The following is a 112,410-nucleotide window of genomic DNA, read 5'->3' on the forward strand; positions in this document are numbered from 1 at the left end:
TTCTGTCGTGAGCTGGTAGGCCTCGAGTGGCAGCCGCCACGTTGCTACATCATTGGGGTTGCCCACATAGGCTGCAGCCGGGGAGCTCAAGATGGCGCTTTCGGAGGCGTTCGTGGTGGATTCGGCCTGACTCAGGAGTGCCCACCCCCCTGCCCCGATTCCTGCCACCAGAATCGCTACACCTAAAGGCATTCCAACTTGAGATGCTCCGATTTTTTTCACGATCTCTCCTTTCGGCGCCCCTATCTTCTGGAAGGTTCCAATTGAGGGGCGCATGCCCATCTATTGGGCCGTGCGCTGCGATATTTTCCGACTGCGCGGTAGAGGGGTTGCCTGTTCGCGGCTGACGATGAGATCAGCAGCGGTAGCCGCTGCTTAATGGTTAATGTCGACCACCAGGCGATTCGGCCCTGCGAGCTTGTAGATTTTGTATGACGAGTGGTCGCCCAGGGCCAATCCGATACGGAATTCTCGAGCCTCCGGGTCGACGGTACCCGTCAAACCCTGCCCCTTGAGGCTTTTGAAATCGTACGTACTGTGGTGCGGGCTCGAGTAAAGGGAAGTCTGAGTGTTGAAGTCAAACGAGGTTGCTGGAGAAAGGTGGATCTTCAGGTACGACTTTCCCATGACGGGTATGACGCGCTCGTTCGTTTCATCGCCACAGCACGTGAGCGGTTCTGTCTGGATACTCTCAGTCCATGCGGGGATAGGGCCATCGCCGAGGTCGACCACGAAGCGGTCGAATCCGTGGTGTGTTGCGGCCCGCACGCCAAGGACACAAATTCCCTGGCAGTTCGCAGCGGCCGATATTGACTCGGCTGCAACTCTGGCCTGCGCGTCCGGTGCCAATACGTAGAGAGTGGCGGCCGTAACCGCAAGAACAGGTGCACAGTGTCGAACGCTCTTCATGGATTGCATGGAATCTCCCATCCGTGGATAACGCGTGAACGGGTCGACGGTGCCTGTCTGTCCCGAAAATCTCTGCCAGGCGCGTTGTGACGGCAGCTGCCAGATAGCTACATGGCGCCTCCGTAGGCTGCAGACCCGGTCAAGCGGCCGAGTAACCCCCCTTGATCAGATCGGCCCGTAGCACCCTAACTTGAAGTGGACTTACGCCGGCGGGAATGGTTACACCTACGGGACCGAGTATGGCCGATAGTGGCCGAGGCCCCGTGCCGGGGAAAGTCTCTCCCAGATCTCGCTGGCATAGCTGATCTCGGCGAATGCCAGGAATCGCGCACTGTCAAGCATTGACCGCAAGGAGAACTGTGCCAATCGGAATGTCCTGTTCTCCCCTCGAGTCATGCAGCCGCTACTTTGTGTGCTAATTGACCTATAGGTCCGATTTGAGGCGGATGCAGGCCCTGCAGAGCAGTGTCCGGACACATGACGGCCGCAGCGGGTTGTCCGGGGCGGTCGGCTGCCGGTCCGTCAGGCTGAGGCGTGCAGCGGCGTGTACCGCGGGAGCGGTACCCGGGCGACGGCTGTTCAAGCGTCCGGGCCGGGCATCGACGACGCGCTCACCGCGTACGCCCGCCCCGGCGTCCGGGCTGCGGCGAGTGCGCCGCTGCCGAGGTCCTCGACCGCCTGTAGCCGGGGCCTGCCCGGATGGCCGCGCACCCCCGGATTTTGCTGCCGGAGTGGACGGAGTCGCGGAACAGCTCGTGGATGGGGCTCATCGACCCATCTTCCGATGGGTGATCAGGGCCGGTTCTCAGAAGCGTTCTTGCAGGTCAGGGCATACTCACTGTCGACTTGACCGTGATCGGGTTTCAACACGTCAGCGAACACATAGAATTCGGGCTACCTCACGGAGGCTGCCTCCAAGTGCCCTGCCATTCGGCAGGGACCCCCGATCGGGGGTCACCTCAGGAGCACCGGGAGGCGCAACATGGCGAACACCGACGGCACGGACAACAAGGACGGGGAGGAACCCGACCGGCGCAGGCCGCCCTGGCAGCATGCTCTGGTCTTCTGGTCCCCGGTGTACGTGCCGGTGATCGCCGAAGTGATGAAGTGGTTCATCCCCTAGGGGTGACCAGCGCGCGATGAGACGGCCGGAACCGGTGCCGGGGCAGCAAAGAGCCCGGCCGGAAACAGGTCGGCCGGGCTCGTAGCAGACGCATCACTGGGAGGGTTCGGCCTGGTTGCACCCGGGTCGGGCCCTCCACTGCACTGCGGACTTGCACGCGTGCACGCCAAGTGGTGCACGCGTGCACATGGTACCCACGCTGACACATAAAAGTTGATGTCACGGACGGTCCCATGGGAGCTATCCGTTCACGGCGAGGGCTCCCATTCTTCAGGGCCTCTCCCTCTCCACTCCACGAAACCGGGGTCTGTGAGGTCGACGTCCTCAGCGTTCTCTAGGCCGGCCGCAGCGAGGACGACCCGGATGCCGGCCATGATGATCCGCACGTACGCGCAGGTCTCGCCCTCGGCCCGGCCGGGGCGGCGGGCGAACCAGATCGGCGGTACTCCGCGGAGCTGTTCGACGCACCAGCCGGCGTTGTAACACCGTGCCCCGCCCCGGTGTCGCCGCCGGTCAGCGGCTCGGCCAGGCGCACGGTCGAGCCGACCCCTTCGTCGGTCACCGCGATGTGGGGATGGAAATCTGCGTGGCCGAGGGGATCTCATCTGGCCAGCGGAGCCGGACGGCATGTTCACGTCGCCGAGGTCACCTGGCTCGTGTCTTCAATTCAAGACACGTCTCGTCATCGACCTTGTCGCTGGCAGAGGGACGAGACCCCCATGCCCCCGTGCGCAACCAACACTTTGCCCCAGTCGTGTCACGCAAGCACGCGCGGACCGACCTGACGTGGCTGCCGCTGTGGGCCCGCCTCGTCAAGGTCGAGCGCAGCCGAGGTGCTTGTATGGCGACTGGATGGATGGCGGAAGCAACGCGGCACGGCCGCGGCCGTCTCCGGTTCGAGCCCGCTGTCGACGGTGGGGGTGGCACGGCACCCACGTGTCAGGCGGCAGCACCTGTGCTGAGGCGCAGGCCGCCGGGCGACGAGCAGCGCGAGGGTCCCAGGCGGACCCGCTAACGAGGGGAGAGCAGCAATGGCAACACCCGATCCGGGGGAGTCGTTCGCCGAAGCGGCGGGCGAGGCGGCGCAGACCGCGGTCATGTCCGTGAGGTTGGTCATTGCTATCGCCGACGCGGTGCGGCGGCAGCAGCGGCGCAAGCAGGGCGCCGAGGAGGTGCTGGTGCCCGTCGAGCGGGCAAAGGAGGACGCGAAGGCGGAACTCAAGGACTTTCTTCCCGCGGACATCTCCGCGGCCTTGACGGCCAGTGCGGACTGGCCGCAGATGGCGCAGCAGCTCCTGGCCCTGAAGCGGGCAGGGGTGGACCTGGGGCAGTTGCTGCCCCAGGTCGGTGAGATCGCTGTGACCGTGCGCGATCAGGTGGCCGCGAACGCTGTCCGGGTGGCGAAAGAGGGTACGGGCGAGTGGGAGCGGATGCTTCGTGAGACCTTGCCCGCGGGGCCGGTGCGGGAGGCGATCCTTTCTTCGCCGACGTGGCCCGATATCGCTGCGACGATGTCCCAGCTGGACGAGGGGGGTGTCGACGTGCGGCGCATTCTCGCTGCCGCGCACGACGAAGGGCTCGGTGTCGACCAGGCTGTTGCGAAAGTGCTCGCGGCCGGCGAGGTACGGACTACGAGTCGGGACGCGCTGCTGTCGTACGGACCGATGACGGACGGGCTCGACATCCCGACGAACCTGAACTTGGACGACCGGGAGCATGCTCTTCGGCAGCTGTCGATCTCCCCGCAGGAGAACGCGCGGTACGTGCGGATGCTGAAGGAAGCGCTGCCGGATCACGCGCGTGAGGCAGATCTTTCGGTCATTTCCAGGCAGTGGCCGCTGGTCGCCTGCCGGATGGCAAAGATGGAGCGTGAGGGCAAGCCAGTCGCCGAGCATCTTGCGGGGCTGGTGAAGGACACGTCCTGGACGGACGGTCCGATCCCGCTCGTGCAGGCGGCCAGCCACGTCCTGCGGCATCCAGTCGGACAGGCACCGCCAGCGGCGCGGCCGAAGGTCTCCACGACCGCGGCCCGGTTGCAGTCTTCCACGGTGGGCCCGACTAAGGCGCAGACGGCCAAGGCGACGACGTCCGCCGAGCCGGGGGTGGCTGCGCACCGGCAGACCGGGCCCGTGGCCAAGCCGGGGAAGTCGCGCTAACTGGCGCTCGAATGACGTGTGCCGCAGCCCCTTCTTCCGGGACTGCGGCACATGTCGCTGTTCCCGATCGGCGGGGTCAGGAGGGGCTTGCCTGGTCTGCCACGGCCGGGGCGTAGTGGCGGACGACCAGAAGTAAGGCTGTGGCGTTGGTTTCCGGGATGCGCTGGAGGTGGACGCCGGTTCGCAGACCCACAGTAAGCAGGGCTGCCAGAAGGGTGCAGGACGGTTCAGGGACGCGTGGCGCCGTAGTAGTCGCCGGCGGGCATGGCGGCTGTGATCGGCTGGACTTCTACGACGCGGCCGGTCCGCGGGGCGTGCAGTACGTTGCCGTCTCCGGCGTAGATGGCGACGTGGTAGATCGAGCCGGATCCACCGTGGGACCAGAACAGCAGGTCCCCCGGTTGGAGAGCGTCGCGGGAGACTGGCCGGTCGGAGGTGGCGCCGTACTGGGCGGAGGCGACTCGTGGCAGGTGGGTGCTGGGCCAGTAGGCGTACTGCACGAGCGAGGAGCAGTCGAATCCGGCAGTCACGCTCGCGGAGCAGCGGCCGCCCAAGTAGCCGTTGGTGCCGTCGCAGAAGCCGGTGGAGGGGCCGCTGGGGGTGCCGCCTCCCCAGGAGTAGGGGGTGCCCATCCGAGTGCTGGCGCGGCGCAGCGCGTCCGCTCCGTTGCCGTGGCCGGTGACTTGGAGCTGCGAGGGGCCCTCGAATTTGGAGATGTCGGCCATGATGGTCCGCACGTACGCGTAGGTCTCGCCCTCGGCCCGGCCGGGGCGGCGGGCGAACCAGATCGGCGGCACGCCGCGGAATCGTTCGACAGCGCCCCAGCCGGCGTTGTACCCGGCGAGCGCGAGCGCCCGCGGGTCGCCGCCGAAGCCGCTGCTCTTGGCGGTCTTGAGCATGGAGCACATGTAGCGGCCCTGCGCCATGACGGCATCGCCGATGTCCCAGGGACTGTTATCGCCGTTGCCGTCGTCGTCCCTGCCGTAGGTGGCCCAGGTGGCGTCGATGAACTGGGCGGGCCCCTTAGCCCCCATGTCTGAGGTGGCGCGCTCTTTGTCGGTCTTGAACCCGGCCTCGTGGTAGAGCTGGGAGGCCATCAGGGCCGGGGTCAGCTCAGGCTCGCCACAGGCCGCGACCGCTTTGAAAAGCCACGGCCTGAACTCCTCCGGCACACCACGCAGCCCGCCGCCGCCGTCGGTGGCCTGGGTGGCCTCTGCCTCGGCGTCGATGAGCAGTACCCCTAAGAGGGCGACGATGGTCAGGATGACCAGGCCTATCAGGGCTGTGGCCGCGCTGAAGAGCGCCTTCATGCTTGTCCCCCCGTGGTGGATGCCCTGCTCTGTCCGTGTGATGTGCGACGATCTTGTCGTACTAGATCATGAGGGACTGTCAGGACGCTCCTGGGTTCAACGAGCGGGCTCTGGGGACGGCGGGGTCGGTGGCCTGTCACAACGGGTGGGACCTGGGAAGCCGCCAGCCGGATGCTACGAGCGGCCGGACACGGTTCGGTAGTTCTGTGCGAGGTCGGGGCCTGTCTCGGGTACCGGTACTTCGCACAGGGAAATGCTCGTTCTCGCACTTCGCGGGGCGGATCCGCAGGGATCTGCGGGCGGTGTGGTTGGCAGTTGGAGGATTTCAGGGGGAGTGGAATCGGGTCGATCCTCAGGGCCGTCCATGTTCCTCTGAACGGATGAGCAGCTTGCGGGGGCACGGGTTCGCCGTCTTGAGGGGAGAGGGATCTGACCTCAGAAGACGGCGAAAAGTTGATGCTTAGGGGCGGAAAAACGCTGCTCTGGTTTGACAGTGTTTCGCGCTAGCCTCTGTAGTCCCACGAGCTCAAGATCGTGGTGAAAGACATTTACTCAGGGGGGAGTTGCGGCTTGAACACGCCATCTCTGGCGTCAACGCCTGCTACCAGTGCGGGAATTGCACTGCGATATGCGCTGATCCCCGTTCATGGATCGGGCATTGCAGTGGCGACAGCTGCCCGGATGCTCGACGACGATGGCGACGGCGCGCAGGCCCGGGTCGTGATGCCTGCCGAGCCCATCCCATACGGGGCCCAGCCGGTCCTGCTGACGGAGAGCACCGTCTACGGCGTGACCTGCGTGGAGGAGCTGCTTCTGCGGTGGGGCCCGCTGCCGAAGCCCTGGCTCGTGCTGATCTCCGACGCCCCGACCCGGCCCGTGGCCGACGCGCGGTTCGTCGTACGCGCCCTCGAAGGCCGCCTGGCGGGGGTGGCCCGGATCCCGTACCTGCCGGTCCTGCGGGCCGTTAAGGGACCTGATGAGGCCATGGAGCACAAAGACGTTCAGGCCGCGGCGGCGAAGCTGCGGCGCACGATGGAAGGAAGATGAGCATGACCGAGCTCCACACGCTGGCGGGCCTGATCCCCGGCGCCACGCCGACCGCGATCCCCGGGATGGACGGCCCCGTCGCCAAGATCTTCGGCTACGGCCTGTGGCTGGTGATCCTCGCGGGCGTCGGCGGAACCGGCATGGGTGTCTACAAGCTGGCGGTCGCCGACAAGTCCCGCAGCGGTGGCGGATCCGAGCCCTTCAAGTGGATGGGTGGAGGCGTGGCCGCCATTCTCCTGGCCGGTTCCCTGATCACCATCCTCAACGGCATCTCGGGGAGCTGACGTGTCGCGCACCAGGGGGGCCTGGAACACCAAGGGCACGTGGATCGCAGGCGTGGCACTCGCGGTCGTGCTCGGGCTGACCGGCTATGCGCTGCTCGGCGGAGACGGCGACGGAGAGGCCAGCACGCCGGCGAAGGGCGAGGCGGGCCCGAGCGTTACCGGTACGGCGAGTCCGCAGGCGACGTACGCGGCGCCGGCGGACTGGACCGAGCCGGAGCGGTGGACGGCGCTCCCGCGGGGGGAGCGCCGTGACGACTACGGCAGCACGGTTGGCTTTCCGCAGACCACCGAGGGCGCGGTCGCGATGATGGCGGCCGCGAACAACTCCAGCGTCGAGGGCAGCAAGTCCTCCGTCAGCGAGCAGATGCGCGTCTACCGCTCCTACATCGGCAAGAGCGACCAGTCGGCTAAGAACGCCGAGGCGATCGAGCTGAATGCGAAGAACACCGACAAGACCCTGGCCACGGAGATGGGAGTGGCGCCGGGGCAGCCGCTGCCGTCGGGTGCGTACGCGCGCAGCACGGTGGTGGGCTACAAGGTGATCAAGGCATCGAGTGGTGAGGTCAGCGTGTGGCTGCTGGCCCGGGTGGTGCAGAAAAACGGGGAGACGGCGAAGGAATCCGGCTCCTACAGCCGCACCCTGGTCGCTGCGCAGTGGGAGGGCGGCGACTGGAAGCTCACCTCGGCCGCGACCGTGCGGGCACAGCAGGATGCCAAGGCGGCGGCACAACCGGCGATGGTGGCCCCGGGTGACGCGGCGTTCAACGCCGCCGGGTGGACGGCTATCCGGGAGGCATCGTGAGACGTCGGCTGGCGGCCCTGCTGCTGGTCCTGGCCGCGGTCTTCGGGATATCGCTGTCGGCACCGCAGCCCGCGACTGCTGACGGGATCATCGGCAACGGCGTCCAAGTGGTGTGTGAGCTCGCACCGGGCGGCAGTGCCATGAACGTGATCGTGAAGCTTGCGGGGAAGGGGGACCTGTGCGACAAGATCGGCGATGCCGTCAACAACAAGGTGGAGGAGGAGTGGGACAAGGTCTGGAAGAGCACCCTGGGTGACGTGATCAAGTCCGCTGAGGACGTCGCCAGGTGGATCATCAGGAAGACGCTGACGGTCGCACTCTCGGGCCCCTCACTCGACCTGGAGGCGACCGGCCTGTTCGGCAAGGACGCGACTCTCGCGGGCATGATGACCTGGCTGGGGCTGGTGATCGCAGCAGCCGGACTCATGTGGCAGATCGCCAAGATGGCTGTCACCGGGCAGGCCAAGCATGCCGGGCGGGCCGCTGTGGGCTGGGTGGAGAACATCCTGCTGTCGGCACTCGGCGTCGGCCTCTTCGCGCTCCTGCTGTCGCTGGGGGACGCCCTCACCGACGGCCTGGTGGCCGCGATCTTCAAGGATGACGCCAAGGGCTTCGACCGCATCCTCGACGTCATGGTCCCGCAGGGCGTTGCGAACCCGATCATGGTCGCCGGGATCGTCTTCTCCCTCTGCGTGCTCGGCTTCATCCAGATGATCATGGTCTTCCTGCGGCAGAGCGCCATCCCCATCATCTGCCTGCTGCTGCCCGTGGCTGGCGGCGGCCGCGCGGGCGGAGACACCACCCGCCAGTGGGCGCCGCGGCTCATCACCAGCGGGCTGGTCATCATCGCCTACAAGCCGATCCTCGCGATCATCATCTGCACCGGCTTCGCCGAGCTCGGGGAGTCCAAGACCCTGGCGGAGTGGCTGCGCGGTGCCGCAACCCTGGTCCTGGCGGTGGTCGCACCCGGTCCGCTGACGAAGCTCTTCGCGCCCTTCGGCGCGGCGGTCGGCGGCGGCATGGCGGCCGGCGGTGCCAGCGGCGCGCTCGGCGCAGCCGCGGACTTCATCGGCAGCAGCGGCAAGAGTGAGAGCGGCGGCGGCGAGGCGCCCACCAGCCCGACGGCGCACGCGGCGATGGTCAACCAGACGATGGGAAGCCAGAACGGGAACGCAGGCGAGGACGGGGCCCCGGGCGCCGACGCGCAGGCCCAGGCGGCCCGCAACGAGGCCGCCAAGATCCCGGCCCAGGCCACCGCGGAGGGCGCGGGAGTCGGCGAGGCGGCCACCACAGCCGGCGCGGCGAACGCCACGGGCACCGCGGCGGCCGCAGGACCGGCGGGTCTCGCGGTCGTGGCGGCCATCAAGGTGAGGGACGGCATCAACGACGTGGCAGGAGAAGTAGGCGGGGGTAATCAGCAGTGACGGCTCATGAAGTACCGCGGACCCTGATGGTCGAGGGGTTCCGTGCCCGCCGCAGCTTCGGCTTCGGCGGGCTGTCCAAGGGCGCCACCATCACCGCAGCGCTGGTGCTGCTGGCTGAGGGCGTGATCGGCACTCAGGCCCCGCTCACCCTGCTGGTCACGCTGCCGCTGACCGGCCTGGTCCTGGCCATGGCCGCGGCCCGCCGCCACGGCATGTCGGCCCTGGGCTACTACTGGGCGAAGGCGTCCTGGCGGCGGGCCGCCCGGATCGAGGCCACGTCCTTTCGCAGGCTGCTCCTGCCGCACCCGTACGCACTGGACCTGCCCGGGGTGGGTGCCTCATCCACCCTCATCCAGGCGCACGACCCCACCACCGGCAAGTCCGTGGGAGTCGTGCACGACCGGCAGACCGAGCGCATGACCATCAGCACGCTCCTGGCCCCCGGCGGCAGCCTCATGGCGCCGACCGGTTCGGTGCAGAGCAGCCTGCGCACCTGGTCGTCCGTGCTGGACGCGATGAGCACGGACGAGATGATCAGGGGCGCTTCGGTGACGATCCAGATCACCCCCGGGGCCGGGGACGCGCTCGGAGACGACGTGAAGTCGCGCCAGGACCCGAACGCGCCTGCCCTGGCCAAGCAGCTCGTCGCCGAGCTCGTGCGCACCACCCCGCGGGCCACCGCCTCGGTGGCGTCCTGGATGTCGGTCACGGTGGACCCCACCGCGGCCGCCAACCCGCCCGTCGATCTCGCCGAGCGGGTGGCCGAAGCGATCAGGGTCGTCGACTCGCTGGACCTGTCCGGCACCGGTACCGACATCGAGCGCCGTGCGACCGACGTCGACCTGCGCCGCCTGGTCCGCGCCGCTTACGACCCGGACGTCTTCAACGCACGTGACGCGGACTTCGATGAGCTGTCCTGGCCGGAGTGCGGGCCGCAGGCGGCCGACGACGGCTGGGAGGAGTACGCGCACGACGGCGGCGTGTCCGTCTCCTACGTGCTGCGCGAGATGCCGCGCCGCCCCATCGCCTACAGCGTGCTTCTGCCGCTGCTGGCGCCGGGGAAGTTCCAGCGCCGCATCACGCTCGCCTACCGGGTCCTGGACCCCTACGAGGGCGAGGCGGTGCTGGAGCGGGAGATCAGCAATGCCCACCAGCGGGAGCAGGCAACCGCCGAGGTCAAGGGCCGGTCGAAGTGGACGCAGAAGGCGGACACCCAGCGGGCGGAGCGAGCGGCCGCCCAAATGGCCGGCGGCTCGCAGGTCGCCGACTGGACGCTGATGGTGACCGTCACCGCCCGCAGCACTGCCGACCTCCCGGCCGCCCGGCAGGAGATAGAGCGCGCGATGAAGTCGACGCGCGGCATCCGCATGCGCCCCGCCTACGGCGCCCAGGCGGCCGTCTTTGCCGCCGGGCTTCCGCTGGGCTACAACCCGCTCGTGAAGGACTGATCCGATGGCGCGTACGCCGAAGCCGCCGCCGGTCACCACGCCGAAGCGTGTGGCCCGGGAGGCCGAACAGGGCCGTCCGAGCCGTGAGGACCGGCGGGCCGAGAAGAAACTGAAGGCCCGGTTCGCCCCCAGGTTGGGGTGGGGCGGCCGGTTCGGCGGCCGCGTCTCGGTCGAGGACCCGGGCACCGTCTACACCGGCCCCACCAACCAGGCAGCCGGCATCTACCCCTTCCTCCTCGGCAGCGGTCTGCCGCCGCGCGGTGTGCCGGTCGGCCGGGACGTGCTGACCGGCGAGCTCGTGTGCATCGACCCCTCCGGGTGGACCGGCCGCCTCACCACCAACCCGGGTGTTTGGGTCATGTCCCAGCCCGGCGCGGGGAAAAGCGCTCTGGTCAAGCGCGTGTGCATGGTCTACTCGGCGTACGGGCACATGGTGTGCGTCCCCGGCGACGTCAAGGGCGAGTACAGCACCCTGATTTCCGAACTGGGCGGCTCCGTCGTTCGGATCGGCGACGGCATCGGCCGCATCAACCCGCTCGACTCCGGCCCCCTCAAGAACCAGGCCGCCTCGCTGCCCACCGAGCGCCGCCAGGCCCTCCTCGATGTCCTCAACGGGCGCCGGCTGGAGACGCTGGTGGCCCTGCTGTCCACCAAGCACGGGCTGGGGCGACCGGCCGACGAGATCGAGCGCAGCGCCCTGGACACGGCGGTGCATATTGCGGCCGACGCGCAGGCGGGCGACCCGGTCATCTCCGATGTCGTGCAGGTGCTGCGCGAGGGCCCGGCCCGGCTGCACTCCAAGCTCGCCGCCGACGGGGACCGGTACAAGGACCTGACCCGCTCGGTCGTCGCCGGGTTGGACAACCTGATCGGTGGGCCCCTGAAGGGCCTGTTCGACGGCGCGACCACGGTGCCGCTCGACATCAACGCCCCCGCGGTCAGCGTCGACATCAGCGCGCTGCGGGCCCGCGGCAACGACGTCATCGCGGCCGGGATGATCGCCACCTGGGCCTACACCTACAGCAGCATCGACTCCGCCCGCTCCATCGGCCTGATGGACCGCAAGCTCGTGCTCCCGATGGACGAGATGTGGCGGGCCCTGCGCTCCGGCCCAGGCCTGGTCGACGCCATGGACGCGATCAGCCGCCTCAACCGGACCACCGACGACGTCACGATCTACGTGACGCACTCGCTGCTGGACGTCGAGGCCCTGCCGACCGAGCAGGACCGGGCCAAGGCCCGCGGCCTGATGGACCGGTGTGACACCTGGGTGATCGGCGCGTCCTCCGAGGAGGAGCTCCAGCGCGTCACTGGCAAGCGCTCCCTGACCGAGCAGGAGCGCATGATGATCGGCTCGTGGTCCTCGGCCACCACAACCGGCCTGGACATCGACCCCAGCTACAGCGACGAGGACGACAGCTCCCAGCCGGCCGAAGAGGAAGGCGCCCGCCACCCCGGCCGCGGCAAGTACCTGATCAAGATCGGGACCCGACCCGGGATCGCCGCGGCGCTGGAGCTGACGTCCACCGAACAGCGCCTGTACCGCACGGACACCAACCGGCGCAGGACGACGACGATAGGAGGCGGTCGCCGATGATGACGGAGAACGACCGGGCGTGGGCCTTCGGCGGCACGCTCCTGGGCGGCGCGGTGGCACTGTCCGTCTCCACCTGGACGGGCGCGGCCGCCGGCGCGGCCCTCACCGGTGAGGACGTGGCGCCCTTCCCCGTCTCCCTGGTGGCCGCCTACCAGATGGCCACCGACTGGCAGACGGCCTGGCCCAACTCCCCGACAGCCTCGGCCATCGGCGCCACCACGCTCGACCTGGCCGTGACCGCCCTGGTCGTCTGGGGGCTGCGCCTCGCCTTCCGCTGGTACCGCAACCCCTCCAGCCTGGCCACCCTGCACCAGGTACGCGAGCTCACCCCGAAGCCCGCCGCCCGCACCGCCACCCGCCTGCGGGTCTCCCTCCGGGACGCCAACCCGAAGGAGCTCCGGGCCCGCGACCGGGGCGTGCTCCTCGGCGACCACCTGCCGTCCGGAGTGGAGCTGCGAGGGTCCGATGAGGACACCTACGTCGCCATCATGGCGCCCCGCGCCGGCAAATCGACCTCCCTGGCCATCCCCGTCGCCGAAGAGGCCCCCGGCGCCCTGCTGATGACCTCAAACAAGGCCGACGTGTACGCCGCGACCTACGCCTCCCGCGCGCAGACCGGGCAGACCTGGGTTCTGGACACCCAGGGCGTCGCGCAGGCCGAGCGGGCCATGTGGTGGGACATGATCGCCCAGGCCGAGACGCTGGAGGGCGCCGAGCGCCTCGCCTCCCACTTCGTCAACCAGATCACCTCCGAGCAGGCCGACCCGTTCTGGTCCCAGGCAGCCGGCGACCTCCTCGTTGGGCTCTTCCGCGCCGCCTATCACGACGGCGGCACCGTCCGCGACGTCATGAAGTGGCTCTCCGACCCCAAGGAGAAGGCTCCCCTGCGCGTCCTCTACCAGCGCGAGCCGGTCCTCGCCGAACAGGTCGACTCCTCCGTCAACATCGCCGAGGAGACCCAGTCGGGCATCTACCAGAACGCCCGCACGGCGATGTCCGCGCTGCGCGACGAGAAGGTCCTCGCGTGGGTCACCCCCGACAAGGACCTGCCGCGCTTCGACCCCGAGCACTTCGCCACCAGCAAGGACACGCTGTACCTGCTGAGCAAGAAGGGCGGCCCGGCCTCCGCGATCGTCGCCGGACTCGCCGACGCCGTCTTCACCGCCGGCGCCGAGGCCGGAGAACGCCACGGCGGCCGCCTGCCCGAGCCGATGCGCGCCGTCCTGGACGAGGCCGCCAACATCTGCAAGATCGCCGACCTGCCCGACCTCTACAGCCACCTCGGCTCCCGCGGCATCACCCCCTTCGTGATCCTCCAGTCCTACCGGCAGGGCGTGAAAAGCTGGGGCGAAGTCGGCATGGACGCCATGTGGTCGGCCGCCACGAAGAAGATCATCGGCGTGGGCATCGACGACGCGAAGTTCGCCCAGGACGTCTCCACCCTGACCGGCGCGCACTACGTCGAGCGGGGCTCCTACTCCAAGGGCAAGGAAGGCATCAGCCGCAGCTACTCCGAGCAGCGCGAGCAGGTCCTCGATCCCGCTGAGATCCGCGCGATGCGCAAGGGCACGGCGCTGCTGATGTCCACCGGCATGCCCGTCGCCCAGATCGCGCTGCGGCCCTGGTACGAGGAGAAGGGCATGGCCCACATCGGCCCGCAGATGAAGACGGAGGAGGCGGCGATCACCAAGCGCGCCGTCGCTGCGCACGAGGAGCGGAAGGCCACCCGCCGTGCCTGACAACCAGGAGCCGTCGGAAGACCTGCCGGGCTTCGAGGTGCCCGTCGCCCTCTTCCAGGACCTCGAAGACCTCAAGGCACAAGTCGCCGCCCTCACCGCGCAGGTCCAGCGCCTGACGGAGACCGACAGCGGCCAGGACGCGGCCGAGGATGGTGATGCCGCTGTCGGCGACCAGGACGGGGACGAAGCGGCAGAGGAGGACGAGTGGCAGTACCCGCCCTTCATCCTCCTGCTCGACTCCCCGCAGTACGACGACGAGCTCCGGGCCCTGATCGAGTGGGTGGAAGGCGTACTCGTACCCGGGTACCTGGCCGAGCCGTCCGCCGACGCCCGCTGGTGCCACCTCTGGTTCGAACACCCCGTCGCCGTCGCCCGCCTGCACGCGTGCTGGCTCGCCTGGCAGGAACTCACCGACCCCGCCACCTGCGGCTACACCGGCCCCAGCGTGTGGCACCGCGACCACCTGGACCCCTGCCTGAACCAGTTGCGCGGCTCCACCGGTCCATTTGCCGGCTGCACCAAGGGCGAGCACCAGATCGGCCACCGGCTGCCCGGCATCGTGCCCAGCGCATGGAGCCAGCCCGACGGCTGATGGATGTCCTGCCCCGGCTCAGGCGAACGCCCTGCCCGTCGTCCCTGTAGGTCGGTCGGAGAGGAGCGTGAAGAGGGGGCCGCGGCAGCTGCTACGGCCCCCTTCCGGCAAGTCACAGGCCGTGGGTGGCGCTGAAAGCGATCAGGGCCCACCCTCTGGGCCGCGTTCGGGCTCGGCGGGCGCTGCGTCCTGCGCTCGCGTCCGACGAGGGCCGGGGAACGGGATTGCTGACCAGCCCTGCTCCCGGACGGCGTTGTGAGGGCTGCGGCGCGCCGTCCTCGGGGCGGCCCAGCACGTAGCGGCAGAATGACGACTGACGACCAAAAACTAGGGGGACTCCAATGGACATAGAACTATCGAAACTCGGGCAGCTGGCCCTGGAGGCCGCCCAGCGCGGCCGTGACGTCATTACGGCCGCGCAGCGTGAGGGCGGCTTTGCCGTGCGCACCAAATCCTCGCACCGCGACCTGGTGACTGACGTGGACACCGCGGCGGAGCGCGCTGTGACGGAGTTCCTGCGACAGCACCGGCCGCACGACGCCATCCTCGGCGAGGAGGGTGGGCAGCAGGAGGGCAGTGGGAACGTACGCTGGATCATCGACCCCATTGACGGCACCGCCAACTTTGCCCACGGACGCGCCGACTTCGCCGTGGCCGTCGCCGCCGAGGTGGACGGCATACCCGCGGCCAGCTCGATCATCCGGCCCGCCACGGGGATATGGATCGCCTGTGACGAGACCGGGGCGATCGTGTCCGGAAATGGCACACCGTCGGTTTCTGCCACAGACGAACTGAGCGCCGCCCTGGTCTCGGTGAGTGTGTCCATCAGCGAGGAACGCCGCCCCCTGACGCTGTCGACCCTCATCCGGCTCATCCCCGAGGTACAGGACTTCCGGCGCACGGGATCCACCTCCTGCGACCTGTTCGACGTCGCGACCGGAGCGCTGGACGCCTACGTCGGCATCGGCACCAAGCCGTGGGACGTCGCTGCGGGCTGGGCGGCCGTCCAGGCTGCTGGTGGGCGGTGCCTGGAGTTTCCTGTGGCAGACGGTCAGACCGCCTACGTTCTTGGCACGCCCGGTGTCGCCGAACGCGCAGCTGCTCTCGTCGAGGAGCACGCCGCCGTCTTCACAGCTACCCAGAACCGTACGCGGCAGCGGGAGGCGGGCCGCCCCGTGGTGGCCACAAAGGCAGCGACCTCGCGTTCCACCACGGCCGCTGGCGGCCACAAGGAGGCGCCCCCCGCCACCGCCCCCGGCGCTCGTCCGCAGCCCAGCTTCGAGGCACCCCAAAAGGGACCTCGCCGTTAGCGGGACTCAGCGGAAGACGCTGTGTCGGCCCAGCCTCAGGTCAGACAAGGCATCTTGGTGCTGAGAGTTTGTCAGCGGCGGCACCTGCGACAGAGGAAAGTACTGAAGCTCGAGTGTCTCCGCGTCCTTGACGTCCAACTGCCCGCCGACGACGGAGCAGCGGAAGAACACGGTGATCGGCTGGACCGCATCGCCGTTGGGATAGGCGTGCCGGTACTTGGTGTACACACCCAGCAGCGTGTCCACGCACACCTGTAGACCGGTCTCCTCCTCCGTCTCTCGTACCGCCGCCTCGGCGGCCGACTCGCCCAGTTCGATCGCCCCGCCTGGAAAACCCCATGCACCGTCGTCTCCGCGGCGCTGCAACAAGACCTTGCCGTCGGTGACCACGCACGCGGCGGCGAAGTTGAGCTGAATCAAAGAATTCCCGACCTGGGACCGAATCCAACCGATATAGTTCGACATAAAGAACACGCCTCCTTGTTAATGGACTTGTGCAGTATATCCATACTCCGGCAAGGGTAGAGAAGGGTACTGGAAACGATGACGCAAAAAGACATGGGACAGCTTCCGAATTGGAACGGCGCGGCTTACGAAGTGGCCCGTGATGTCCTCTTGCAGCTAATCGGTCACGCCGCCAGTCAGGTGGCGGCCGGCAAGGAGGAATGGTCCGAGAAGCGCGACCGATGGACCTCGCTACTGAACTCGCTCGACCCGCGGGACGCCGATTCCGTCCAGGAGGTCCTGGACCGTGAAGCGCCGGTCCTGAAGTCCATAACGGAGGGCCTGAACCGGTGACGGACCCCGGAGTCGACCGGACATATGTGCTGCCGCAGGAGCAGTCCGATCTGATCTTCGAGCAGATCGCCCAGACGCTGCTCGCCGGCGCCGTCCCACAGGATCAGCCCGTCGCGACAGTGCTGAGCGCGCCCCCGGGAGCCGGAAAGACCGTCCTCGCGCAGGACATCAAAGCGACCTACCCGGTGGATGCCCGGCCCGTCGTGATTGACGTGGACGCGGTTCGGGGGTTTCACCCCGAGTACCAGCGCCTGCGCGCGGCGCACGGTCCGCAGCTGGCCGACGACCTTATCCAGGTCCAGTCGAGGATCTGGTTCGAGTCGGCGATCGACTACCTCGTGGAGCGCGGCTCACATCTGATCGTCGAGCATGGCTTGCGCGACCGGGAGGTCTCAGACCGCCTCCTCGACAAGCTGTCCGCTGAGGCCGACGGCAGGGCGCCCTACCGAATCGAAGCGGCGCTGCTCGCTTCTTCGGCCGCGACGAGCGAACTCGGCATTCTAGAGCGCTACCAAGTCGGTCACGAGATGACCGGTCAGGGGCGGATCGTCGCCGCAGACCTGCACGACCAGCGGTACACCCACCTTGCCGAGGTCGCTGACTGGCTCGACGCGGACCCCCGAGTCTCCGGGCAGGCCGTCTACCAGCGCGGGAGCGCACACCCGGTGCACCGCAACGAACGCCTGGACAGCGGTGAGCTGCGCCTGCCGGTGGCCACACGTGCCGTGCTGGAGGAGGTACGCAACCAGCCGTTCACCCTGGAACAGAGCCGCGCCTACCTCACCCTGCACGCCAGCCTGCAGGCCCGGATGGCACCCGAATGGGAACCACGGCTGCAGCGGGCGCTCGAATTCGCCGCCCCCCTGCTTCATCCCGACGCGGATGCGGGGCCCATCACTGACCGCCCAGCAGTCACCTTCGGCCGCTACCAGATCGTCTCCATCGCTCACCTGGACACCGTCCGCACCATTCTGCGCGATTTCCCGTCCCTGGAGATAGGAGTTCTCGACTTGGAGGCCCGGCCGGAGCAAATGCCACCCGTTCCGGAACATCTCCGCGAGTTCTACGCCGGCTGCGAGGCGAACACGTCACCGGCGAAGAACCCCATGTCCGCCGAGGAGCGCGCCGGATTCTGGCAGGCGACGATCGACGCAGTGGGGCTCCAGGACCGGGTTACCGTGCGCGTGATCACCCGCCCGGAACTCGACCCGGGCGGATTCAACCGGATGTTCCCTCCGGAAAGATTCGACCTCGTCTTCCCTACCGCCAGCGGCGAGGGATTCGACCTGATTCGCAACGCCAGCTTCGAGGAAATTTTCAACCGGAAGGTAAGGACCGTCGAGCCTCCGCTGGAATACCACACCTCGGACATCAGAACGGCATACCGCGCGGGCAACGAAGCGTGGAAGAACGGCTTTGCACCCGGAGGGCTGGAGGCGTTCATCGCCGTGGATGGTCCAGAACGTCTTCTTACGCTGGTCCCGCCACCGCCACCGCCACCGCCACCGGCGCCGGGCACCGTTCGCCGGCGAGTCGACGCTTCTGCCGCCAGGACACGCAGCACTACCACCCGGCCCACCAGACAAGGCAAGGAGGAGCCGACCCAGGGTACGAGTAAGCAACCACCTGCGGCACCCAGCAGGGACGCCGGTCCGGAGCGCCGACCTGGCCGCGGCAAGTGAGGCTTGGGGGCTGTCCTACTGACGGGCAGCCCTCCAGCGTCGGCACCAACGCGCTGCGGCACTCACTCACCACCTCCTTCGTCGGCCGCGCCTGCAGCCATCGTGCGGTGTGTGTCGGCCCCGTCGCCTATCCCTGCCCCACGGTGCAAAGTAGCCCGCCGCGATTGTGATGGCCCCGTTGTTCGACATCCTCACCGCGGGCGGCCCGGGCAGGCCGCCCGGACGCCGTCGAGTTAGACCAGACGACGAAGGCCACAAGACCGGGAGCGATACGAGCAGATCGTTTGTTGTGAAGGCGCCGACGTCCTGTGTGGGCGCAATGCGGCTACGCGTGGCGGATCGCCTCGGATAATTGTGCGATATCCGAGGCGATAGACCGGACATGACGCCAAGTCACCCCGGCCGCCTAGGCATCATGTGCCGGCCGTCGGCCGTGACTACGACGACGGGCGGGCAGGCCGGACACGAGTACAGCCTCAGGGTGCCCGGCCACCGCCATCCCGCGTCCCACAGCGGCGCGCACTGCCCGGGGGCGGGCCGGGGCATGCTGGTGCCCTAGCCGGGGATGCTCAGCACTCTTCCTCCCGAGGATGAGCCCTGGGTGTGAACGGGGCCGGGCCCGACCTCACTGTCTGCGCAGGGAGCCCGGCAAGCCCGCGGGCTTGCCGTCGGCAGCCCAAGCGCTGAGCAGAGTGTGGGTGCGTACGGCCCGCGGCCGAGACGACGAAGCAGCAAAGTGCTCACCAGCACCTCACATCAGCCCTCGTCCTCGGTGGCCAGGAGCCGCCGCAGAGCCGCTTCCACGGCGGCGGCTCCAGAGCGCTCCAACCTTCGGACGAGGACCTGAGCGATCCTCTCCGGATCCTCCAGCGGGATGGTGGCGGTCTCCTTGCGCCATCCCGCCTGGATCGATGCCCGGTGCGGGCTGAGCTCCCCAGCCGTGACCTTCGCCAGGAGATCCGGGCGCTCCCGGCCTAGGCGGCGGATCGCTGATTCCTTGGAGTTCCCCGCCTGCCTGCCCTTGCGGGGCGACGGCAGCGCGGCTTCCTCGTCTGGAGAACTGAGGACATTGTCATCAGTTTTCCGAGGGCGGCCGTCTCGCCGGGAGGCCACCTTGTAGAACTCGGCGAGGAGGTCGTTGCGGTCGCCGATGATGAGTTCTACAAGGTCCAGGCTGGCTCCGAGGCCCTTGAGGGGAAGCGCGCACACGAACGTCTCGAAGTCGTCGTCCGCGTACGTGACGTGGTCCCCGAGCTGGGTGACGAAGTCCTTCCACCCGCCGTCCAGGAGAAGATCCTCCAGAAGCTTGGGGACAGTGCCCAGCGAGTTTCTGCCGGAGCGGAGCGAGGAGCCGAGGGAGGCAACAAGCTGGCCGCGTTCTCGCAGTTCATCGGCCACTGTGGCCCCCCGTCTTGGCCGTGAACTTCTCGACGGCGTGGGTCAGGTGCTGCTCCATCTTCCGAAGCGTGGCCAGGCCCGCGTACTCGCGCTTGACGTTGAAGCGGACCATGAGGTCAGTGTTGATCGCCTTCTTCCGCAGGCCGACGGCCGTAGCGCCGCTCTCCCCGGCCTCGCGGGCCTGCATGGCGGCGAGCTTCCCGATGATGGTGTCCACGCGCTTGCGCAGCAGACGCTTCTTCTTGAACTTGGGGGTTTCCGGGTAGACGACCGGGGTCGGCATCGTCACCGGGGCGGACTCGGCGAGGACGTCCGCGAGCTGGCGGGCGTAGGTGATCGGGATGCCCTTCTCCCGGCACTTCTGCTCCCCGTGGAGGTACACAGGCGACGCCTGGGGGATGCCCCGTAGGTCGGAGCGGAAGAACTCAGGGGCCATGACTTCCACAGCCGGCGGAGGATCGAAGGGCAGGCCGAGCTGCCCGTTGCTCCCGTCCCCTTCGAGCAGATGCGCCCGACCTGTGCCTGCTCTTGCGCCCGCTCCGCCGCCGGTGTGGGGTCCGGCTGGCTCGTCCCATACCGCCGCCTGCCCGGGGATGACGCAGCCACCCGTGTGGCCGCTGGGGTCCGGCTCGTCGTCCCAGTCGTCTTCTTCGTCGTCGACGCGGGACAGGTCCCGCAGCTCGTTCTCGACCTGGGCGGCGTGCTCCATGAAGACGGACACGGCGGGCATGATCACGTGCGCGTCGAAGGCGTCTGCGGGGCACTCGGGCCGGTTACGTACGAAGCGGCCCATGTACTGGCGGAAGAACAGGGGGGTCTTCCACCGGCTGAGGTAGCAGCCCACCATGAGTCGTGGGACGTCCACGCCTTCGGAGACCATGCGGATGGCGACGATCCACTGCTTCTCACCGTCGTGGCGGAACGCCTCCAGTTTGTTGACGGCCTCGTCGTCCTCGCTGACGACGATCGTGGGCTGCTGGCCGCTGATGTCCGCCAAGATTCGCGCGATCGCCCGAGCCGTTTCGGCCTTGTCGGTGACGACGAGTCCTCCCGCGTCGGGGACGTCTTTGCGGCGGTCCATGAGCAGTTCGTGGGCCCGCGCGAGGAGACCTGGCGTCCATGCCTGGTCAGGGTCGAAGACGTGGTTGAACATCCGGCCCAGCTCGCGGCCTCGGCCGTGGTCGCGGAGGGACTGCTTCACCTCGCTGCCGACGTCGAGGTAGCGCAGCTCGGCGTCGTAGGAGTGGAACTCCACGGCGCGGCACACACCGTCGGCGACAGCTTCGCCGTATTCGTACGAGAAGTCGACGACGACGCGCTTCTGGCTGGGGTCGTTCGGGTCCGCTTCGTACTCGCACCACGGGATGTCGCAGTCGTCCGACCGCCACGGGGTGCCCGTGAGCATCAGGATGTTCTCGGCATGGGTCAGCGCGCGCTGCGTTCCCGTCGCCCAGGCCCTGCTGTCCCCGAGGTGGTGCACCTCGTCCAGGATGGCGATGGTCGGGGAGTCCACGACGGCCTTGAAGGCGAGATCTGCACCCGTGGCGTTCATCTGGGCGTAGGTCGCAACGAACCCGTCGAACTCGCGGTCCCTATAGTCAGACGGGTCACTTACCGGCATCAGGTGCAGCCCGAACCGGGCGGCCTGGTCTGCCCACTGCTGGCGCAGCGAGTCCGAGGGGACGTAGACCGCGACTCGGTAGACGACCCCCATTTCCTTGAGCTTTGCCGCACAGTACAGAGCGAAGATCGTCTTTCCGGCGCCGGGTGTGAGCATGGCCAGCCACGCAAGCTTCCGCGTCCGGTCGGCCATGTACTGGTCGAACGCTTCTCTCTGGCAGTCGCGCAGGGTCGGCCACTCCACGTGACGGGCCCCTTTCTGGAGGTTGCAGGGGGCACACAGTGCCCGCCCGTTCTCGATCTCGGTCCTCCCCCCTGCCGCCCAGGGGACGCGATGGTCGGCGTGCCATCCACGGCGTAGCGGGGCCTGGCAGGCATCGCAGGTGCCGCCGTGGGCGAGGTAGAGGAGGGCTCTCTGCGTCCGAGTGAAGGCGCGTCGTGGATCACGGCCCGGAGGCGTATCGCACGGCATGACCTCAGCTTTGGGGAGGGGATGCTCGCGTGTCCCAGACACGCCGGAGGGTGATCTCCAACGAGCGAACGCCGAGCGCGCGAGGTGACACGCAGCACCGGTGCCGACGTGGTGATGCTGGTCGGCAACATGCCGAACGAGAAACTCGGCGAGGGCCTCAGCCTGAGGCGAAGCGATCAGTCCTGCCCCTGTGTCAGGGCGCCGGCGACGTCAGCTCCGAGGCCGTACCCCGGGCTGTCGTCGAGGAGGCTCTTGCGTAAGCGGCGGGCGACCGGCCGTGGGGCTCGATCAGTCTGTGTCGGGTGCCAGCGCGCCGGCGAGGTCTGCGCCGAGTCCGTAGCCGGGGCTGTCGTCGAGGCGTTGCCTGCGCTTGTTGTAGCGCTGGGTGGTGCGTGAGTCCTTGTGGTCGGCCCAGGCCTGGACCTTGTCTGGACGCGCGTTCGGCTTGGACAGGGCGTGGGTGATGCTGTCGCCCTTGATGCCGTGTGGGCCGCGTTCGGGCAGGCCAGCGCGGCGGGCGAGCGCGCTGCACAGGCGCCAGACGGCCGGTTCGTCGAGCTGGGCGCCGGAAGACGTGCAAAACAGCCATCCCGAGGTACGTCCGTCGAGGTAGACCTGGAGCGCGTCCCAGGCCACCGGCGGGATGGGCTTCTTCTTCCGGCCGCCGCCCTTCATCTTTTCCAGGTGAAGAACCCGGTGGCCCATGTCCTCGTCCAGGTCCTCGACGCGGGCGTTGAGGAGGGAGTCGATACGCAGGGCGAGGGTGTAGAGCATGAGCAGCAGGGCGTAGGCGCGCTTGCGGTACGCCGAGATGCGGTGGTGGTCCCGGGCAGTGGCCACGAGCTTCGCCCACTCCTCCTCGGTGTAGCCGGGCGTGGGCGAGTAGTCCGGGTCCATCACCGGCCGCTGGACCGCGTCGAAGGGGCTCTTCACTCCGTCGTCGCTGACCTTGTCCCAGTAGGAGAAGAACGAGGAGGCCGCCGACAGAGCGTTGGCCCGCGAGGCGTCTGAGTACGGCTTCCCGGTCCGCATCATCTCGTTGCGCCGACCGCCCTTGACCCGGACCCAGGTCGGCGTCTGCTCCAGCCACAGCCGGAACGCGTCGGCCAGGGCGAACTTGACGGCCATGGGGTGGGTGCCGTGCTCGCGGGCGAACTCCTCGAAGACCTTGAAGCCGCGGGCGTACGCGCGTCGGGTGTTGTCTGAGCGCTGGTTGGCGATCCAGGCCCCGGCGAGCGGGGGCAGGACGTCGCCCTTGCCGTACAGGCAGACGAGGAGGGCGTAGAGCTTGCGCGCGTGCTCCGGCCACAGGTCGCGCGGATCGCGGACGCCGGTCGACAGCTCTCCGGCCGGCGGGACGGGAACGAGCTCGGCCGCCACCTCCGGGCCCGGCATGTCGGGTGATTCACCTGATTGCGGGTCATTCTGATTCGGAGTCAGCATCCCGACAGGATAACTGTAATTATCCTGTGCGTTCCTCCGGACTAAGTGAACGGCACACGATGTACTACCGCAACACCGGCCGGAGCCGGGCCTGGCTGGCCAAACTGCACCCCCCGTTATGTTCTTCGCGGTCCTGCAAGAGGGCCGCTGGCCTCCGGGCCCGGCATGACTGTGTCCCCCTGTCGAACGGATGACCTGGGGGGTGGTGTCACCGGGCCCGAGGGGTGCCGTCGGAGACGCTGATAAGAGGTCCGACCACCGCCTGACCAGGCGCAATGCCCGGTCGCTCGCGGGCGGCAGGTCTGCATAACGTGGATGCGCGAGTACGACACCGACGGGCCAGCCGCACCGAAGGAGTGGAGAGCACAGTGTTCGACACCGGCGATGTGGGCGTCTTCCTGGGTATGGACGTCGGCAAGACCGCCCACCACGGCCACGGGCTGACGCCGGCGGGCAAGAAGGTCTTCGACAAGCCGATGCCCAACAGCGAACCGAGACTGCGGGCCGTCTTCGACAAGCTGACCGCGAAGTTCGGCACGGTGCTGGTGATCGTGGACCAGCCGGCCTCGATCGGTGCTCTGCCCCTGACCGTCGCCCGGGACGCGGGCTGCCAGGTCGCCTACCTGCCCGGACTGGCCATGCGACGGATCGCCGACCTCTACCCGGGAGAGGCGAAAACCGACGCGAAGGACGCCGCGGTCATCGCCGACGCCGCCCGCACCATGCCCCACACCCTGCGCTCGCTGGAACTGACCGACGAGATCACCGCCGAGCTCACGGTGCTGACCGGCTTCGACCAGGACCTCGCCGCAGAAGCCACCCGCACCTCCAACCGGATACGCGGCCTGCTCACCCAGTTCCACCCGTCGCTGGAGCGCGTGCTCGGCCCGCGACTGGACCACCCCGCCGTCACCTGGCTCCTCGAGCGATACGGATCCCCGGCCGCACTGCGCAAGGCCGGCCGCCGCAGACTCGTCGAGCTCATCCGGCCCAAGGCCCCGCGGATGGCACAGAGGCTGATCAACGAGGTCTTCGACGCCCTCGACGAGCAGACCGTCATCGTTCCCGGCACGGGCACCCTCGACATCGTGATCCCGTCCCTGGCCACCTCACTCGCCGCGGTCCATGACCAGCGCCGGGCACTGGAAGCCCAGATCAGCACACTGCTGGAGGCCCACCCTCTTCACCCGGTCCTGACCTCGATGCCGGGAGTCGGCGTCAGGACCGCCGCCGTCCTGCTTGTCACCGTCGGCGACGGCACCGGGTTTCCCAGCGCAGCCCACCTCGCCTCCTACGCGGGCCTCGCCCCCGCCACCAAGTCGTCGGGCACCTCGATCCACGGCGAACACGCACCCCGAGGCGGAAACCGGCAGCTCAAACGGGCCATGTTCCTCTCCGCCTTCGCCTGCATGAACGCCGACCCCGCCTCACGCACCTACTACGACCGCCAACGCGCCCGCGGCAAGACCCACACCCAGGCACTCCTGCGACTCGCCCGCCAACGCATCAGCGTCCTGTTCGCCATGCTCCGCGACGGCACCTTCTACGAGTCCAGGACCTCCACCATCACCCTCGCCGCATGACCACCCCAAACACCCGCATACCCGGCACCACGTCCTTGACGAAGGACATAGAGGCACCCCCCGCAGCCCTGGTATCCCGGTCTACCTCGCGACGTGGGCCGCGTACACGATTGCGCAGCGGCCCCCGCTGTCCGGTCTGGCCGCCTGGTGGGCTGGCTTCTTCGAAGGCGTACGAGTGCCTTGCCGCCCCGCCGGCCCATGCGATGGCGAACCGTGTTACGGATGACCAGGCTGGGCCGCCCTCCAGTCCTTTGACGCCGTGAGCGCCAGCGGGTGGTGCGCCGACTCGGCGAACGCGGCCAGCCTGCCGCCCGCCAGAAGGCGGCCGACGGCGGCAGCTCCGCTGTCCGATAGCCGGTGACACGGGAGCCGCCGGGAAGGAACTGGAGGGGCGTCCGGAGCGCATCAGTAGTGGGTCTGGCCTCGGTGACCTTCGCGCTCCCGACCGGGTTGATGGGGTATGCGAAAACTGATCTACATGACGGCGGCCGGTCTCGTATTCATCGCCGCCCCCGCCCACGCCGACGCCAAAGCGGCGGACGGAAAGGTCGGCCTCTCCGTCTATGGCAAGGGCCTGCGGGTCGACGGCGTCGGGGCGCACATCGACGGCCACGGGACCGGCGTACGCGCCCGACTGATCACCTACACCCCACAGGGCTACAGGTCCGAGCTCACCGGCTGGAAGGATGCCACCCCCGTCACCGCGGCACTGACCAAGATGTCCATGGTCAGCTGGAAGTGGAAGGGCGGGAAGAGGTTCCCCCACAACACCCAGCTGTGCGTGGAGTTCAACCACGCCCACGGTGAGCCGTGCGCGCGCATCCACAAATAGCGCAATCCCCACGGTGCCGCGGCGCCTGCCAGTTCGGCTCGGACGTTTATCTCGGGAAGCTCGCCGGCCGCCGTGAACGCCCGCTCGGCTGCCAAGTGCCCGTCGCAGGCCGGTCGCTGGCGCGGCGCCGGGCCGGCTACCCGCCGACCGGGTAGCTGTAGAGCCTTCTGTCGTCGAGTACCAGCCCGGTGTACTCAGTGACGAGGAGCGGGGCGGCCTCGGGTTTGGTGGGCATGTCGGCGCCGGTCCGCGCGTCCAGGACCACGGGGCCGCCGACTGCGCGCCCATAGATGCGGCCGTGCCAGACGGCGGTGACGGTCGGGGGAGTGCGTCCGGCTTCGCCGTCCTTGAGCGCCCACAGCTGCTTGCCGGTGGCCGCGTCGACCCCTACGACGGCGAAGCCGGGCGTGCACACCAACGTCGCAGCGCGGTCGTAAGTGCAGCTGGCCGAGCGCAGCCCCGGCGGCATGGTGGCGCGGGCCTTCCCGGTGGCGACGTCCAGCAGCTGGTCGCCGTTCTCGCCGACCTGAGGGCCCGTGATCCGGACCGTGCCGGCCGCGGCCGCTTCCATCCGCGCGGCGTAGATCTTTTCCCCGCGCCACTTCTCGGTGCCGGTGGTGAGGTCGACGCCAAGCGGGACGTAGGTGAGGGGCTCGATGTGGAACAGGCCCACGGTCATACCCGTACCGGTGTGGACGGCCTCCAGTCCGGGCTGCGTCCAGCGCAGCGCGTGGGAGGCGGTGTCGATGCCGTACGACACCGCGTTGTCGTCTCCGGTCACGGTGACGACGGCCGTGCCGCCGTCCGCGCCGACCGCTGCGACCTTCACCTTGCCAGAGGATTGGAACGTCCACTCGGGCAATTTGACCGTCGTTCGCCAAGCAGCTTTGTACGGGGGCGCCGTGCTGATCGCGACGAGCTCGACCATCGCGCCCGCGGTGTGGGTGCCGGAGGCGGGTGTCGTCAGCAGGAACGGCACCAGCACTTCGTTGCCGGCCAGGACCGGAGGCAGGATGAACCCGTCCGAGTCCTCGCGCAAAGCCTCCCCACGGGCCGACTCCTCCCCCAGGACGCTGCCGTCTGTGAGGTCGATGACCTGAACGCCCGTGGGCGAGGCTACGAACGCGCGGGTCTCGTGGAGGAGCACGGGCAGGTGCTCGCCGCCGCCACGGATCTGTCCGGCCAGGTTGGTACGGCCCTTCGTGGCCGCCTCCGGCAGGAGGACCCGATTCCGTGCGTCGAACCACTGCGGCGGGTCGTACGCGGTCAGCCGCTTCGCTGGCGCCGATGAACTCGCGGCCGCCGACGACGTACTGCTGGCGGGCTTGGCGTCGTCAGTCGCCGGACCGCACCCGGCGAGTACGCCGGCGGTCAGGGACAGGAGGACGGCTAACGGCTTCGGGCCACGCACAGATACCTCACTCAGGGTCGCGCTAGCGGGCGGTGATCACGACGGAGGATACGCCTCGCAGCCCTTTCGCCTGCCGCGGGACTTAGCGGGGTTCGTTGGTGAGGTGTGTCTTCAATTGAAGACACGCTGGGTCGAGATACTGCGTCCCGTGGTGAGGGCGTCGGCCGTCGGGCGGCGTTCGCTCGGGGGATTTGTGTGTGGCGGGGCCCGGTGGTCCCGGGGGCCTTCGCCGGCCAATGCAGTTGCCTTACGGCAGTCAGGGTGAGACACCCTGGGAACGCTGCTGCCTCGCTCCGAGCTATCCCGCGGTCGCCGACCGAGGCACGCTGATGCGCGCGTTCTCGCCTCGCATGGCCTGCGGCCAGCGACTGTCGATGCCGCCCGCTGCGGATCGGCAGTCGCCGCAGGCGTTCTCCCTTTCTGGCAGCCACCAGTGGTCGGAGGGTGCCATGTCGGCTTGCTGGATCCCGCACAGCGTCGTGTCGTAGGCCCCGAAGGCATGAGAGACATCGGAGGAAAGGCCGTTAGCGACAGCTCTCTCCCAGCGCATGCCCATGGGCTGGTACGGGGGTCGAGAGATCTCGAACCACTCGCCGCCCACATGGGTCGAGGCGTAGCACCAGGAGCAGGACCAGATCTGCTCTGCCCAAGCAGTCGGTGGCACAGGCCACTGCCACATCGCTCGTCCGCACACGTCGCACTTCACAGGCGGATCCTCACATACCCATGAACCTGGTCTCCATCTGCCGGCCGACAAGCGCGCTCTCACGGTGGTGGCACGGCGTGCGCCTCCTTGAGCACCGGTCTTCCGGCTCGGCGGTTGCTCTTCGGCTTCGTGGTCTGGTTGTGGGCCCAGCGGCCGGGCTGCACCGTGTCGCGTCTGGCTCGGGTCCTCAGGACGGGCCAGCGGTTCGGCTTCTTGATCGCGCGTGGCCAGTCCCGGCTGCGCCGAGCGGGAAGGAGGCGTGCACGTGCTTCCCGCCCGGCCTCGGCAAAGGAGCGGGTGAGTTTAGTGGCCGTCGCTCCGAGCTGGGACGGGATGCTGCGGCGGACGATGCGGACGCACTTCAGCTAGGAGACACGGTCGGTGTCCACGGCCGGTCGGGCGAGGGCGGCTGTGTGGGCGAACTGGCGGATCGCGTGGTGGACGGCGAAGTAGGCCCACAGCTCCTGCCGGACGCCCTCCGGTGTACGCGACCTGATCGGGCCGCCCGGCCCGAGGTGGTTCTTGATCTCGTCGAAGGCGAGCTCGATCTCCCAGCGTTCCCGGTAGAGCGCGACCAGCTCGGCGGCCGGGTACTGCTCGGGGTCCAGCAGCGTCGTGCCCAGATGGGCGACCTTGCCGCCCTTCGTGAAGGTGATGACCCGGTAGATCACGTGCTTGGGCAGCGTTCGGCCCTCTCGCGCGGCTCGGAGCCGGACTTCCTTTCCCGGTCGCGCCATCGACAGGTACGAGCCGTCCGGGAGTTCTTCCTGGGCGGTGCCGAGGTGGTTGGACTGGAGTCTGACCAGCAGATCCGCGCCCGCCGCGGTGAAGGCGTGAGCGAACTCGACCGACCAGAAGCCACGGTCGGCGATGATCAGGTCGCCGGTGCCGGTGGAGCCGGCCAGCGGGTAGGCGAGGCTGCGCTCGCCGTCGCGGTAGCCGCCGAGGCGAGCGTCGAGGACTCCGTGCGTTCCGATTTCGGCGAGGACCACCGCTCTGACCTGGGGGAATCCGAAGGGGACGCCGCCGGTGGTGGAGGGGCCGTCGAAGGTGTCGCCATTGCTCGTCGAATCCGGAAGATCGAACTGGGTGCCGTCCAGGGCGAGGAGCCGCAGCCCTCGCCACCATGCGCCCGGCGTGGCCGGGGTGGCGAGCGAGCCGGCCACCTGGCGGAACACAGTCTCCAGCACGTCCTCCCCGAGGCGGGCGCGAGCCCGACACAACGACGACCGGTTCACCCGCGCGAGGGCCCGGCTGCCCGGGATGCCGCTGGTCAGCACTCGCAGCACCTCCTCGTACGACTCCCGGGCGAACAGGCACAGGGCCAGGACGAAGTACACGACCAGCCTCGCTGGCAGGAGTCGGCGGCGCCGCTCGGCCCGGTCGTGCTTGGCTATCGCCGCGTCCACCAGCTCAGCGGTGAACACCTTCGTCAGAATCCCGATCCGTACCCGTCGGCCCGCGCCCCACCCCGTCACACGCGGGGCAACGATCCCCGCAACTCAAAGGCAACTGCATTGGCCAGCGAAGGCCCCCGGACCCCCGCTCCCCCCGGCACCGCCCGGCGCGGCCAGCTCGTGGGTGGTCGCTGCCGTTCGCGCCGGGCGGCACCGGGGCCTGGTAGCTGGGTGCCGGCGCGCTTGCGTGCGGGCCGGGCAGCTACAGGAGTCCGAGCTTCTCCCGATGTGCTTCACCGTGCCGTGAAGAGTCGATCACGCCCAGCGCGGTATCGGAGCAGCAGTGGACGCAGGCCTTCACGCCTTCGGACAGCCCGGCGGGCCTCCTCGGCGCTCAGCGGGCACCAGGCCAGCTGGCGCTACCAGGTCGGCATGCCGGTCTGGTTTGTCACCGTCGACCAGCAGGCCGGTGGAGTGCACGGTCTGGGTCCCCGCCGGCGGGGACGAGTACGTCCGCCTCGTGGATGGCCAGGGCCCCAGCACCGTCCGGTCGAGTGCCCGCCGTCCCACCCCTCCTCGCGCCGCCCCGGACGGGGCGGACCTGCGGTAGGTGTAGACGATCGAGCGCCCGCGGGGCGGCCGTGCGGCATGAGGACGGATGCGCCAGGCGCCCGCCGGCAGGCCGGAGCTCACCCTCGACGACGCGCTCACCGCGTACGCCCGCCCCGGCGCCCGGGCCTGCCCGGATGGCCGCGCACCCGTACGCACCTGCGCCGGCCCGGTGCGACGCTGGACAGGGAGAGGGGGCTCATCTAGGGAGGTTGCGGTGCGGCCCGTCTGGAGCGGGGCGATCAGCTTCGGCCTGGTCACCATCCCGATCAAGGTGTTCCCGGCGACCGAGTCGCACAACATCTCCTTCCGCCAGATCCACACCGCCGACGGCGGCCGCATCCGCTACCGCAAGGTCTGCGAGATCGACGGCGAGGAGCTCGCCCAGGAGGAGATCGGCCGCGGCTACGAGACCGCCACCGGCACCCTGGTCCCGGTCACCGACGCCGACCTCGACGCGATGCCCCTGCCCACCGCGAAGGCCATCGAGATCGTCACCTTCGTCCCCACCGAGAGCATCGACCCGATCCAGATCGGTGCCTCCTACTACCTCGCCGCCGAAGGCGTCGCCGCGAAACCGTACGAGCTGCTGCGCCGGGCCCTGCAGCGCTCGGCGAAGGTGGCCGTCGCCAAGTTCGCCTGGCACAACCGCGAGCGCCTGGGCCTGCTCCGCGTGCTGGACGACGTGATCGTCCTGCACGGCATGCTCTGGCCGGACGAGATCCGCTCCACCGACCAGGTCCCGGTTCCCGACGTTGCGGTGTCCGAGGAGGAGGTCGAAGCGGCCGTCGCCCTCGCAGAGACCTTGACCGGCCTCGACATGAGGCAGATGCGGGATGAGTACCGGGTCGCCCTGGAGGAGATCATCGCCGCGAAGGCCGCCGGCGAACGTCCCCCGGCGCCGGAGCTGGCCGAGCCCGCCTCCGCGCAGGTCGTCGATCTCATGGCGATGCTGGAGAAGTCCGTCCAGGACGCGAAGGCCACCCGCGGCGAGCCGGCCACCGTCCACCCGATGCCCGCCAAAGGGAAGACGACGGCCAAGAAGACGGCCTCGAAGAGGAAGCCCCCGCGAAGCGCCTGAGACGGGCCGTGAGCGGCGGACCTCGGTGTCCAACCTGAACGGCACAGCGTGGTGAAAGCACGGCGCCGATATCCACCCGGACTGCCCGGCCAACAGCGTCCGCCCGCGGCGCGGGATGCGTGCTGCGGGTTGACGGTCACGGTGCACGACACTCCCCGCCGCAGATACGTAAAGTGATTTACAGTGACACTAGGTAACTGGAAGTGTATTCATCTCGGCCCGACAGGAGCGTGACCGGCATGGCGACCACGATCACGGAGGACTGCATCAACTGCGGGGCCTGTGAACCCGAGTGCCCCACGGATGCAATCAGCGAGGCTGATGAGATCTATGTGATCAACGCTGACGCCTGCATGGAGTGTGTGGGGTTCTACGATCATGAGGCGTGTCAGGCGGTGTGTCCGGTGGAGTGCTGTGTGCCCGACCCGGACAACGTGGAGACCGAGGAGACCCTGATCGGCCGCGCGTTGGAGTTGAAGCCCGATGATGCGGAACTTAAGCGCAAGGCGGCACGCAACGACTTCCCCAGCCGCTTCCGGAAGTGACTCCGGCGCGACGCAGGGCTGCCGCGCGCGGGCCGGCGCTTGAGGGGCATCCGTACCGGATCGTGCGCTAAGCCTGCATCGTCGCCGGTGGATGGCTGACGGGTGGTCGGCGTCGAGGGGGCGGCGAATTCCTCCCACAGATTATGCCCTGTTATCCGCGGTGACGACTTCCGAGCGGTCCCGGGCCGGTGCCCCACCAGGCGCGTACCAGGGGCGGCGGCTTGGGCGGGTCCTCGTTCCGATGTTTCTCAGCCCCGAGCCGTAGGAGGCGGGTGCCTGCGGGGTGAGGCCGTACGGGGGACGGAGCGGAGCGGCGCGTTCCCAACCTAAATCGAACAGGTTTACGATTGGGTGGTGACCTCATCCGACGCGCGCTCCTTTCCCGACGACCTCCTCAAGCTCCAGGAGCAGCTGCACCGTGCCAACGCCGAGCATCGGGCCTTCCTGGCCCGGCTGCCGTGGAGTGTGGAACCGATGCCCGGGTGGGCGCGCGGGGAGCGCTTCTCCCACCGCGGGGACGTCCCCGACAGCCCCGGCTGGTCGGAGGAGGAGAAGGAGACCGTCGACCGGATGTGGGCCGAGATCCGGGAGCTGGCGATCGCGGTCGTGGACCATCCCCACTGGGCGACCGTGGCGCGGGAGGAGGTCGTGTCCGCGCGCATGGAGCTGAAGAAGCGGGCCCGCCCCGTGGAGGATCCTGCCGAGCCCGAGGCGGCGTAGGGCCGTGCCCGGCCCCGACCCCCTCCTGCCGCTGCCGCCCGCGCTGGAGCAGCTCCTGGTGATACGCCGCTGGCTGGAGCTGACCCTGGCCCGCGTCGACGAGAGGATCGCCGCCGTCCGCGCGGCCGACGCCGAGAACGCGCGGCGCCGGCCGCTGCCGGAGCCGCCGCAGTGGTGGATCGAGTACGGCATCGGCGTTCGCCGCACCCCGGAGCGGGTGCACACCGGCGACTGCCCGGTGAGCACCCGCGGCCGCCCGGCGACCGCGCAGGGCGTCCGGGAGATCCTGCTGACGGTCCCCGACGTGGTGGCGTGCCCGCTCTGCCGGCCCGACAGCGAACTGGGCCTGCTCGACACCTGACGCCGGCTTGCCCGGCGATGCCCATGTGCCTGCCGGCGGTGTCGCCGCAGCAACCCCGGGCGCCGCGGGTTGGCGCCACCGCCGACTATCGCGAGGCGCGGGGGTCTCCCGGGTCCGCCCTGCTGCCCGCTGCTGCCCGAAGTGCTCTTCAGTCCTGCCGCCAACGGTCCGTAAAATGTGCGAATTACGGACATGGATGCGAAGAATTTCGCAGAACGGCTGTTACTTGATCCGCTGGTCCGGGCGGGTGAGGCGGCGGAGAAGTGCGCCCAGTGGTGCGCCGGAGCGCACTGACCCTGATGTCCGGTTTGCGGGGGGTGGATGTAGCGGTCAGTGAATGTCAGGGGCACGATCGGGCGGAATGCGTGCATCCGGCAGGCGACCGTGACGGATATGTCCGTGTCCGGTAACCGGCGTCTGCGGGGGCTGCGGCGGGGGTCGTGTCGGGTCGAGAGTGTGGCCCTCGGCTCATCCGGGCCGACACCGCAAAGGCCTCCACCAGACTGTTTCGGCTGGTGGGGGACTGTTCTTGAGGGAGCGCCACCTATGTCTTCTGCTTCTTCCTCCGTACGCCGTATCGCCGCCACCGTCCTGGCCGCCGGCGCGATCGTCTCCGCCGCCGCGCTGCCGGCGGCCGCGCACGACGGGGACCGGCACCAGCAGCGGCACCCGCGGGTGGAGATCAGCCGGGTCCAGGCCGACAGCCCCGGACGCGACGACCGCTCGAACCGCTCCCTGAACAGCGAGTGGGTGGAGATCCGCAACACCACCCGCAACCCGATCAACCTCCGCGGCTGGACCCTGCGTGACAACGACGGCAACCGCTACCGCTTCGACAACGTCCGCATCGGCAGCCGCGACACCATCCGCATCCACACCGGCAACGGCCGCGACACCCGCACCGACCTCTTCCAGGACCGCCGCGACTACGTCTGGGACAACCGCTCCGACACCGCCACCCTGCGCGACGACCGCGGCCGCACCGTCGACACCGAGTCCTGGGGCCGCCGCCGCTGACCCACCCACGGATCCCCGCACCATGCCGGGGATCCTGCGTGAGATGACCAACCCGTAGCTGGACCGTGCGGCCACCACCGATGACCGGCACGCGGGCACGGGCCGTCGCCCCACCGGGCGACGGCCCATACTGCTGCAGAGCGACCGGGACCGGGCGTGCAGTGGCGTTTCGCCGGTGAACCGCCGCGCGCGGGAGGGTGAACCAGGTCCGCGCCGCCTGTCGCTCAGGCGGCCGGGGCCGGTAGAACCGGCTCATGATGATCATGAAGCGGTCCGCTGTCGCGGCCGCCGCCGCCCTCGCCGTGACCCTGTCCCTGCCCGTAGCCGCCCAGGCGAGCGGACACCCCGCCGCTCCGGCCGCGGCCGTGCCGCAGGTCCTGCCGATCGGGGTCGCGGTCTCCGCGCTCCCGATCGCGGTGGAGGACCGGACCGGCTACCAGCGAACCTCCTTCCGGCACTGGAACGCCGGCGACATCCCGGCCGACGGCTGCAACACCCGCGCCGAGGTCCTGCTGGCCGAGGCGGTCGTGTACCCGGAGATCGGCCCGGGCTGCACCCTGACCGGTGGAGTGTGGTGGTCGTACTACGACGAGCGGGAGGTCACGCCGGCTGGCGCGTTGGACATTGACCACATGGTGCCGCTCGCCGAGGCCTGGGACTCCAAGTAGGCGATGTTGCGCTGGCTGCATCATTCCGCACGGCCCGGCAGGTGCCCTGGCCTGGTCGGGAAGGGAGGAGCGTCACTCGTATGGGTGGCGGTGAAGCCTTCGGCCTCGGGCGATCTCGGTTCGACGCCACGATGTTGCATCTGATGCAACCGTTGGAGCGGGCGTGGATGCAGTTGATGTGCCGGGCTCGATGCGCTTGGTGATGCCGGGCAATGTTCGGGCCCTGGATCCGGCGCCGGCGATGTTCGACGCGATGCTCGCGGGCTGGACGCGGCAACAGCAGAGCCGACTTCTGGCGCGGAAGACGATCGCCGACCGGATGAGTCTGTTACGCCGGTTCGCCCTGTTCAACGGCACGTACCCGTGGGAGTGGACCCCGGAGGACGTCGAGGCCTACTTCTCCGCCCAGATGTCCGGCCCGTTGCCGCTGGCGCACTCCACGGTGCGTGGCCAGCAGAGCGACCTGCGCCTGTTCTGCACGTTCGTCACCGATGCCCGCTACGGCTGGGCGGCCGCCTGCATGGAGGAGTTTGGACGAGCACCGGTCCAGGTTTGTCACGACTGGAACACCGCCGACCACGTCGCCGACTACGAGGGTCGGCCCGGACGCCGCGCCCTGACCTACGACGAACTCCAAGCCCTCTTCGACGCGGCGGACGAGCGGGTCGATTCCATCCGCAGGCGAGGTCGCAAGGGCGTGCTGTCGGCCTGGCGGGATGCCGTGCTGCTGAAGGCGGTGTACGCGTACGGGACCCGGAGGCGCGAGACGGCGATGCTGGACCTCCACGACCTTCGGCACAACCCGCGGGCGAAGGCTTACGGCAGGTTCGGCGCCCTGGAGGTCCGGTTCGGGAAGGCCTCGCGGGGCAGCCCGCCCAAACGCCGCACGGTGCTCACCGTCCCGGAGATGGACTGGATCGTGCCACTGCTCACGGAGTGGACCGCCGAGGTCCGGACCGGGTTCGGGGTGGGCGGGCATCCGGCGCTGTGGGTGACCGAGCGCTGCGGTCGGATCAGCCTGCGACGCTTGGACGAGGTGTTCTCCCTGGTCCGGGATCTGGCGGGGCTGCCGGACGAGCTGGAACTGCACTGTCTGCGGCACACCTACATTACGCACCTGATCGAGTTCGGGTACCCGGAGCGGTTCGTCCAGGACCAGGTCGGACACCGCTACGCGGCCACGACGGCGATGTACACGTGGGTGTCGGACGAGTACCGCAACCGGCTGTTGGAGGACTCGATTCGCCGCCGCGCCGAGCGCGCGGGCACACGAGTGGGAAGGGGAGCACGGTGATGAAGCAGATGGGGTTCCGCTGGAACCTGCGTCGCCTGATGGCCACCCGCGACATGTTTCAGACCACCGACCTGGTGCCGAAGCTTGCCGAGTACGGCATCCATCTCTCCCGCGAGCAGGTGTACCGCCTGGTCACCCAGGAGCCGCAACGTCTGTCGATGGACACGCTTGCCGCGTTGTGCGGGATCCTGCAGTGCACGCCGGCCGATCTGATCGAGGTCGTCGAGGTCCGTATCCAGGTCCTGAAACCGGCAGCGTCCGGCGAGAGCGCCTCCCAAGCGATCGCGCCGCCCGCGCGCCGGACCCAGATCCGCCGCCCCGAGGGCCTGTGACCACCGCCGCCGGTCAGGTCCCCGCTACCTGGGTCGAACTGGCCAAGATGCTTACCGCGTTCCTGCCGGGGCTCGACCCTGAGGCTGCCGCGGAGGTGGTGGCCACGCTGACGCCCGCCGCGCGCGGCCGGATCCGCGTGCACCTGGGGGAGCATCCCGATGCCTTGGTCAGCGGCGCCTCCCTCGCGCCTCCCGCCGTGCAGAGACTGATCACCGACCTACGCGAGAAAGGCATCGAGGCCACGGCTCCGGCCTGCGTGCGCTGTGGACGCGTCCGCCGGCTGCGCCGCCTTGTTCCCGGCGGCAGGGTGTGCCTGGGCTGCGAAGGCATCCTCGCAGCCCACGCCAACGTCGGCACCTGCACCGCCTGCACCCGGATCCGGCCCCGCCCTGTCGGCGACACCTGCACACCCTGCCGCCAACGCGCTCAAGCCTCCACGCGCTCGTGCACCGGGTGCGGACGACCCAGCCACATGGACCCGTGCACCACCTGTCGGCCACGCCCGCCCGCCCCCTGTGCGCTGTGCTCGGCCAGTTCACCGGTCTGCGCCCGCTGGCCGCTCGGGCCGGTCTGCAAGCCCTGCTACGCGCTCGCCCGCCGCGAGCCCGGGCCGTGCCCCGGCTGCTCGGCGGTGAAGGTCCTGATCGCCCGCATCGGCGGCCAGAGGACCTGTGGCCCCTGCGCCGGCCACTCCGACCCGTACGTGTGCCCGCGCTGTGGCGCGGCCAGCAGCCCCATCACCGGGGATCTGTGCGACCGCTGCGCGGTCGACCAACACCTCAATGCCCTCCTTCATGGCCTGCTGCCGGGCCCCGCTGCCCAGCTGGCAGTCCTGCGAGAGGCACTCATGGCCGCCGAGCACCCGCGGACCGTCCTGACCTGGCTGCGAACCTCGGCCTCCGCGCGCCTTCTGCACGAGACCGCTGCCTGCGGTCGGCTCCTCACCCATGTCGACCTCGACACCGTGGCCGGATCGGGACGCGGTGCCGCCCAGAGCACGGACTACCTCCGCGGTCTCCTGGTCGCCTTCGGTGTCCTGCCCCCACGCGACGAACACCTCGCGGCCATCGAGCGCCACCTCGCCCGCACGCTCACCCGGCATCCGAAGTACGCCATGCTCCTAGGCCCGTATGTCCGCTGGTCGGTGATGCCCCGGGCCCGTCGCAGGGCCACCCGCTCCGCCAGCACCCGCGGCCGCGCACGGTGGGCGTACGCCCGCATCAACACGGCCGTTGCCCTTCTGGAGCATCTCGCCTCGCTCGACCTCACCTTGCGCGACGCTACCCAGCTGGAGATTGAACGGTGGCTCGCCGCCGGTCCCAGCACCCGATACGAGGTGCGGGACTTCCTGGTCTGGACGGCCCGGCGCGGCCACAGCGACGACCTACTGGTTCCTCACCGGGGCAAGGCCGAACCAGAGGGAATCGACGAGGACACCCACTGGGACCTCCTCCAGCAGTGCCTCCACGACGAGGACCTCCCCCTGGACGTGAGGGCGGCTGGATCCCTGCTCCTGCTGTTCGGCCAGCACCTCACCCACATCATCACCCTCACCACCGGGCACCTCGACCACCAGGACAGCCACCAGACCATCCGCCTCGACAGCACCCCCATCCGCCTCCCGCAGCCCCTCGCCACCCTTCTCACCCGACTGATCGACCAGCAGCCCAGGCAGGGATGGCGCGGCAACACGCCCGGTAACTGGCTCTTTCCCGGCAGCCTGCCGGGCACCCACCGCTCCGCCAGCTCCCTCGCCCGAGCCTTGACCAGACACGGCATCCCCATCCGTGCCTCTCGCGCGACCGCCCTGGTCCAGCTCGCCGAGGAGATGCCGTCCGCAGTCCTGGCCCCGCTCCTCGGGCTCCACGTCATCACCGCGCTGCAATGGCGCCGTCGAGCCGCAACCGACTGGACCGCTTACCTCCAAGCCCGCCAGCGCGGGCTCGCGGACAGATGACCACCGTCCGGGCCATGATCGTTGCGGGCCTCGGTCACCCCGGTCTCGCAGGCGACGTGAGAGGGGAAGCCGCTTCAGCCAGCTCCGGTGCGGGCACAGAGGCAATGCAGCATGCTGCTAGCGCAGGACTGGGCAGTTGGCAGCCTCGTACTCGTCCGCGATGGTGAAGACGCTGGCACACCTCGGGCACTCGGCTTTGCCGAAGAGATGCGCGATTCCCTCAGCGAGTGTGACTTCCCCATCGCGGACAGCGATCTCGTACATCCACCGGCCGACGCCCGTGAGTTCCTCGCCGGGCCTCGGCTGCAGATCACGCCGGTCCACGTCGCCTAGGTTCCAGTCCCGGATCGCCGAGTAGCGCCCGTATTCGCCGATGGCAACGGTCACCTCCACTCCGCAGTGAGGGCACCGCAGGTGGTAGAAGTCGTCCGCGAAGTCCCCTAGGACGTTGGCCCAGTGGTACTGCTCCTCGACCGCGAGCAGAGCGCGGAAGGTAACCAGGTAGTCGGATGGCCGCGACTGCAGGTGCCGGTCCAGGAGGGCGCCGAACTTGGCAATCACGTCGGCGCTCTCGGCCAGCAGTTCGTCACTGCCATGGTGGCCGGCCGCACGTTCCATGATCTCGCCTGCCAGGTGGCGTGCCTCCCGACTCCTCGATGCGAGGCGCACCAGTCGGGGCAGGGCAGCGATGCTGGCGGGCGACACCAGGTCATGCTCGACGATCAGCCGGTGTCCCAGCTCCGTCCACGCTTCGGAGTCGTACTCACGCTCCACCCGAGCGAGAAGCTCAGGGACGCGATCTACGTCAAAGTGACAGTCGTACATCTGTGCCCAGTTCACCACCCAGGCATTGAACCGTCCCGCGGGCTTCGAGTCGACTTCGGACCCCAACGGCTTCCCGAGAGCCATCCACAACTTGATGCCTGGCTTCGTGAGGTGCGCTGCCTGTTCTCCCAGACACCAACGTCGTCGCCCAGGGGAGTTGTACCGCCATCAGGGGAATACCGCACACTTCGAATGACGCTCCCCGCCAGCTGGGGCATCGGCGTGGACGCCCACGCGACGGGAGGCCTACGCGAACGACCAGGGCCAGTCGGCGTCGCTGGTGGCGGTGACGGCGCGGTCGAACCGGTCGAAGGCGGACCAGGACCCGGCGGAGTGGCTGCCGTCGGCGCCGGACGCGCTCTGCCGGTACGGCGCCGAGTGGACCGCGACGAAACTCCGCTGGGGTCTCGCGGTCGACGAGATGGAGCGGGACCGGCTGCTGGACATCGCGGCCGGCTGCGGCGGCACGGACGTGGAGTTCACCCCCGCCCCGTAGACCGGCGGCGCGAGCGGGGCCGCCGCCAGCGGGTAATGGCCCTGCTCGTGCTCGCCCAGGCGAGGCGGCTGGGCCGGCGCAAGGGGCGTTGTCGGTGGTGGCGGTGACCATGGGGAGATGAGCGCCGGTATCGCGCCCGACGGCCCGCACGCGGGGATCGACGGGCTGTGCGAGCAGATCCAGGGCGCCCTCGCAGCGTGGGCGCCCGGGCTGCTCGGCGTTCACCTGCGCGGGACGGTGTCGGGGCCGGCGGAGCTGGCGCGGCTGGTGGCGACGGTCGCGGACGCGGCCGAGCTCACGGTGCTGCCCGGTGACGGTGCGACCGCGCGGGCCGAACTCCACGCGGCGGCCGGCAGGGCCGCCGCGGCCGCCGACGGCCGGCAGGGGACGGACGTGCGGGCGGAGCTGGCCGCGGTCCGGGCGGGGTGCCGGCGTGCGGCTGTCGCGGTAGGCCAGTGCGTTGCCGTCACCTTCTGACCCACGGCCCGCACCGAGGCCTGCGCCGGGGCTGTCCGCCGGGTTCATCGGCGTGCGCGCCAGGTGCCGTAGAGGGCGGCGACGGCGCTGATGACGCCGGCGAAGCCGGCTTCACCCACGGCGAGGTAGATGCCGGCGCAGGCGGCGAGGAGCGCGATCAGGACCACGGCGTCGGGAACCCGGCGCGCAGCGGGGTCCGGCTCGCGGGTGGCCGGGGACTGGGCGGGATCGGGGTTGGGTGTCTGGGGGGTAGTGCCGGTGTTGGTCATGACTCCAGGAGAGCGGCCTGCGCCGCCTCGTTCCCAGTGATCCGTACGGGCCCGCCCGGACCCGGATGAGCCTCCGCTTCGGCCGCCGGGAAGCGGGCCGGTTCCGGACGGGGCGAAGCGTCCGGAAGCGTTCGCCCGAATCCGCATACGTACGGCCTCACCGCCCTCTAGCGTGGCTTTTCCGCACCAGCAGGGGGGTTTGATGGCAGAAGAAGAATCCGGGGTCGAGCCGCAGGACTGTGAGGCGATCGACGCCTACGAGGCCGCGCTGGACGCCTTCGCCGAGAAGCTGAACCTGTTCCACATCTCCGGCGGCTCTCCTTCGTACAGCACGGTCGCCGCCGCCTCGGTGCGGCCGCGCCTGACCACGACCGGCCTGAACGAGATGCTCTCCGGCAAGCGCCTACCATCCCTGGAGACGCTCCTGGAATACCTCCGGGTCGTCACCACCCCCAGCGGCCTGGACAAGCCGGCCGCCGCGAAGTTCCGCGCCGATGCCGCACTCGTGGAGGAGTGGCGCGGGCACTGGCAGGACGCCAAGCTGCTCCAGCGCCGGGCCCAGGCCGCCAACAAGCGGGTCCGGGCCACGGTCCGCCAGGTCCACGACGACGCCGTCCGCGACGCCGAAGCCCTGCGCACAGCCGCACACGCGGAAGCCGAACGAATCCGTACGAGCGCGCACACCGACGCCGAGGACATCCGCGCCCGGGCCCGCCGCGACGCCGACGAGCTCCTCGACCGCGCCCGCGAGACGACGACCGCCCCGACGCCCGGCAGCCCCGAACCCCAACCTGCCGGAAGCGCGCCCATGCGCGCCGGCTTGTCCCCGAGCCTGGGCAAACTGATCCGGTTACGCCCAGCGGCTGCGGTGCTGGCGGTCGCCGTCGTGGCGGTGGCCACGATCCTGGTGAGCGACTCCTTCACCGGCAAACCCGGCGACTGCCCGGACGGACGCACCCAGGCCGCCGCCCGGCACGCCGACGCCGTCTCGTCCAACGGCCACGCAAACGTCCGGCCCGCGGCGTTCGCCGCCCAACCAGCCGCCATCATCCCCAATCCCTCCGGCCACCCACTGCTCCGCGGCTTCCCGACGCCATCCACTTCCCCCACGCCGGACGAGCCGCCGACACCGCACACCTCCCCGACACCGGCGAAGTCGCAGGCGCCGAGCCCGTCCGCCACGTCGACGCCGCCCCCCGCGCCGAGCCCATCGGCTCCCTGCACCGAACGCAGCGGCTGACGCAGCTCACCACCGAAACGCCGGATGGTCGCGGGCCGGCCGCAGCCGGCCCGCCGTCGCCCGTGCGTCCTTGCGCGGGGGCGACGTTCCTGCGCGAACCGGCACCCCGCTGTTCGGCCGGGGTGACTCCGGGGCGTGGGCGGGCGTTGTTGCCGGCATGGACGAGATGTTGGACGTGCTCCTCGACGGGATGACCGAGCCCCGCCTGAAGCTGATCAGCGGGGACGAGGCCCGGGCCCTGATGGTGCTCCTCGGTGTGCTTGAGGACGACACCCAGTCCGAGGAGGTCCGGTACGCGGCCGGCGAGATGCGTTTCCGCCTCGGATCCCGGCTGACCCTGCCCGCGCATTAGGGAGGGACGCTTCGCGGGTCAGGGGTGGAGGTAGCTGTTGAGGTAGGTACGGGCCGCGGTCTCGCTGGTGCCGAGCCCGGTCGCGATCTCCTCGAGCGGTACCTCCTGGGCGGCGGCTTCCCAGGCCGCGTCCTGGCCGACTTCGGCGATGACGTACCGCAGGTCCGCCAGAGCCTTCAACGCCACCAGCGGTTCCTCGGCGACAAGCCCGTCAAGCCGGCGGACGAGTTCGGAGAGGAGCCCGACGAGGTCGGCGGGAAGTTGCACGGCGGAGTCCCGGATCACCGACAGGTGCGCGTCGTAGTCCGCGACGGGCCCGGAGAGGTCGATGTCCGCCTCGTACAGCGGCCGGTCCGCGGGCAGGACGGTCCAGTCGAGCGGGTACTCGGCCATCCCCCGCCATCCGCAGGAACAGCTGCCCCGCAGGGCCGCGGCCCTCGGGCGGCCGGACCGGCCGTCGTAGGCGTGCCACTCGCGCGACGACGGCATGTGCGCGCCGCTGCCCACGTCGTAGTAGACCGGGCCGGGCTCGCTGCCGTCGGCGAGCACACGCCCACCGATCCCGTGTGCGCGGCACTCAGTGTGTTGAGGACCCTGTCCACCAACGGTCACCCGCTCCCGGCAGTCCGGCTGGCCGCCTGTCGGCCGGCCCGCGGCGTCCAGCCTCCCCCGCCCGGGCCGGTCACGTACCGGGAACCACCGAAGGGATGACCGTCGCGATCCTGTCCTGGCTCTCCTCCATGGCGCCGATGCGGCGGGAATGCCGGAGGGGCCGCGAGGCGGGCCCTACAGGAGATTGAGCTTCTCCTCGATGTACTTCACCGTGCCGGCGACGCCGAGGAAGGTGACGCCGGCCGAGCCCGCCGCGACGAGCCCGGTCGCGCCGAGGTGACGGGTGAGGACGAACGCGAGGAGGGCACCGAGCGTCCCGGACAGGACGGCGATGAGGATCGCCATGACCTTGACGGTCCTCGTCGGCCCGTCCGGGCTGGAAGCGCCACCTCCCTGCGGGCCGGCCGGAGCGGCGGGAGGCGGGGTGGCGGGCGGGTTGGGGGTGGTCAGGGACACGCTGTACCTCGCAGGGGTCTTCGGTGGACGTAGTTGGGGTAGCTCCCGGGAGCCCGGCCTTCGGGAAGCGCCGGGTGCCCGGAGGGCATGCTGACGGCGCCGTGCGCGCGGGCGTGGGGCGGATGTTCGGCCATGCCGCCGCGCAGCTCCGTGCTCCGGGTCGACGATTGCCGGGTGTGTGGAGGCCCGGGCCTCAAGGGCTTCGTGGCTGTGTATGCCTGGTGTGTGCCGGGGCCGGGCGGGCACCGCTGAAGGGGTGGCCGTGCCCGGACCCGGTCGGCTAGCGGCGGGCGGGGACGCGGATCTGCGTGCCGGCGGTTCCTTCCAGGGGTGCGTGGTCGGACAGGGACAGGGGAGGGCGGCTGCCGGCCTGTTCGGCGAGCAGCAGGGACAGCAGGAGCCCGGCGGAGTGGGCCCGCAGTACCCGCGCGGCCTGCCGGAGGCGGTGTTCCTCGCCGGCGGGCAGGGACAGGGCGACGCAGGTGGCCCTGCCCGGGGTGCCGACGGAGTACGCGACGCACACGTTGCGCCGGGAGTACTCGCGGTAGTCGTACTGCGCGGCGTGGGGTCCGCCGCCGTCGAGGGCCTGGAACAGCTCGCGGGAGGTGGTGATGGTGTGGTCGGTGAGCTTGATCTGCTGGTGGCGGGTCAGGTGGTCCATGCGCTCTGCGAAGGTGAGCTGGGACAGCAGCGCCTTGCCGTTGGCGCTGGCGTGCGCGGTGTCGCGGAAGTCGACCCACTGCTGCACACCGGGTGCCTGCGGCCCCACGGAGTGGTGCGGCACGACGACTTGCCCGCCGGCGTAGGTGCTGATGTAGATCGCCGCCCGGGTCTGGTCGCGCAGCCGGTCCAGGGACTGCTGGACGAGCCGCTCCGGTGGGTCGCCGCGGCGGGCCATCGCCAGGACGGGGCCGGGGAAGTGGACGCCGGAGACGGTGGTGACCATCTGCTGGCTGCGCAGCAGGCCCAGCAGTAAGTCGAGTGCCGCGGCGGACAGCTGGGCGCGGCGCCGCAGCGTCCGGCTGGCGATGCCCTGCGACGCCTCAATGTGGAGCAGCAGGTCCAGCGCGCGGTAGGCGGCCTTCCACTGCTGGGCGGTGTCGGCGGGGACGAGACGGCTCCTGGCCATCTCGGTCAGCACCGCCGGCCGCAGCGCACCCACCACCCACGCGCCGGCCTCCCCGCCCCCCGGTACGGCTGCCGGCCGGAGCGCGAGCGGGACCGCGGCCTCCGGAGCCGCCGGATCGGCCGGTGCGGGCAGCACGGCCGGCGCCGTCACCGTCGTCGGGCCCGGGGTGCCGCCGGCGGCGACCGGCCTGAGCCCGGCCGAGCGGCCGGGCCGCTGCCGTACCCCGTTCTCCTTGCTGCGGCTCAGGGGCAGCAGGACCAGCCGCGGCCCGGCGGGCCCCGCCGGCCCGCCGTCGCCCGGGCTGTCGGTGCCCTCGTCGTCGTCGGTCTGCAGGAGGAGCGGCTTGCCCATCCCGATACGGACCTCGTCGAAGAAGTCCGGGTCCTGCACCGTCCAGGGGCCGCTGATCCTCCGGCCGACCGTCCCGGCCAGCAGCCGCTCGGCATCCGCGTGCCCGTGCCGGGCGGCCTCCGCGACCAGGAACCGCACATCCTCCACCGGCCCGCTGGCGCGGGCGGTCACAGCGGCCATGCGGAACAGCGCGCCGGGGTGCCCGGCCTCGGCCGCCGAGCCCAGCCACTTCGCGGCCACCAGCAGCTCGCCGCGGACCAGCGCCGTCGAGCCCAACCGGTACATCGAGTTGGCGTGCTCCCGCTCCTCCGGGCTCAGCCCGTACGCGTCATCCAACGGCCCGAAATTCCCCCGCGGCCGGTGCCAGAAGTCCGGCGGCCCGGCGAGTTCGTCCAGCAGGTCCGCCAGCCCGGCCGGGACCACCGGATACGGGTCCAGCAGGTCCGCGAGCCCGGCCGGGACCACCGGATCCGGGCCCGCAGCCCCACCGGAGTGGCCTTCGTACCTGCTCACATCCGTCACCTGTCCTTCTCCCCGTCATCCTTCTTCGTTTTCCGGTGCTCGTCCCGAATATGCCCAGCGAGCTTGCCCCTTAGATGCGTGACGGCCTTGTTCCGCAGGTTGTGCAGACGGCCCACGGGTATGTCCATCAGGACCGCGATCTCCACATCGCTCATCCCGCGGCTTTGCAGCTCCACCACCCGCCGGCGCTGGCTGTCCCGCATCCCCCGGATCTGCGGGAGCACCAGCTGCTCCAGGACCTCCCGGTCCTCCGCCGAGAGCGTGCGCTGCGCCGGGAGCATGTCCAGGGCGTCCCCGCCCATCTGCACGGTGTGCCGCCGCATCCGCTTCTGCTGGCGGTACTTGTCGGTCGCGAGGTTGCGCGCGGCCGTGTGCAGGTACGCCTCCACGTCCGTGTCCGCCTTCAGCTTCCCCTCGGTGGCCGCAGTGCCCACCTTCAGGAACGCCTCTTTCGCCACGTCGCAGCAGGTCGCATACGACAGCGTCCGGAACTCCTTGCACAGCCTGGCCGGCTCCGTATCCATGAACGGCGTGAACGCCTCGTACACCCGCTGCGCCACGTTCGCGGTCAGGACCACCGCTTCCTCCGAGGCCTGCTCGCCCGCCACGGTCCTCACTTCCCGCCCGGACTGGTGCCGGCCGTGCCCGGCACCACCGCGGTGGCCGCGGCCGCCGGCACGGCCATGCCGTCACCCGGAGTACGGGCGGAGACGGTCTCCCCACCCATGTCCTCGGCAGCATCCGCCCCAGGGGACTTACGGCGACCGGGTCCTCGCCGGCACGGACGCACCACCCTGCCCAGCGCGGACACCGCGCTCACGACGGCCGGGGCGTACCCGGTCGACTCCGACAGCGTCATCTCGTGGATCTCCAAGATCTGTGGGACACGAGGACGCCGAACCCACGTCCTCGCCCCCCAGACGACGCACACCCCCCACTTCTCCCCCCAGGCACCTCACGTTCACCCGGGAGAGTGACGGGTGGGCCGCACGATCCCGGCGGCGAAATGGTCGCGGACCTGGGCAGCGCCGAGGATTCGGATGAGGCTCTGGGGTTCGCGGGGCCAGCCGTTGACCATGGTGAAGAAGTGGCCGGTGTCGTTGCGGGTGGTGGCGCGTACGGCGTCGTAGTGGACGGGCTGGAGGCGGGTGGCGTCGGAGGCGTTCTGGGGGACGTCTCAGGTGTGATGCGGTGTTGTTCCTGGTGGCGGCCGGTGAGGCGCATGGCCGTGATCTGGCCGGGGCGCGGGCTCGGTGGGGGCCTTCGCCGGCGGGCGTCGGTGTAGCGGTCGGCAGTCTGGGCGAGCCAGCGGCACTGGTCGGGGGTGAGGAGGTCGCGGCCGGGCAGGCCTGCGGCGAAGTTGCCGCCGCGCTGGAACCGGACGCCACCGCCCGCCCCGCTGAGGAGTCTGGCCAGGCAGCAACGGCTCGATCGTTCGGCGCGCTGTTGGGACCGCGCTCACCGCCGACTCTGTCCACCGGCCGGACACCGTGCTATCGGGCCCTACCAACCGAGTCCGCGCCGCTTTCCGATTTCGCCGCGCACCAGCCTTGGCAGGGTGTGTCGGCTGCGGGTGGCGATGCCCGGTTCCCTCAGCCACATGGACACCATGCCCACGAACTCCGAACGCGTCTCCGGCAGCGCCGTCCGGGCCGCAGCCTCCCGGGCGCGCCGGGTGGATACTTCCTCCCGATGCTTGGCGTTGCCGATTGCCGCGAGCAGTTTGCCCTTGTCGGAGAAGGGGCCGGGAGGCGCCATCTCGACGAGCTTGGCGACCCGCGCGGTGATGTCCGGCGCGGGCTCCCCGGCCTCGAACACCGTGTCCTGGAGCGCACGGATCTCCTTGATCTCTTTGATCATGGCCTCGTACCTCGGCACCCTTTCACGCTGTTGGTCCGAGTCGCCCGAGTAGCGGGTGGCCATCAACTCCAACTCATGGAAGTAACTCTTCGGGAGGTCGGTACGGGTGGCGGACCGCAGCGCGGCGCAGGTGGCGTTGATTTCCTCGGCGAGCGCGACGAGGGCGGACTCGCAGAAGAACACGAGGCGTACCTTCTCGTACGTGGAGCGGACGGCGTCGAGGTCGCCGCCCTGCGGGTCCTTCGTGAAGGCGTCCACGGCATCGAGATAGGCCATAACGGCCTCAAGGCGCGGCGTGGTGTACGCCGTGTGCCAGGACATGCGAGAGGCGCGGGATCCGGTCCACAGCGCGAACAGCGACGTGATGAACCCGGCCGTGATCGTGGCGAGCGGTACGTACTCTGAAGGCTGCATGCACCGAGCATCCCGAGACAGTGGACCCGGCGTCCGGCACTTGAGCGGAACATGAGCCGGAGGACCGCCGCGGACCGCCGGCTCACCGCCCCCGCTCATAAATGACCTCCCGGTCCGCATCGACCACACCGCCGACTACGAGGCCTTCCAGGACGCGGCCCGCGGCCGGGTCGACCTCGCTCGGATCGAGCGGCACTGGGAGGACATCCTGCGGATCATCGGCTCCATCCACGCCGGAGCCGTCCGCGCCTACGACGTGATCCGGATGCTGCGCGCCGCCCGACCCCGCTGGGGGACGCGAGCGCGTACTAGGGGCGGATCGTCAAGACCCTGCACAGCTCTTGTACAGGTTCACGCATTTGCGGGCCGTCCGGCCCGCCGGACGAGGACGAACACGAAGAGGCCGCGCCGTCTGTTTCCTTGAGGGGCTCCTGGCCCAGCCCTCCGAGGAATGAGCGGGCAGCGGCGCCCGCGACGGTGGGTACAGTCGCGCGCAGGGGGCTGGAGCCACTGGCATTGGCTCCAGCCCCCTGCCGTCCGGCGTGCCGGTCAGTCGCCCTTGGCCGGCGGCGTCAGGAGGGCGAAGAAGGCCTCCCGGTCCTCCTTGCTCAGCTTGCCGTCCATGGAGACGGCCTGGCGCAGGGTGTAGAGGGTGTCCTCCGCCGGGATCTCCCACCGCTTGTGGGCCTCGCGAGTGATCTCACCGATGTGGTGGTGGGCGGATTCGGGATGGTGGCGGATGAACCAGTCGAGCATCCCCGCGACCGGGCGCGACACCCACAGGTGCGACCACTCCTTCCTCTTCGGTCGGCCCTTCGTCCGGGCTCCGACCTCACGGTCCAGGTCGATGGCGTCGGCGAAGTCGTGGATCACCGCGCTTTCGACGGTGTGCCCCAGGAACTGGGTGGGCAGGATGCGGTCCAGGCTGACGGCGACGGTCCAGGCCAGAGCGTCCGAGACCTCCTTCACCGAATCCTGGTTGCGGGCCCGCAGGACCCACCGCTTGCGCACGTCCGGCCGATCCCACAGGGTGCTCTGGAAGTCGGCCGCGAAGTGGTCGCGGACTTCGGCGGCCCCGCGGGAGAGCTCGTCACGGTCGCCGGCGGACATTGTGGCCTTCACACCCTCATAGGAGCGCTGGCGCTTCTCCACCCAGTCGTCGGCCACCGCCCGCGCCCACTGGTCGCGGCCGCCGACCACCGCCTGCGGCTGGGGCACCTCGCTGTTGCCGCGGGAGATGTAGGCCCGCAGCGTCGAGGCGGTGATGCCGCCCAGCTCCGCCATCTCTGGGACGCCCAGCAGCTGCGCGCCGGTCAGCTCCGGGGTTGCAACGTCGACCACGCACCGGTCCAGGGGCAGCGCGCCCTCCCGCTCCTGGTGGAGTTGCGCCCACAGGGCCAGGTGGTCGCCCCAGTTCTCCGGCGCCGGCTCCTTCGGGTCGAAGGTGAGGACCTTGCCGATGTGGGCCCGGGCGGGGTCGGCCCGGCCGTCGAGCATGTCGGCGGCGCTGACCGTGACGGCGGCGCGGGCCCTGCGCCGCTCGTAGTCCTGCTCGACCGGGTCCCAGACCTGCCCGGGCCGGTACCAGGCGTTGCCGTCCCACCAGTAGCCGCCGGCGCGGAACAGCAGCTGGTCCCCGTCCCAGGTGCTGTGCAGCGAAGACGTGTCGCCGTCGCTCATCAGGAGCACGGTCCGGCCGTGGTCGGGGTGGTAGCGCACCGACCAGCCCAGGGAGTGGTCGAGCGGGTCGGTGGTGAAGGCGTGCCAGCCGCCGCTCTGGCGATTGGGGTCGTAGCGGCCCCACATGCCCTCGTCCTGGTTGCGGCCGACGGCCTCGATGGCCTCGGGCCCCTCGTCGAGGGGGATGTGCGAGTCGTCGACGAACGGCAGCCCGGGCACCGGGTGGTCAGTGCGCACGCCGTTTGCGAGCGGGTAGAGGTGCATCAAGGTGATTCCTCATTCCATGTCGAGCGCTGCACGACTTGTGCAGCATCTATCTCTCCTCTCTTATACATCGTCAGGAGCGATTGAAGGGCAGCATTTTCGGGACAACTTTTCGCAGCAGTGGCGGCCGAATCACGGCGTAGAGCGCCCGCGTTGGGGGTGGCGTCGGATAAGCTCTCCGAGGGAGCAGAAGGCGCTCAAGAAGCTGAGCGACGACCGCAACAAGCTCCAGCACTTCGGCTTCACCCATGACGCCCGAGTGGTGGAGTCGCACGCCGGTGAGGTGCTCGACTTCCTGATCCACTTCATCGACAGACAGCTCGTCCCCTACCTCGGGGAGCAGGAGAGGACGGAGACCCAGACTGCGCTGGAGGGTCTCCGTGAAGGGCTGAACAGCATCAACTCCTACATCCGGGAACGGATGAACCGGATCGGCGGCGAGCTGAAGGCCGAAGGCGTCGAGAACCGAACCGTGGACTGCCCCGACTGCGAAGAGATGGCGCTCGTGCTGCGCCAGTCTCCCGCTGGCGCAGACGACTGGTCCGACGTCGCTACCTGCCGCTTCTGTACACGCGTTTGGGGCACCGAAGAGCTGCTGACGTACTTCAACACGCACGGCCAAGAAGAATCCTCGGAGTGGAACACCTGCCCGCAGTGCGACCGGTGGGCACTCGGTTCGGCGGTCCGTGTACGCAGCGATCCGGCGAAGCCCGTCTATTTCTGCTTCGCCTGCGCGACCGGCTTCCCCACCGTGGTCCCCTGCGACCAATGCACCCGCCCCATCGATGCCAAGGGCGACACCGGCACCGTCCTGTGTGGCCTCTGCCTGGATGTACGTGGAGGACGAGGCCCGGGACGGCCCGTCGCATGAGGGCCCCGAGGACTACGGGTACGACGAGGAATGGGATGGAGCACGGTGACCACCGAACTCGAGCTGACCGACCCGGCCGTCGCCGAGCGCCAGGCGCTCATCGAGCGGTGGGCCGAGCGGCACGGGGTGGACGCTGCCCGCCGTCTGGCCCAGGCCGAGGACCTGGCCGACGCTGTCTCCGCCGAGATCATCCCGGACAACACCGTCGACACCTACAACAAGAGCTGGCGAGTGTGGAGCCGGTTCTGCATGGCCGCCGGCCTGCCCGAGCTGGAGGGCTCCCGCGGTGCCCTGGTCACCTTCGTGGCCTGGATGCTGCGCGAGGGCCAGCAGAACGGGAAGGGCTACGCGCCGAGCTCCGCCGACACCCACCTCGCCGCCGTCGTCATCGGCCTGCGCGAGCGCGGGATCGGCGTCAGCGGCGACGATCAGGCCGCGGCCCGCAAGGCGCTGGCCGGGCTGGAAGTCAAGCTGCTGCAGGCCGGGGAGCGGCGCGGCCGCGGCCAGGCGGTCGGCGCCGACATCGACGGCCTGTACGCCATCGCCCGCTCCTGCCCCGACACCCTCACCGGCGACCGGGACAAGGCCCTCATCCTCACCGGCTTCCACTACGCCTCCCGCGCCCAGGACCCCGCCGGCCTCCAGAGCGGCGACGTCACCCTGCACCCGCGCGGCCTGGTCGTCGCCGTCCTCACCGGCAAGACCAAGCACTCCGTCCGCAACGCCAAGATCAGTTACGCCCGGGACCCGGAGATCTGCCCGGTCCACACCTACACCGCCTACCGCGAGCGCCTGGTCGCCGAGCACGGCGAACGCTGGACCGACCCGTCCACGCTCGCCTTCGTCGGCATCGACCGGCACGGCCACATCACCGGCGGACTGGTCCCCGACTCCGTCACCCGCGCCGTCAAGCGCATCTCCGCCCGTGCCGGCGTGCCGATCTCCTGGACCGGACACTCCCTGCGCATCGGCCTCGCCTCCACCGGCCGCAAGAAGGGCAAGGACGCCATCGCCATCGCCGACCAGGGCGGCTGGGCGCGGCACTCCCGCTCGATGCTCGGCTACATGCAGCGCGAGGACGGCTGGGACGACAACGCCTCCGCTGGCCTGACCTGACCTTGCCAGCTCAGCCCCGGGTGTACCTCGGAACCCGCAGGTTCACCCGGGGTTGACGTGTGCGCGGAGGGTTCGCTCGGAGGCGTCTGCGATCTGCCGCTCGACTGCGGGTTGGGGATGCTCGACCTGAGCTCTTCGAGGGGGTGATCGCCTCCACCGGCTGCCCCTCCGGCGAGCTGCAGACCCGGCTGCGCCTCGGCCAGTTCGACGAGGCCCTGAAGTCGGCTACCGAGTACCAGGACATCTTCGGCAAGGACCGCTACTTCCTGGAGCTGATGGACCACGGCATCGAGATCGAGCGCCGGGTCCGCGACGGACTGCTGGAGATCGGCAAGAAGCTCGGCATCCCGCCGCTGGTGACGAACGACTCCCACTACACCTACGCCAGCGAGGCCGCCGCCCACGACGCCCTGCTGTGCATCCAGACCGGCAAAAACCTCTCGGACCCCGACCGCTTCCGCTTCGACGGCTCCAGCTACTACCTGAAGTCGACCGACGAGATGTACGCCATCGACTCCTCGGACGCCTGGCAGGAGGGCTGCGCCAACACCAAGCTGGTCGCGGACCAGATCGACACCGAGGGCATGCTCATACGGTCCTCGGGGTGCACCCAGGGAAGCGGCGGTGCATGCCGCGCATTATCTCCTCGCGGAACCAAGTGACCTCGGTGAAGCAGGTCGAGTACGAGATGGACACGATCATCTCGATGGGCTTCCCCGGCTACTTCCTCGTGGTCGCCGACTTCATCATGTGGGCCAAGAACCAGGGCATCGCGGTGGGCCCCGGCCGAGGCTCCGCGGCCGGCTCGATCGTCGCGTACGCCATGGGCATCACCGACCTCGACCCCATCCCGCACGGTCTGATCTTCGAGCGGTTCCTGAACCCCGAGCGCGTCTCCATGCCCGATGTCGACATCGACTTCGACGAGCGCCGGCGCGTCGAGGTGATCCGGTACGTGACCGAGAAGTACGGGGCCGACAAGGTCGCCATGATCGGCACGTACGGCACCATCAAGGCCAAGAACGCGATCAAGGACTCCGCTCGCGTCCTGGGCTACCCGTACGCCATGGGCGACCGCCTCACCAAGGCCATGCCCGCCGACGTCCTCGGCAAGGGCATCCCGCCCTCCGGCATCCTCGACCCGCAGCACCCCCTCTACGGCGAGGCCGGCGAGATCCGCAGGATGTACGAGAACGAGCCCGACGTGAAGAAGGTCATCGACACCGCCCGTAGCTTGCTCCGGAACGCTGCGGGGGTCGCCGACGAGCACTTCACCGAATGCGGTGTCTAACGCGTCGAGGATCTCGGCGCGCTGCTTGTCGGTGGCGATCGTTGTGGTAGCGCCGCTGCCACGGGTGCTGCCGGACCGGTGCCCCGGGTTCTGCAACGCCCATCCGTACCGCTGCGTGCCCCAGATCTGTCAACGGTGGGACGTAGAGTCTTCTGCATCCGATATAGGCCGGACGGCTGAAGAGGAAGGCCTCGTACAGCACTTGCTTGGCGGCGAGCTGTACAGGGCCTCCCTCTTCGACGGATCGGTCGTCTACCTACGAACCGAAGGGGTGCTTTCCAATCCGCACGAGCAAGAGCGACGCTACCTCAGCGTTCACCCACGAAGCCAGAACGACCGTCTCCAGCCCTGCGCCGGTGATCGACATTCGCATCGGCGGCCTGCACCTTCGCATCCAGAAGATCCCGGTCACGCTGATCATCAGCCTGGCCGTCATGCTCGGGGGAGTCCTGGGGGTCCCCTGGGCTCGGTAGTCCGAGCTCGTTGCCGCCCTCGCCCTTGCTGTCAGCCGAGAGCGAGGGCGGCTGCACTTCGTACCTGAGGGCCGCCACGTCCCAGGACAGCGGCAAGTAGCAGCACTTGTACGCCAACGGCCCTCCCGGCAGTTCCGGGAGGGCCACCGTGCGTTCTGCCGCCCTACCCGTGGACGACCGGCACCTGCACGCCGCGGGATTCGGCGATGACTGCGGCCCCGATGCGGTGCTTCGGGCAGTAGAGGGTCCACGTGTCGCTCCTCGTGTGCTGGGGCGCGGGCTCGGCCCCGGCTTTGAGGGCATCCGTTGACCCTGGTTGATCCTGATGGGGCTAGCGGCTCTGACAGCGGGCGGAGTCCTGGGCAGCGAGGCGTTCGGCGAGTTCGGCGAGACGAGGGTCGTCGGGGCCGGCGGTGTGCTCGATGGCGGCCTGCTCGGCTTCGTACGCGTCGAGGACCTGCTCCCAGCTCTGGGCGTTCGGCCCGTAGTGCTCGGGAAACACGTGGGCCAGCCACCAGGCCGCCGCCCGCCAGTCCGGCCGCAAGTACCGGGTCTGGCGTTCCTCGAGTCCAGGCCGGTGACGGGGTCGTTGTAGGCGCGCACGTGTTTCTCCAGGACCAGGAGCCCGGCGCCCGCTTGCAGAACTCGCGCGAGCGCCCGGGCGGCCATCTGCACCCGCGCGGAGTTCACCTGCCGGTACAGCCGGCTGCGCATGCCGGCCGTCTTCGAACGGGAGTGGACGGAGCCGGCCAACAAGCTGCGCCCGCGCATCCTGCTCCCGGCCGCATTCACCGGGCCGTCCCCGATCGTCCCGGGTCTGGGACGCCGAGCCGGTCCGTCGGCACGTCCCCAGGCCCAGGCTTGCCGGCGTCATCTCGGCCGCCCTCTCCCCCCGGCCCGTTCCTGCCGCGTCGAGCGCGGCGAGCGTCTGCGACGCGCGCCGTTCGGCCAGGACCGTAAGGTACGGCTGCACCCGTGCTGTGCGGAGCTCACGGTGAGCGGTGTCGACCGCGTCCAGCACCGCTTTCGGGTCGACTTGGGTAAGCCCGTCCGGCGGACCGCCGCCTCGGCTGGAGGCCGCGACGGCCTATACCGGGGAAGGTGTCGAAGCATGTGAGGGAGTGGGTCAAGCCTCGCTTCGGCCTCGGCGAACGGACGACCCCGAGCCCCTGTCAGGCGATCTCTGCTGCGCTGACCTTGGCCACGTCCATCCCTGTGAGTTCGGACTCCATGGGCACGGCGAAGCCCTGGCTGACGAGGTAGCAGCTGCCGTTGTTGTCCTGCTTCACGACGAGGTAGTGGTGGCTCGCGCCGGACCAGGGCAGGGCACCGACGTACGGCTCGTGGCGGAAGTCGCCTTCCCAGCCCCAGCGCACGGAGCTGCTCACGTGGTCCAGGGCCTTCATCGCGCCTTCGACCCACCCCAGACGCTCTTTCGCCTGTTCGATGGCGTGCTCCAGGTCCCACGGCTTGTTGAGTGTCGTGTTCGTCGGCGAGGACAGGTACCGGCTGACGGGGATCATGCCGTCGAAGAAGTCGACGGGTGGGACGCGCTGGACGTACCAGTCTGTATTCATGGCGGCTGATCCTAGGGCCGCTCCCGCCGTGCTGTCCCAACTCTCAGGACTTCCGGCGGGACGACGGCTTCCGCAGGCGTGGTTCAGTCGCCAGATGAGTCGGTGGCGGCTCGATCGGGGCGCTGCTTCTCGAAGAAGTCCAACTTCTTGCCGAACATCGCTTCGGCTTCTCCTGTGGGGAAGACGGTCTTGCCGTAGAGGGCCTGCTGGCAGATCTGCGACTGGTCAGCCGCAGAGAGGTTGAGCGTCTGCCGTGAGTCGGAGGGTTCGGTGAACCACTGCTGGATGGCCATGTGGCGCCAGCCGTCGGAGTTCGGGTGGTCGCCGTAGACGATGCGCGTTAGCCCTTCGAGGACTGCTTCGTGTCCGAGGCCCTTTCCTTCACCGCCGGGGTCGGTGAAGGAAACCTTCCAGGACCACCGCTGGCCCTCCCGGAGTTCGACATCCTCCGGAAAGTCAGGCCCGAACCCTTTGAGGTAGTTGGCGCCCGGACCGATCACGATGCGTCCCCATTCGACGTCCCCGAGCCAGGGGGATGCCGCGAGGAAGCCCTCCGCAATCCTGCGCGTCTCGTCGTCGGTGATCAAGTGCTCTCCGCTCATGCTCCTCCTCGGTGAGAACCGGCTTCGGCCATCGTCCTGCATCGGGCTGCCGCGGCACCGAGGTATTCCGGAAGTGCCCCGACGGGAGCGGCAGTCTGCCTACAACAAGCGCCTGAATGCTGCCGGGCCACTGATCAGCCGCGCGATCGAGGCCCTGGCCCGGCAGGTGCCGACCTGGAACGACGACCTGCGGCTGATCGACTCCACCCCGCTGCCCTGCGCGGCCTCCCGCGAGACCGTCAAGCGCTCCGACCTGGCCGGACACTGCGGATACGGCTACTGCCGCAGCCACTCCCGCTTCTTCTGGGGCTTCCGGCTCTACCTGGTCACCACTGCCGAGGGCATGCCCGTCACCTGGTGCCTGGCCAACCCCAAGATCGGCGAGCGGGAGGTGATGGCCGCGTTGCTGGAACGCGACCATCACCTTGTCCGCGCAGGGCAGGTGATCCTCGCGGACAAGGGCTTCGCCGGGAAGGAGTTCGAAGCCTTCTGCACCGAGCGGCTGGGGGTTCATCTGGTGCGGCCTGACCGGAAGGACGAGCCGGTCCGACACGGGAAGATCGCCCGGGTCCGCCAGTGGATCGAGGCCGTCATCGACACCCTCAAAGGCCAGCTCAGCCTCGAACACCACGGCGGCAGAACCCCGGCTGGCGTCTTCGCCCGCACCGGACAACGACTCCTCGCCCTCGCCGCCGGCATCTGGCACAACTGGACCACCGGCGCCGCAGTCAAACGATCCCTGATCGCCTATGACCACTGAAGACATCGGACTCATTCATCTAGGGGTGAGCTCCCCGCATGGGGCGGTGCCCACCCTCACCTCAGCTTGCTCAGGTCCCGCCGGCTCATGCCGAACCACACGTTCGGCTGGTCGTACCTGAAGGGGTAACCGACGACGAGCGCGGATGCGATGAGCACGCCGTTGGTCACGTAGGTGCCGGTTGCCCGCTCCATCAAATGCTTCACGCTGTAGCTGCCAGCGCTTGGCGTCTTGATGGGCATGATGTTGTCGCGGAGCCACAGCGCCGTCTCCAGCACCAGGCCCTCTTCTCGCCGCAGGTTCTCGCGCTCGACGAGCAGTTCAGCACGCCGCTGCTGGGCAGTCAGGCGTGGGGGGTTGTAGACGCCGATGCCGAAGTTCCCGAGCTGCTCGTGCTCCTGCATCACTTCGGCCAGGGTCGGCCAGTTGTGCTGGCGCCGGTGAGCGGCCGAGTACGTCGTTTCCGTGGCGGCCTGGAAGGCTCGAATCCACAACTTCTGGCGGCGGTCCTGGGTCATCGGGTGCTCCTCGCAGGGCTGCCCACGTTCCCCGCATGGATGTTTGATGACCTTGCGGAAGTATTGGGCGCGATTCGGAGAACCTTGTCTTCGCCGTCATGGTGGACGTGGGCCACCATGACTCGGAGCGGGCAGGCGCTTGCTGCCGGGGGCAGCATACCCGTCTGCTGCCCCTGCAGGGGCGCGGGCCGTTCGGAGGTCAGGAAGGGACCTTGGAGAACCGCTGATGGGCGGCTTGCCGGGTGGTGCCGGTGGCGTTGCCGATCGCGGTCCAGCTGGCATCGTTGCGGACGGCGGATGTGACGGCGTGCTGCAGGTGGGTGGTGCCGAGTTTCTCGACCCGGGCGGCGGCCTCGACCGCGGCCAGCGGCCGGGAGTCGGCCAGCGCGGCGAGCTGGACACGCAGCCGCTCGATGGTGTCGGTGACGTCGTCGGGGATCTGCCCACCGATCAGCCGGCCAAGCTGGGCGAGCGGCGCGGCCGAGGGCAGGTGCCGCCGCTGCTGGTCGACCACCTCACCCGGATCAGCGCAGCCTGCCCGGACAACCTCATGGGTGGACTCCAGCCCGAGTCCGTCGGCGACGTCGTCACCCGCGACCGGCCAGCGTGCTGGGCTTGAGATCCGCTTCACCGCCCCCCGCCGTGGTCTGGCCACCTCTGCCCGCCTCAAGGGCCACGACCAGATCGTCATCGCCAAACAAGGCGGCTGGGCCCCGCACTCCAAGGTCCTCGCCGGATACCTGGAGATCGTCGACCTGTGGGAGGAGAACGCCCTGCATCTTCGGCAGGACCGCGGCACCGAGATCGAGCGCCGGGTCCATCTGGCGGTCCGAGTCTGGGAGGCCGGTGCTTAGACCGACTGGAACCGGCGGACGCGCTCCATAGCGCACCCCTACCGGGCGGGATCGCACAGAAGGCGATCGACATACGCCGGTTTCGATCGCTTTCGGGCGACAGGAAAGTTGAGGCCCTCCACGCCGTAAGGGAGACGTGACGCGGATGCGTTGCTCTCGAACGAACATGTGGAGCGTGAATTGACAGCCCTGGACGTGGTCGGGTTCATCTCGGCCGTGGCCGGCGTGACCCCCGTGGTGTTCGCCGTGTACCGGGCCTGGGGAAAGGCTTCTCGCGGGCGAGTGGGACGCGAGGGGGCTTTTGCCCCGGCCGAGCATGGTTCCCGCATGCCATGTGGCGGCGGCTGGTCCGTCATCGTGCGGCACGAGTCGGCGGGCGGCGACCGGGTGACGGTCTGGACCACCCTCGTGGCCACCGCCGCCTCCGATCCCCGTGAGCCGGAGCGTGGCCCGTGGTAGGCAGCCCGGATGAGGAGGAACTGCCCTGGCAGGAAGCCGCGCGTACGCTCTTCGAGCTCCGTGCAGAGGAGTGGACCCGCATCATCGCGGCAGGGCTGTGGAAACGGCATCCGATGCTGCGCTCCCAAGTGCAGGACATGGCGCACGAGGCGCTCGTGCGGACGTATGTCGTGTGGCAGCGGGATGCTGAGAAGCGGGACCGCAACCCTCTGCCGTACGCGAGGGAGACCGCGAACAACCTGGCGAACGACGCCTACGACAAGTTGGCCGAGCCCGCGGACGAGGCAGGGCTCCAGGAGTGCGAGCGCGTATTCGTCGCGCGCCCCAGCCGGGCCTCGGACCTTCACGGCGACTACGCGGGCCTCGTGCCGTACACCCCGCTGGACCCCCTCGAGGACCTCGTCATACCCGCCATCAGGCGGATGAAGAAGACACAACGCAGGGACGTCGCGGAGATGCGGAGCCAGGGCATGGAGGACCAGGCCATCGCGGAGCGCATGAACCGGGAGCCGGCACGTATCCAGACCTTGATGACCAAGGCAGCAGCCGAGCTGAGGGAGGACGAGGAGATCCAGCTCCACATCCGCGATCGGCACAGGAAGACCCGGCGCCGGGAAGAGGACACAGGTGAGTGATGTGAACGGCAACGACAGCGAACGGGGCGACACCGGAGCGGCGGCACCCTCCGCGTTCGCTGCCCTGCTGTCCGGGCTGAAGGGAGCCGACTTCTGGGACCGACCCGGAGGCGACTGGGGACCACCGCGGACCATGAGGGGCCAGGAACTGGAGCGACGCCTGCACGCGAACTCGTGCTACCGGCTCGGCTCGAAGGCCCTGCGTATAGGTGAGCTGGACCGGGCCAGGAACTGGCTCAAGCGGGCGTGCGAGGACAGCCACCCCGGCGCGGCCTTCCGCCTGGCGGTGACCTTGTGGCGGCAGTCGGGCCCGGACTCCGCTCCCCAGGCCGTCACCATCGTGGTGAGTGCTGCCCGATGGGGACACCAGGACGCCCGGACACTGCTGCGGCAAGCCGGCTGGGACCTGGCCGACATCGGCCTCGCCGACCGCGAGGACACGATCCCCGAACAGGACGGCGAGTTCATCGCCGATGTGCGGACCCTCCTGGCGACTTTCCGCAAGCGCGCCAAGTTCACCGCCAAGATTCCCAAGCCCAGGCGTACCGGAGCCGCTCCGGATCCCCTGCCCGCGAACACGGCCTCGGCCACGATTCCGCCCACGGGGGCGCCCGGAGACCGGAAGTCGGGGCTCGGCCCGGCATGGTCGCCGGCTCCGCTGCGGCACGCGTCACTGACGAACCTGGCCCAGCAGGCCCCGCCCGCCAGCCGGCCGTTGCGCCGCTGGCAGTCCGCGCAGCGGGTCCTCGACCTCCTGCAGATCATCGCCAGCGCAGGCCGAGCGGTCAGTGAGAGGCACCTCGCCTGGGCCACCAGCCTTCCACACCCGGTGATGCAACGTCTCCTGGTGTGGCTGTGCCAGCAGCACCTCACCCTGCGCACCCCCGACGGCGGGTACGTACCCGGACCCGCGCTACGACTGATCGCGGTACCCGAACCTGGCCGGCCCGGCATGGTCATCGACCAGGTTCTCGCCGGCCTGCGCGACGCCGTCGGCGCGGCCGTGTACATCAGCACCTACAGCCAGGGAGAAGTCTCCATCGTCCGATGGTCGGACGGACCCAGCACCCCGGGCGTCAAACAACGGGTCGCCTTCACCGAGGCAGCACACGCCACCGCGGTCGGCAAGAGCCTGCTTTCCCAGCTCAACTTCGACCAACGCATGGACCACCTGTCCAGGCACCGGCCCATCGCGCTCACCCAGCGCACCATCACCAATGGGGCCGCGCTCTTCCAGAACCTGGATCACCATGGCCCGCTCGCTGCCCAGTTCGACATTCTGGAGTACTCCGACGGAGAAGTATGCGTCGCGGTCCCACTCGTCATCGACGGCGAAATCGGCTGCGTAGCCCTGTCTCTGCCCGTCGCGCAGCGCCACCGGCTCATTCAGGCAGCGAAGATCCTCTCCAGCCGCTCCGCCGGCCTTCTCCTGTCCCTCCTGCTCGCCGCCAGCCCCCCAGACCTGGAAACCGGCCGGCAGGACGCGCCCGCGCACCGTCGGCCGGTCGGGGCTGCTGCGGGCCACCAGCAGGCTGTGCAATGGCCGACGCCTGACCACGCCGGAGGAGGAGAATCGGATGACCTCGAGGAGGAACACGAGGCACAGGTGATCCCCTTCCCCTCGCGCACCGTGGAACCTCCCCCCGTAGAGCCCCCGGACGTGCTGTGCTCCACGAACCTCGACCTCTCGCTCAAGGAGGTAGCCGGCAGTCGCAGCTGACACCGCTGGTGGGGCCTCGTCACGGCGTAGCCCCACCAGCTCCGTGCGCGGGTCGATTCCGGGCCCGGACCGGCCCCTTCGTCTGCTGGGGTTTCGCGGGGTGTGTGGGGCGATGAAGCGTGTCTTCAATTGAAGACACGCGGAGGTCGAGTGCGCGCCGTGGACGGGGGCGTCGGCCCCCGGGCGGCGTTCGCTCGGGATTGCGTGTGGCTGGCCGGTGGCCTCCGGACTCCCGCTCCCCTGGTACTGCCCGGCGCGGTCAGAACGTGGGGCTATCTGGCGTCTGCCGTTCGCGCCGTCTCGCCACCAGGGCCTGGTCGCTGGGGCGATGAGCGTGCGTACGACGCGTACCGCGCCACGGCTCCGGCCGAGATCCTGAGCGCGTTGGGGTGAGGGACACCCGCGCGCCCGATGACTTGCACGCGAGGTAGCGGGGTTCGGCCGGGGCGGTCAGATGCGGCGGGGCTCGATGACTACCTCGGGTGCGGAGGACCGCACGACGCTGCTGGCGGGGATGATGGTGCTGCCCATGCAGACCCCGGCCGCGATGACTGAGCGTCGGCCTACGGCGATGCCGGGGCCGAGGGTGATCATGCTGCCTGTCTGGACGTGGTCGCCGATCAGGCCCCCGAACCGGGGCGTGGTGCACCGGTAGGGCAATCCATCACCGGGACCGTGAAGGGCGATTTCCTTGACGGGGACGCGCATGTCGTAGTTCCACAGGCTGATCGCCGCGATGACGAGGTTCGCGGACAGGTGGGCGTCCGCGCCGATGATGGAGTGGCCGACGCCTACCTGGTGGCCGAGGACGGTGTTCTCCCCGACGAAGGAGTGGGTGACCTCGCATCCGAAGCCGACCGAGACGCCGGCGGCGAGGACGGAGCGCTTGCGGACGGTGGAGAACTCGTGGACGCGGACCCCGGGGCCGAGGATCGCGTCTTCTCCGATGATCGCGGTGGGATGGATCCGCGCGGTGGGGTGGATCCGCTCGGGCACCACCTGGAGGGCATCGTCGTGGAGGCTGTCCCAGTGAGTGAGGAAGGCGGACAGTTCGAACTCGCTGATCTTCGCGTAGCCGGTGGAGTCCAAGCCGGATGCTGCAGGGCTGCTCACGTAGTCGCCGATGCGGATGGAGTCGGTCACCTGGCTTCTCCTGGTCGTCGTTGGGGCGGGAGGTTCAGGCGGCGTCGGCGGCTTCACGGCGCAGGAAGTCGGGAAGGGCGGCTGGAGTGTTGTCGAGCCAGGCGACGTAGCGGGCCACGCCTTCTGCCACCGTGATCCGCGGCTCCCACTCCAGGGAGGCGGTCATGCGGGCGGTGTCGGCCGTCCCGCCGAGCGGGTCGCCTTCGGGGAGTGGCCTGTTCTGGAATTCGGCGTCGGGGTAGTGGTTGCGGATGAGGCGGGCCACGTCGGCGATGGAGGTGGCCCGGCCGGTGCCGATGTTGAGGGTCTGCCGGTCCGCGCCGCGAGCGAGCATGGCCCGGATGGTGGCCTCGGCGATGTCGTCGACATGAACGAAGTCACGGACCTGCCGGCCGCCGCCGTTGACGTGCAGGGGAAGGCCGAGCTTCGCGCGCATCGCCATCCAGGCCACCACCCAGGAGTGCGAGCCCTCCTTGACGGTCTGGGGCTCACCGTAGACGGAGAAGTAGCGGACCGTGGTGTGGGAGACGTTGGCCTTGCCCAGCACCAACGCGGTCTGCGCCTCCCCCCACGCCTTCGTATTCGCGTACACCGACAGCGGGGCCACGGGCTGGTCCTCGTGCCAGGTCTGGACGTCGTGGTGCTTGGGGTCGCCGTTGCCGTAGACGGCGGCTGAGGAGACGAACACGAACCGGCGGACGCGGGCGTTGCAGCGGTTGACCGCGTCCAGGAGGACCTGGGTGCCGGTGACGTTGGTCTCGATCGCAGCCATCGGGTTGCGGGTGCAGGCGGCCACGTCGGCGACGGCGGCGGCATGGATCACGTAGTCCGCTTCCCTGACGACGTGGTCCATCAGGGTCTCGTCGGCAATGTCGCCCACGAGGGTGTCGGGATTGGCGGTGTGGACGCCGAACAGTTCGGCGTAGACGGTGGCGGGGTAGGCGTCGAGCTTGCCCACGGCCAGGACGCGGGCCCCGGCGGCGCGCAGGCGGGCGGTAATGCGGGAGCCGACCAGACCTCCGCCGCCGGTGACCACCACGGTCGAACCGGCGAGGGCTTCGGACAGGTCGGCGTCGGTAAGTGTCACGGCGGTCTCCTCGAACTCGGTGACAGAGCGCATATAGAGGTCGCCAGGCAGGCGTGGACCCAGCTCTCCGGCGGGCGCCGTCCGGGGCAGGGGTGGGCTCCATCGAGCGGACCGACGGCGCAGCCCCGGACGGCGTGATGAACAGTGAACTCGCCGACACGGAAAGTGAGTACCGTGGGTGAAGCGGCAACCCGTGCAACTCGTTCAAGATCGTTTCCGAGGGGGTCCGACCTTGGCAGGGAACCGAACGCCGAACAGCGCGTTGGCAGAGGTGATCGCCCAGTCCGGGGCCACCTATTTCGCGCTGGCCAGGGAGATCCGCTCTGTGGCGGCCGAGGCGGGTCAGCACTTGGGTACAGGTCCGTCAGCCGTCGCCTACTGGGTCTCCGGGGGGACACCGTCCGGCCAGACGCCGTTCTACATCGCGGAGGCCCTGACGAGACGGACCAAGCGGCGGGTGACCGTCGCCGAGATCGGTCTAGGCTGCGAAGGCGGCGTGGCCATGGAGGCCGACCCGCTGGCCGTCATCGCCGATCTTGGGAGGTCCGTCATTCAACGTCGCCGCGACTTCCTCGGCGCCGCTTTCACCGCCGCGGCCGTCGGTCTGCCGCTGGCCTACGACCACGAAGCGGTTGCCGCGACGCTCCGAGCGTCCGAGACCGGCGGCAGCGTCGGTCCGACCGAGGTGATGGCGGTCCGGCAGCTGACCGAGATGTTCCGCAGCGCGGACGAACTGCTGGGCGGCGGCCACGGCCTGACCACCGTCACCGCCTATCTGACCGACACCGTCGCGCCGATGCTGACCGCCCGGTTCCCCTCCGCCACGGTCCGCTCCGAGGCGTTCGGGGCGGCGGCCCAGCTGGCCTGCCTGGTCGGCTGGAAACACCACGACCTCGGCCGGGAGGGCGCCGCCCAGCAGTACTACCTGCTGGGCTATCAGCTCGCCTGCGAGGCCGACCCGAACGGCCATGCCGCATGGATGATGCGGGCCCTCACCCATCAGGCCCTCGACCTGGGCCACCCTGGTTCCAGTCCCGAGCTGGCCGAAGCGGCCCTGGGCAGGGCGACGGGCAAAGTCGACCGGCAGACCGAGGCCCTGCTCCTGGTGACGTGCGCCAGGGCCTACGGGGCCGCCGGGCAGAGCGCCCGGGCGGCGCGGGCGCTGCTGGCCGCCGAAGACGCTGTGACAGACACGTGGGAGCCGGTCCCCGACTACGCCGCAGCCTCCGGGCCCGTGGCGGCCACGGTCGCCTCGCACATGGGCAAGACCCTGACCGCGATGAAAGACCACGCGGCGGCCGAACGGCACTACCGGCGGGCCCTGGCGGGCCGCACGCCGGGCACCTACCAGCTCAAACACGGGCTGACCCTGGCCCACCTGGGGCGGTCGGTGGCCGGGCAGCACCGCCACGAGGAAGCCGTGGGCCTGTGGGGCCGTTCCCTGGATTTCATGGGCGGTGTGGTCTCCGACCGCAACCGGCGGGCAGTCAAAGAGATTCAGGCGACGTCGGCCCGGTACCGCCGACGTGGTGTGGCCGGCGCGGTGAGCCTCAACCAGCGCGCCACCGAACTCCTCAGCAACCAGGTGTGAAAGGAACAGGCGACCGAATGCCGAAGATCGGGGTTGTGGTCCTGACCATGGGCGACCGGCCCGCGGAACTGGGGGCGCTGCTGGCCTCGGTGGCCGCTCAGGAAGGCGATCCGGCGACCGTCGTGGTCCTTGGCCAGGGTGTGAAGCTCCCGCCCCTCCCGGACGGCGTCGACGGCGTGGAACTACCGGAGAACCTAGGGATCCCCGGCGGCCGCAACGCAGGCGTGGCCTGGCTGCGCGTGCGGGGCGGCGTCGACGTCGTCGTGGTCCTGGACGACGACGGCCTGTTGCCCCGCACCGACACCTTCCAGCTGGTCCGTGAGGCGTTCGCCACCAGTCCCCGCCTGGGCATCGCCGGATTCCGCATCGCGGACGAGACCGGGGTAAGCCAACGCAGGCACGTCCCTCGCCTGGGCGGCAAGAACCCCGCGGTGTCCGGGCCGGTGACGACGTTCCTCGGCGGCGGCCACGCCATCCGCCTGACCGTGATCGACCAGGTCGGCGACTTCCCGACCCCCTTCTTCTACGCCCACGAGGAGACGGACTTCGCCTGGCGGGCGCTGGACGCCGGCTGGGAGATCGACTACCGGGCGGACATGGTTCTCCAACACCCCCGCACCGCGGCGTCCCGGCACAAGGTGTACTACCGCAACACCGGACGGAACCGTGTCTGGCTGGCCAAGCGGCACCTGCCCGCCGCCCTCGTCCCGGTCTACCTCGCAACCTGGGCCGCGTACACGATCGCGCAACGGCCCCCACTGACCGGACTGGCCGCATGGTGGGCCGGCTTCTTTGAAGGCGTACGCGTGCCCTGCCCACCCAGGCGACCCATGCAGTGGCGCACCGTGTGGCGGATGACCAGGCTTGGCCGCCCCCCGGTCATCTGACCGCCCCAGGCGCCAGCCCTGGCCGATGCCGCGCGTAAGTTGTCCGCCCTAGCCACGTGTGCCCCGCTCGCCGACTTCTGCCGCCTGCAGTACCGGCCTTGGGACTGGTGAGCTCGCATGTTCAGGTGTCGCGTATTCGCGGCCGAACCCAGCTGGGAATCGCGCTGAGTGATCTGTGCGAGCTCGGCGGCACCCGACAGCCTGCTGGTCGGCGATTGACATGATGGGCGGCGGCAAGTTCTCAGGTTCTCTAGAGGAGCGACTATGGCGTTCGAGGCCGAAGCCGAATTCGAAGTCGCCGGACGGGACACGTGGTCCTATGCGTCCGCTGTCGGCGTCGGGCCGTTTCGGTTCGGCATGACGGTCGACGAAGTGATCGAGGCGGCTGAGGTACTCGGCCGGACGCAGGTCAGCGATTGTGCACGGGACCACGCGATCTTCTCGCCGACTTGGAAGGTCGAAGTCCACCGTCGCGAGGCCGCCCCTTCTCCGCCAGCCGTCACGGCCTATGTGAGCCAGGCTGCGGGGCTGTTTTGCATCGCTGCCGACGCCGTGCAGGGTCCCCAGGTCGCGTACGACGGTCTCCCGCTGGTCGGGAGGGACATGGCGGAGCTGGAGAGCGATGCAATCGCCTATGCCGAGGCGATGGACGTGCAGTTTCGCATCATGCCCGAGGGCTACGCAGCACCGGATGATCCCGGGATCGTCATGCGCGCGCAACGGGTCGGGGAGGTCCTGCGATCGCGTCCGCTGTTCATGGTGCCGCGCGATGGTGCGAACACTGAATGGGACTCGTTGCCCTCCGAGGAGTACCACTTCAACAGCCGCCCTGCGCGAAGTTCCATCCGAATGAACAGTCCATGGTCCGACGTGGTGTGACCCAGGGGAAGAGGCGAGACGCTCGGACGGGTTCGGGCGCCGGCTAATGCACGAAGTCGAGTTCTTTGATCACATTCGTCGCTGCGGTTCGTGCAGACGGGCGCCAATGACGGCCTGTAGCGATCACTGGCTGTGGTCACCCGGGGCGTACCGACTCCAGGTTCCGCCAGCTTCGGTGACCAGGCGGGTGGCGGTCTTGTCGTGATAGCCGAGTGCTTTCGCGATGACGGGGGCCGGGGCCTGGAGGACGAGCTGGCGGATTGCGGAGGCCCTGCCGCGCTGCGGAGGGACGCCGATCTCACGCAGGTGGACTTGGAGGCTGAAGGTCCTCGCGGCGGACAAGGACCCGAGCTCGGTGAAGGCGGGCGATCTCGCCCAGGGTGAGGCCGTCACCATCGGCGCCGACGACGACGCCGCGGAGATCCTGCGCACGATGGGTGCACACCAGGTCCGCCGGCTCCCGGTCATCGACGGGCACACGCTGGTCGGCATCGTCGCCCTTGCCGATGTCGCCCGCGCCCTGCCGGACACAAAGGTCGGCGACCTGCTGGAGGCGATCTCCCAGACCTGACCGACCTGTGCCCGATGGATCGGGCGCCCAGGCGTACACGTGGCGCGGGCCCCGCCGGCCGGCGGGGCCCGCGCCACGTGTACGCCTGCGCTACATGTGCGGCATGTTGTAGTACCGGGCGAACTGCTCCAGGTAGGTCGGGTCCCCTCTGTGCTTGGCCTCGTCGAAGTCGGGGGCGTCCTTGATCTGTTCCTTGGTCCGGTCGACGTAGACCTTCTCCTCGACCATGTCGATCATGTTGATCGTCCCGGCAGGCAGCAGCACGTGTTTGCCGAAGATCCACACGCCGGTGTCGACGACGAGGTAGGAGGCGCCGACCTCTTCGGAGTGCTTGCTGATCTTGCCGATGCTGCCGTCCTTGGCCTCGACCTTGTACCCGACGATGTCGGTGCCCTGCTGGTACCCGGTGTCCGGGCGATAGCCCCAGATGTCGAATTCAGTCACAGCGATCCTTCCACATGGATGTCACGCGCTTCGGTTCGTCACTGAACGTATGACTGGGGTTGCCGATCTGCGACTCGGACACCTCCTCCGGGGTGACGGGACCGTGAAGGCCACGGTCTCCGGGAAGACCGCGGCCGCAAGAAGCGGGCACGAAGAAGCGGATCCGCTCCACCTCGAAGGAATGCGCCTGGTCGCCGACGGCGGCGGCCAGCTCGCCCCCGCCGCCGCGCGGGCTGGCCCACCTCGCTGCGACGCCACCGGCGACTTCCCCACAGCCCCTTCTGCCGCCAGCACTCTCGGCTGGCCGGGGCGCGGGAACCGGGTGCTCGGCGACATCCACTTCGCCCACGGCGACATGAACCAGGCCGCCACCGCACCGGCGCGCTCTGCTCGGAGCCGTCGAAGGAGGTCGACGAGGAACAAAGGGCCGCACCAGAAGGTGTGCGGGCCAAAGAAGAGGGGCAGTGCCCAGCGATGGCGAGTGCCCCTTCAAGTAGTCACCGAGTCTAGCCCTGCGTGCGTGTCGCGGGTGGCTCGGCGCGCCCTGAAGACAGGGCGAGGAGGACGGAACCGGCAACCCCAGTACAGTGGAAGGCAGATCCGGCGTGCCCAGAAGCTAGTGACGCCGAGCCTCATCGTCCGGAAGATGCTCCCACCGACGTGCTGAACAGCTACAGTTGGCGGCGCGTTCGGCGTGCCATGCGCGGAACGACTCCTTCCGAAGACGCTGGACACTCCTCCCGATCTTCGGCAAGATGGTGGCCATCTCCGGCGTGCCCACACCGTCGGCCTGCAGGGCGAGGAACTCAAGTCCTCGCCCTTTTTCATGCCCTGGCGCCCGGCTGAGCCCCTGCCTCCGCCGCCCGCCACGGCCCTCACTCCCCAAGGCCCCGTCCACATAGACGGGGCCTTTCGCATGCCCGCATCCGGGCCACGTTGGAAGGGAACCCCTGATGCCCGACTTCACCCCTGAAGAGCAAGCCCTCTTCAACTACCTGCGCTCTCACACCCCGGCTCCCAGCGGATCGGTGCCGACACCGGCCAACCTTCCCCGCCGCCGCCCCGCAGCCCGTACAGCCGCCGAAGTCGAACGTGCGGAAGGACTCAACCTCAACCTCAACCTCGACCGCCACCGGGCCTCCCGCGCGCTCCGGCCCCGCCGGGTCACCCCCCGGCCGCGGCCGGGGACGCAGAGCCTCCCCGTGTGGATCTTCAACCGCATCAAGGAGTCCCCCGCTGGCTACGACCGCGAGACCGCCTGGACGCTGGCCCAGGCGTGGGCTCGGACCGTGGCGGACCGCGACGAGTTCACCGTGTGGTCATGGGCGGTGGGAATGAGCCGGCCGGACGCAGCCGCAGAGCTGAAAGACCACGGCTTCACACCCGACGCGCTGCAGACGCTGATCCAGGGCAAGCCCGCCCGCAGCCTGCTCCGCACCGGGTACGACGTCCAACTGGTGATCTACGGCCTGTACCGGGCGGCCGCCCGGCGCCAGACCGGTCCCTGACCAGCGCACTCGTCGGAGCATCCCCACCGGGATCATCCACCGACACCCCGGCCATCCGGGTGGGCTTCCGATCGCGGGGATATCCGTGATGGTGCCAGGCCGTTGGGCGTGGCGTGATCAGCTGCACATGCGACTTCGGCACCATCTGCGGGCCGGCGATGATGGCCGCTGGCTTCCTTCGCCGCATCGAGGAGCGGGAGGCCGGCAAGAAGAGGCGGAGCGAAGACGGGACGACCCGGAACGTGCTGGACATCCTCGCCTGCCGGCTACAGGGCGGTGGACCGGTCCTCTTCGAGTTTGCTCACTGGGCCGACGAACTGGACGTGCCCGTCGCGCGGCTGCGGGAAGTAGTGGCGTGGCTCGTCGAGAACCAGTTCCTTGCCCTGGAAGGGGACGTGGACGGCGTTGCCCGATTGTGGGTGAACCCATCGGTGGCCTTCACTCCCTGGTCGGACCCAAGGCTCGCCGCCGCCCGTTACCGCTTCCCGTACATCACGACGGCAGAGGAGGGTATGGCCGCCGAGCGGCCGGTGATCGTCCGCCCTACGACGCCGACGGGTGGGACGAGGTCTACCGGCAGAACCTGCACATGATCGAAGATCCGTTCTGCTTCTCCTCGGCAGGCTGCGCAGTCCACGACCGGTAGTCGACAGGGCCTGGCTCGCCCGGCTCCACCTCATTGGTCGGGGTGAACGGCCTGGACACCGGTCCCTTCGTACAGATCGGGGGTGAGGGTGAGGAGGTAGCGTCCGGCAGGGTAGTCGGCGGAGGGGCGGGCGGCGTGGATGGCGTGGACGGCCGCCCAGGAGTGCCCGGCTTGCAGCAGCTCGGTTGCCGTCAGCGCGGCGTCGGTGTCGAACGGCTCGATCCGGATGAACCGCAGGCCGTGCATGTAGGCGAGCAGGCCCTGCCGCTCGGTGTCGCCGGCGGTCAGGGAGAGCACCGGCGCGTACAGGGTGCCCAGGCCGCCGGAGGCTTGGACGTAGAACGCGGCGACGGCCTCGTTGTACGGGTCCTTCGGGTCGTGGAGAGCGGTGGCGGTGGTGTGGTCCAGAACGACCGCGATCGGCCCCACTACGCGGCCGCCGGGTCCTGGCTGGCGCCCAGGCGCTGCAGGAGGCCGCGGGCCTTGGCCTCGGCTTCCTCGCTCGGCACGGTGCCCAGGACGGAGGCGAGCTCGGCCCGGGCCAGCTCGGCGCGCTGGGCGTACTCGGCCTGGGTCGGCCGGCCCTCGGCGAGCTCCTCGACCAGCTGCCGGATCGTGGTGCCCTCCTCGGCCGCCAGGGCGGCCAGCCGGTCGCGTGTCGCTGCGCTCACCTTGATGCTCGTCTCGTCCGCCATACCTCGACTCTACTGCGAGTAGAGGACCAGCGCAGCGCCCTTACTCGGTTCTACGCCCCGGGCACACCGGGTCCCCTGTCCTGCCCGGCATCTGCCATCACCGGGTGGACGATCGTTTCCCCGGTGAATCCGCCCACCCGGCTGGGTGACACAGCTGATCTTGGACTGTCCTTGCGTGTGCTCGGGTCGCTAGAACCCAGGAATGATCACCAACCTGATGCGCCGCGGGCTGCCCGCGCTCGCCCTGGCAGTCCTCCCCCTCTTCGCCCCGGGTGCTCCTGTGGCAGGCGCCACCACGACCCCTTCGACCGGCCTGCCGACAGCTCTTCCTGGCGTCGGCCGACTCCGCGCGCCGGTTCCGCTGTTCGAGGCGATCGACCGGATTGCCGTCGCCGACGAGCAGCGAGCCGGGTACAAGCGGGACCTGTACAAGCATTGGAACAAAGGCCTGAACGCCGGCGACGGCTGCGACACCCGCAAGGAGGTGATCTTGGCCGAGGCGGTCCTCGCCCCTCAGATCGCCACCGGATGCAAGCTGACCGGTGGTTCTTGGCGCAGCCCCTACGACAACGTCGTCGTCACCGACGCCGCCCGCCTGGATGTAGATCATTTTGTCCCGCTGGCGGAGGTCCACGACTCCGGTGGCTTCGCCTGGGGCGCCGTGCGGCGGGAGGCGTACGCGAACGACCAGGCGTCCCCGGACACGCTCATCGCGGTCTCCGCCGCTTCCAACAGGAGCAAGAGCGACAAGGACCCGGCGGAGTGGCTGCCGTCGGATGGCTCCTACCACTGCACTTACGTCGCCACCTGGGTCGGCACCAAGCTCCGCTGGAACCTCACCGCGGACGAGGCCGAGCGCCAGGCCCTCCTCGACGTGGCTGAGTACTGCCCCACCACCACGGTGGTCTACGAGTCCGCACCCTGACGGCCATCTTCCGCCGCGCACGCGCCGGAACCAGCACGCGGTTCCGGGGTCCGGTAGTGCCTCGGCAAGATCGGCAGAGCCTCTGCCTGGCTCACATGAGGGTCAGCTGGACTGTCGGCGGCGTGGGCCCGGGCCACCTTGCCTTGGCCGCGTTCCACTCCAGGCGGAACTGCGCGGGCAGTACGGCGCGCTCGATGATGTCGAGGGCCAGCGCATTGACGGACACGTGCGTGGGGTCCACCCGCTCAACGAAGCCGCGGGCGATGAGCCGTTCGACCGCTTCGACCGCTTCGTCGCGGGTGATGAACTCCAGCGGCATCAGGCAGAGCGCCACCGCGAAGTTGTCGAACGTCCGGGCCTCGGCCTGGAGCAGGGCCAGCCGCAGCAGGGTCGCTGCCTCATACGGGTAGGGCGCCAGTTCATCCATGACGTCCTTGTGCCAGGACGCCACGAGCGTGTCGGCCTCCCCGGGCTGCAGCTCCATGAAGATGCGGTCCTCGTCAGGCGGAAGGATCCGGTACGGCGGCAGCTCCATGGCCTGCTGGGCGTCGCGGATTCGGCCGCGATGCAGCTGGGAGCGCCCGGCCCGGTCCGGGGCGCACTTCTCGCCTGGTTTGGCACGGCATTGGGGACAGCTGCGGCTGCGGGCGCGCTCGCGGACAGCCGGCGGTACTGCTCGACTCACGCAGGACAGTGTTCACTCCGTCGGCGTGATCCGCTGGCTCCGCCACGCGTCCTGTCACGGTTCCTCCGCCAGCTCCTGGACTAGGTAGCCGGGGTGGGCTGCCTGTGCTTGGCGCGTTCGACCTGCCGCAGCAGCAGGTCGGCGAACTGGATGATCTCGGCTGCCTCGATGGGGTCGTCGAAGTCGACGGTTCGGTGGCTGGCGGGGTTCTTGTACGCGCCCATGGCGCCGGCGAACAGGGCGGATGCGGCCTCCTGCTCGCCGCCTTCGGCTTCCGTGTCGGCAAGCGGGCCGCCGGCCTTGCCGTTCTGGGCGGGCTGGAAGGCTGCACGCATCAGCTTCACCCCAACCAGGGAGTTGTCGAGTCCAGAGGCCTCCCGGACGGCGACCTCGACCGCCTTCATCGCGGCGAAGCATGCCGTCTCGTAGTCGCCGAGGTCGAAGTTGGTACGCACCGTGCCTTCCAGGGCCGGGTGGAGCGGGCCGGACAGCCGCAGGCGGGCTTCGAACCTCGTGATTCCTTCCGGATCCTTCGCCAGCTCCATGCCGTCGCGGGAGAGTTGACGGAAGGCTTCTGACTGGCTGGGAACGCGGGACAGCAGCGCGTGCGCCTCCAGCCAGCTCCAGGCGTCGGAGAGGCGGTCGACGAGGACCTGCGTGTCCGGCTCGCTCTGGAACGCCTGTCGGGCCGAGCCCATCGTCCCGACGTACTGCAGGAATCCGGTGCCGCTGGCGAGGTGCTGCAGAAGAAGGAGCGCAACGTCGCGGGTGGGCAGCTGCCGGACCTGGTCCGCCGGAACCGGCGGTATGTACGTGAACGTCATGGACGAACGCTACGGCGCGGCACTGACACCCGGGTGCGGTACCTCGACAGGGGGACACAGCTGGGCCGAACCGGTGACGAGGCGCACTGGTCCTCACCCTGCCGGGTGGAGGGTGAGGCCGGGCAACAGCCCAGGTGCGGCGGCAGGGAGCGTTCCATGGCGTACGAGGTGATCAGGGCGGAGTTCCGTACGGAGCTGCACGCACGCTGGTCGGTGTTCTTCGACCACCTGCGGGTGCCGTGGGCGTACGAACCGGTGACCTTCTACGACAGCCAGGGCTCGCCGCGAACGCCGGCGTTCTGGCTTCCGGAGCAGCGGATGTGGTTCGCGGCCGAGCTGGAGGCCCCGGTGTGGTGGGGGCGGTTCGCTATGGCCGCCGAGGGCAGCGACTACTGGGGTGACGGCTGGGGTGAGCAGGCCGGCCGCTGTCTGCCGGTAGAGGTCCCGGAGGAGTGGCAGGGGCTGACGCTGCTGTCCGAGGGTCCGTTCTTCCCCGACGACGACCCTGGCATCGACACCTGGGGGCGACCCGACCCTTGGGACGGGCCTTGGCGGCTTCACGAGGCGAAGGGGATGCTCACCTACTGCGACTCGCCCTACCAGTGGACGATGTGTCCTCAGTGCGGGTCCTTCGGCGCCGAGTTCTGCGGATACGCCGAACGGCTGCCCTGCGGTTGCCTCAATGACGGCGAGCACAGCAAGGTGGCGGGCGGCAGCGACAAGCGGCTACTCGCCGCCTACCGGGCCGCGCAGCTCGAGCGGTGGCACGACGACATCTCCCACGCGACCGTGCTGTGGCCCACCGTGCGCGAGGCCCTGGTCCAGCAGCCCGGCGCCGCGGCTGCCGCCGAGAACTGCGTCGGCGAGTGCCAGTCGGTCGCCGAGCAGATGCGCCAGGAGCTGTGCCCGCCCGACCCCGGGGAGAGCGAGGAGCTGGAGACCCTGTGTTCGGCGTGCCCGGGTTTCGTCTGCGGGCAGTGCGGCGAACAGCCGGCCCCCGCGGCCGGCGCCCCGTGCCGGACGTGTGAGCCGGTCGTACTGCTCACCGAGAACCAGGTCCGGCAGCGGATCAACTGGAAGGTGGAGAAGCTCGCCGCCGCCACAGGCATGCAGGGGCGCCGGGTCAACGGCATCGTCAACGACTCCATTGGGGAAAGGAGCAGGTCAGGGGTTTCACTGGCGAAGCTCGGCCTCGCCCTCACCAATGTTGAGCGGTGGCTGGACGACCCTTCGTCCATGCCGACCGGACTTCCCACCCCCTCCTCCGACGAGCTCGGCGAGCTGCACGGAGCCGAGCTGCGCAAGCTCCTCACCACCTACGTGGGACCGCTGGCGGGTGCTCTGCGCGACCCGATCCCCTTCGTTCAGCGGCAGCTGAACGACTGGATGGGCGTGTCCAGCCGCGCCGAGGCGGCAGACGAACAACTGCGTGACGCGATCATCCAGGCGAGGGCCTGGACCGAGGACCCCGCTTCCTACCGCGCCTACACCCACCCGGAGCCGGCCGAGCCCGGCGGCCTGGCCGCGCCGATGCGCACGAAGAACGCCCTCGCGGACTGCTCCTGCAACCTGTGTGCCGCGCCGGTGGTGGCCGGCGAACTCATCGGCCGGATGCCCAACCCCCGGAATCCCTTCAAGCCCATGGCCTGGCTGTGTGCCCACTGCCTGTACGACCGGCGGGCCAAGCCTCGCCTCACCGACGTGCTCCTGCGGGTCTTCCACCACAGCCTCAGCGGCAGCAACGCCACCTTGCTGAACACCGCCGAGGCCGCCGTGCTCCTCGCAGCTCTGCTGACGCTTCCCCCCACGGTGAACGATGAACACCTCCAAGAGGCAATCACCGAACTCCGGCGGGGCATCGACGCGCCGGAGCCCGTGATGCAGCTGAGCTACCACCCGGCCGACGCGGCTGTCGCCGCCCTTCACGCGGCGGCCCCACAGGAGAGCGGGCCCGGTGACGCTGCTGTTCTCGCAGCCGTCGCCCAGCACCTGGCCGAATGGCAGCACAACCCCCAGAACATCGACCGGACCCCCTACAGGAACCGCGCCCTATGGCGGCAGGCCGTCCTCGAAAGCACGCCCGCCCCGACGATCCTGTCCCAGCGCGGCGGCCCCTTCTGGGTATGATCCGGGCCCCTTCGGCCCCAGCCCGGCGCGGACCTTCACCACCCAGGGACACCCGCTCTGCCACGTCCGACCCACCTGGAGGACACCGATGCCGTACGACGTCACCCGTGACATCACTGCCGGCTCCCTCGTACTGCCCGGCGTCGCCGGGACCGTGGGCGCCACGTACTCCAAGCACCGTAAGGACCAGCCGGGACGCGGCGCCGCCGTCGAGCTCCCCGCCGTACTGGAGCTCCTCGCCGCGATCGATGCCGGCCAGATCACCGCAGCCCAGGCCCGGGCAGCATTCGGCCCCTTCCTCGACCGGCTCGAAGCGTACGACCGGGAAATGGACAACCACCCGGCTCGCTACGAGTACTGGGGAGAACAGCCATGGCCGCCACCGAAGACTGGCGCACGCACTGGACGACATACGAGGACGGCGGAACGGACCGCGGGATCGTCCACGACGTGCGCAACGGGATCCGGATGATCGCTGAAACCGGAGCCAACGACCCCGTGGAGACCCCGGAGCAGCCGCCGCCATGCAGCCGAGCAGAACCGGCGCGGAGTCGCTCCTCTGCCTCCAGCGTTTCCACGAGCTGGCGTGGCCAGGGGGCACTGACGGGAGCCGGTACGGGTGTGCCGGCTCGAATAGCGGCTCGGGTGGCCCGGCCATGTGCCTGGGCGCTGTCTCTGCGCGTCCTTGCAGGTCCGGTACTGCGGCCAGCTGACGGGCGAGCAGGATGATTCGGGTCGCCTGGTTGACGGCGGTGGCCCGACGTCGCAAACCCGCCCGACAACCGGGGAAGCGTGGTGCCTCGGAATCGGAGTCTTCCTGTTCGTGACCGGGATCATCCTCCTGACAGCGCGCGACGTGACGAGCGCCCCCACCGTCGACACGGACGATTCGTACCACTACACGTGCGGCTTCCCTCCCCTGATGTAAGCGGCTCCGGCCCCTCCGGGTGAATCCTGGCGGCCAGCTTGGGCCGATGCCCGAGTGGCTCGCTCCAGCGCGGCGTCGAGGCGGACGTCGTCCTTCAGCAGGATCCGTACAGACATCTGGACCCGCTGGGGAGCGCGCTGCTGTCCGATGCGGGCGCGGGCGGCGGGCGTGCGCCTCGGTAGTGTCGGCGACCGCCGCGGCCGCCTCCGTCGGGAGTGCGCCCGGGAGGGCGCGGTAGGGGCGGTCCGGCACATCTGCGTGAGCCTTGCGTTCGTCATGCGCTGCCCAACGCGGGCGATCGCCGGAACGGACGGCGCACGGTGCTCACCACCGAAGTCACTCAACATGCCTGACGGTCCGTCCGGAGGTCGATAGCCAGCCGCCCGGAACCTTGCCCCCGCGAGCCGCTCCGCCGGGCCTCGAAGCAGGATGGCTTTAACGCTCTGATTCGGCCCCATTTTTCGGTTTGAGTTGGCCCCAGGTCTGGGGGCGTACGGGAGCGTTCGGGGGTTGTTCCGGTCTCATTTGGCCCCACTGGTTGGCGGGTGGTGGGACGGTCGAGGTGGACCGTGTGGGGGCGATGCCGGATGGAGCTGTCGAGGGAAGAGCTGTTCCTGCGGATCCGCCGTGACTCGTGGCAGGAGGGGTTGTCGATGCGGGCGTTGGCCCGCAAGTACGGCGTTCACCGCCGGCTGGTACGCGATGCTCTGGCGTCGCCGGTGCCCAAGCCGCGGAAGACCCCGGTGCGGTCGTCACCTCGTCTGGAGCCGTTGAAGAAGACGATCGACGAGTGGCTGCTGGCGGATCTGGATGCGCCGCCGAAGCAGCGGCATACCGTTCAGCGGATCCTGACGCGGCTGCGTCAGGAGTGCGGGGCCGATATCGCCTACACGACTGTGTGGGACTACGTTTCCCGTCGGCGCCGGGAGATCGCCGAGGCGGCCGGCGCGGCGCCGACGGCGGGGTTCGTGATCCGCCACAACCGTCCGGGCATGGACGCCGAGGTCGACTTCGGCGAGGCATGGGTGGATCTGGCCGGTGAACGCACGAAGTGCTTCGTGTTCGCGCTGCGTCTCGCCTACTCGGGCAAGGCGGTCCACCGCATCACGACATCCTGCGGGCAGGAAGCGTTCCTGGACGGCCACGTTCACGCCTTCCGGACCCTGGGTGGTGTTCCGGGTGGTCAGATCCGCTATGACAACCTCTCTCCGGCGGTTTCCCGGGTGATCCACAAGAGCCGGTCGAGGGAGGAACATCCCAGGTGGGAGGAGTTCCGGCGGCATTTCGGCTTCACCCCTTTCTACTGCGAGCCAGGTCTTCGCGGGGCCCATGAGAAAGGCGGGGTCGAGGGCCAGGTCGGCTACTTCCGCCGCAACTACCTCACTCCCGTTCCGCGGGTCGACTCACTCGATGAACTGAATGCGTCCTTCGCGGAGTTCGAGAAGAGGGAGGAAGGGCGGCGGATCGGGATGCGGATCCGCACGATCGGACAGGACTTCACCCACGAGGCGGTCCTGCTCCTGCCTCAGCCGACGGACGGGTTCGAGACCGGTGCCGTGTTCACGCCGAGGGTCGACCGATACGGGATGATCGCCGTGAGGGTCTGCCGGTACTCCGTTCCGGCCCGGTTCATCGGTCGCACAGTCCGGGTCGTGCTCCGTTCAAGCGACCTGGTCGTCTTCCAAGGACGCACCGAGATTGCCCGCCACCCACGGCTCACCGCCAAAGGCGCCGAGCGAGTCGTCCTCGACCACTTCCTGGAAGTACTGCTGGCTAAGCCCGGCGCGATGGCCGGCTCCGAAGCCCTCGACCAAGCCCGCCGCGAAGGCAGGTTCACCGCCGCCCACGAAGCGTTCTGGGCCGCGGCGAAGAGTGCCGAAGGCGACACCGAGGGCACCAAACAACTGGTCCACGTCCTCCTCCTGCACCGGCACCTCGAACACCGCGACGTGGTCGCCGGCATCCGATCGGCCCTGGCGGTCGGCGCTCACACCGCCGATATCGTGGCCCTGGAAGCCCGAAAAGCAGCCCAGGCCGACGGCCGCTCTCCCACCGTGACCGTCACCGGGCCCACGCCAGCCCTCCCGGGAGCCCAGCCCAGCGAGGTGGTCAGCCTGAGCGCCCACCGGGCACTCCGTCTTCCCGCAGACCAGCGTCCCCCGCCCGCACTCGAACGCTGGGACCAGCTTCTGAACCAGTCCAGGAAGGACGCGCCATGACCGGTCCGAACCACTACCTGACCGAGCCCGCCGCCGACGCGGCGATCGACACCGCCTGCCGAGTCCTGCGGCTGCCCACGATGCGAGCCCAGTTCCCCGACCTCGTCGCCCGAGCCGAACGCGAACAGCTCTCCTACCGAGGGTTCCTCGCCGAGCTGCTGATGTCTGAGTGCGAGGACCGCGACCGGCGGCGCTCGGAACGCCGGATCCGCGCGGCGGGCTTTCCCCGCCAGAAGTGGCTCTCCGATTTCGACTACTCCGCGAACCCCAACGTCGTCCCGGCCGTGATCAACAACCTCGCCACCTGCGAATGGGTCAAGAAGGGCGAGCCCCTCTGCCTGATCGGGGACTCGGGCACCGGCAAGTCCCACCTGCTGATCGGACTGGCCACGGCCGCCGCCATGGAGGGCCACCGCGTTCGGTATGCCCTCGCCGCGAAGCTCGTCAACGAGCTCGTCGAAGCCGCCGACGAGAAGCAGTTGTCCAAGACCATCGCCCGCTACGGCCGCGTGGACCTTCTCTGCATCGACGAACTGGGCTATCTCGAACTCGACCGGCGAGGAGCCGAGATGCTGTTCCAGGTTTTGACCGAGAGGGAGGAAAAGAACAGTGTCGCCATCACCTCCAACGAATCGTTCGGAGGTTGGACAAAGACGTTCACCGACCCCCGGCTCTGCGCGGCCATCGTCGATCGGCTCACCTTCAACGGCGCGATCATCGAGACCGGCACCGAGTCCTACCGCCTCGCCCAGACCAAGGCCAAGCTGGAGAGGACACATGCCCGAACAGTCTGATGGGCCCCCGCACCGCTCTCGGAACACGGCTGTCTCTACCATCGCCGCATGACCGACGCATCAGCTCTGGCCCCGTTCCGCCTGGATGAAGGCAGCGAGTCCGATCCCTCTCACTGCCTCTACTTCGTCGAGATGGACCAGGTCGCCGACGTCTTCGAGGAACACCACGCCGAAAGCAACGGTCATGGCTGGGAAGGCCTGGCGGAGTCGCTGGTCCATTCCCACATGCCCGAAAGCATCGACAAGCTCCACTTCGGATCAGAGGGTGACACCTTCGTAGTCACCAGTACCGACCTCAAGGCCCTCACAGAGCTGGCCGTCATCCTGCACTCCGCCTTCCACAACCGGGAACTCCTCAGCCACTACATCCAGACGGCTGACCCACGCTTCCTCGACCGATAGCCCCCGCGAGCGGGGCCAGAACAGACCGGAACCCGGGGCCACCTCAAGGCGTTCCGACGACACCCGAGCCCGCCAAATGGGGCCACCTCAGACCGGAAAAGTGGGGCCAGAACAAGGCGTTAAAGCCAGCAGGAGGGAGAGGCCCGCCGAACTCGCGCCGAGAAGCGCGTGAAAGTCCACGTCCGTTGGCTCGCGTCTGAAGGCAGCAAGTCACCGCCTTCAGGGTTTCCGACTGCATCATTCAGCGCAGATGTTCTACGCACTAAACACCTTATGTCCAGATTGAGTTGACATTGCGATGTAAAATTCCACGAGCGTGCCTCGCACGCTCGCCACGCCCGTGGAAGCCCACAGCGCACTCTCAACTCATGGCCTCTGACCTGCGGAAACGTGGTTTGAGTTCCCCACTCCCTTTCCGCAATCTGGATTCTGTGCCCGGGGTCATCCGGGCTCCGGGTGAGTGGGAGGGGTTTCGGGACCATGCTGGAAATTGCCCAGGTAGCACTGAGCAGCGGAGTGGCCTTCTTCTGGGACAAGGTCCTCGGGGACTACGTCGCGGGTCTTCTCGTCATGGCGACCATCGGCCTGGCCAGCAAGGTGTACCGGCGCCGATGCCACCGGCGGGCTGTTGAAGAGGAGTGATCTATCCCTGTGGGTGGCCGTCACCGCTCTCTCCCCGGCGCCGCCCGTTGGCGGCTCCGGGTCAGTCGGCGCTGCGGCGGACTCAGCGGATGTCAGCGGCTTCTTCCTCTTCGGTGGGAGGGTGCGCTTCAGCATGTGGCGCCTGACTGGCCGCCGGACGGAACCGTGCGGGACCGGCGGGGGCGCATTCCCTCCGTGGGCTGGGGGAGGCGTCAGGCCAGTGCGTCGCCGAGCAGTCGGCGCGGAGCGCCGTCCAGGTGCCGATGGAGCAGTTGGGCGCGGGAGTGCACCAGGCCGGTCCGGTAGGCGGGCGGTAGCCGGTCGTAGACGGCGGCCGCCATCGTGGCGGCCTCGCCCGGGTCTCCGTCGACCCGCAGGCACGCGGCGGCGTCCATGGCGATCAGGGCGCGGGTCATCACCGACGGCGAGGTCGTCAGGGCCAAGGCGTCATCCTGCGCCCCGTAGGCGGCCCGGGTGTCGCCGAGCAGCGTGTACGCCTGGGAGAGGTGCACCGCGTGCTTCTGGGCGGGGTACCCGAACCAGGTGTCCGCCGACTCGGGGCCGTCCAGCTGCTCGGCCAGGGTGCGGACGTCGTCCACCGCCCGGCGGGCGCCGGGCAGGTCGCCGATGGCAGCCAGGGCGCGGGCGTTGACGGCGGCCGCGAGCGCGGCCGCGCCGGACGGGCGGGCGCCGGCCTCCCGGCGGGCCTGCGCGGCGATGCGGGCGGCCTGTCCCGGGGCGCCGTAGTTCAGGCCGACCATGGCGTGACGGCCGAGCACCCAGGCGGTCATCCGCCGGTCCCCGGATTCGCGGGCGGCCTTCGCCGCGGTGGCGAACCAGCGGTGCGCGTCGGCCTGGTCGCCCCGGTCGTGCTGGACGATCGCCACCAGGCCGGAGATCCCGGCGGCCGTGCGTGCCAGGTCGGTACGGTCCTTCGCGGGGTGGGGCCGGCGCAGGACAGCGGCGAGGAGCGCCAGGTCCTCGCGCATCTCCCCGAGGACGGCATCGGGCGCCCGTCCGTTGTAGCCGCCCCGGTGCCGCTCGAAGGCACCCTCGAGGTAGGCGAGGTCCCCGGCGCCGTCGGCGTCCAGGCCGGTGTCGATGCCCTCCCGGGCCTGCGCGATGCCGGGCAGCACGGCGAACCCCGCCGTGGCCGCCAGAGTGAACAGCTGTCGTCGTTTCACGTCGTCGTCCTCCATCCTCTGCTGCCTGCGGTACCTGCGGGTGTTCTCCAGGGCCTGGTCCAGCTGCTCGTCGGTCAGGCCGTAGACGGCACGGATCGCCGTACGCCAGACCGGAGTCGGTAACCGCTTCTCGGTCTCCCAGCGCTTGAGGTTCTCGACCGTGCACACCATGCCAGCGACAGTCATGCGCTGGGCCTGCTGCTCGCGGGTCCGGTCCGCCTGCTCCCTGATGGTGCGCAGCAGCTCGCCGATTCCGTCCGGGCTCACCATGCCGGTGCCTCCCCTGTCCGGGTGTCGAAAGACCATCCTGGCCCCCCAACGCGGCCCCGCACAGGGTGAATCGGCCCCTCGGAGCGGCCCTCCCCTGTGGTCTTCCCCCGGCCTTCAATGGTCGAACGGAACCGGCCGGGACAACGCCTCCAGGGGCTCCTCCGCCCGGCCGGGCCCGTACTGGGCGCCCGCCCTGCCTGGGGGCGGCGGGCGCCATACACGCTCCATCCGACACGAGAGAAGGAGTACGTCATGAACGGTCTGATTCTGGCCAGCCGCTCCATCAAGGGGGCCGCGACCCGGACCCCCGACGGCGGGGGCACCGGCAAGGGCGACGGCAACGACTGATCGCCGACCATGACCACCGCGATCAACGCGGCGGTCCGGAGCCTCGGCGGGGACTTCCTCGCCGGGGCTTTCGGCCGCTCCTACCAGCACTGGTCACAGGCCGCCGCAGGACTGTGCGGCCTGTTCACGTGGGACGACCTGAACGACCTGGTCGCCCGCCACCGCCTCGACGCCCCGCAGCTGCGCCTCTTCAACGACGGCACGCAGGTCCCACCGTACGAGTACCTGCATACCTCGGTCACCAAGCGCTCCGAGGTCCGCCACCGCGTCGAACCCTCCGGCCTCCACGGGCAGATCAGCGCTGGCGCCTCCCTGGTCCTGGACGCCGTCGACAAGCTCCACCCCGGCGTCCAGGCCCTGGCCGAAGCGCTGGAGCGGCACTTCCGCACCGACGTCCAGGCCAACCTGTACGCCTCCTGGCACCCCACCGAAGCCTTCGGCATCCACTGGGACGACCACGACACCGTCGTCTTCCAGCTCGAAGGCGCGAAACGGTGGAACCTGTACGGAGCCACCCGCACCGACCCGCTCCGCCTGGACGTCGAAGCCCCCGCCAAGCCCGAGGGGCCGCCGATCGCCGAGGTGATCCTGCAGGCCGGGGACATGCTCTACGTGCCACGCGGCTGGTGGCACGCGGTGGCCGCCACCCAGGGCCGCTCCCTCCACCTGACGTGCGGCCTGACCCCCGCGACCGGCCACCACCTCCTGGTGTGGCTCGCCGGACAGCTCCTCCACTCCCCCACCCTGCGCGCGAACGTGCCCACCGTGGCCGGCCCCGCCGAGCGCGCCGCCTACGCCGAGCAGCTGCGCAAGGAGGTCGCCGAGGCGCTCCACGACCACGTGGTCGCCGAGTTCGCCGCCTTCATGGACGCCCGCGACCCGGGCCGCCCGGCCCCCTCCCTGCCGCACATTGGCGACGTCCCCGCCAAACCCGAGCTGGCCCTGGCCCTCACCACTGCCCGGGCCGCGCTGGAGGGAGCCGACGCGTCGGTGGTGCTGCGCGCCGCCGGACACGAATGGGAGTTGCACCCCTCCGTCCGTGCCGCGCTGGAGGCCCTGGTCTCCGGCGCCCACCTGTCCCTCGGGGACCTGGCCGAGCGCTCCGGCCTCACCGTGGAACAGGTCGCGGCCCTCGCCACCGAGCTGGTATCCAAGGACGCGGCCGCCGTCTCCCACAGGTAGGACCCGCCGTGTTCGAGCCCCCCGCCCCCACCACCGCCGACCGGATGCTGGCCGCCCAGCAGCACGCCGCCGACCAGTTCGGCCTGCGCACCACCGGCCGACGGGTGTGGGGGTACCGGGGCCGAACCCTCTCAGCGGCCGCCGGCCCCCACTGGCTGCGCGTCGTCTGCGCCGAGGCGGGCACCGAGGGCGGCACGCTGTGGGACGGCCCGTCCGCCTCCCGGGCCCTGCCCGCCTCGGTGCCGCGCCCCGACCTGTTCCGCATCCGGGACTGGACCACCGACACGTACGCCTACCGGGCCGAGCTGTACGCTTTCGCCCCGGACCCGATCGTCTCCCCGCGCCCCGTCCTCGACGCAGACCCCGGCCTGCCCGAGGCGTGGTGGAAGGGGATGATCGCTGCCCTGGACGCCCTCGCCGACGTCCCGCCGCCGACGGACCGCGAAGCCGTCCGCGAGGAGTACCTGCGCCGCATCATCCCCCAGTTCACCGGCCACCAGGCCGACGCCGCCATCACCTGGAGCACCGCCCACGGCGACCTCCACTACGGCAACGTCACCCGCGGCCCGCACATCCTGGACTGGGAAGGCTGGGGCCGCGCCCCGTACGGCTACGACGCCGCCACCCTCTACCTGTACGCGCTGCTGGCCCCCGAGACGGCCGCCCGCATCCGGACCGAGCTCGCTGCCATCCTGGACCGGCCGGAGGCGCGCACCGGACTGCTGACCGTGGCCGCCCAGATCCTCCAGGCCCAGGACCGCGTCGACTTCTACGCCGAGCTCGCCGGCCCCGTACGCGAGCACCTTGCCCACCTGTAAGCCAGGAGCTCAGCCCGTTGGTCCCAACAGGGGTCACTCTTGGATGGGCCCCGGTTGACGGGATGCGGCAACGTTGACGAAGTCGCTGCGACCGGTCACGGGATTCAGGACCGCGACCTGAAGGGCGGGTCGTGGAGCAGCCTCAATCTGGGCGAGCCATGTCGGGCCAGGCACCAAGATCGTCAGGCTTCCCGGCCATCTGATGAGGGCCTCAGGGGCCGGACACACCACGCCAGCCAGACGGGGGTCGCTCCACTCTCGTGGCCGGGTGTAGACGAGGAGGCCGTTGCCGTGAGGAGGGCTCTGGTCACCGTAGACGACTGTCTTGCCCGAGGCAGAACGGACCATTTGTATGAAGACTCGCCACAGCGCGGCGTCGATGCCCGCGTGCTCGAGGAAGCCTGCCAGCCGCTGCAGCTCGGCCATCCATTCCTGCTCGGCCTGAATTGCCCGGGCTGCGGCATTGCGGCGCCACTCCTGCAGGGCGGCGGCCCGGGCTTCGGCCTCCTGCCGTTGCTGCTCCGCGACTCGTCGGTCCCGCTCGGCCTGCCGTCGGGCCTTCTCCGCGGCGGCTACCCGTGCGGCGGCTTCCGCACCGGCTTCCAGGCGGGCACGTTCGATCGCGAGGTTCAGATAGGCAGGGGCTGTCCACCACACCGTGCTGTTCGGCCCCGTGGACGTGCACCCGCCCCTCCAGGATCCACTTGATCGCGTCTCCGAGCGGACACGTGATGTGGACCCAGGCCGCCTTCGCCTTCAACGTGCGCGGTGTCCAGGTGTAGCTGGCCATTCCGTGCCGTACCTGCCAGGTCCCGCTCTCTCCGGGGAACGGCACACGCAGCGTGGGCACGACCCGCTGCCAAGGCCGGTCCTGCGGCCCTACCCAGCACACCGCCACTCCGTCTGCGGCATACCGCTCTGTCCGCATCCGGGCCTCGTCCGGGGTCATGGGCGACAGCTGTGCCTCCAGAGCCATGAACGGACGGCCCTGCTCGTCGAAGACCATCACGTCGGCCCGCCAGTTCCGGGACTCGCTGGCGACCTCAAGCTCTGCCCGCCAGCCCGCTGCCCTTGCAGCCATTGCCAGCTCACGCTTCAGCCGGTGATGCTCCGGCGACTCGTTCGCAAGCTCGCATTCCTCCGGGCGCGTCTGGTGGTAGAAGTGCCGGGAAGAATGCTGAGAGACCCGGGCGAAGACGCGGCCCTGGCATTCCGGACACGCCAGATCCATCCCCTGAACGCGGTGGATGTCCTGCCACGAGCGGCCACAGCCGAGATCCTCCACCGAGGCGTCCAGCCTGCCCCAGTCCCGATGGATAGCGGTGTACCCCATCGACGCCCCCCGTCATCCGCCACGAGGCCAGCGTCCCCCGCGCTCTAGCGGGCCCTGCAGTGCTTTCCGGAGAACGGCGTGATCCGACCTCTTGCACGACAGAACTGAGCCACGAAGTGGTGCTCCGCGGGCTCCACCGCCTGGCCCTCGCCGACCTCGCCCTCTGTGCCCGCCGCGCACCGGCCTGCGCTCCGTTCCCGCCGGACCGCGACGCTGCTGCCGGCCGCCTCACCCGTTCGCCATAAAAGGCTTCCTGAGCTGCAAGTTCACAACACCACTATCTGGGACACAGGAGAGGACACAGGGACACAAAAGCACCGACGGAGGTGGGCCGGGGTGGACATCGGGCAGCTCAGGCCCGTTGTCACCCCGATATCCACCTCGCAGCCGTGGGTCGTCAGAGGGGCTCGGCCTCGCCCCTGGAAGCTCAGTACATGGTCAGTTGCTCATGTTCGGGCAGGTCCAGGTCGGTGATCCGACCTTCGGGAATGACCGCGGACAGTTCCCGGGCCTCCTGGGCGCTTCGCGCGAAGGCGTGCAGGCGCGCGATTCCGGGTGAGGCGGCGACCAGGCGGGGGCAGGGGCGTACGACCCCGTACAAGAGCCGTCGCTTCCCCATCGTGTACACGGGCACCCCGTAGGCGTACTCCGAGGACATCATTGGATTCTCCGGGATGTCGACCCGAACGTTTGACTCACGCCACGCCTATTCGGCGACGGCGGCGAGCAGTTCAGCCTTCTGCTGCTGCGACAGCCTGCTCCACCACGCCCTCGCGGTCTCCAGCGCCAACCGCTGCGTCTCCTTCAGTTCGGCCTGCTCCAACGCGAGTCGCGCGTCTTCCTCTGCCTTCTCCCGGGCCCGGCGTGCGTCCTCCACCTCACGTAGCTCGCGGACCTTCTCCCAGTAGACGCGGGACTCCTCCGCCCGCTTCTCGCGAAGCCGCTCAGCCTCCTCCGCCCTCCGAGCCTGCTCCTGCTCCGCCCGCAGCCGGCTCTGCCGATCAGCCTCCTCCTTGAGCAGCTTCTGACGGGCCTCGCGTTCCTCCCTCGCCAGTTCCTGGCGCTGACGCATCGCGTCGTGCTTCTCCTGGGCTGCGGCCGACTGCGCCGACGTCCACCACTGACTGCGCCGGAACTGCCGCTGCTCGCCGTCGACGACCCGGTACACCCGCCGGTACCGCGGCAGGCTCTCGACCGGAACCACCTGTTCGTGGAGCGCCCACCGGACGAACTGGAGGAGTTCCTCCTCGCGGAACATCCAACGGCCGGCAGCGGAGTCGAAGCCAGCGAGGCCATCGTCCACCATCCAAAGTTGTGGGCCCTGCTCCTCCGGGGCGCGCACCCGGACCGCGGGCACCGCGCTGATCCAACGCGGCGGCCGTTTGTGCGGGGACACCCAGCACACCCTGACGCCCTCGTCGAGGTAGCGGTCGGTGCGTGCCTGGATGTCGTCCAAGGTGATCGGTGACAACTGGGCCTCCCAGGCCATCCGCTGGGTGCCATCTGCCGAAGCCGCCATGACGTCCGCGCGCCAGGAGCCGTCCTCGGCCGGCACTTCGAGCGTGGCGAACCATCCGGCTGCCCGGATCGCGCCCGCCATCTCCAGCTTGAGCATGTGGTGCTCCCACGACTCATTCGACAGCTCGCACGACGGCGGCCGTCCCGGGTCGTGGCAGAAGAACCGCACACCGGACGGAGAGACCTTCGGGTGAAGGCTCCAGTCGCATTCCGGGCAGGCGAGCGGGATTCGAGGGCGAGCTTTGTGCACCTGAGCCCAGTCCAGGTTGTGCCCGAGGTCGGCAAGGGTGGCGTCGAGACGACCCAGGTCGGGGTGCAGCGCGGTGAAAGGCATGAATCGCATCTCCTGGCGATCCGGCGTACTCGCGGCGTTTCTGACAGGACAGCAGATAGCAGGCGCCACTGACAGAGGGCCTCCAGGTGGGGTGGGTGACCACGCGGATACGGCTCCCCAGCCCGGCAGCGGCGGGCACATATGGGCTGCCCGCCGACGGGCAGGGCTTGGGCATCACGGCGCGGATGTGGTCGAAGAGCCCGGACTACGGCCTTCGTCGGCTTGCCCCTGGGTAGGCAAGGAGTCCTAGGCTCGTTTCGACTCAGGCGAGCTGGAGGGGATGTCACATGACACAGGGGCGGGAAGAGGAGTACGGACCCGGAAGCCCGGACTACGGCCGGGGAGCCCGGATTACGGCTTGTCGTACGAACCCGACCCATGGGCGGACCCAGTTCCGGACGAGAACACGGACTACCGCTTCCGGGAGACGAGCTTCGACGCGGACCATGCGGAGTCCATGTGGGAGGCGGCCTTCCGGGACGGTCACATCACCCGGGAGCAGTTCCAGAACAGGCGGCGGGGAGGAATGGCTCCTGAACAGGCAGAGGCGCCGGACGCGGGGCCGGCTATCAGGTCCGCGATTGAGAACGTGCGAGCCAAGCTCGAGAATCCCGGCCTGTCTCTTGAGCAGCGAGCCATCTATGAAGAGGTTCTGGCATCCCTCCAGCGGATGCTCGATGGGAAGAAGGTAGGGCCCGACGAGTCGGATGTTTCCTAGGGGGTCGCCTATGGAACGTGGCACCTCGGCGGCGCACTCTCGGCGCCGCTGCTGGAACGTGGTGTCGATCGGCGCCTGCGGGTCATCAACATTCCATCCGGCGGTGTCCGCGCTCCACCGGCGCGACGGGTGCCGCTGGCTGCCGAGCAGAGGCGGCGGCCGGTGCCGCCGCCCAGAGAATCTCGTGGTCCCCCGGTAGAGCGGGAGCAGCGGGTGCCCGCCCGGATGACAGCGCACCAGTACCCACCCGGGCGGGGGGCTGGAAGGGAGAGGACGCAAGCCCGCGAGGCCCGAACCTCCTGTTCAGGGTTGGCGCAGGTTCAGCGGGGTCCACTGCAAGGTGCTCCGAGATCCAGTGCGGTACTCGTGGGGGTCGACTTCCATCCGTGTGTCCACGGTCTGGGGGCTGGTGCGGTGCACGACAAGGGTGGGTTTGCAGACATCGGTCATCACCATCGCGGGGTGATCGATGTGCAGCCAGGTGGACATCCGGCGGGAGAGTTGCGGTTCGGGATCGACGACGGTGGTGAGCAGCAGGGGCAGGTCGATCCTGATCTCCCTGACCGACCACATCAGCTGGTCTGCGCGGGACTCGGGCTCGTCCGGGTCGTCAATAGGGTCGTCCCATTCGCGGTACGGCGGTGGGGTGGGGCTGAGGCGTTCATAGCGCTCAATGACTACGAAGGAAGGCTTCTCGCCGTTGATCCTTCGCTGTGCCCGTGCGTTTTCGTCTGCTGGGGTCGGGTTGGGAGTCTCGTCGACGGCCAGCCAGTCGGTCTGTTCGTTAGGGGGATAGCCGGTGTAGAGGAGCGTGGGTACGCCGGCTTTCGCTGCGTGGACGGCGATGTCCCGGCCGACCTTGGCTTCCCGGCTGCCCCGCTGCGCGACGATGCCTACCTTGTGGCGGAAGTTCAGCTCGGCGAGGTCGGTCAGCTCTGGCCACGGCGTGGGGATCGGGGTGCTGGTTTCCATGGTTCGACGCAGCGGCTTCGGTAACGGTGCATGATGCCTCTGCTCGTCGTGCTGGGCCAATGTTCTGTTCCTGTCGGTCAGGGCTTGAAGTCGTGCCGGGCTGATGGGCGACGATGGGGGCGGCTGTCAGGTGGAGGCCATGTCGACGAACCGCGAATAGTGCCCCTGGAAAGCCACCGTGATGGTTGCCGTGGGTCCGTTTCGGTGTTTTGCCACGATGAGGTCTGCCTCGCCTGCGCGAGGGGAGTCCTTCTCGTACGCGTCCTCGCGGTGGAGCAGGATCGCCAGGTCAGCGTTGTCTTCCAGCGCGCCGGAGTCGCGCAGGTCGCTGACCTGCGGTCTCTTGTCGGCCCGTTGTTCGGGGCCGCGGTTGAGTTTGGATACGGCCACGATCGGGATCTCGAGTTCTTTCGCGAGGAGCTTGAGGCAGCGGGAGATTTCGGAGATCTCCTCGTAGCGGGACGAGAAGGGGCGGGTGCCGTAGGTGAACATCTGCAGGTCGTCCACGACGATGAGTTCGATACCTCGCTGAGTGCGCAGTCTGCGGCTTTGTGCGCGGAGCTCGGTGAAGGTGGCGTGCGAGCTGTCCTGTACGTAGAGCGGGGCCGCGGAGGTGTCGGGCATGCGCCGGGCCAGGCGTGTCCAGTCGTCGTCGGTCATGGTTCCGGAGCGCATGTGGTGGAGTGCGACGCGGGACTCGGCGGAGAGGATCCGCATGGCGACTTCAGTCCGGCTGGATTCCAGGGTGAACAGGACGGCGGGCAGGTTGTTCTTGATACTGGTGCAGCGGAGGATGTCGAGGGCCAGCGTGGATTTGCCCATGGCGGGGCGTGCGGCGATCACGGTGAGGTGGCCGGGTTGGAGGCCGCCGGTCAGGGAGTCGAGTTCGGTGAATCCCGTGGGTACGCCGATCGGGTTGCCGCGCCTTTCTCCGATGGCTTCGACCTGGTCGAGGGCGTCTTCCATTATTTCGCCGAGGACGAAGGCGGGCGGGACGCTGTCGGGGCGTTCTGCGGTGGCTTCGAAGATCTTGGCTTGTGCGGCGTCAGCGATTCGGTCGATGAATTCCGGAGTGCCGTCGGCGGCGAGGTCATGGATGTGCAGGGCAGCAGCCTGCAGCCGCCGGAGTCTGGCTGTCGACTGCACCCGTTCGGCGTTCTTGGCCAGGCTTCGGCTGTTGGCCTTCTGCCGGGCGAGGCCGTTGATGTAGTCGGCGCCACCGGCTTCGTCGAGCTGGTCTGCCTTGATGAGGTCCTCACACACGGAGAACGGGTTGGGCGTCTGGTTCGCCCCGTAGATGGTCAGAATGCTGTTGTAAATGACCGCGTGGGCCGGCCGGAAGAAGTCGTGGCCGCGGAGAATCTCAACGGTGTCCGCAATGGCGTCTGTGGAGATCAGCATGTGGTGAAGGACGGCCCTCTCCGCCTGCAGGTCGTTGGGCTGGGCCTGCTCGATGCCGTCCTCGGCCATGTGGTTCCTCTCGTGTCCGGCACCGCGCACAGGTGCCCCGGGTCAGGGTAGCCAGCATGCGGACCGGCCATGATGTGGATCAAGAACGCTTGGAGGCACGGGCGCGGGCCAGGGCAAGGCGGTGGACATCCGGTGCCGTTGACGGAGTCTCGGGTGGGCTCGGCTGGGCGTAGAAAGGGGTGGACGGCTCGTCGTCGCTGGGCTGCGGGGTGTTGTCGGAGGCTACGGAGGCAGGCGCACCACTGGCCAGGCCGGCTCGTCGCCAGAGCGGAGCCTTTTCCGCCGGGAGCTGGGGGTCCTGCGGGGACAGGACCCGGAGCGCACGGATTGCCGCGTGGTCCAGGTTCAGGCGGGCGACGAGCTGGGGCGCGAGGAGCCGCATCTGGCTTGCCCATGCCTTCGAGTCGGCACGCACGATGAACCGGCCGCCGCCGTCGATGTCGACCACCGTCACATGCGTTGCGATCTCGGGTCCGACGATGTCGGGCCAGGACGTGAACAAGGGGTGCACGGCAGGGATTAACCACCCCCGCTCGGACAGCAGGTCGGAGAAGGCCTTCTGCAGGAGCACCGGCCCCGCCCCGGGCTGACTTCGCCGACCTGAAGCACGCTCGCCGCGCCGCCATCGGGCGTCCTGTCTGGCCTGCCGCAGTGCGAGGCGGGCGAGATCCTGATGTTGCTCCATGCGCCCTCCTGGCCTACAGCGATGGTGCCCTCAGGTTCACGATTGTCCTGTACTCGGTGTGTGCTGAGGCATACAAAGGGAGATGTGAACACTGCTCCTTGGGACAGCGGCGGCCGGCTCCCGAAGGCCATGCGCATTCATCCCCACGCACCATCAAAGTCCCTGCGAGGAGACAACACGGGGCGCTGCCTGTACTGCCACAACGTGGTCTGGTGGTACGACCGGGCCGACGGCGGCAGAATCCCTCTGCTGCCCAGGCAGTTCCCCACTTCCCGTGTTCCGCCTCGGGCGCGGTGGAGCGTGGATGCCGGTGTCGCCCGACTCGGGTCGGTCGAAGACACGTGCTGGATCGCGCACCCGACCGTCTGTCCTGGTATCGAGCATGAGGAGTTCACGGACACGGGTCTGGCCGATCTGCACCGGCAGTCCGCCATCAACATGCAGACCGCGATCCGGGAAGGAAGATTCTCCGCGCCCTTGACGGGGGCGGAGAACGACGACCAGGACGCCAGCCGCGAGCGAGGCGGCCGCAGCACTCGCCGGGACGTTGTCGCCTACCACTCCGTGCACCTCCTCGCCCCGTCAACGGTCGGTGAGCTGCTGTGCGTGGCGCTGTCGGAAGCAACAGGACAGCGGTGCGACAACCTGGTGCGTGATGACCGGGCGGGCTTTCAAGGCGAGTGGGCGGAGATCGAGATGCCCTACCCGCGCGACCCGACCGGCGACGCCCCGCTGTGGGAGGGCCAGACCATGTGGGTGTGGAGCCTCAACAACGTCAGCTACAAGGAGAGCGTGCGCTGGCGCGACCAGCACTGCCCCGCCCACGCCGCCGAAAGCACCACGCCCGACGCCCATCCTCGCGAATGTGAGCACTTCGACCCGTTTCGCCACAGCAGCCATATCCGGTACCAGCGGCCGACCACCGTACCCATGTTCTCCCCGGAGCCGAGCAAGGCGACGCGGCTCATCTGCGCCGGGAAGGGGTGCGATGCGGGCAAGGTCGGCGCGGTGCCGGACAGAGAGGTCGTGGAAGGGCTGGGCTGGATGTGCTACAAGTGCCGGCCCAAGCACACGGCTCGCCGTGCCACGCACCGTCGTTGGGAAGCAGATCCGGGCCGCGCCGGCCAGGGTTGACCGTGACCACTTCCCGACCGCGCCCGGACCCGCGCCGCCGTCTACCTGCCCGGCGATCGCCGAAGACGAACACCAGAGGGGCCTGTCCGTGCAGCTGGGGAGCCGCGCACCCAGTCAGCGGCGTCCCCGGTCACCTCTCGCCATAACGTATGCAGCTTCCCTGTCATTGCTGCGGCTCATACCCCCTCACCAGCCCGCCGGGGGTGCGGCGCCCCGGGCAGGGCTGCCCCGCTCGTTCGGCGCGAGCCCGGCGCAGCGCGGCGGCCTCGGTCGCCGCTGCCCGGCGGCGGCGCTCAGTGCGGGCCTGCTCGATCGGGGCCAGCGCATCGTCCAGAACGACGTCGGGCTCGGGGAACGCCCAGTGCGACAGCTCGCGCATCTCCTTCGTCTGCCGCTCCACCGCTTCCGCGATCGCCCGGTCCACCTGGGACGGTGGCACGGCCTGGCGGTACGCCTCGATCGCGCGGCGGTACCCGTCCGGCGGTGTCCGGCGCTCCACCGGACCGGCTGGTGAGGCAGGCGCGGGCGAGGCCGGAACAGCATCGGCCGGGGTGGTGAGGCCGGTCTTCACGGGCGCGGGCGCCAGGACGTCCAGGGCGCGGACGTTCGCGCTCGGCACCCGCTCGTTGGCCGCCGCGACCAGCTGCGGTGTGCTCCAGCGCAGCTTCGTGCCGACGGCCGGGGCGTCGGGGACGACGTCCAGGCGGCCGGTGTCCACGTCGAACGCCACGGCCTGGACGCGTCCGGCGAGCTCGGGCACGGCCGCGGCGAGGATGGCGTCGAAGTCAGCGAGGACGGATCCGCCGGCGGCCGGGGCGACCATGCCGCGCTCGGTCATCATCATGCCGATCGCCGCGCCGAGCCCGAGCGGCTCGCGCCCGTCGCGCCGGACGGCCGTGGTGGTGCGCCGCTTCGGCTTCTGGCGGGTGGCGCCGTTCTTCTTCGCCGCCTCCCGGGCCGCGACCAGGGCCTGGCGGGCAAGGTCGACGCCGCTCAGCTCGGTGGTCATGCGGTCACCGGCCCGGTGACGTCGCCGTCCAGCGGGCGCGCGGCGAGGCCGGGCAGCCGTTCTGTCCACGACGCGGGCTTCTCGGGCCGGGCGGCGGACTGCTCGCGCAGCTGTTCCAGCCGCGCCGCCAGCAGACACTCGGCCACGCGGTCCCGGGCCGTGTCGGCGGCCTTCGTCGCGGCGGCGACGGCGTCCGCGCCGGTCGGGTTGTTCCGGAACCACGGGCGGCCCTGCTCGAACCGGTATGCACGCCGCGCCTCGGCTTCGGCTTCCTGGCTGCCGCGCAGCATCGCCAGGGCGTTCTCGTGGTACTCGCCGACGGCCTGCTGCGCGCTGTGGAACGCGGTGAACACGTACGCGTCCGCAGCAGCCTGCGGATCGGCCCCCAGGATGGCCACGTTGGTGATCTGGAGGAACTCCTGCCACGCGGCGGCGGTGCCGTCACCGATGGCCGTGCGGGCCCCGGCGACGGCGGCCGCGATGCTGCCCGGGTCGCTCAGGTCGGCGGAGCCGGCCGCCGCGAGGAGACCGGCCTCACCGATCAGGACCTCGGTCTTACGGCGGTGGTCGCACGCCTCGCACAGCCCGGCCGCCCGGCCGCGCCCGCAGTCCTGGCACGCCAGCGCCTGGCGGACCGCATCGGCGGCGGCCGCGGCCTGCCGTTCGCGTTCCGCCTGCTCAGTGGCTGCCGCACGGGCCGCATCGCGCCGGGCCCGCTCCGCGCGGGCCTGCTCCTGACGCCATGCGAGGTCCTCCGCATCGAGGGCCGCCTGCTCGCGCAGCCGCTCCTCGAGGACGCGCCGCCGCTCGCCGTCGCCCAGGCCGGGCAGCGCCCGGTCGATCTCCGCGCCGATCCGCGCACGGCGAGCCCGGCGGAGGTGGATGACGTTGCCGCAGTTCTCGCAGTCCTCCCCGGTGTCCAGCCGGATCCCGTCGTCGCACTTGCGGTGCGAGCACGCCTGCCGCTGGGGCAGACCCCGCCGGATCAGCCACGGGAACGGCTTGTCGACCAGGGCCTCGCCACCAGTCGCCTCCAGCCGGCCGGTGAGTCGGTCGGCCAGCAGCCGCGGTGCACCCTCCGGCGCCACACCCAGGCCCTCCATCTGCGCCAGCTCCGCCTTCGCGGCCGCCTCCACCTGGTCCTGCTGCCACCCGGACAGCCGCTCCCACAGCCACGAGACCGGCCCCAGCGCCACCCGCAGACGAAGATCAGCAGGCAGGCCCACCCTCCGCTGCTGCTGTGCCTTTCCACCGCCCATGGCCTTCGGCCGGCCACCGGCAGCAGCCCCGGCAGCACACTGCCCATCACGCTCATCGACCGGGGACTCCTTCGGCTGTTCCCCGCGGAGCGGGCCGCCCTCAACCACCGGCGACGTCGAACCGGCAGCGGTGTCATCGCCGTTGGCGTCCTGGTCCTGGCCCGCACACGCGCGCTCCGGCCGACGGCCCTCAGCCCCACGGCCTCCGCCGGAAAAGCCACCAGAGAGCGAGAGAGAACCACGAGGAGTAGCCACAGAAGCGTGAGAGGCGTGAAGGTGTGCAGCATCGGCGCGGTCTGCCGAATCGGCCTCCACGCCCTCCCCGGCGCCCTGAACCCCAGAAACCACAGGGGCCGTAACCTCAACCGTCGCCTCAAGATCGCCGGATGCAGTAACGGCGAGGTCTGAAAACACCGCGTCGGCGGCCTCCCGGGCCTCCCGGACGGCGATCCCGTGCGCCTTGGCGACCGGCACCAGCCGGACCCGGCTGCGCGCGTTCAGCCCCGACGCCGTCTCCCGCCGGTCAACCGACAGCACGTCCTGCTCCTGGAGCCGGGACAGCACCTTCGCCCCGCCCGCCGGCGAGCAGCCCAGCAGCCGCGCCACCGTCGCCGCCGGACGGCCCCGCTGGGTGTCCACGCTGCCCGAGCACAGCTGCAGCCACCCCTTCGCGTTCGAGGACAGCACCATCAGCAGCAGTCCGAGCCGGTCCGTCGCCGCCCCGCGCCCCGTACGGTCCGCGAGCATCCCGGCCGGGGTCACCCGGCCGTCCTTGTGCTCCCAGCCCGGCGCGAACAGCGCCTCGACCAGCGCCAAGAGCACGACCAGCTCCACCCGCGACAGCGCCAGGACGTGCCGACGGTCGCCACCGTGCTGCGCCCGGTACATCGGGATCACCCACCACTCCAGGCCCGTCATCCGGCCGGCCGCGCTGACCGTCTCGTTCGACCCGAGCACGCCACGGTCGCGCAGCTGCGGAAGGACGTGGTGCGCGATCCGGGACGGCTTCAGCCCGACCCACCGGCCGAGCTCCTTTGCGGTGATCGTCGTGCGGTAGTTCGTCGCCACCTTCGCCTTCGCCATCAGCACCACCGCCGCCAGGCGCGCCGGGTCACCCGCCCCGTCCAGGGCGGGGTCGGACACCAGGGCACGCACCGCGGCGAGCAGCCGGGAGCGCATCGTCTCCGTCAGCTGGAGCGGGTTGCCCAGCTCCAGCGGGGCGACCGGACCGGCCTGTGCCGGGACCGACCGCAGCCGACGACGCGAGGCTCCGCCGGTACGCGGGCGCGGGAACACGGCGGACGGCGCCGCCACGGCGCTCACTGGCCCGCCCGGATGGAGGAGATAGAGATCATCTCGGCAGCCTGGCCCAGGCAGCCTGTGGACAGAGCCCGGGAAGCGGCGAGACCCCTGATCCCTCCCACCCAGCGGGCGACAACTTCCGATCGCGTCCCGCCACACGGGACGACGCCCTCGCGGATGCCTCCGTCGACGGAGTTGTCGACGACCTCCGGGAGCGAGTGCACGAGCGAGGCGGCAGACGCCGCGACCCCGCCCATCGAACCCGCCCCGAAGACGTTGCTCTTGTAGCTTCCTACCGGAAATCCCTCTTCCTGTACGAACCGGGAAAAGGGGCATGAACCGTACGTCGATCCCGTCACACGGGACGACCGTCGAACCTGAACCGGGGTGAAACGGACAGGGTCAGGCTGACAAGGGGACACCACGTCGTGCACTATGAGAAACGACCTGCTCTCCATATAGCTGGACGACCGTGCCCCTCGGGGCTGGCCCACCGGATGTGTGGATGTGACGGGTAAGCCCCCCTTCGTGAGAAGCGGGGCAGACACCGACCGGGTGGGGGGAGATGTCTCCGTCCCTCCCGGTACTGCTGAACCGCGAAGCCCCTGTGGTGGGGGCCCGCGGGTAACGCAACTGCTAGCTACAGCTGTGGTGGCCGTGGTTAGTGGCCGGTGACGATGGCCCTGGTTAGGGGCCGACGTGAAACGAGCGGCTCGGTGAGCCGCAGCTCAGGACCAGCGCGAACTGGGACCTGAGCAAGACGGGCCGCGCGAGGCCAGCGGGTGGTTAATCCGCTTCTTGGCGCGCGCGGCCGATGGCCGTTAGGTCATCCCGACCCCCTCGATACCGAAGGTGGCGTCGGCGACCCCGGATACAGCCCAGACGTGAAGTCACCCCTCATCGGGAGCCCCCGTGACTGCATCCGGGTGCTTCGCGGCGAGCTTCCGCAGAAGGTGCGCGTACTTCAGGCGATTACCGCGGTGAGGTTGGGTGAGTCCTGCCTCCCACCGCGCGACGGCGACGCGTTGGACACCGATGGCGGCCGCGACTTCGGCCTGCGTGAGGCCGGCGGCAAGCCGCAGCTGCTGCCGGACCTGCGGCGAGGGGAGGGTGCCCTCCTCCACCAGGGCGTCAATTCGCCTCAGCGGATCCGACATCCCAACCCCCACCCTAGAAAACCTTTCCTGAAAAGATACACGCCCTCGGTGATCTACGTTACTGAGAACGAGCGTGTTGTCGCGCGAGCCGCCTGTTCCTCCCTGCCCTCCCCGACGACTGTTCCGTTCCTGGCGTGAGAACGCGCAGGTAGAACCACTTGGTGCCCCAAACGTGGCACGGATTCCGGCCCGTTGCTGCAGCGCCTTAGAGGTTCAGGCGAGCGGGTGAGTTCAGGCAGAGCCATGACGGTGGTTACGGGCGCCACTCGCTCTCCAACACCGAGTACAGCACGCTGTCTCGCCAGCTTCCGTTGGTGTGCACGTGGTCGCGGAGCACGCCCTCTCGCTGAAATCCGAGGCGCTCGACAAGGGCGATCGAGGACAGATTCGACGGGCCGATGGCGGCGCTGACGCGGTGCAGCCCGAGTTCGGCGAATGCGTACGAGGTCAGGCAGCGGGCTGCATCCGTGGCGTACCCGCGGCCCCACTCCTGCGCGGCGATCGCATAGCCCAACTTGCCGGCCCGGGTGCCGGCGAAGGCGATGCGGGCGAAGCCGACAACGCGGTCTTCGCCTTTGGGCGTCACCGCCAGGTAGTACTCGGTGCGGGGCTGTTCCTGGGCGCGGGTGACCGCGCCGTCGACCATGGCGACGGCCTCGGCCCTGGAGCGGCTGTCGAAGGACAGCCAGCGGGTGACCTGGTCGTCGCCGATGATGGCCAGGACGTCGTCGACATCAGTCGGGGCGAACTCCCGGAGCGCGACCTGGTCGCCGATGAGGTGGATCGGGTACGTCAACGGGGGCTCCTAGCGGGGCAGCGACTTCAGCGGGGTGCGGGTGAACGCCTCGATCTGTTCCTGCAGGCCCGACGCGTCCTCGGCGAGCGGGGAGTCGCGCAGAGCGCGGTGTACGCGCTGGGTCGCGTTGACGATGCCGTTGATGCGCTGCTCGGGAGCGAGGTCGAGGACCGGTGCCACGGCCTCGGTCGCGCCTTCCAGCTCGCCCATCTGGATGCGCGTGATGGCAAGTGCGCTGCGTGCTCCGGCCTGGTCGCCAAAGGCCCACTCGGGGGAACTGCTGTCTTCGTAGGCCGCGACGGCGCGGGTCGCGTAGTCGTTGGCGACGCTGCTCTGAGAAGGCAGCCAGGACAGGGCTTCCGCCGCGTAGTAGATCTGCCGAGTTCGGCCGAAGAGGCAGAGGCCGCCGAGCTCGTCGACCTCGTCTTGCTGGACGAGGTCCCAGGCGCGCTCCGCGCGTTCGATCGCGGCGCGGGCTGCGTCGGCGTTGCCGAGCGCCGCGTGGGCACGGGCCTCGTTCATTGGCAGCCAGACGCTCGACGAGTTGACCGCCGCGAACTCGGCGCCGGACTGGGCGTAGCGGACCGACTCCCGGGTCCGGCCGGCCCAGTACGAGACCAGCGACTGGACTCCGCGGATCCAGGCCCGAAGCCCGTTGTGGTCCGCTTGATCCGCGCACACGAACGCGGTCCGGGCCTGGGTGAGTGCCGCGTGCGGGTCCGCCAAGTCGTGGCTCGCCTTCGCGAGCAGACCACCAGTCACCCCGGCGAGGAAGTACAGCTGGCGAGCCTGTGCGGGGCGACGCTGCTGCTCCAGCAGCGTGTAGATCGTGTCCTGCGTCGTGATGAGGTCCGGCAGCAGCTCCGACAGCGGCCTCTGCGGATAGTCCATCGCCAGATTCTGGACATCCGCGTGGACCTGCTCCATCACGTCCGCCGTGAGGTCGGTCTGACCCGCCGTGAAAGCGAAGCTTTTGGCTCGCCGTGCAGCCATCTCGATCAGCTCCCTGTCCGCAGTGGGCTCTCCTGTCGCCAGGATCAGCCCGGTGGGTTCGTCGACCGCAGGCAGAGACCCCGCCCAGGGGGCGAGGAGCTCTTCCAACGGCATGCCGAACATGCTTTGCAGAACACGGCGCATGACAGGGGTAGTACTGGCTCGTTCACCGCTGGCAAGCCGACGTAAGTGCCGGGTGCTGAGGGTGACGTTCTCTCCAAGCCCTGTAGCGAGCTGCCCGAAGTCCCGAACGATCTCGTCGTACGTGCGCGGCTGCTGCCGCAGCAGGTACTCCAATCTCGTCCGCGGATCCCCTTGACTGGCGCTGCCGGCCACCGGTCCTCCCCGAGTCACGAAATCGTGCTCTGCGCCCTCAGTGTCAGTCGCAAGCGACGCCGAGTCAGCAGAGCAAGGGCCCTGGTCCGCTAGCGGTCCGCTTCTTGTCCGGGACTGGTCCAGGACCGGTCCGCCGCCGGACCTCGTGTGGTCATGCTCCCTCATCCCACCCTGGTGATCGACAAGTTCGCATCCTCGATTACGGGAAGGCGGGAGCCAATGTGGGCCGCCCTAGGTAGAAGGACGTCCACGGCGGAACTGCGCCAGGACGTGTTCCGGGTGACCGTCGTACACGATGTGCGGCTCTCCGTCGGTCGGTGGGACGAAGCGGCCCGCGTGGCGCAGCAGGTCCTCCTCGCTGAACTCGATCGCGTTGGCGTCGACCAGCGACTGCTCGTTTCGCTGCTGGATCCGGTCCCAGCGCACCTCGTGCGGCACGGGCAGGTAGATCAGGACAGGCGCGCCGCCGGCCTCCATCACCGTCGCAGCCCAGTGGGCCCGCTCTTCGTGAGTCCAGAATCCGTGGTCGACCACGACGTCGTGTCCGGCCTCCAGGAGTTCCTGCAGCTCAAGCGCGATGTCCTTCAGCACAGGGGCCTCCCGGACCTTGAACTCGCCCCGGGGGAAGTCCCTGCCGTAGTGGCCGTACCGGCGGAACATCTCTTCGTCTGGGCAGAGGCGCCGGAACCCGGTCTGCTCCAGGGCGCGGGCGAGGGTCGTCTTGCCGGATCCCTGCAGGCCGGACAGAAGGATTGCCCGTGGTGCGGGTCCCGGCTGGCCGGACAGGGCTGCGGAGATGCGTCGGATCTCGAATCGTCCTTCCAGAGGCAGGGTGTCGGTGCGCTGTGCGTGCAGGAGCACGTCCAGCCGGTGCTCAAGGCACCCGACGAGGGTGTCATCCAGAAGCCCGCAGCTGTGTGCGGTCACCGCAGGACCTCCGACGTTGTCCTTCGCGTGCGGCCCGGAGCGCCCAGGTCCACGCCGTACTCCAGCACCTCGCCATCGGCGTCCGTGAAGCGGGCGGTGAGGACCAGGATCGCCGCGGTGGTGCCGGCCTCCAGCTCCAGGAGCTCGAGGTCGTCCGCGGTGGCGATTCGCGCTGACTCCTCGTCGATCCGCTTAGCAACCTGGCGTCCGGTGGCCCGAGCGATCAAGTCGAGCGACAGCCCGCCCTTGAGTCGCGCGCTGCGCGCGAGTTCCGGCAGCACCCTAGCGAACTCGGCGGGGATCCAGGACGTGGAGTGGGAGACGATGCCGTGATCGTCCCGGTAGACGCGGCTGCGGCGAATCACGTCGTCACCAGGCGAGATGCCCAGCGCGTGCGCAACGTCCTCAGGAGCTTCGACTATGCCGGCTGTGTGGCCGGACGACTTCTCGCCGACGCCCCAGGAGGACTGGGTCTTGCTGCTGCGGTCGTGACGTTCCGATCCAGAGGACAGCGAGGTGGGGCGGGCCATCACCTCTGTGCCCACGCCCGGGATGCCCTGCACAAGCCTCTCCTCGCGCAGCAGCCTCATCGCACGGTCTGCGGTAGCGGTGCTGACGTTCCACTCGGTGGACAGCGCCTTGATGCTGGGCAGGAGATCGCCGGGCGCGAGGTCCCCGGAGCTGATCAGGTCGCGGTAGTGGCCCGCGATGCGCGCGTACGGCGGCCGGTTGTCGGCTCGGGGTGGCCCGGACATGTGCTTCGCCTCCTTCAGGTTCATCTGGTTGCCTCACTATACCGCTTGACACCTGAGGATACCTGATGCAACCTGATGTATGTAAGGCGGTGGCCCTCCGGGAGCACCGAGTGACACCGGCAAGACCGCAGTAGTCGTCCGCCCTTCGGGGTCGGCCGGAGTAGTCCTCCCCAGCCTGCTGGGAATCGGAGGGCGTGAGAGCACCATCGAACTCCTCCGGAGCCTGACGGCCGCGACCACTGCGTGTACATCGCAGCGCTGTGCGCTGTCTGTCCTACGGGACGCCGGCCTCGTGCCTGCGGCCTGCAGGGCAGAGAGAGCATCGCAACCCGCGCCCCTGCCGCTCCGCCTGTGAGGAGTCCAGATGTCTGCTTCGACCCTTGAGCGCACCGCCCGCCCCCGCCGGAGCCGGACCCGCTCCCGCACCGTCAACGCCCGCCCGGCGCTGGCCCTCTCCACCCTCAAGCCCCATCAGTACGACCTGCGCCCCGCCTGTGCCTCGCTGGTCTGCCCCGACTGCGAGACGTGGGTGCCGATCACCGGCTTCGGCACCAAGACGACCAAGGTCGTGCCGCACGACACCGGCCGCGCGGGCAAGGACGCCGCCGTCCGCTGCCGCCTGGGCAGCAACCGCCTGGTCACGGTCAACGTCACGGTCCGCAAGTGGGCGGAGCGCCTGGAGGACGGTCACGCGGAGACGGGCCACCGCCGCAAGACCACCGTGCGGCGCAAGCCGAAGGTCGCCGTCGCCCCGGCCGTCAGCCAGATCGCCGCGCAGAAGCAGGCACCGGCGGATGACGAGCGCAGCAACGACCGGATCCTGCGGCTGCGGCGCAAGGAACAGTGGGCGGCGACCGAGTCCGCCGTCCGCGACGCCGACACCCGCCGCACGCAGCTGCCCGCCGGCGCCGCGCCGCTCGGAGCGCCGCCGGTGCCGCTCAAGACGCTGCACCCCGAGCGCCGCGCGAGCTGACCAACCCCGCACGAACGACCGCGGCCCCGTCCATCCCGATCGCTCGGGATGGACGGGGCCGCGGCTGCTCGTACGAACAGCCTGAACAGCCCGACAGCCCCGGTGACTTGAGACCCTCCGGGGCTGTCCAGGACCTACGTGGAGGACCTGATGCCCACCAGCATCGCACGGAACGACAGCGACTCCGACCCGATCATGGACGAGGCCCTCCGCCGCGTTCGCGAAGGGCGGTGACCGGGATGGACTGGCGACACAACGCGGTCTGCCGCGAGGAAGACCCCGAGCTGTTCTTCCCCATCGGCAACACCGGCCCGGCGCTCCTGCAGATCGAGGAGGCCAAGGCTGTCTGCCGCCGCTGCCCGGTCATGGAGCAGTGCCTGCAGTGGGCGCTGGAGTCCGGCCAGGACGACGGCGTCTGGGGCGGCCTGTCCGAGGACGAGCGGCGGGCGATGAAGCGCCGCGCCGCCCGCAACCGGGCCCGGAACGCGAGGAACGGGGCGGGGGCTGCGGCATGACCGACGCCGACCAGAAGCGGCTGGAGGACAACCTCCGCCGCACGAACGAGGACCACGACCTCGGCCGGCGCCTGCACGGCTGAGGCTCCGTACGACTGACCGCGGTGCGGGACGGAGACCCAACTCCGATCCCGCACCGCGCTGCTCCACCAGGCCGGTCGCCCGCCACACGGGCAGCCGGCCTTTCGCACGCCTCCAGCCCGGGAGAGTCTCGGGCCCGCATCCCGCAGGAGAGCCCATGCGTACCAGCACCGACACCGCGACGACCGCCAGCACCACCCGGCTGCCGGAGTCGCTCTGCACGCACAACCCGAAGTGCCCGACGGCCGACAGCCCGGACCGGGAGGCCGCGAAGGTGGTGGCCGCCCACCCGGAGCAGGGCTGGAGCCTGCTGTGCAACGCCGTCCTGGTCTTCGAGGACACCGGCGAGCTGCTCCCCGACGGCCGGATCGTCGCCCCGCACCGGCCCACCGGCGCCGTGGACACCGCGCTCCCCCTCCTCGCGGACGCCCACCCGCTCATCGGCGGCACGACGCGCAGCGGGAAGACCAGCGCGGCTGCCTTCCGCGCGGCGGCGTCCCTGGCCAACGGCGCCGCGTGGTCGGCCTGACGGCTGCCTGATCCGCCCGCACCGGCCCGCCGAATCCCGGCGGGCCGGGTCGGGCGGTGACTGGGAGCCGGACAGTCCGGACCACTGAACCAGGGAGCCCGTATGCACGCCTTCTCCGAGCCCGCGACCGCCAAGGGCAAGGCCGTCTCGTTCCAGCGCGACGACTTCGTGCTCTACCGCGACCCGGAGCGGTTCTGGCGCGGCGAGCCGAACCACACGTTCGTCTGCCGGGTCAGCCGGGTCAACACCTACGTCTCCGGCGGCGTCCGCTACGCCCTGCTGCCGGTGCAGGGCGGCTTCGTCAACGACGCGCAGGGCGAGTACATGCGGCTGCTGCCGCCGGCCGACGCGATGCGCGACATCGACACCGCCCCGCTGAACACCGCGGGCGCGGCGGACGAGATGACGGCGGCCGCGATGGCCTGGCTCACCCAGCAGCACCAGACGGCCAACCGCCGCCCGGAGCTGCCCGCCAGCGACTGATCCACCAGCCCCCGCAGCAAAGCGGTCCTCCGAGCCCCTGGCATTGAAGCTGCCGGGGCCTCGGAGGACCTGGTCCTGACCCTACCGACCGACGCTGCCCCGCGGTGCCCCTCTTCACGGAGGCGCCGGAACGTACGAGAGGACATCCCCGTGGCCACCAAGAACGCCGCCCGTCGCCGGGCCCAGCCCAAGCGGCAGCCCCGCACCCCCGCCGCCCGGCAGACGCCCGCGGCCGCCGTCCCGGACCAGGCCGCCGCCCCGGCCGCCGAGACCACCGTGCCGCTGGTACACGAGGAGGCCGACCCGGTCCTGGCCGACGCCGCCGACCGGGCCGCCGACCTCCGCGCTCAGGCGGCCGCCGACGCCGTCCGGATCGTCGCCGCGGGCGAGGCCCGCGCCGCCGAACTGCTGGACGGCGCCCGCTCGGAGGCGGCCACCCTCACCGAGGAGGCCACCGCCGAGAAGGCCCGCCTCCTGGCCGACGCCGCCACGGCGGCCGCCCAGGCCCGCACGGACGCCGAGGCCAAGGCGGAGCAGCTGCTCGCCGACGCCCGGGACAAGGCCGAGGCCCTCACCACCGAGGCCAGCGGCAAGGCCGATGAGCTCCTGGCCGCTGCACACAAGGCCGCCGACCGGCTCCGCGAGGACGCCGCGACCACGGCGGCCGTCGACGCCCGGCAGGTCCGCACCGACGCCGAGACGACGGCGGAGCAGCTGCTCGCCGACGCCCGCGCGGAGGCCGACACCCTCACCACGGCCGCGGCCGGGAAGGCCGAGGAGGTCCTGGCCGACGCGAACCGCCAGGCGCAGGACGTCCTGTCGTCGGCGGCCGCCGACGCTGAGCAGGCCCGTAAGGAGGCCGACCGGGCGGCCGAGCGGGTTCTCGCCGAGGCGAAGGAGAAGAGCACCGAGCTCCTGGCCGGGGCCGAGCGCACCGCCGCCGACACCCGCAGGGGCGCGGCCAAGGACGCCGAGGACCTCCTGGAGCGGGCCCGTGCCGACGCGGAGCGGACCCGCCGCAGCGCGGACGAGCAGGCCGCGCAGGTGCGGTCCGGGGCGGAGAAGTTGGCCGCCGGCCTTCGCGCCGACGCCGACCGCGCTCTGGACGACGCCCGCAAGGCCGCCGAGGAGCTGCGGGCCGCCACCGACAAGGACGTCACCCGGCTGCGGAACCAGGCAGAGTCCGACGCGAAGGCGGCCCGGGAGGCGGCGGCCAAGGCCACGACCGACCAGGCCGCCGCCGCCCAGGCCCTGGCCGAGGCCGAACGCACCCTCGAGGCCGCGACGCAGCGCACCGTGCAGCGGGCCAGGCGCCGGGAGATCCGGGCCGAGTCCCGCGCCAAGCGGCGCAAGGTTCGCGACGAGGCCCGGCCCGCCGGCGGTGTCCCGCCGCTGTCCGGGCAGGAGCTGCTCCTGGTCGTCGGGATCGTCCTGGCGGCCGCGGCCGTGTCCACCCTCGGCCTGCTCTCCTCCTACACCGCGCTGGAGGCCAAGGCGGCGGCGTGGGGCTGGGAGTGGCCGTGGCTGCTGCCGGTCGGCATCGACGTCGCGATCCCGGCGTTCACCGGCGCCAGCCTGATCCTGATCCGGATGGGGATGGAGCTGCGCTGGATCCGGTGGGTTCCCCGGGTGCTGACGGCGGTGACCGTGTACCTGAACTGGAACGCCTCGGACTCCGCGGCGGGCCGCATCGGGCACGCCGCCCTCACCCTGCTCTGGGTCGTCTTCTCGGAGATCGCCTCCCACGTGTACGCCACGAGGATCGGCGCGGTCACCGGCAAGGTCCGGATGGAGACGGTGCGCCGCAGCCGCTGGCTGCTCGCCCCGATCCCCACCGCCCGGCTTCGCCGCCGGATGATCCTGTGGGAGATCACCTCCTACGCGGAGGCGCTCACCCGTCTCCAGGAGCTGACCTACCTGCGAGCGCAGCTGAAGGAGGAGTACGGCTGGCTGTGGCGGTGGAAGGCGCCGCTGGACAAGCGGATGGCGCTCAAGCTCGACACGGCGCCCGCCGCGCTCGCCGACGCGCTCACCCCCGAGACCGCTCACACCGTCGAGCGCGTGGACGTGAGCGCCGACGCTCACCCGGAATCGAGCGGCGCTCACCCCGAGGTGAGCGCGCTCACCCCCGGCAACGGCGAGGGTGAGCGCGAGCGCCCCGCGCTCACCGCAGGCGCTCACCGAGGTGAGCGCCCCGTGGAGGGCGACGACGCTCACCGAGCGGAGGGCGGTCGAACCAACAGCGAGCGGGACGCGCTCACCGAGCGCCGCCACGATCGGATCCGGCTCCTCTACACCGAGCTCGGGCGCCGTCCGCAGTGGACGGAGATCCGCGACGCGCTCACCCAGGCCGGTTTGTCCGACGAGCCGGTCTCCCGCCCGACCGCCCAGCGCCTGCGCGAGCAGGTCGAGGAGGGCACCCCGAGCGCCCCGGCGAGCGCGAGCGTGAGCGCCGGGGCGAGCGTCCCGGTGAGCGTCTGAGCGCCCACCGCGCTCACCGCCCGACCTGAGCGCCAACCGGCGCTCACCGCACCTGCCGCTCATGGTCGCCCCCGGCCCGCGCCCACGCTCCCCCGAGCGTGAGCGCGGACCGGTGACGGCCACGGCCGGCAGGCCCGCGGTCCGCACCCGCCCCGAGCGAGGCGCGGACCGCCCGCCCGAACCGAGCACCACCCCGGCCCCGCACGCACGCCTCGGGGACACGGACCCACGAACCCCATCCCCCCTCCCCACCCCGAGACCTGGAGGTCTTCTGCCATGCCCGAGAACAACAACCGGTGGACCTCGGACCACCTCATGAAGCCCGGCGGCACCGCCGTCTACGCCGCCCAGCAGCGCGAGCGACTGCGGCAGATGGCCGACGAGGTCAGGGCCCTGCTCGGCGAGTACCGGGCCGACCTGGAGAACCTCAAGTTCGACGGGGACAAGCCCTTCGAAGCCCGACTCCGGGCCTATCTCGCCTCCCGTCCGCTGGCGCAGCTCGAAAAGGACCTGCGGGCCGCCGTAAACCACGTCGGAAAGCTCGACCCCGAATTCCAGCGACGCTACGTCGAACTTCCCGCCAAGCGCGAGGAGAAGGCGGAGAAGAAGGAGCTGGAAAAGGCCCACAAGAAGGGCCTGGCCACCGCCCGCGCGGTCAACACCGCCGGACACCTCAACGGCATCAGCAGCGCCCTGGTCGAGCCGACCGGCGACGGGAAGGGAGTCGTACAGAAGACCGGCACGGACGGCCCTCACAACACCTTCCTGGACTTCCTGGAAAAGAGGGCCTGATACATGGCCGCTCACCTTTCCAAGGGTCAGACGGCGCGCTGGAACAAGCGCCTGGCGGAGACCACCACGAACAAGGCGCGGGCCACCGCGCTGTGGGACCTCGCCCGCCTCCTGGCGGGCACCGACGACAGGGCGTGGGCCGACCTGGTCCTGCTGCTCCAGGGCTGGACCACGGAGCAGCAGGGCCGGCCGACCTCGCCGTAACGCTCCGCGCTCATCACAGCTCATCATCACCGCTTCACCCCCTGAATCCGGGGGCCCAACATGCGCGCCTATACGCGCGCGTGAGGCCCCCCGGATCCGTGACCCGGAGTGACTGATCGAATGGAGACGGCCGATGGCCGACGACGACGCCGGGGTGACCGTCCTCGGCTTCCCCGGCGGGCTCACGATCCCGGGGCCGGTGGGCAGCGGCCCGCCGGCCCCCGGGGCGGACACCCCCACCCTGACCGCCCTGCCCACCCTGGCGCCCCCGCCCTCCCTGCTGGTCGCCGGGAATTCCGACGTCGGCGCAGGCGGTGACACCACGGCCACGCACGCGGACCCCGGAATCTCGGACAGTCCGCAAGGGCAGGGAATCGCCGCCATGTCGGTGGTGATGATGGCCGGTATTACCGTCGCCGCAATGCGTGGCGCATGGAATGCCGCCGCTTATCTGAAAGCCCGCCACGAACACCACCGGGCAATTGCAGATAAGCAGCAGGCGGCGGCCGATAAGGCCACCCTCGGCGTTGAAGCGGCTCGCCAGAAAAGCCGCTTGCAGGCCGGTCCCGAATTCGGGCGCAGCACCCGCACATCAGGCGGTGGTGGCGGCCGGACAAACTCCGGAAAGAATTCCCCGCCTGCCGCGTTCCGCTCCTCCAGCGGCTCCAAGCCGCCGGGCGGCTCCGGAACCAAGACGCCCAACAAGGGGCCTGGAGGCGCCTCTGGCGGCCGTACGCCGTCGCTGGGCACCGGCGGGCGCGGAGGCGGCGGCGGAGGCCGCAGGGGCGCCCTGGAGGCCTCCGGGGCAAAGGGTTCCGGAAAGCCCGGAGTTGGGGGTGGGAAGACCCCGGCAACCGGCACGAAGAACAACTCCGGAAGCCTCTCCGGAGCGGTTCGCGACCGGGCCGCCGACCGGATCCGCAACGGCCCCAAGCCGAAGCACAGCACCGGCACCTCCGGCTCTTCCGGCAAGTCCGGCTCGGGCGGCGGCGCCACACCGTCGTCCGCCTCGAAGCCGGGCCGCGGTACCGGAACGAAGACCAGCCCGTCCGGGTCCAAGCCCGGCACGGGCTCGGGGACGAAGCCCGGCTCGGGCACGAAGCCCGGACCGTCCGGCACCAAGCCCGGCTCGTCCGGGACGGGATCGAAGCCCGGCCGCAAGCGGCCGTCCTCGCCCACTCCGTCCAAGGGCCGCAAGGGCAAGGGCAAGAAGAGCGGGAGGAAGCCGGGCGCCGGCGGCCCCCCGAAGCGCACGGGCAAGGCCCGGGTCACCCTCCCGGCGGCCATCGCTGCGGAATCGGAGCGGCGGCTGAACAAGCGCCGCAAGCACCTGACACCGGTCCTGACCACGGTCCCCAAGGGCAAGAACAAGAGGAAGAAGCCTGCCCCGGCCGGGACGACTACCCCGGCCGGTACGGCCAGGCCGAAGGTCGACCTGACCAAGAAGCCCAAGCCCGGGACGACCACCGCGACTGGTACAGCGACGCCGAAGGTCAGCCTCACGAAGAAGCCCAAGCCCGCCACCACCACCGGGGCCGGTACGGCGCCGAAGGTGAACCTGCGCAAGAAGGTCCGCCTCACCAAGAAGCCGCAGAAGCCCGGACCGGGCCCGGCCGCCGGCCCCACCGGCAGCACGGGCACGACCGGGCCCACGCCGACCGGCCCGGCCTCCAAGGGGAAGGGCGACAAGCGCGGTTCGCTCCGCGGCTGGTGGGAGCGGGCGGGCGCGCGCCGCTCCGGGAAGCCTGACCCGGGCCCGGCCAGCTCCACCAGCTCGGTCACGACGGCCGGACCGGACCCGGCATCGGCACCGGCCGGAGGGTTCGGCCCTCCCCCGGGCTGGGGCTACGCCGAAGGCACGACCATCACCGTCGAACAGGCCGGCGGCCAGGTCTGGGAGGCACGCCAGCGTGAGGCGCGCCGCCGGGCCGGGGTTCCCGCCGGGGCGATTCCCGCAGCAAGAAAGGGAGGAACCGTAGTGACCGTGCCCGTCCCGACGAAGGCACCAAACACCCAGTACGCGGACAGCGACCTGACGATCTACGACGTCATCGAATCCGACGCCGACATGGCCGAGGAGATCATGGCGGGCGTCGACGAGGCCCGTGCCGCCGCCGAGGGCTGCGAAAAGATGATGACGCGGCTGGAGGCCCTGCACGAGAAGATCGTCGACCTCAAGGTGCCCGGCGTCCTGGAGGGCTGGGTCCTGATCCTCGCCGAGAAGGCCGTCAGCGTGAAGGCGAAGGCCGAGGCCCTGGCGGAGAAGCTGCCCGCCGCCTCCGAGGCCATCGCGAGCGCCGGCGAGAACGCCGAGCGCCGCCACAAGCCGCTCGCCGACGCCGTCCGCGACGCCGGACACGCCGCCCCCGCCGAGCGCGACTACCACGTCGAATAGGAGAACCCACCGTGTCCGACCTCGTACCCGTCATCGGCGGCGCCCTCCGGGCGACCGGCGCCACCATCGTCGGCGCCGTCCGCTTCGGCATCGTCGTCGCGCAGCTCACCGCCGCCAGCGCCACCATGGCGGGCCTCTCCCACCAGGTCCGCTCCACCTTCAAGTACGTGGAGGACTGCGCGAAGTCGGTCGACCGGCTCGCCGACCAGGCCGCCGCCCTCAGCGTCGACCAGTCCACCGTCAACGAACACCGCGAAGCGGCGACCGTGATGCGGTCCTGCAAGGACGAAGCCGAAGCCATGGCCGTGGAGTGCGAGGAGATGTCCACGCTCTTCCACGAGACCGCCGACGCGCACATCGCCGACTACGGCGCCGTCGCGGACGCCGCCAACAACATGCCCGACGGCATCGAGATGGCCGACCGCACCTTCTACAGCAACCGCTGACCCACCCGCTCCGCACCAGCACGAAGGGCGGCGAACCCCACGACGGGTTCGCCGCCCTTCCCTATGCCCTGACAAGGAGAGCTCACCGATGATCCGCCTCGGACCCCTGCGCAGCCGCTTCGCCCTGGCACGCAACGCCGTCGGCCGCGTCGCCACCGTGGCCGGCACCGGCGCGCTCGCCACCGGCGCCTTCACCCACGACCTCTACGCCCCCTCCGTCCTGGCCGCCCTCGGCTGCGCCGGCTGGGGCGCCGCCTGGTCCCTGACCCTGCGCCGCGACGCCACGGGCAACACCGCCATGGGCCTCTACATGGCCCCCTCCGTCTCCATGGCCGTCCTGCTCACCGCGCAGCGGATCATCCCCGGCATCGACTGGTACTGGGAACTCCTCGCCGACGCCGGCTGGACCGCCGCCGTGCTCTACGTGCGCCCGGCCCGCGTGGCCCGCATCCTGGTCGGCCGCGAGAAATCGCTCACCCCCGAGGCGATCGAGCAGACCCGCGAGCTCCTGGTCCAGGAGGACGTCCCCGCCGGCCCCCAGCACCCGCAAGCCGTGTTCTGGGCGCAGCACGTCGCCATCGAGGGAGGCGCCGCCCCGAACACCGTGCTGGAGCAGATCGAACGCACCGGTGAGCAGTCGATGACCGCGGTCATCCGCTCCACGCTGCCCGGCAAGCCGGTCCCGAAGATCGACCTGCTGGAGCTGTCCGCGGCCATCAACTGGCCCGAGGACGAGATCGCCATCACCCCGGTGCCCCGCCAGGGCGCCGGCGTGCGGCGGCTGACCGTCGGCCAGGCCCCCGAGGAGGCCATGGACATCTACACGGCCTGGGAGAAGCTCATCGCCCCCAAGGGCATGCCCTCCACCGTCATCACCGCGATCCGCACCGTCGACATCCCCGACGAGGAGACCAAGGAGCTCCCCGCATGAGCAGGATCTACGAGCTCACCGTGGAAGCGGCCGAGCCCGGCGACATCATCACCTACCACCCGCAGCGCCTCGCTGCGGCGCTGCACATCGCCGACGTCAACCGGCTCGCGGTGGAGACCAGCGTCATGGGCACCAAGGCCCTGGTCACCATCTACCCCCACGACCCGCTCGCCCGCGTCATCCTCGCCGACCCCGAGATGCTGGTCATGGACGCCCGCGGCCGCATCTGGATCGGCCGCTACCACAACGGCCGGCCTTCCCTGCTGCGCCTGTACGACCCTGCGTCCGGGTCCGCGCAGCGCCTGCTGCTGTTCGGGACCACCGGCGCGGGCAAGTCCACCGCCGGGCAGATCATCCTCGCCGCGATGAAGCGCTCCGGGATCGCCGTCTTGTACGCCGACCTCAAGGGCGGCCAGTCCGCACCGGAAGCCTTCGGGCAGGCCGGACCGGGCATGGAAGGGAACGTGGCCTGGAGGGTCACCACGCAGGAAGGCACGATGGCGCAGCTGCGCACGACGTGGCTGACCATGATGGACCGCCAGGAGCGCTACGCCCGCCTGGGCCGCTCCAAGTTCCTGCGGGACCGGCCCGACCCGCTGATCTACCAGATCATCGACGAAGCCAACCGCCTCCTGGAGAAGGGCGCCCCGTATAGGGACGAGGCCACCTTCTACATCAAGGACATCGGCCGCACCGGCCGCTCCCTCGGCGTCGGCATCGGCCTGTTTGCCCAGGCCGGCCACCTCGAGGAGATGGGCGGGAGCGACACCCTCCGCGCCATGCTCAAGGAGGGCGAGGTGGTCTTGCTCCGCTGGACCAGCTCGATGATGAAGCAGCTGGTGACCGACGGCCTGTTGCCCGCCGGTCAGGTCCTTGCGCCGATCCCGAAGTACGCGGGCGAGGTCGACCTCGTCTCGCAGTTCGACGAGGAGCACGACGACAGCGACCTGCCCGGTACCCAGGGCACCGCGTACAACGTCAACGGCCGCTACCCCACCAGCAAGATGCGGTTCTGGAACATCGGCTCGGCCACACCTACCGAGGGCCTGGACCCGGAGGTCCTCGACCTCTACGGCCCCGGCGCCCCGCCCGAGATTGAGGAAGACGCCTGGGCCCTGATCGGGGACGCCTACTGCCAGCGCCTGGACGGCATGGAGGCGTACCGGGCCGTCTTCCCCGAGCCGGAGGAAGACGAAGACGGCGAAGGCGGCGGCAAGAAGAAGAGCGGCGGCGGCGCCAAGGCAGCTCCCTCGCCGGTCCCGGCCGCCGCGGCCAAGCCGAAGGCGCGCACGCTGCGCGACCGCATCCAGTCCGTCCTGGACGCACACGACGACCCGCTGGACGCCCTCCAGATCCTGGAGCTCGTCAATGCCGACGGCGGCCGCGAGGTCAAGCTCGGCAGCATCCGCAACACCCTGACCGCGATCAGGAACTGACCCCCACCCTCCCCCGCCCGGCCGGGCCGGGCCCCGCGCCCGCCCGGCCGCCGGCCTTCCCGAAGGAGCTCCCCACCGTGGCCTTGACCATCTCCCTGGTCTTCTTCGCCGGCGTCCTCGTCGTGGTCCTGGTCCGCACCGGCTACCTGCGGTTGTGGCCCGCGCTCGCCGCCATCCTCTTCGGCTTCTCCCTCGCCTCCACCGGCATCGCGCCCGCCATCAACGACGCGATCAGCGGCATCGCCGGATGGATCAGCACCCTCGGATAACCCGCCCCATGAACCGATCGGAGCCCGCCATGAACCGCCCCTTGTTCGTCGTCGACGAAGCCGCCACCGTCCTCGCCACTGACCCCGAGGCCCGCCGCCTGCTGAACCAGCTGCTGCTCGCCGGCCGCAAGAACGGCGTCCAGGAGCAGCCCGAGCCGGAGACCGGCCTGCGGTTGCAGTACCCGACGCTCGCCGAGTTCGAGGCCGCCGCCCACCGGCAGTAGCCCGACCCGCTCCCCCACCCTTCGCGCCCTCCCCGCCGTCCCGGCCGGGAGGGCGCGCTCGTACCCGAACGGAGAAGCACGATGGACTTCCACCCCGCCGCCGGCCGCCCGATGACCGACTCCGAGGCCGCCGCCGAAGCCATGCGGATCATGGACGCGAGCTTCCGGACCGACCAGCCGGGCCACTTCCCGACGTCCTACCGCGACCACTCCCCCGTGCCCGCCTACGGCGACACCCCGCCCGTCCTCCAGCCCGACCATCGGATCGTCCCGGCCTGGGCGGCCGGGATCGCGGTGGCCTCCATCGGCGTCGGCGCCGGGGTCACCGGCATCGGCTGCGGCGCCTGGCTGGTCCTGCAGGGCCTGGCCTCTGTCAGCCTCGCCGGAGTCCTGATGGTCACCCTGCCCTTCGCGGGCCTGGCCATGGCCGCCACCGCGATCGGCGGCGCGATCAACCGCGCCCGCTCCGCCGTCACCAAGAACGTCTACGAGGGCCCGGTCACCATGCGGACCGAGATCACCAGCAACAACACCACGCGCGGCATGTTCTTCGCCCGCACCCGCAACGACATCCACCACTGACCCGGCACCCTGCGTCGTACTCGAACCCCGCCCCGTCCGGGCCGGGAGTCGAGTACGGGGCAGGCCGCCGGAGCAGCCCGCGCGCTCAGTCGTCGTCCAGGTAGATCAGCAGGCGGCCGTACTCATCGACCTTCGCCTCGTAGATCACCCCATCGACGATCGCGTGGTCGACGACGACCTCGTAGTCGTCCTCGTCGTCGATCCACAGCACGCCGTCGTCGTCCGTGAACGCCGGATAGATCACCCCGTCGGCGATCACCGAATCGAACTCGACTGCCATCGCACCCCCTTGCTGCTCCCTGGCCTCGCCCCAGCCTGGCCCACCACCAGGCCCCGGCAACAGAGCCATGCCCATCCGTACGCGCCGTCACCGCTCTTGAAGGAGAAGCCGACCATGGCTGACCCCAACGACCGCACCCCGAACGTCCCCGGCCCGCGCCAAGAGCACCCGGCCGCCGGCCACGGCCAGGCACACGGGCAGCCCGCGGCCGCGCCCCTGCTGCTCGAGGAACTCGATGCCAAGCAGCCGCGCACGCAGGCCCTGCGCGTCTGGTGGGCCGACGCCTGGGACGACGGCGGCGTCCTGCACGACCGTTGGGAGGACCTGCGCCTGGCGCCGTCGCTCGGCTGGCACGGTATGGCCAACTGGTTGAAGGCGGTCGTCGGACTCGCCGGGATCTCCTTCGTCATCCTGCTGCTGGACGGCGCGACCGACGCCCTGGCCGGCATGCTGCACAGCCTGCTGACGGCCGCGCCCCGCGTCCAGGTCGGCACCGACACATCCACCGGCGTCTTCGCCGTGATCGACCAGCCGATCCGCACGTACATCGCCGCGCACTCCCCCACGCTGACGGTCAGCGCCTCCACCGTCTATACCGTCTGGCAACTGGTCGGACTCTTCGGCCTGATCGGCGGCTTCGCCCGCAGCAGTGGCGCCCGCATCACCTGGACCGTGTGGGGCGCGGCCAGCATCGCCATGGTCTGGGACGCCGCTCCCGACGCGGGCCGCACCATGGCCACCGGGTTCGCCGTCCTCGCCTGGACCGCCGCCTCCGCCTTCGCGCTGCGCGGCCTGACCCTG

107 protein-coding genes and 11 pseudogenes (2 of these 118 running past the window's edge) are annotated in these 112,410 nt (G+C 69.9%); 70 read left to right on the plus strand and 48 right to left on the minus strand.

Annotated elements, in window-relative coordinates; translation table 11 throughout:
• Positions 1–222, minus strand: partial view of a hypothetical protein gene (locus NRK68_RS34030; RefSeq protein ID WP_257858043.1) — the start only. It extends 672 nt beyond the left edge of the window; 222 of the gene's 894 nt are visible here — the first part of the coding sequence; it begins with the start codon at positions 220–222; the stop codon falls past the left edge of the window.
• 153 nt (positions 223–375) lie between these two features.
• On the minus strand, positions 376–918 hold the full coding sequence (locus NRK68_RS34035; protein ID WP_257858044.1) for an AMIN-like domain-containing (lipo)protein: 543 nt from the start codon (positions 916–918) through the stop codon (positions 376–378).
• Positions 919–1,891: 973 nt separating this feature from the next.
• Here NRK68_RS34035 and NRK68_RS34040 point away from each other — a divergent pair.
• A complete protein-coding gene (locus NRK68_RS34040) occupies positions 1,892–2,032 on the plus strand; it encodes a hypothetical protein (RefSeq protein WP_257858045.1) in 141 nt (46 codons plus the stop codon).
• Positions 2,033–3,063: 1,031 nt separating this feature from the next.
• The gene (locus NRK68_RS34045; protein ID WP_257858046.1) at positions 3,064–4,188 is read left to right on the plus strand and encodes a hypothetical protein; all 1,125 of its coding nucleotides are present in this window, start codon (positions 3,064–3,066) and stop codon (positions 4,186–4,188) included.
• Between the two features lie 227 nt (positions 4,189–4,415).
• Here the strand turns inward: NRK68_RS34045 and NRK68_RS36845 are convergent, their stop codons facing one another.
• The gene (locus NRK68_RS36845; RefSeq protein ID WP_308296349.1) at positions 4,416–5,498 is read right to left on the minus strand and encodes a C40 family peptidase; all 1,083 of its coding nucleotides are present in this window, start codon (positions 5,496–5,498) and stop codon (positions 4,416–4,418) included.
• A gap of 681 nt (positions 5,499–6,179) precedes the next feature.
• On the opposite strand from NRK68_RS36845, the gene NRK68_RS34055 reads away from it, so the two are divergent.
• From NRK68_RS34055 to NRK68_RS34095, 9 genes are all read left to right on the plus strand, one after another.
• The gene (locus NRK68_RS34055; RefSeq protein WP_257858047.1) at positions 6,180–6,545 is read left to right on the plus strand and encodes a hypothetical protein; all 366 of its coding nucleotides are present in this window, start codon (positions 6,180–6,182) and stop codon (positions 6,543–6,545) included.
• A 2-nt stretch (positions 6,546–6,547) separates the two neighbouring features.
• Positions 6,548–6,829 carry a hypothetical protein gene (locus NRK68_RS34060; RefSeq protein WP_257858048.1) on the plus strand — a complete coding sequence of 94 codons (282 nt, stop codon included), beginning with the start codon at positions 6,548–6,550 and terminating at the stop codon, positions 6,827–6,829.
• 1 nt (position 6,830) lies between these two features.
• The gene (locus NRK68_RS34065) at positions 6,831–7,631 is read left to right on the plus strand and encodes a hypothetical protein (protein WP_257858049.1); all 801 of its coding nucleotides are present in this window, start codon (positions 6,831–6,833) and stop codon (positions 7,629–7,631) included.
• Positions 7,628–9,055 carry a hypothetical protein gene (locus tag NRK68_RS34070; protein ID WP_257858050.1) on the plus strand — a complete coding sequence of 476 codons (1,428 nt, stop codon included), beginning with the start codon at positions 7,628–7,630 and terminating at the stop codon, positions 9,053–9,055. Before NRK68_RS34065 ends, NRK68_RS34070 begins: the two co-directional genes overlap by 4 nt.
• Positions 9,052–10,503, plus strand: coding sequence for an SCO6880 family protein (locus tag NRK68_RS34075; RefSeq protein ID WP_257858051.1), 1,452 nt, complete (start codon positions 9,052–9,054; stop codon positions 10,501–10,503). The genes NRK68_RS34070 and NRK68_RS34075 overlap by 4 nt, the downstream gene beginning before the upstream one ends.
• 4 nt (positions 10,504–10,507) lie before the next feature.
• Complete coding sequence (locus tag NRK68_RS34080) at positions 10,508–12,100, plus strand: putative type IV secretion/conjugal transfer ATPase (RefSeq protein ID WP_257858052.1); 1,593 nt, start codon at positions 10,508–10,510, stop codon at positions 12,098–12,100.
• Positions 12,097–13,839, plus strand: coding sequence for a type IV secretory system conjugative DNA transfer family protein (locus NRK68_RS34085; RefSeq protein ID WP_257858053.1), 1,743 nt, complete (start codon positions 12,097–12,099; stop codon positions 13,837–13,839). Before NRK68_RS34080 ends, NRK68_RS34085 begins: the two co-directional genes overlap by 4 nt.
• A complete protein-coding gene (locus NRK68_RS34090; protein ID WP_257858054.1) occupies positions 13,832–14,431 on the plus strand; it encodes a DUF4913 domain-containing protein in 600 nt (199 codons plus the stop codon). The genes NRK68_RS34085 and NRK68_RS34090 overlap by 8 nt, the downstream gene beginning before the upstream one ends.
• A gap of 341 nt (positions 14,432–14,772) precedes the next feature.
• Positions 14,773–15,741 (plus strand): inositol monophosphatase family protein, encoded by a 969-nt coding sequence (locus tag NRK68_RS34095; protein WP_257858055.1) that lies wholly within the window; start codon positions 14,773–14,775, stop codon positions 15,739–15,741.
• A 6-nt stretch (positions 15,742–15,747) separates the two neighbouring features.
• Here NRK68_RS34095 and NRK68_RS34100 read toward each other — a convergent pair whose 3' ends face one another.
• Entirely contained in the window at positions 15,748–16,206 is a 459-nt protein-coding gene (locus tag NRK68_RS34100; protein WP_257858056.1) for an NUDIX hydrolase, read from the minus strand.
• Positions 16,207–16,284: 78 nt separating this feature from the next.
• Between NRK68_RS34100 and NRK68_RS34105 the strand changes: the two genes are divergently transcribed.
• Together NRK68_RS34105 and NRK68_RS34110 are read left to right on the plus strand one after the other, a co-directional pair.
• Positions 16,285–16,539 (plus strand): hypothetical protein, encoded by a 255-nt coding sequence (locus NRK68_RS34105; protein WP_257858057.1) that lies wholly within the window; start codon positions 16,285–16,287, stop codon positions 16,537–16,539.
• Positions 16,536–18,221 (plus strand): zeta toxin family protein, encoded by a 1,686-nt coding sequence (locus tag NRK68_RS34110; protein ID WP_257858058.1) that lies wholly within the window; start codon positions 16,536–16,538, stop codon positions 18,219–18,221. Before NRK68_RS34105 ends, NRK68_RS34110 begins: the two co-directional genes overlap by 4 nt.
• A 756-nt stretch (positions 18,222–18,977) precedes the next feature.
• Here NRK68_RS34110 and NRK68_RS34115 read toward each other — a convergent pair.
• The 4 genes and pseudogenes from NRK68_RS34115 to NRK68_RS34125 all read right to left on the minus strand — a co-directional run bounded on the left by NRK68_RS34115 (position 18,978) and on the right by NRK68_RS34125 (position 23,106).
• Positions 18,978–19,619 carry a hypothetical protein gene (locus NRK68_RS34115; RefSeq protein WP_257858059.1) on the minus strand — a complete coding sequence of 214 codons (642 nt, stop codon included), beginning with the start codon at positions 19,617–19,619 and terminating at the stop codon, positions 18,978–18,980.
• Positions 19,609–21,483, minus strand: coding sequence for a DEAD/DEAH box helicase (locus NRK68_RS34120; protein WP_257858060.1), 1,875 nt, complete (start codon positions 21,481–21,483; stop codon positions 19,609–19,611). Before NRK68_RS34120 ends, NRK68_RS34115 begins: the two co-directional genes overlap by 11 nt.
• Positions 21,484–21,498: 15 nt before the next feature.
• Positions 21,499–21,711: pseudogene (locus NRK68_RS37005) on the minus strand (HNH endonuclease); the annotation flags it as partial.
• Between the two features lie 288 nt (positions 21,712–21,999).
• Complete coding sequence (locus tag NRK68_RS34125) at positions 22,000–23,106, minus strand: tyrosine-type recombinase/integrase (RefSeq protein WP_257858061.1); 1,107 nt, start codon at positions 23,104–23,106, stop codon at positions 22,000–22,002.
• Between the two features lie 452 nt (positions 23,107–23,558).
• On the opposite strand from NRK68_RS34125, the gene NRK68_RS34130 reads away from it, so the two are divergent.
• From NRK68_RS34130 to NRK68_RS34140, 3 genes and pseudogenes are all read left to right on the plus strand, one after another.
• A complete protein-coding gene (locus NRK68_RS34130) occupies positions 23,559–24,737 on the plus strand; it encodes an IS110 family RNA-guided transposase (protein WP_257858264.1) in 1,179 nt (392 codons plus the stop codon).
• 73 nt (positions 24,738–24,810) lie between these two features.
• Positions 24,811–24,992: pseudogene (locus NRK68_RS34135) on the plus strand (glycosyltransferase family 2 protein); the annotation flags it as partial.
• 205 nt (positions 24,993–25,197) lie between these two features.
• A complete protein-coding gene (locus NRK68_RS34140; protein WP_257858062.1) occupies positions 25,198–25,569 on the plus strand; it encodes a hypothetical protein in 372 nt (123 codons plus the stop codon).
• A 136-nt stretch (positions 25,570–25,705) separates the two neighbouring features.
• Here the strand turns inward: NRK68_RS34140 and NRK68_RS34145 are convergent, their stop codons facing one another.
• Positions 25,706–26,980, minus strand: a complete 1,275-nt coding sequence (locus NRK68_RS34145; protein ID WP_257858063.1) for a PQQ-binding-like beta-propeller repeat protein — start codon at positions 26,978–26,980, stop codon at positions 25,706–25,708.
• A 1,071-nt stretch (positions 26,981–28,051) separates the two neighbouring features.
• Positions 28,052–29,164: an IS4 family transposase gene (locus NRK68_RS34150; RefSeq protein WP_257858064.1), complete on the minus strand. Its 1,113-nt coding sequence runs from the start codon at positions 29,162–29,164 to the stop codon at positions 28,052–28,054.
• Positions 29,165–29,909: 745 nt separating this feature from the next.
• On the opposite strand from NRK68_RS34150, the gene ku reads away from it, so the two are divergent.
• From ku to NRK68_RS34195, 9 genes and pseudogenes are all read left to right on the plus strand, one after another.
• Complete coding sequence (gene ku, locus NRK68_RS34155) at positions 29,910–30,773, plus strand: non-homologous end joining protein Ku (RefSeq protein ID WP_257858065.1); 864 nt, start codon at positions 29,910–29,912, stop codon at positions 30,771–30,773.
• A 239-nt stretch (positions 30,774–31,012) separates the two neighbouring features.
• Positions 31,013–31,318 carry a YfhL family 4Fe-4S dicluster ferredoxin gene (locus NRK68_RS34160; RefSeq protein ID WP_257858066.1) on the plus strand — a complete coding sequence of 102 codons (306 nt, stop codon included), beginning with the start codon at positions 31,013–31,015 and terminating at the stop codon, positions 31,316–31,318.
• A 354-nt stretch (positions 31,319–31,672) separates the two neighbouring features.
• Complete coding sequence (locus NRK68_RS34165; protein WP_257858067.1) at positions 31,673–32,038, plus strand: DUF8825 domain-containing protein; 366 nt, start codon at positions 31,673–31,675, stop codon at positions 32,036–32,038.
• Between the two features lie 4 nt (positions 32,039–32,042).
• On the plus strand, positions 32,043–32,399 hold the full coding sequence (locus NRK68_RS34170; protein ID WP_257858068.1) for a DUF6233 domain-containing protein: 357 nt from the start codon (positions 32,043–32,045) through the stop codon (positions 32,397–32,399).
• 546 nt (positions 32,400–32,945) lie between these two features.
• On the plus strand, positions 32,946–33,416 hold the full coding sequence (locus tag NRK68_RS34175; protein ID WP_257858069.1) for a lamin tail domain-containing protein: 471 nt from the start codon (positions 32,946–32,948) through the stop codon (positions 33,414–33,416).
• Between the two features lie 257 nt (positions 33,417–33,673).
• A pseudogene (locus NRK68_RS34180) lies at positions 33,674–34,078 on the plus strand (HNH endonuclease); the annotation flags it as partial.
• A 196-nt stretch (positions 34,079–34,274) separates the two neighbouring features.
• Positions 34,275–35,378 carry a tyrosine-type recombinase/integrase gene (locus tag NRK68_RS34185; protein WP_373024751.1) on the plus strand — a complete coding sequence of 368 codons (1,104 nt, stop codon included), beginning with the start codon at positions 34,275–34,277 and terminating at the stop codon, positions 35,376–35,378.
• On the plus strand, positions 35,375–35,710 hold the full coding sequence (locus tag NRK68_RS34190; protein WP_257858071.1) for a helix-turn-helix domain-containing protein: 336 nt from the start codon (positions 35,375–35,377) through the stop codon (positions 35,708–35,710). The genes NRK68_RS34185 and NRK68_RS34190 overlap by 4 nt, the downstream gene beginning before the upstream one ends.
• Positions 35,711–36,558: 848 nt before the next feature.
• Positions 36,559–37,668, plus strand: coding sequence for a hypothetical protein (locus NRK68_RS34195; RefSeq protein WP_257858072.1), 1,110 nt, complete (start codon positions 36,559–36,561; stop codon positions 37,666–37,668).
• 117 nt (positions 37,669–37,785) lie between these two features.
• On the opposite strand, the gene NRK68_RS34200 is transcribed toward NRK68_RS34195, so the two are convergent.
• Positions 37,786–38,577 carry a hypothetical protein gene (locus NRK68_RS34200; RefSeq protein ID WP_257858073.1) on the minus strand — a complete coding sequence of 264 codons (792 nt, stop codon included), beginning with the start codon at positions 38,575–38,577 and terminating at the stop codon, positions 37,786–37,788.
• Between the two features lie 124 nt (positions 38,578–38,701).
• On the opposite strand from NRK68_RS34200, the pseudogene NRK68_RS34205 reads away from it, so the two are divergent.
• Positions 38,702–38,989: pseudogene (locus NRK68_RS34205) on the plus strand (HNH endonuclease); the annotation flags it as partial.
• A gap of 117 nt (positions 38,990–39,106) precedes the next feature.
• Positions 39,107–39,466 carry a hypothetical protein gene (locus NRK68_RS34210; protein ID WP_257858074.1) on the plus strand — a complete coding sequence of 120 codons (360 nt, stop codon included), beginning with the start codon at positions 39,107–39,109 and terminating at the stop codon, positions 39,464–39,466.
• A 44-nt stretch (positions 39,467–39,510) separates the two neighbouring features.
• Here the strand turns inward: NRK68_RS34210 and NRK68_RS34215 are convergent, their stop codons facing one another.
• Positions 39,511–39,735, minus strand: a complete 225-nt coding sequence (locus NRK68_RS34215) for a hypothetical protein (RefSeq protein ID WP_257858075.1) — start codon at positions 39,733–39,735, stop codon at positions 39,511–39,513.
• 202 nt (positions 39,736–39,937) lie between these two features.
• Between NRK68_RS34215 and NRK68_RS34220 the strand changes: the two genes are divergently transcribed.
• Both NRK68_RS34220 and NRK68_RS34225 read left to right on the plus strand, forming a co-directional pair.
• The gene (locus NRK68_RS34220) at positions 39,938–40,975 is read left to right on the plus strand and encodes an ATP synthase subunit B family protein (protein ID WP_257858076.1); all 1,038 of its coding nucleotides are present in this window, start codon (positions 39,938–39,940) and stop codon (positions 40,973–40,975) included.
• 157 nt (positions 40,976–41,132) lie between these two features.
• The gene (locus NRK68_RS34225; RefSeq protein ID WP_257858077.1) at positions 41,133–41,327 is read left to right on the plus strand and encodes a hypothetical protein; all 195 of its coding nucleotides are present in this window, start codon (positions 41,133–41,135) and stop codon (positions 41,325–41,327) included.
• Between the two features lie 18 nt (positions 41,328–41,345).
• Here NRK68_RS34225 and NRK68_RS34230 read toward each other — a convergent pair whose 3' ends face one another.
• The 5 genes from NRK68_RS34230 to NRK68_RS34250 all read right to left on the minus strand — a co-directional run bounded on the left by NRK68_RS34230 (position 41,346) and on the right by NRK68_RS34250 (position 46,671).
• On the minus strand, positions 41,346–41,876 hold the full coding sequence (locus NRK68_RS34230) for a hypothetical protein (RefSeq protein WP_257858078.1): 531 nt from the start codon (positions 41,874–41,876) through the stop codon (positions 41,346–41,348).
• A 237-nt stretch (positions 41,877–42,113) separates the two neighbouring features.
• Positions 42,114–42,395, minus strand: a complete 282-nt coding sequence (locus NRK68_RS34235; protein WP_257858079.1) for a hypothetical protein — start codon at positions 42,393–42,395, stop codon at positions 42,114–42,116.
• Positions 42,396–42,675: 280 nt separating this feature from the next.
• Positions 42,676–44,388 (minus strand): IclR family transcriptional regulator domain-containing protein, encoded by a 1,713-nt coding sequence (locus NRK68_RS34240; protein WP_257858080.1) that lies wholly within the window; start codon positions 44,386–44,388, stop codon positions 42,676–42,678.
• A 5-nt stretch (positions 44,389–44,393) separates the two neighbouring features.
• Positions 44,394–45,005 (minus strand): RNA polymerase sigma factor, encoded by a 612-nt coding sequence (locus NRK68_RS34245; RefSeq protein ID WP_257858081.1) that lies wholly within the window; start codon positions 45,003–45,005, stop codon positions 44,394–44,396.
• Between the two features lie 895 nt (positions 45,006–45,900).
• Positions 45,901–46,671 (minus strand): hypothetical protein, encoded by a 771-nt coding sequence (locus NRK68_RS34250; RefSeq protein ID WP_257858082.1) that lies wholly within the window; start codon positions 46,669–46,671, stop codon positions 45,901–45,903.
• A gap of 91 nt (positions 46,672–46,762) precedes the next feature.
• On the opposite strand from NRK68_RS34250, the pseudogene NRK68_RS37010 reads away from it, so the two are divergent.
• Positions 46,763–46,980: pseudogene (locus NRK68_RS37010) on the plus strand (Tn3 family transposase); the annotation flags it as partial.
• 240 nt (positions 46,981–47,220) lie between these two features.
• Here the strand turns inward: NRK68_RS37010 and NRK68_RS34260 are convergent.
• Positions 47,221–48,615 (minus strand): hypothetical protein, encoded by a 1,395-nt coding sequence (locus NRK68_RS34260; RefSeq protein WP_257858083.1) that lies wholly within the window; start codon positions 48,613–48,615, stop codon positions 47,221–47,223.
• Positions 48,616–48,634: 19 nt separating this feature from the next.
• Between NRK68_RS34260 and NRK68_RS34265 the strand changes: the two genes are divergently transcribed.
• The 3 genes and pseudogenes from NRK68_RS34265 to NRK68_RS34275 form a co-directional block, all read left to right on the plus strand.
• The gene (locus NRK68_RS34265; protein ID WP_257858084.1) at positions 48,635–49,486 is read left to right on the plus strand and encodes a hypothetical protein; all 852 of its coding nucleotides are present in this window, start codon (positions 48,635–48,637) and stop codon (positions 49,484–49,486) included.
• A gap of 45 nt (positions 49,487–49,531) precedes the next feature.
• Entirely contained in the window at positions 49,532–50,602 is a 1,071-nt protein-coding gene (locus tag NRK68_RS34270; RefSeq protein WP_257858085.1) for a site-specific integrase, read from the plus strand.
• A 140-nt stretch (positions 50,603–50,742) separates the two neighbouring features.
• Positions 50,743–51,839 (plus strand): annotated as a pseudogene (locus tag NRK68_RS34275) (PHP domain-containing protein); the annotation flags it as partial.
• Positions 51,840–52,697: 858 nt separating this feature from the next.
• Here NRK68_RS34275 and NRK68_RS34280 read toward each other — a convergent pair.
• The 4 genes and pseudogenes from NRK68_RS34280 to NRK68_RS34290 form a co-directional block, all read right to left on the minus strand.
• Complete coding sequence (locus NRK68_RS34280; protein ID WP_257858086.1) at positions 52,698–52,910, minus strand: hypothetical protein; 213 nt, start codon at positions 52,908–52,910, stop codon at positions 52,698–52,700.
• 390 nt (positions 52,911–53,300) lie between these two features.
• A pseudogene (locus NRK68_RS37015) lies at positions 53,301–53,393 on the minus strand (three-helix bundle dimerization domain-containing protein); the annotation flags it as partial.
• A gap of 145 nt (positions 53,394–53,538) precedes the next feature.
• A complete protein-coding gene (locus NRK68_RS34285) occupies positions 53,539–53,943 on the minus strand; it encodes a hypothetical protein (RefSeq protein ID WP_257858087.1) in 405 nt (134 codons plus the stop codon).
• A gap of 83 nt (positions 53,944–54,026) precedes the next feature.
• Complete coding sequence (locus NRK68_RS34290) at positions 54,027–54,545, minus strand: hypothetical protein (RefSeq protein ID WP_257858088.1); 519 nt, start codon at positions 54,543–54,545, stop codon at positions 54,027–54,029.
• An 88-nt stretch (positions 54,546–54,633) separates the two neighbouring features.
• Here NRK68_RS34290 and NRK68_RS34295 point away from each other — a divergent pair.
• Positions 54,634–55,305: pseudogene (locus tag NRK68_RS34295) on the plus strand (IS982 family transposase); the annotation flags it as partial.
• Between the two features lie 56 nt (positions 55,306–55,361).
• On the opposite strand, the gene NRK68_RS34300 reads toward NRK68_RS34295, so the two are convergent.
• Entirely contained in the window at positions 55,362–55,823 is a 462-nt protein-coding gene (locus NRK68_RS34300) for a hypothetical protein (protein ID WP_257858089.1), read from the minus strand.
• A 199-nt stretch (positions 55,824–56,022) separates the two neighbouring features.
• The gene (locus NRK68_RS34305; RefSeq protein ID WP_257858090.1) at positions 56,023–56,337 is read right to left on the minus strand and encodes a hypothetical protein; all 315 of its coding nucleotides are present in this window, start codon (positions 56,335–56,337) and stop codon (positions 56,023–56,025) included.
• Between the two features lie 40 nt (positions 56,338–56,377).
• Here NRK68_RS34305 and NRK68_RS34310 point away from each other — a divergent pair, with 40 nt between their 5' ends.
• The 4 genes from NRK68_RS34310 to NRK68_RS34325 all read left to right on the plus strand — a co-directional run bounded on the left by NRK68_RS34310 (position 56,378) and on the right by NRK68_RS34325 (position 59,491).
• Positions 56,378–56,677, plus strand: coding sequence for a site-specific integrase (locus NRK68_RS34310; protein ID WP_257858091.1), 300 nt, complete (start codon positions 56,378–56,380; stop codon positions 56,675–56,677).
• Positions 56,678–57,004: 327 nt separating this feature from the next.
• On the plus strand, positions 57,005–57,136 hold the full coding sequence (locus NRK68_RS34315; RefSeq protein ID WP_257858092.1) for a hypothetical protein: 132 nt from the start codon (positions 57,005–57,007) through the stop codon (positions 57,134–57,136).
• Positions 57,130–57,771: a hypothetical protein gene (locus tag NRK68_RS34320; RefSeq protein WP_257858093.1), complete on the plus strand. Its 642-nt coding sequence runs from the start codon at positions 57,130–57,132 to the stop codon at positions 57,769–57,771. The genes NRK68_RS34315 and NRK68_RS34320 overlap by 7 nt, the downstream gene beginning before the upstream one ends.
• Positions 57,764–59,491 carry an IclR family transcriptional regulator domain-containing protein gene (locus NRK68_RS34325; RefSeq protein WP_257858094.1) on the plus strand — a complete coding sequence of 576 codons (1,728 nt, stop codon included), beginning with the start codon at positions 57,764–57,766 and terminating at the stop codon, positions 59,489–59,491. Before NRK68_RS34320 ends, NRK68_RS34325 begins: the two co-directional genes overlap by 8 nt.
• 450 nt (positions 59,492–59,941) lie before the next feature.
• Here NRK68_RS34325 and NRK68_RS34330 read toward each other — a convergent pair whose 3' ends face one another.
• Both NRK68_RS34330 and NRK68_RS34335 read right to left on the minus strand, forming a co-directional pair.
• Complete coding sequence (locus tag NRK68_RS34330) at positions 59,942–60,634, minus strand: DapH/DapD/GlmU-related protein (RefSeq protein WP_257858095.1); 693 nt, start codon at positions 60,632–60,634, stop codon at positions 59,942–59,944.
• 34 nt (positions 60,635–60,668) lie between these two features.
• Positions 60,669–61,721, minus strand: a complete 1,053-nt coding sequence (locus tag NRK68_RS34335) for an NAD-dependent epimerase/dehydratase family protein (RefSeq protein ID WP_257858096.1) — start codon at positions 61,719–61,721, stop codon at positions 60,669–60,671.
• A 232-nt stretch (positions 61,722–61,953) separates the two neighbouring features.
• On the opposite strand from NRK68_RS34335, the gene NRK68_RS34340 reads away from it, so the two are divergent.
• The 3 genes from NRK68_RS34340 (at position 61,954) to NRK68_RS34350 (ending at position 65,078) form a co-directional block, all read left to right on the plus strand.
• On the plus strand, positions 61,954–63,312 hold the full coding sequence (locus tag NRK68_RS34340; protein WP_257858097.1) for an NsdA family TPR-like regulatory protein: 1,359 nt from the start codon (positions 61,954–61,956) through the stop codon (positions 63,310–63,312).
• Positions 63,313–63,329: 17 nt separating this feature from the next.
• The gene (locus tag NRK68_RS34345) at positions 63,330–64,199 is read left to right on the plus strand and encodes a glycosyltransferase family 2 protein (protein WP_257858098.1); all 870 of its coding nucleotides are present in this window, start codon (positions 63,330–63,332) and stop codon (positions 64,197–64,199) included.
• A gap of 264 nt (positions 64,200–64,463) precedes the next feature.
• A complete protein-coding gene (locus tag NRK68_RS34350) occupies positions 64,464–65,078 on the plus strand; it encodes a hypothetical protein (protein WP_257858099.1) in 615 nt (204 codons plus the stop codon).
• Positions 65,079–65,201: 123 nt separating this feature from the next.
• Here the strand turns inward: NRK68_RS34350 and NRK68_RS34355 are convergent, their stop codons facing one another.
• Positions 65,202–65,420, minus strand: coding sequence for a hypothetical protein (locus NRK68_RS34355; protein WP_257858271.1), 219 nt, complete (start codon positions 65,418–65,420; stop codon positions 65,202–65,204).
• Between NRK68_RS34355 and NRK68_RS34360 the strand changes: the two are divergent.
• Positions 65,398–65,649 (plus strand): annotated as a pseudogene (locus NRK68_RS34360) (CBS domain-containing protein); the annotation flags it as partial. The gene NRK68_RS34355 and the pseudogene NRK68_RS34360 overlap by 23 nt on opposite strands.
• A 90-nt stretch (positions 65,650–65,739) precedes the next feature.
• Here NRK68_RS34360 and NRK68_RS34365 read toward each other — a convergent pair.
• Entirely contained in the window at positions 65,740–66,093 is a 354-nt protein-coding gene (locus NRK68_RS34365; RefSeq protein ID WP_257858100.1) for a PRC-barrel domain-containing protein, read from the minus strand.
• Between the two features lie 953 nt (positions 66,094–67,046).
• Here NRK68_RS34365 and NRK68_RS34370 point away from each other — a divergent pair.
• The gene (locus NRK68_RS34370; RefSeq protein ID WP_257858101.1) at positions 67,047–67,601 is read left to right on the plus strand and encodes a hypothetical protein; all 555 of its coding nucleotides are present in this window, start codon (positions 67,047–67,049) and stop codon (positions 67,599–67,601) included.
• 113 nt (positions 67,602–67,714) lie between these two features.
• The gene (locus NRK68_RS34375) at positions 67,715–68,194 is read left to right on the plus strand and encodes a hypothetical protein (protein WP_257858102.1); all 480 of its coding nucleotides are present in this window, start codon (positions 67,715–67,717) and stop codon (positions 68,192–68,194) included.
• Between the two features lie 83 nt (positions 68,195–68,277).
• On the opposite strand, the gene NRK68_RS34380 is transcribed toward NRK68_RS34375, so the two are convergent.
• Entirely contained in the window at positions 68,278–68,676 is a 399-nt protein-coding gene (locus NRK68_RS34380) for a PIN domain-containing protein (RefSeq protein WP_257858103.1), read from the minus strand.
• Positions 68,676–68,942 (minus strand): hypothetical protein, encoded by a 267-nt coding sequence (locus tag NRK68_RS34385; RefSeq protein ID WP_257858104.1) that lies wholly within the window; start codon positions 68,940–68,942, stop codon positions 68,676–68,678. The genes NRK68_RS34380 and NRK68_RS34385 overlap by 1 nt, the downstream gene beginning before the upstream one ends.
• Positions 68,943–69,144: 202 nt before the next feature.
• Here NRK68_RS34385 and NRK68_RS34390 point away from each other — a divergent pair, with 202 nt between their 5' ends.
• Entirely contained in the window at positions 69,145–69,867 is a 723-nt protein-coding gene (locus NRK68_RS34390) for an HNH endonuclease family protein (RefSeq protein WP_257858106.1), read from the plus strand.
• A gap of 91 nt (positions 69,868–69,958) precedes the next feature.
• Here the strand turns inward: NRK68_RS34390 and NRK68_RS34395 are convergent, their stop codons facing one another.
• Together NRK68_RS34395 and NRK68_RS34400 are read right to left on the minus strand one after the other, a co-directional pair.
• Positions 69,959–70,552, minus strand: coding sequence for a zinc finger domain-containing protein (locus NRK68_RS34395; RefSeq protein WP_257858107.1), 594 nt, complete (start codon positions 70,550–70,552; stop codon positions 69,959–69,961).
• An 80-nt stretch (positions 70,553–70,632) separates the two neighbouring features.
• Positions 70,633–71,376, minus strand: coding sequence for a TIGR02391 family protein (locus tag NRK68_RS34400; RefSeq protein ID WP_257858108.1), 744 nt, complete (start codon positions 71,374–71,376; stop codon positions 70,633–70,635).
• 156 nt (positions 71,377–71,532) lie between these two features.
• On the opposite strand from NRK68_RS34400, the gene NRK68_RS34405 reads away from it, so the two are divergent.
• The 6 genes from NRK68_RS34405 to NRK68_RS34430 all read left to right on the plus strand — a co-directional run bounded on the left by NRK68_RS34405 (position 71,533) and on the right by NRK68_RS34430 (position 78,488).
• Complete coding sequence (locus NRK68_RS34405; protein ID WP_257858109.1) at positions 71,533–73,503, plus strand: hypothetical protein; 1,971 nt, start codon at positions 71,533–71,535, stop codon at positions 73,501–73,503.
• Positions 73,504–73,591: 88 nt separating this feature from the next.
• Entirely contained in the window at positions 73,592–73,975 is a 384-nt protein-coding gene (locus tag NRK68_RS34410) for a hypothetical protein (protein WP_257858110.1), read from the plus strand.
• A 1,043-nt stretch (positions 73,976–75,018) separates the two neighbouring features.
• The gene (istA, locus tag NRK68_RS34415) at positions 75,019–76,650 is read left to right on the plus strand and encodes an IS21 family transposase (protein WP_257858111.1); all 1,632 of its coding nucleotides are present in this window, start codon (positions 75,019–75,021) and stop codon (positions 76,648–76,650) included.
• Positions 76,647–77,444: an IS21-like element helper ATPase IstB gene (istB, locus tag NRK68_RS34420; RefSeq protein WP_257858112.1), complete on the plus strand. Its 798-nt coding sequence runs from the start codon at positions 76,647–76,649 to the stop codon at positions 77,442–77,444. Before istA ends, istB begins: the two co-directional genes overlap by 4 nt.
• Before the next feature lie 48 nt (positions 77,445–77,492).
• A complete protein-coding gene (locus NRK68_RS34425; protein WP_257858113.1) occupies positions 77,493–77,846 on the plus strand; it encodes an Imm51 family immunity protein in 354 nt (117 codons plus the stop codon).
• 480 nt (positions 77,847–78,326) lie between these two features.
• Complete coding sequence (locus tag NRK68_RS34430; protein WP_257858114.1) at positions 78,327–78,488, plus strand: hypothetical protein; 162 nt, start codon at positions 78,327–78,329, stop codon at positions 78,486–78,488.
• A 212-nt stretch (positions 78,489–78,700) separates the two neighbouring features.
• On the opposite strand, the gene NRK68_RS34435 is transcribed toward NRK68_RS34430, so the two are convergent.
• Entirely contained in the window at positions 78,701–79,942 is a 1,242-nt protein-coding gene (locus tag NRK68_RS34435) for an NsdA family TPR-like regulatory protein (RefSeq protein ID WP_257858115.1), read from the minus strand.
• A gap of 357 nt (positions 79,943–80,299) precedes the next feature.
• On the opposite strand from NRK68_RS34435, the gene NRK68_RS34440 reads away from it, so the two are divergent.
• Positions 80,300–81,472 carry a cupin domain-containing protein gene (locus NRK68_RS34440; RefSeq protein WP_257858116.1) on the plus strand — a complete coding sequence of 391 codons (1,173 nt, stop codon included), beginning with the start codon at positions 80,300–80,302 and terminating at the stop codon, positions 81,470–81,472.
• A gap of 8 nt (positions 81,473–81,480) precedes the next feature.
• Positions 81,481–82,290 carry a hypothetical protein gene (locus NRK68_RS34445; RefSeq protein WP_257858117.1) on the plus strand — a complete coding sequence of 270 codons (810 nt, stop codon included), beginning with the start codon at positions 81,481–81,483 and terminating at the stop codon, positions 82,288–82,290.
• Between the two features lie 33 nt (positions 82,291–82,323).
• Here the strand turns inward: NRK68_RS34445 and NRK68_RS34450 are convergent, their stop codons facing one another.
• The 4 genes and pseudogenes from NRK68_RS34450 to NRK68_RS34465 form a co-directional block, all read right to left on the minus strand.
• Positions 82,324–82,947, minus strand: coding sequence for a hypothetical protein (locus tag NRK68_RS34450; RefSeq protein WP_257858272.1), 624 nt, complete (start codon positions 82,945–82,947; stop codon positions 82,324–82,326).
• Between the two features lie 277 nt (positions 82,948–83,224).
• A pseudogene (locus NRK68_RS34455) lies at positions 83,225–83,623 on the minus strand (competence protein CoiA family protein); the annotation flags it as partial.
• A 427-nt stretch (positions 83,624–84,050) separates the two neighbouring features.
• Positions 84,051–84,284 carry a hypothetical protein gene (locus tag NRK68_RS34460; RefSeq protein ID WP_257858118.1) on the minus strand — a complete coding sequence of 78 codons (234 nt, stop codon included), beginning with the start codon at positions 84,282–84,284 and terminating at the stop codon, positions 84,051–84,053.
• Positions 84,285–84,329: 45 nt separating this feature from the next.
• Positions 84,330–85,475 (minus strand): competence protein CoiA family protein, encoded by a 1,146-nt coding sequence (locus NRK68_RS34465; RefSeq protein ID WP_257858119.1) that lies wholly within the window; start codon positions 85,473–85,475, stop codon positions 84,330–84,332.
• Positions 85,476–85,833: 358 nt separating this feature from the next.
• Here NRK68_RS34465 and NRK68_RS34470 point away from each other — a divergent pair, with 358 nt between their 5' ends.
• Complete coding sequence (locus NRK68_RS34470; protein WP_257858120.1) at positions 85,834–86,193, plus strand: hypothetical protein; 360 nt, start codon at positions 85,834–85,836, stop codon at positions 86,191–86,193.
• 303 nt (positions 86,194–86,496) lie between these two features.
• Here the strand turns inward: NRK68_RS34470 and NRK68_RS34475 are convergent, their stop codons facing one another.
• The 3 genes from NRK68_RS34475 to NRK68_RS34485 form a co-directional block, all read right to left on the minus strand.
• Entirely contained in the window at positions 86,497–87,165 is a 669-nt protein-coding gene (locus tag NRK68_RS34475; RefSeq protein ID WP_257858121.1) for a hypothetical protein, read from the minus strand.
• A gap of 126 nt (positions 87,166–87,291) precedes the next feature.
• Complete coding sequence (gene dnaB, locus NRK68_RS34480; RefSeq protein ID WP_257858122.1) at positions 87,292–88,635, minus strand: replicative DNA helicase; 1,344 nt, start codon at positions 88,633–88,635, stop codon at positions 87,292–87,294.
• Between the two features lie 79 nt (positions 88,636–88,714).
• The gene (locus NRK68_RS34485; RefSeq protein ID WP_257858123.1) at positions 88,715–89,320 is read right to left on the minus strand and encodes a DciA family protein; all 606 of its coding nucleotides are present in this window, start codon (positions 89,318–89,320) and stop codon (positions 88,715–88,717) included.
• Positions 89,321–89,449: 129 nt separating this feature from the next.
• Here NRK68_RS34485 and NRK68_RS34490 point away from each other — a divergent pair, with 129 nt between their 5' ends.
• On the plus strand, positions 89,450–90,454 hold the full coding sequence (locus tag NRK68_RS34490) for a DUF6083 domain-containing protein (protein WP_257858124.1): 1,005 nt from the start codon (positions 89,450–89,452) through the stop codon (positions 90,452–90,454).
• A gap of 163 nt (positions 90,455–90,617) precedes the next feature.
• Here NRK68_RS34490 and NRK68_RS34495 read toward each other — a convergent pair whose 3' ends face one another.
• The 7 genes from NRK68_RS34495 to NRK68_RS34525 all read right to left on the minus strand — a co-directional run bounded on the left by NRK68_RS34495 (position 90,618) and on the right by NRK68_RS34525 (position 98,988).
• Positions 90,618–91,463: a DciA family protein gene (locus NRK68_RS34495; protein ID WP_257858125.1), complete on the minus strand. Its 846-nt coding sequence runs from the start codon at positions 91,461–91,463 to the stop codon at positions 90,618–90,620.
• The gene (locus NRK68_RS34500) at positions 91,460–94,045 is read right to left on the minus strand and encodes a hypothetical protein (protein ID WP_257858126.1); all 2,586 of its coding nucleotides are present in this window, start codon (positions 94,043–94,045) and stop codon (positions 91,460–91,462) included. Before NRK68_RS34500 ends, NRK68_RS34495 begins: the two co-directional genes overlap by 4 nt.
• Positions 94,046–94,914: 869 nt before the next feature.
• Positions 94,915–95,181 (minus strand): helix-turn-helix domain-containing protein, encoded by a 267-nt coding sequence (locus tag NRK68_RS34505; RefSeq protein ID WP_257858127.1) that lies wholly within the window; start codon positions 95,179–95,181, stop codon positions 94,915–94,917.
• A gap of 253 nt (positions 95,182–95,434) precedes the next feature.
• Positions 95,435–95,977 (minus strand): GNAT family N-acetyltransferase, encoded by a 543-nt coding sequence (locus NRK68_RS34510; RefSeq protein ID WP_257858128.1) that lies wholly within the window; start codon positions 95,975–95,977, stop codon positions 95,435–95,437.
• A gap of 9 nt (positions 95,978–95,986) precedes the next feature.
• Positions 95,987–97,324: an NsdA family TPR-like regulatory protein gene (locus tag NRK68_RS34515; protein ID WP_505514231.1), complete on the minus strand. Its 1,338-nt coding sequence runs from the start codon at positions 97,322–97,324 to the stop codon at positions 95,987–95,989.
• Positions 97,325–97,537: 213 nt separating this feature from the next.
• Positions 97,538–98,233 carry an AAA family ATPase gene (locus tag NRK68_RS34520; protein ID WP_257858130.1) on the minus strand — a complete coding sequence of 232 codons (696 nt, stop codon included), beginning with the start codon at positions 98,231–98,233 and terminating at the stop codon, positions 97,538–97,540.
• A complete protein-coding gene (locus NRK68_RS34525) occupies positions 98,230–98,988 on the minus strand; it encodes a GntR family transcriptional regulator (protein WP_257858267.1) in 759 nt (252 codons plus the stop codon). Before NRK68_RS34525 ends, NRK68_RS34520 begins: the two co-directional genes overlap by 4 nt.
• Positions 98,989–99,352: 364 nt before the next feature.
• Here NRK68_RS34525 and NRK68_RS34530 point away from each other — a divergent pair, with 364 nt between their 5' ends.
• The 14 genes and pseudogenes from NRK68_RS34530 to NRK68_RS34595 all read left to right on the plus strand — a co-directional run bounded on the left by NRK68_RS34530 (position 99,353) and on the right by NRK68_RS34595 (position 111,329).
• Entirely contained in the window at positions 99,353–99,961 is a 609-nt protein-coding gene (locus tag NRK68_RS34530; protein WP_257858131.1) for a hypothetical protein, read from the plus strand.
• 239 nt (positions 99,962–100,200) lie between these two features.
• Entirely contained in the window at positions 100,201–100,476 is a 276-nt protein-coding gene (locus tag NRK68_RS34535; protein WP_257858132.1) for a WhiB family transcriptional regulator, read from the plus strand.
• Between the two features lie 238 nt (positions 100,477–100,714).
• A pseudogene (locus NRK68_RS34540) lies at positions 100,715–100,954 on the plus strand (DUF5999 family protein); the annotation flags it as partial.
• Positions 100,955–101,188: 234 nt separating this feature from the next.
• Positions 101,189–101,569 carry a hypothetical protein gene (locus NRK68_RS34545; protein ID WP_257858133.1) on the plus strand — a complete coding sequence of 127 codons (381 nt, stop codon included), beginning with the start codon at positions 101,189–101,191 and terminating at the stop codon, positions 101,567–101,569.
• Positions 101,570–101,719: 150 nt separating this feature from the next.
• Positions 101,720–104,050, plus strand: a complete 2,331-nt coding sequence (locus tag NRK68_RS34550) for a DUF2637 domain-containing protein (RefSeq protein WP_257858134.1) — start codon at positions 101,720–101,722, stop codon at positions 104,048–104,050.
• A 276-nt stretch (positions 104,051–104,326) separates the two neighbouring features.
• Positions 104,327–104,842 (plus strand): hypothetical protein, encoded by a 516-nt coding sequence (locus NRK68_RS34555; RefSeq protein WP_257858136.1) that lies wholly within the window; start codon positions 104,327–104,329, stop codon positions 104,840–104,842.
• A gap of 3 nt (positions 104,843–104,845) precedes the next feature.
• Positions 104,846–105,046 carry a hypothetical protein gene (locus NRK68_RS34560; RefSeq protein ID WP_257858138.1) on the plus strand — a complete coding sequence of 67 codons (201 nt, stop codon included), beginning with the start codon at positions 104,846–104,848 and terminating at the stop codon, positions 105,044–105,046.
• A gap of 133 nt (positions 105,047–105,179) precedes the next feature.
• The gene (locus tag NRK68_RS34565; protein ID WP_257858139.1) at positions 105,180–107,441 is read left to right on the plus strand and encodes a hypothetical protein; all 2,262 of its coding nucleotides are present in this window, start codon (positions 105,180–105,182) and stop codon (positions 107,439–107,441) included.
• 11 nt (positions 107,442–107,452) lie between these two features.
• Positions 107,453–107,887, plus strand: coding sequence for a hypothetical protein (locus tag NRK68_RS34570; protein WP_257858140.1), 435 nt, complete (start codon positions 107,453–107,455; stop codon positions 107,885–107,887).
• 88 nt (positions 107,888–107,975) lie between these two features.
• Positions 107,976–108,818 carry a hypothetical protein gene (locus NRK68_RS34575; protein WP_114059074.1) on the plus strand — a complete coding sequence of 281 codons (843 nt, stop codon included), beginning with the start codon at positions 107,976–107,978 and terminating at the stop codon, positions 108,816–108,818.
• Positions 108,815–110,254 (plus strand): ATP-binding protein, encoded by a 1,440-nt coding sequence (locus NRK68_RS34580; protein WP_257858141.1) that lies wholly within the window; start codon positions 108,815–108,817, stop codon positions 110,252–110,254. Before NRK68_RS34575 ends, NRK68_RS34580 begins: the two co-directional genes overlap by 4 nt.
• Before the next feature lie 77 nt (positions 110,255–110,331).
• The gene (locus NRK68_RS34585; RefSeq protein ID WP_257858142.1) at positions 110,332–110,523 is read left to right on the plus strand and encodes a hypothetical protein; all 192 of its coding nucleotides are present in this window, start codon (positions 110,332–110,334) and stop codon (positions 110,521–110,523) included.
• A gap of 29 nt (positions 110,524–110,552) precedes the next feature.
• On the plus strand, positions 110,553–110,747 hold the full coding sequence (locus NRK68_RS34590; protein WP_257858143.1) for a hypothetical protein: 195 nt from the start codon (positions 110,553–110,555) through the stop codon (positions 110,745–110,747).
• A gap of 81 nt (positions 110,748–110,828) precedes the next feature.
• The gene (locus NRK68_RS34595; RefSeq protein WP_257858144.1) at positions 110,829–111,329 is read left to right on the plus strand and encodes a hypothetical protein; all 501 of its coding nucleotides are present in this window, start codon (positions 110,829–110,831) and stop codon (positions 111,327–111,329) included.
• Positions 111,330–111,414: 85 nt separating this feature from the next.
• Here NRK68_RS34595 and NRK68_RS34600 read toward each other — a convergent pair whose 3' ends face one another.
• Entirely contained in the window at positions 111,415–111,609 is a 195-nt protein-coding gene (locus tag NRK68_RS34600) for a hypothetical protein (RefSeq protein WP_257858145.1), read from the minus strand.
• Positions 111,610–111,723: 114 nt separating this feature from the next.
• Here NRK68_RS34600 and NRK68_RS34605 point away from each other — a divergent pair, with 114 nt between their 5' ends.
• Positions 111,724–112,410 carry the 5' portion of a hypothetical protein gene (locus NRK68_RS34605; RefSeq protein ID WP_257858146.1) on the plus strand. The gene runs 141 nt beyond the window's last position, so 687 of the gene's 828 nt are visible here — the first part of the coding sequence; its start codon is at positions 111,724–111,726; its stop codon lies off the right edge, out of view.

Origin of the sequence: Streptomyces yangpuensis, assembly GCF_024666385.1 — a bacterium.
GTDB classification, from domain to species: Bacteria; Actinomycetota; Actinomycetes; order Streptomycetales; family Streptomycetaceae; genus Streptomyces; species Streptomyces yangpuensis.

Excerpts from the sequence above, each read along its gene's own strand:
- NRK68_RS34035 (WP_257858044.1), bottom strand. The coding sequence starts at position 918 with ATGCAATCCATGAAGAGCGTTCGACACTGTGCACCTGTTCTTGCGGTT.
- NRK68_RS34040 (WP_257858045.1), top strand. The coding sequence starts at position 1,892 with ATGGCGAACACCGACGGCACGGACAACAAGGACGGGGAGGAACCCGAC.
- NRK68_RS34045 (WP_257858046.1), top strand. The coding sequence starts at position 3,064 with ATGGCAACACCCGATCCGGGGGAGTCGTTCGCCGAAGCGGCGGGCGAG.
- NRK68_RS36845 (WP_308296349.1), bottom strand. The coding sequence starts at position 5,498 with ATGAAGGCGCTCTTCAGCGCGGCCACAGCCCTGATAGGCCTGGTCATC.
- NRK68_RS34055 (WP_257858047.1), top strand. The coding sequence starts at position 6,180 with ATGCTCGACGACGATGGCGACGGCGCGCAGGCCCGGGTCGTGATGCCT.
- NRK68_RS34060 (WP_257858048.1), top strand. The coding sequence starts at position 6,548 with ATGACCGAGCTCCACACGCTGGCGGGCCTGATCCCCGGCGCCACGCCG.
- NRK68_RS34080 (WP_257858052.1), top strand. The coding sequence starts at position 10,508 with ATGGCGCGTACGCCGAAGCCGCCGCCGGTCACCACGCCGAAGCGTGTG.
- NRK68_RS34085 (WP_257858053.1), top strand. The coding sequence starts at position 12,097 with ATGATGACGGAGAACGACCGGGCGTGGGCCTTCGGCGGCACGCTCCTG.
- NRK68_RS34095 (WP_257858055.1), top strand. The coding sequence starts at position 14,773 with ATGGACATAGAACTATCGAAACTCGGGCAGCTGGCCCTGGAGGCCGCC.
- NRK68_RS34100 (WP_257858056.1), bottom strand. The coding sequence starts at position 16,206 with ATGTCGAACTATATCGGTTGGATTCGGTCCCAGGTCGGGAATTCTTTG.
- NRK68_RS34105 (WP_257858057.1), top strand. The coding sequence starts at position 16,285 with ATGACGCAAAAAGACATGGGACAGCTTCCGAATTGGAACGGCGCGGCT.
- NRK68_RS34125 (WP_257858061.1), bottom strand. The coding sequence starts at position 23,106 with ATGCCGGGCCCGGAGGTGGCGGCCGAGCTCGTTCCCGTCCCGCCGGCC.
- NRK68_RS34130 (WP_257858264.1), top strand. The coding sequence starts at position 23,559 with ATGGACGTCGGCAAGACCGCCCACCACGGCCACGGGCTGACGCCGGCG.
- NRK68_RS34140 (WP_257858062.1), top strand. The coding sequence starts at position 25,198 with ATGCGAAAACTGATCTACATGACGGCGGCCGGTCTCGTATTCATCGCC.
- NRK68_RS34160 (WP_257858066.1), top strand. The coding sequence starts at position 31,013 with ATGGCGACCACGATCACGGAGGACTGCATCAACTGCGGGGCCTGTGAA.
- NRK68_RS34175 (WP_257858069.1), top strand. The coding sequence starts at position 32,946 with ATGTCTTCTGCTTCTTCCTCCGTACGCCGTATCGCCGCCACCGTCCTG.
- NRK68_RS34185 (WP_373024751.1), top strand. The coding sequence starts at position 34,275 with ATGCGCTTGGTGATGCCGGGCAATGTTCGGGCCCTGGATCCGGCGCCG.
- NRK68_RS34195 (WP_257858072.1), top strand. The coding sequence starts at position 36,559 with ATGGCCGCCGAGCACCCGCGGACCGTCCTGACCTGGCTGCGAACCTCG.
- NRK68_RS34200 (WP_257858073.1), bottom strand. The coding sequence starts at position 38,577 with ATGGCTCTCGGGAAGCCGTTGGGGTCCGAAGTCGACTCGAAGCCCGCG.
- NRK68_RS34210 (WP_257858074.1), top strand. The coding sequence starts at position 39,107 with ATGAGCGCCGGTATCGCGCCCGACGGCCCGCACGCGGGGATCGACGGG.
- NRK68_RS34215 (WP_257858075.1), bottom strand. The coding sequence starts at position 39,735 with ATGACCAACACCGGCACTACCCCCCAGACACCCAACCCCGATCCCGCC.
- NRK68_RS34220 (WP_257858076.1), top strand. The coding sequence starts at position 39,938 with ATGGCAGAAGAAGAATCCGGGGTCGAGCCGCAGGACTGTGAGGCGATC.
- NRK68_RS34225 (WP_257858077.1), top strand. The coding sequence starts at position 41,133 with ATGGACGAGATGTTGGACGTGCTCCTCGACGGGATGACCGAGCCCCGC.
- NRK68_RS34250 (WP_257858082.1), bottom strand. The coding sequence starts at position 46,671 with ATGCAGCCTTCAGAGTACGTACCGCTCGCCACGATCACGGCCGGGTTC.
- NRK68_RS34260 (WP_257858083.1), bottom strand. The coding sequence starts at position 48,615 with ATGCACCTCTACCCGCTCGCAAACGGCGTGCGCACTGACCACCCGGTG.
- NRK68_RS34265 (WP_257858084.1), top strand. The coding sequence starts at position 48,635 with ATGTCGAGCGCTGCACGACTTGTGCAGCATCTATCTCTCCTCTCTTAT.
- NRK68_RS34285 (WP_257858087.1), bottom strand. The coding sequence starts at position 53,943 with ATGAATACAGACTGGTACGTCCAGCGCGTCCCACCCGTCGACTTCTTC.
- NRK68_RS34290 (WP_257858088.1), bottom strand. The coding sequence starts at position 54,545 with ATGAGCGGAGAGCACTTGATCACCGACGACGAGACGCGCAGGATTGCG.
- NRK68_RS34300 (WP_257858089.1), bottom strand. The coding sequence starts at position 55,823 with ATGACCCAGGACCGCCGCCAGAAGTTGTGGATTCGAGCCTTCCAGGCC.
- NRK68_RS34315 (WP_257858092.1), top strand. The coding sequence starts at position 57,005 with ATGCCATGTGGCGGCGGCTGGTCCGTCATCGTGCGGCACGAGTCGGCG.
- NRK68_RS34345 (WP_257858098.1), top strand. The coding sequence starts at position 63,330 with ATGCCGAAGATCGGGGTTGTGGTCCTGACCATGGGCGACCGGCCCGCG.
- NRK68_RS34350 (WP_257858099.1), top strand. The coding sequence starts at position 64,464 with ATGGCGTTCGAGGCCGAAGCCGAATTCGAAGTCGCCGGACGGGACACG.
- NRK68_RS34370 (WP_257858101.1), top strand. The coding sequence starts at position 67,047 with ATGCCCGACTTCACCCCTGAAGAGCAAGCCCTCTTCAACTACCTGCGC.
- NRK68_RS34385 (WP_257858104.1), bottom strand. The coding sequence starts at position 68,942 with ATGGCGGACGAGACGAGCATCAAGGTGAGCGCAGCGACACGCGACCGG.
- NRK68_RS34390 (WP_257858106.1), top strand. The coding sequence starts at position 69,145 with ATGATCACCAACCTGATGCGCCGCGGGCTGCCCGCGCTCGCCCTGGCA.
- NRK68_RS34400 (WP_257858108.1), bottom strand. The coding sequence starts at position 71,376 with ATGACGTTCACGTACATACCGCCGGTTCCGGCGGACCAGGTCCGGCAG.
- NRK68_RS34405 (WP_257858109.1), top strand. The coding sequence starts at position 71,533 with ATGGCGTACGAGGTGATCAGGGCGGAGTTCCGTACGGAGCTGCACGCA.
- NRK68_RS34410 (WP_257858110.1), top strand. The coding sequence starts at position 73,592 with ATGCCGTACGACGTCACCCGTGACATCACTGCCGGCTCCCTCGTACTG.
- istA (WP_257858111.1), top strand. The coding sequence starts at position 75,019 with ATGGAGCTGTCGAGGGAAGAGCTGTTCCTGCGGATCCGCCGTGACTCG.
- istB (WP_257858112.1), top strand. The coding sequence starts at position 76,647 with ATGACCGGTCCGAACCACTACCTGACCGAGCCCGCCGCCGACGCGGCG.
- NRK68_RS34425 (WP_257858113.1), top strand. The coding sequence starts at position 77,493 with ATGACCGACGCATCAGCTCTGGCCCCGTTCCGCCTGGATGAAGGCAGC.
- NRK68_RS34430 (WP_257858114.1), top strand. The coding sequence starts at position 78,327 with ATGCTGGAAATTGCCCAGGTAGCACTGAGCAGCGGAGTGGCCTTCTTC.
- NRK68_RS34435 (WP_257858115.1), bottom strand. The coding sequence starts at position 79,942 with ATGGTGAGCCCGGACGGAATCGGCGAGCTGCTGCGCACCATCAGGGAG.
- NRK68_RS34440 (WP_257858116.1), top strand. The coding sequence starts at position 80,300 with ATGACCACCGCGATCAACGCGGCGGTCCGGAGCCTCGGCGGGGACTTC.
- NRK68_RS34460 (WP_257858118.1), bottom strand. The coding sequence starts at position 84,284 with ATGATGTCCTCGGAGTACGCCTACGGGGTGCCCGTGTACACGATGGGG.
- NRK68_RS34465 (WP_257858119.1), bottom strand. The coding sequence starts at position 85,475 with ATGCCTTTCACCGCGCTGCACCCCGACCTGGGTCGTCTCGACGCCACC.
- NRK68_RS34475 (WP_257858121.1), bottom strand. The coding sequence starts at position 87,165 with ATGGAAACCAGCACCCCGATCCCCACGCCGTGGCCAGAGCTGACCGAC.
- dnaB (WP_257858122.1), bottom strand. The coding sequence starts at position 88,635 with ATGGCCGAGGACGGCATCGAGCAGGCCCAGCCCAACGACCTGCAGGCG.
- NRK68_RS34485 (WP_257858123.1), bottom strand. The coding sequence starts at position 89,320 with ATGGAGCAACATCAGGATCTCGCCCGCCTCGCACTGCGGCAGGCCAGA.
- NRK68_RS34490 (WP_257858124.1), top strand. The coding sequence starts at position 89,450 with ATGCGCATTCATCCCCACGCACCATCAAAGTCCCTGCGAGGAGACAAC.
- NRK68_RS34495 (WP_257858125.1), bottom strand. The coding sequence starts at position 91,463 with ATGACCACCGAGCTGAGCGGCGTCGACCTTGCCCGCCAGGCCCTGGTC.
- NRK68_RS34505 (WP_257858127.1), bottom strand. The coding sequence starts at position 95,181 with ATGTCGGATCCGCTGAGGCGAATTGACGCCCTGGTGGAGGAGGGCACC.
- NRK68_RS34525 (WP_257858267.1), bottom strand. The coding sequence starts at position 98,988 with ATGTCCGGGCCACCCCGAGCCGACAACCGGCCGCCGTACGCGCGCATC.
- NRK68_RS34530 (WP_257858131.1), top strand. The coding sequence starts at position 99,353 with ATGTCTGCTTCGACCCTTGAGCGCACCGCCCGCCCCCGCCGGAGCCGG.
- NRK68_RS34535 (WP_257858132.1), top strand. The coding sequence starts at position 100,201 with ATGGACTGGCGACACAACGCGGTCTGCCGCGAGGAAGACCCCGAGCTG.
- NRK68_RS34545 (WP_257858133.1), top strand. The coding sequence starts at position 101,189 with ATGCACGCCTTCTCCGAGCCCGCGACCGCCAAGGGCAAGGCCGTCTCG.
- NRK68_RS34555 (WP_257858136.1), top strand. The coding sequence starts at position 104,327 with ATGCCCGAGAACAACAACCGGTGGACCTCGGACCACCTCATGAAGCCC.
- NRK68_RS34560 (WP_257858138.1), top strand. The coding sequence starts at position 104,846 with ATGGCCGCTCACCTTTCCAAGGGTCAGACGGCGCGCTGGAACAAGCGC.
- NRK68_RS34565 (WP_257858139.1), top strand. The coding sequence starts at position 105,180 with ATGGCCGACGACGACGCCGGGGTGACCGTCCTCGGCTTCCCCGGCGGG.
- NRK68_RS34575 (WP_114059074.1), top strand. The coding sequence starts at position 107,976 with ATGATCCGCCTCGGACCCCTGCGCAGCCGCTTCGCCCTGGCACGCAAC.
- NRK68_RS34580 (WP_257858141.1), top strand. The coding sequence starts at position 108,815 with ATGAGCAGGATCTACGAGCTCACCGTGGAAGCGGCCGAGCCCGGCGAC.
- NRK68_RS34590 (WP_257858143.1), top strand. The coding sequence starts at position 110,553 with ATGAACCGCCCCTTGTTCGTCGTCGACGAAGCCGCCACCGTCCTCGCC.
- NRK68_RS34595 (WP_257858144.1), top strand. The coding sequence starts at position 110,829 with ATGGACTTCCACCCCGCCGCCGGCCGCCCGATGACCGACTCCGAGGCC.
- NRK68_RS34600 (WP_257858145.1), bottom strand. The coding sequence starts at position 111,609 with ATGGCAGTCGAGTTCGATTCGGTGATCGCCGACGGGGTGATCTATCCG.